This is a genomic window from Veillonella sp. (genome assembly GCF_018364065.1).
In the GTDB taxonomy this organism is placed as follows: domain Bacteria; phylum Bacillota; class Negativicutes; order Veillonellales; family Veillonellaceae; genus Veillonella_A.
In genome coordinates this window covers 1-115,343 of record NZ_JAGZMO010000005.1, presented here as the reverse complement: position 1 = coordinate 115,343, position 115,343 = coordinate 1, and the positions used below count along the sequence as shown (strand labels likewise).

Here is a 115,343-nt window from a genome sequence, read left to right as displayed (position 1 = left end):
AGATATTGTGTTATATCACATTTTGGTGGAGGCGGGGGCAGTTGAACCGTCAGATCGGGTTTTGTTGGAGAGCGTTCAATTTTCCGATGAAGAATTTATTATAAAAGGACGCAGCAGCACACCTGAGTCAGGTCATAAGTATGTACAGCGGTTAAAAAGTACCATAAAAGGAGTGACCATAACTGACAAGCAAGGAACTGATACAGCTAATCAAATGGCTACATTTGAAGTACGTGGAGATTTTAAAAGAACTGAAAATAAATCCTAAGTATGCAGGTGCGGCGTTGGGGTTGTACGTTGTCTTGTGGTTTGCTGCACTTTATGGGCAATCAACGGCTTCCAACCGTGTACAGCAGGCGGAGGAAGCGTTACGCGCAACGGAGCAACAAGTTCTCAGTGAACGTCATGTGCTGGGGAGCGAGGCATATACTTTGATTACAGAATTTCCCAATCGCATTTCAGCAGAGTCTTTGCAGCAAATCGTGCTGAACAGCAGTAATGCCTACGCATTTGACATAGTGCGGTTGGAAACTATAAATACTGCCTCTCAAAATTCTAAAAACAGGTCTTCAAACTATGACTCCATGGATGTGGCCATAGAATTACGCGGCGATTTGAAAGAGTATTTGCTATTCACAGATGATTTAAAAAGGCAATATCCGCTATTGGAAATAAAGCCTCAATCGGTAGTTAAAAAGAATGGACAATTACATATAATTTGTTTACTTACAGGATAAGTACAATATAAGCATTATATAAGCACTATATAAATACAATATAAGTACCACTTAAGTAGCACATAAGCAGTATATATGCAGCATATAAGTAGCATATAAGTAGCATATAAATAGCATATAATCAGCATATAATCAGCATATAAGTTTAGGCCGATAAATGCCTTGTTCCCGGTAACAGCAACAGGGACTTGAAATATGTATCGGCATTTATTTTTGTTTATTCAAATTTCCTCGCCCATGTAGTACAATGAAAGATAAGAAATCAAAGCAGGTATTAGGCGGGATAGAAGATGAAAAGAAATATAATATTAATTGGCACAATGGGCAGTGGTAAGAGCCACTTGGGGCGCAATTTGGCGGAGGTCAAAGGATGGCAATTCGTCGATACGGACCGGTTGTTGGAGCGTCGCTATAATCTTCCGATTGCACAAATCTATGAAAAGTTAGGAGAGAAATTATTTCGTGCCGCTGAGCGAGAAATACTTAAGAAAGTGTGTTTGTACCATGAGTCAGTGATTTCTGTGGGCGGTATTTTTCCTATCGATGTGCGTACTTTACGCTATTTGCAGCGTTATGCATATATTGTAGGAATTCGGGCGGCGAATCACCGCATCGTAAAACGAGTTAATCGTCGCATCGGCAAACGACCTACGATGGATTATGAGAATGTAGGCGTTTTCGTGGAATCTATGATTCGTATCTGGAAACCACTATACAAGAAGTGTGACTTAGTAATTGATACTACATATGGCAGGACGGAAGATTTAATAGAACGAATACATGAAGCAATTGAAGCAGAGGGTGTTTTATTTAAGAAACGACGTCCTTTAACAGGAGGGAAAAGGCGTGAAAAATCTGGCGATACTAACTAGTGGCGGTGATGCACCGGGAATGAATGCGGCCGTGCGTGCATTGGTACGTAAAGGGATTTACGAAGGCTATAATGTGTACGGTGTACGGCGCGGTTATGAAGGTTTGTTGCAGGGGGAGCTTGAGCTCCTTAATCGTCGCGACGTAGGTGCTATTCTTAATAAAGGCGGCACAATGTTGAAAACGGCCCGTTGTCCGGAATTTAGAGAGCCGGAGAACCAGAAAAAAGCGGTGGCTATTTTAAAAGAGCACAATATTGACGCCTTATTGGTTATCGGCGGGGACGGATCCATGGCGGGTGCTATGGCCATTTCGAAGCTGGGCATTCCAACGATTACCATTCCGGGAACTATCGACAACGATATGTGCGGCACTCAATATACTATTGGTTTCGACACTGCGTTGAATACGATTGTTGACGCAGTTGGTAAAATCCGCGATACATCGACGGCTCATGATCGCGTTGCTATTGTTGAGGTAATGGGACGTCATGCCGGTCATTTGGCTGTGCAGGCCGGTCTGGCTTGTGGTGCCGAAATGGTGTTAATCCCTGAAAAACCGATGGAATTAGATGATGTATGTCGTCATTTGGAAGCGTCCAACAAAGCGGGCAAGACCAACAGTATTATCATGGTAGCCGAAGGGGCGTACCGCAGCTTTGAAGTGTGTGCGTATATTAAAAAGAATTTGCCAATTTCTCCAAGTGTTACCGTATTGGGGTATTTGCAACGCGGTGGTGCACCATCTGCCAAAGATGCTACTATGGCGGCCCTTATGGGGGAAAAAGCCATTGATTCGTTGAAAGCGGGCGTAGTGGATTGTTTAATCGGCGTAATGGATTGCGGTATTGAAGCCGTTCCATACGAAAAAGCGAAAGAACTTCGTTACCCAATCAGCGAAGCACAGTACAAGCTGATTTCCGTATTGGCAAGATAAGTGTTAGGTCCGGTACGTCTTTTAAGGTATTTAGAGCTTTTAGGTACTTGATGTATAGTTAAATGTTTGGGAATTTTCAAAATATTTTTAAGAATCATTCGATATATAGAAAATAATCGATGATTTAAGAATGATTTTCATGAAGAACTCATCGTAAAAATCTATAATTTGCCATATTGATATAACCGGCAATAGAGACAGTAAAGGAGTTAAGAGAATGTGGCGAAATCGTAAATTTTGGGGGATTATAGCAGTCATATTAATCCTTATCGGAGTTGGCGCGTACTACTATAAATCATCCCATAGCACTGTGCAGCAGAGCTATACTACGGGGAAGGTAGAGCGCGGTAACATTTCCACAATTATTACAGCAACAGGGACCATCAACCCGGTTAACTATGTAGATATTTCTACAAACGTAGCGGGGATGCTCGAATCTGTGCTTGTAAAAGAAAACCAACATGTAACAAAAGGGCAAGTTATTGCTACTATCGACTCACGTCAGTTGCAGGCTGCAGTGGATGATGCAAAGGCTTCCTTGGATACAACAAAGGTCAACTTAGACCGTTACGAAGTGTTGTTATCTCAAGGCGCAATTTCACAACAAGCCTATGACAATGCCCGTGAAGCTTATGAAAAAGCATTAGCGGCATACAACAAGTCGGAAGCTGTTTTAAATGATTCCACAATTACTTCACCAATGGACGGTACTGTTATCGGTACACCATTGAAAGTGGGCCAAACAATCAGTACAGGTATTTCCACGCAGATGATCATCGCCACTGTGGCCGATTTGAGCAATTTGGAAATTTACCTCACTGTGGACGAAACAGATATTGGCAGCATTAGAAAAGGGGCCAAAGTAGAGTTCACTGTTGACGCCCATCCGGGTAAAACCTATACCGGTACTGTAAGCGACATTTCCTTAGGTACAAAAGGTAACATGGGGACAACCAGCTCCACTGTTGTGTATTACACAGTGAAGGTTGCTATCCCTAGCTCTGAAGCATCCGACTTCTTCCCAACTATGACGGCACGTGCTACGATTTACGGCGATGAACAGACTAATGTATTAGTTGTTCCATTGGCCGCAGTACGTACAGATAAAGTGGGCGAATACGTATATGTAATTAAAAACGGTCAACCTGAAAGAACCAGCGTTACTACAGGTATTACCGGTGATACTACTATTCAGATTACTAAAGGTTTGAACGAAGGCGACGAAATTGTAGTGAGTGGCGATGTAAGTACAAGTACGAAGAAAGCATCGTCAGGCGGTCCTATGTTTTAGGAGGCGGTAACTATGAAAGAAGCCGTAATTACCTTGGAAGGTATCACTAAAACATATGTAAACGGAAAGCTTGTCGTACCCGTATTGCACGGCATTGACCTTTCCATTTACGAAGGGGAGTTTACTTCTATCATGGGTCCGTCCGGGTCCGGTAAATCCACCTTTATGAACATTTTAGGTTGTCTTGACCGACCTACATCCGGCTCGTATAAACTTGACGGCGAAGAAGTGGCTACGTTAAATGATGACGAATTGGCTTTCGTGCGCAACAAGCGTATCGGATTCGTATTCCAAAGTTTTAACCTGCTGCCTAAATTGACAGCGCAGGACAATGTGGCGTTACCGATGGTTTATGCGGGCGTGAAAAAACAGGAGCGCAAAGAACGGGCGGCGGAGCTGCTCACCGCTTTGGGTCTGGGCGATCGCTTAGACCATTTACCTGCGGAATTATCCGGCGGTCAAAGACAGCGTGTAGCCATCGCTCGTGCGTTGGCGAACGATCCGTCCATTATCATGGCGGACGAACCGACAGGGAACTTGGACTCCAAGTCCAGCGTGGACGTAATGGATATTTTCACGAACCTGTATAAAGAAGGACGTACCATTATTCTGGTTACCCATGAACCGGACATTGCCACCTATGCAAGCCGCAATATTGTATTGCGTGACGGTCTCATCGTGGAAGATAGACAAAATCCGAATATGGCAGGGTTAAAAGCTCGCGCTGTAACTACAGAAAATAACTCAATAAACGAACAAGGAGGGTCCGGCCATGTATAAAGAAGGATTTTTGATGGCCTGGTCGTCCATTGTGGCCAATAAAATGCGCTCGCTGCTCACCATGTTGGGCATCATTATCGGCGTAGCAGCCGTAATTGCGCTCGTATCCATCGGTTATGGTGTGCGCAGTCAGATTCAGGACTCCATCTCCAGCTTGGGCAGTAACTTGCTCATGGTATATCCGGGTGCGCCTCGTACTCCGGGCGTAAGACCGACAGCTGACTCGCAGAAAACACTGAAGTTAGCTGACTATACAGCCATTTCCCATCTTGACGGTGTTGACCTGGTATCGCCTGTATCGGCCGGCAACAGTTATGTTGTAATTTATACGAACAAAAACTGGACTACTTCCGTGCAGGGCGTAAGCTCCAACTTCCAGGATATTAATAACTGGTCCGTTAAATCCGGTCGTTTTATTACGGACGCTCAAGTGGAACGACGCGAACGTGTAGCCGTTATCGGTAATACGGTTGCGACAAACTTGTTTGGCGACGAAGATCCGGTAGGTAAAGATATTCGTATTAAGAACAATCCGTATAAAATTATCGGCGTACTTAATGCGAAGGGCTCCGGCAGCTTCGGTAATGACCAGGACGATATTGTGTTCATTCCGTATACAACCGGTATGGAACGTTTGCAAGGCGTTGACTACTTGCGCATGATTTATATTAAAGGTAAAGACGGTCAGGACTTGAACCGTTTGCAAACGGACGTGGAAAATATTTTGCGCGTACGTCATAATATAAAAAATCCTGAATTGGATGATTTCAACGTACGTAACATGGCGACCATCATGGCAACCATGGAAGAAACTACGGCGACCATGACAATGTTCCTCGGATCCGTAGCGGCGATTTCCTTAGTTGTTGGCGGTATCGGCATCATGAACATCATGCTCGTGTCCGTTACAGAACGTACGCGAGAAATCGGTGTACGTAAGGCGTTGGGGGCTACGTATCGAACCATCGTTATGCAGTTCCTCATCGAAGCGGTCGTAATCAGCTTGGTGGGCGGTGCCATCGGTATTGTCCTCGGCATCGGCGCTTCAAAGGCCATAGCGGCGCTTACAAGCATGAAGACCGTTATATCCATGGGACCGATTCTCTTATCCTTCGGATTCTCCATGGCCATCGGTTTAATCTTCGGGCTCTACCCGGCGCGTAAAGCGGCTAAGTTGAACCCGATCGATGCATTGCATTACGAATAAGACAACTTGAAGGGCTCGCGACTCGTGCGCGAGTCCTACTTATATACTTGTTTATTTGCTTTATATTCATCACAGATGTTTTACAATTATTTGATGGGAATTACATCTACTGTTTTGTGTATTACGTGAGTCCGGAGGTGCTTTTATGCCAAAAGAGATGCGTACAATGCTGGATTTTTTCAACAATATGAGGGAAACGAATACATTCGACTGGTCCCATGATTACGTGATGACACATGCCGAACCGGGTCATGTGAAGATGGAGTTTACCACGAATCCGCAGCGTCATGTTAATTTTAAAGGGGCTATTCACGGCGGTGTATATGCTACGTTCTCCGACATACTTATGGGCGTATCCTGTTTTTCACTGCGTAAAAAAGTAGTTACTCTCGAATTGAAGGGGAACTTCATCAAAACAACCGCTTTGGGCAATGTGCTTTATGGTGAAGCGCAGGTGGAGCATAACGGACGCAGTACTATGGTTCTCACCAATCGAATTTACGATGAGAAGGGGCAACTCTTATACATGGGGAGCGGTACGTTCTTCGTTATCGGGGAATTTGAACTGCCTGACCTGCCTTGGACGGAGGAAAAGTAAGAATACAGTAAAATAACTGTTTCTGCCCACTTTTCTTTTGACAAGGCAAAAAAGACTTGGTATACTATGCAATAGGTGCATGGAACATACAAATGTTGCTTCGTGCATGTACAATTTCATACAGTAATAGCTAATCAGTTAGCGTAAATTACTGAATATGGCGATGATAAAATCGGCATTCTATACGTAATTTTTCAGAGAGCGAAGTGATGGTGTGAGCTTCGTAAATTAGATAGAAAGTGCTTTTCCTTTTGGAGTCATGGATTGAATTAACAGTAGATTCATCGTGTAGCCGCGTTAAGGCGTTTGAGTACTAATTAGGGTGGTACCGCGAGTTTATAGAACCTTCGCCCCTTGCCGGGGCGGAGGTTTATTTTTATTAGGAGGCTAATGGCATGGAAGAGACATTACAGGCATTAAAAGAGCAGGCCAAGGCATTGATTAGCGATGTTGATGCATTGCCAAAACTGCAGGAAGTACGCGTTAAGTATTTAGGTAAAAAAGGTGAGCTCACCGCACTGTTAAAAGGGTTGGGCAAATTATCACCGGAAGAACGTCCTCGCATGGGCGCGTTGGTGAACACTGTTCGTCAAGAATTGGAAGCTTTGATGGACGACGTGCAGAAACAGTTGGAAGCGAAAGAATTGGCTGCCAAACTGAGTGCTGAAAAAATCGATATTACATTACCGGGCCGCAGCAAACGCCAGGGCCACGTACATCCTTTAACGGCTGTTAATGAAATGATTGAAACTTTCTTTATGAAAATGGGCTACACCGTTGCGGAAGGTCCTGAAATTGAAAGCGATCATTTTAACTTCGAATGCTTGAACTTGCCTGCAGACCATCCGGCTCGCGATATGCAGGACTCCTTCTACATTACTGAAAATATTTTACTTCGTACCCATACATCTCCGGTACAGGCTCGTACCTTGCAGAGTCAGGAACCTAATAGCCCTGTACGCATGATTGCACCGGGCAAAGTATATCGCTGGGACTATGACGCAACACATTCGCCTGTATTCCACCAGGTAGAAGGCCTCGTAGTCGACAAAGGCATCACCTTTGCAGACTTAAAAGGCACCTTGGAAGTGTTCTTGCGCCACGTATTCGGCGAAGATACGAAAGTTCGTTTCCGTACAAGCTTCTTCCCGTTCACGGAACCAAGTGCGGAAGTTGATATTTCCTGCTGCATGTGTCACGGTGAAGGCTGCCGCGTTTGCTCCCATACCGGTTGGTTGGAAATCTTAGGTTGCGGTATGGTTCATCCGGAAGTATTGCGCATTAACGGTTACAATCCTGATGAAGTACAGGGCTTTGCGTTCGGCATGGGCGTTGAACGTATTGCCATGTTGCTCTACGGAATTGGCGACTTGCGCTTGTTCTACGAAGATGACGTTCGTTTCTTGAAGCAGTTTTAGGAGGTAGTAAGGATGAAAGCTAGTTTAACATGGATGAAGGACTATGTGCCTGTTGATACAACAAAACCTGCTCAGGAATTGGCGGACACATTGACTAAAGCAGGGATTCCGGTGGAAGAAGTAATTTCCGTGGATCCGGGCTTAAAAAAGATTTACACAGGTAAAATTGTAGAAATTACAAAACACCCTGATGCAGATAAATTACAGGTTTGCCAGGTAGCTTGCCTGGACGATAAAACACAGGAAGAAATTACGAAACAGATCGTAACAGCCGCTACTAACGTAGCTGTCGGTCAGGTCGTGCCTGTGGCGTACCACAAATCCCGTTTAGCGGACGGTACAGAAATTAAAAAAGGTAAATTGCGCGGCGAAGTCTCCGAAGGCATGTTCTGCTCCGTAGCGGAATTGGGTATTCCTAAAGATTTAGTGGTACCCGGTGAAGCGGAAGGCATTTACATCTTGCCTGAAGGAACGCCTATCGGCTTAGACATTCGCGACGCATTGATGTTAAATGACACTGTGTACGAATTCGAATTGACTCCGAACCGTGCAGACTGTTTCTCCATGATCGGCTTGAGCCGTGAGTTCGCGGTTATGACCGGCGAAGCCTCTAAAGAACCGGCTGTTTCCGTAGAAGAAACCGGCGCCAATGTGGCCGATGAATTGACCATCGCCATTGATGATGCTGAACTTTGCCAGCGTTTCATGGGCCGTATCGTTTCCAATCTTACGGTAAAACCATCTCCATTGTGGTTGCAGAACCGTTTGCGCAACTGCGGCATTCGTCCAATCAACAATGTAGTTGACGTTGCCAACTATGTAATGCTTGAATACGGTCAGCCAATGCATACATACGATTACGATCAATTGGCCGGTCATTCTTTAACTGCCCGCGCAGCTAAAGCCGGTGAAGTCATTAAAACATTGGACGGCACCGATCGTGAATTAACGGAAGACATGATCGTTATTGCTGATGCTAAAGGCCCTGTAGGCGTAGCCGGTGTTATGGGCGGCCTTGACAGCGAAGTGTCTGAAAAGACAACGACTATCGCTATTGAAGCGGCTGTATTTAAACCTGCGTCCATCCGCCGTACCGCTCGTGCATTGGGTATGCGCAGTGAAGCGTCCGGCCGTTTTGAACGCGGTATCAACGTGGAATATACGGCGAAAGCATTGGACCGTGCAGCACAGTTGTTGAAAGAGTTGGATGAGAATGTAGTTGTTCATACCGGCGTAATTGACGTATATCCTGCACCTGTAAATGCGCGCACTGTAAGCTTTACAGCAGAAGCTATCAATAAATACTTGGGAACAGCTATTGAAGAATCCCGCATGGAAGAAATTTTAACAACCTTATCCTTCGGTTGGCATAAAGACGGTGAAACCATTACCGTTGACGTTCCATCCTGGCGCAATGACGTGACCGCTATGCCTGACATTGCGGAAGAAGTGGCCCGTATTTACGGCTATGATTTCATTCCGTCCACTACACCTTGGGCTAACTTGTCCAGTGGTACAATTAGTGAAAAGAAACAGGTTATTAAAGCAATCCGCAATGCGTTGGTAACACAAGGCCTCAGTGAAGTGATCAGCTTCAGCTTCATGCATCCGCAGAGCTTGGAAAAATTATTATTGCCTTCCACTGACAGCCGTTATGTGGCCGTGCCAATTTTAAATCCAATCACTGAAGATTTCCCTGTAATGCGCACGTCCTTGTTGCCTAGCATGCTCGATACAGCAGTACGCAACTTGGCGCAGAAGAACCACGACTTGTGGTTGTTCGAAACAGCGGCTACCTATCATCCAAAGAGCTTGCCTGTGACCGAATTGCCTGTAGAAAAACAAGCCGTTTGCGGTCTCATGACAGGTCATGTAAATGATATGCAGTGGGGCGAAGCACAGCGTGTAACTGACTTCTACGATGTAAAAGGCGTGGTTGAAGCAGTGCTCAGCGCACTTCGCGTGGAAGCAACCATCGAAGAAACTACTGAACCTTACTACCATCCCGGCGTAAGCGCTCAATATGTAGTAGATGGCCAAGTAATTGCCACATTAGGTGAACTTCATCCACAAGTTGTTAAAAACTACGACTTGAGCGGCAAAGTATATGTCTTCGAAATCGACGTAACCGCTATTTTAGGCTTAACACGCGGTCAGTTGCAGTACGAAGGAATCAGTAAATTCCCTGGTACTGCGCGTGACCTTGCTATCGTGGCTCCTAATACAGTTTCCTCCGAAGCTATCAGTCGCGTTATTTACGAAAAAGGCGGCCAGTTCCTGGAACGCGCATTCGTATTCGACGTGTACGAAGGGGAACACATTGAAAAAGGATTCCGCAGCTTGGCGTACAATTTATCCTTCCGCAGCAATGACGGTACATTGACTGACGAAGATATCCAGCCGGCTATCGACGAAATTTTAGCTACATTGAATGAAATGGGCTGCAAATTACGTTAAGCGTAATCTCATAAGAAAATATTTTTATAAAGTATGCAAAGACTGCGGGCGAAAATGCCCGCAGTCTTTATTGATGTAATTGACTCTCCGCGCTTCTTATATTAATGCGTTTGTTATTTAGGAGAATATGATATAATTTAATATAAGCCCTGTGATTATGATATGATTTATATCGTTTATGACAGAAGGCGGATTGATATAATTTCTCTCATCACTGCGTTATTGAAACGGAGTGACTGATTGTATTTGCACCCTTAAGGAGGGCACATGGAATTATTGGCACCCGCAGGAACGGCGGAAAACTTTATAGCTGCCCTGGAAGCAGGGGCTGATGCTATATATTTAGGCGGCAAGGCGTTCAATGCGCGCGCAAGTGCAGCCAATTTTGATATAGATAATTTACGTGAAGCCGTACATTTGGCACACGTGTTGGGCGTGTCCGTGTTCGTAACCGTCAACATTCTGATCGGTGATGCGGAGTTAAAAGAATTAAGTGCTTATTTACAAGACTTGGAACGAATCGGCGTTGACGCCATTATTGTGCAGGATTTGGCCGTAGCCCGTTTGGCAAAACAGGTGGCGCCAAAATTGCATCTGCACGGCAGTACACAGCTGACCGCCACTAATTTAGGGACAGTTAAGTTTTTGGAGCGCATGGGTTTCACCCGTGTTGTATTGGCTCGTGAAATGAGCCTCTCTGAAATTGAATATATTTGTAAACACGCGGAAGCGGAGATTGAAGTCTTCGTACACGGCGCACTCTGCGTATGCTACTCCGGCCAGTGCCTCATGAGCAGCTTTATCGGCGGCCGCAGCGGTAACCGCGGTGCCTGTGCGCAACCTTGCCGTTTGCCATATGAATTGTTGAAAGATGGCAAAGAAGTGGTAAATGCGGCGGATGAAATGTATATTATGAGTCCGAAGGATTTGAACTACAGTGAACACATGGCGGAGCTCTTAGCGGCAGGCGTGGCTTCCTTTAAGGTAGAAGGACGTATGAAAAAAGCGTCCTATGTAAAGGAAGTTATCGGCACGTATCGTCAAATTATCGACCGGGCCGGTAAGACGGTGAAGGGCGATCAGGAACACTTGAAAGCCGGATTTAATCGCGGTTTCTCAACGGACTATTTAGATAATACGATGAGTCGTCAGATGATTACGGCGGTGGCTCCGGGCAATCGGGGCAAACGTATCGGACCGGCCGAAGGAGGCCCGAAAACTACGGTTTGGGATAATCTGCAGGATTTTGAACGGAAGTACAAAATCAACGTGTATTTAGACGGCCAGGAAGGTGCTGTACCGACGTTAACCGCCTTACTCAATGTGACGGCGGACGAAACGATTACCGTAACGGTAGAGGCGGAAGACTATACATTGCAGACTGCCCGTAAAACGCCTACATCTCAGGAAAAAGTCGCTGAACAAATCGGCCGTTTGGGAACTACCGTATTTGAACTGGATTCCCTTTATATTCCTGACGGACCGTATATGTGGCCGTCCAGCGTGTTGAACCAAATGCGTCGCCACATGGTGAGTCGTTTGGAAGACGCATTAATCGAACGCCATGTTAATGCAATGCAAGATACATTGGAACGCATTGAACATAAAATTGCTTTATATACAGAAAAAACACCGTTACCGTTGACTTTGCAGTTCGGTAATGCTAAGCAAGTATCTAAATTTAATCAAGCATCTGATTTTGAGCACACAGCTAACGCTAAGCAGGGCTCTAACTCATTGCCTGTTATAGCGGCTCAACTGGATGAGCTTTGGCAGGTAAAGCCGGCCATTGAAAGCGGTGCAACTAAGATTATCTTCGGTGGGGATCGCTTGCAAAGAAGACCTTACGAACCTCAAGTGTATAAGGATGTGGTTGCACTTTGCAACGAGGCCGGTGTCGTTTGTACACTCAGCACACCGCGCGTGGTGAAGGAGCAGGAAGCCGATCGATATAAGGAAACGCTCAAACAGATTATGGACGCGCAGCCTGGTGCCATCGGCATTCACTTCCTGGGAGCCCTGGAATGGTTAGCTGAATTGGGCTATAAGGGGCCTGTTGAAGGGGAAAGCAGCTTGCAACTCTTCAATACGGAATCCGTAACTCAGATGGCTGAACTGGGACTCAGTGAAGTTGTATTGTCTCAGGAATTGACCTTGAAGCAAATCGGACAGATTGCCAAACAGTCCTCTATATCCATTGCTGCTGTTGTTCACGGTTTAACGGAATTGATGATCTCCGAGTACTGTGCTATCAGCAGCTTTGCCGGAACCGGGGAAAAAGCAAATTGTCCGGCCCCTTGTTTGAAAGATAATTACGCCTTGCGCGATCGCTTTGGCGAATTATTCCCATTGCGCACCGATCCGTATTGCCGTATGCATATTATGAACAGCCGCATGCTGGACATGCGCGCTTATGTGCCGGAATTAAAACGCTGGCCTATTGGTGTGTGGATTATTGACGGACGTCAGCAGAGTAAAGAATGGATTAAGGATACTGTGAGCGCCTATGTGAACATTTTGGATGGAAGCGCACCGGTACCGCCAAAGAATGAGAATCTGCCAATCACCAGAGGACATTATTTTAAAGGAATTTTTTAAAAAGTTTATATATGCTTATCTTCAGTGGATAAGCCATCCTATAAGGAGGAAATCAGTAATATATGAATAACAGTTTACAATTGTTAGATTTCTTTGTCATTCGTGAACGCCTAGCAGAGCACTGCTCGTCTAAGATTGCCAAAGAGCTCGCAATGGAATTGGAGCCTCTAACAAATGGTGTAGACATAAAGACGGCGTTGGATGAAACTGTGGAAGCCCTTCATTCGTGGCAGCAGGAAATCGAACAACCATTGAGCGGTACCCGCGATATTCGCGAAGCCTGCTCGAAGAGCCGCAAGGAAATTGTCCTCACTCATGACGAGTTGTGGGACATATATGTGACAATTGGCGCTTATAAGCGCATGTACCAGTTCTTCACGACAAAGTATATGAATTATCCGTTATTGTCGTTGTGGATCCAGGACATGCCCCGTCATGACGGCCTGGAACGCCGATTTGAACGAATTTTTGATAAAAAAGGTAATTTGATGGATTCTGCAACGCCGAAGTTGCAGAACTTACGGTCCACCATTTCGAAGACGAAGGACCGTATTAAAAACGATATTCAGGAAATTTTACACAATCCGGATAACCAGAAATACTTCCAGGAAGCATTGGTAACGCAACGTAATAACCGCTACGTAATTCCGGTTAAACAGGAATATCGCTATGCCTTCGAAGGTCTGATTCACGACCGTTCGTCCACCGGTGCTACGCTCTATATTGAACCGATGCGCCTGGTGAACTTAAATAACGATCTGCAGGAAGCCATGATGGCGGAGGAAGAAGAAGTGCGCCGCATTTATAAGGATTTGTCCTTGGCGGTGCGCAAAGAAAGTAATTCGCTCATGGACGCCTGCGAATGCGTATCCCATGTGGAATTTGTTTACGGTAAAGCGGCTTTGGCGTTGAAAATGAAGGCCAATCCGGCAGAGCTCAGCGGCGGCCGGGAAGTGAAGCTCTTAAATGCACGCCATCCGTTGATTCCGCCAAATGCAGTAGTGCCTACGACGATTATATTGGGCAAAGACTATAAAATACTGCTCATTACCGGCTCGAATACAGGCGGTAAGACCGTAGCGATGAAAACATTAGGCCTGTTGAGCCTCATGAATCAGGCCGGTTTATGCATTCCTGCCGATTCGGGTTCCATTCTTCCTATTTTCAACAATATTTATGCCGATATTGGGGATGAACAGAGCATTGAAGCGAGCCTCAGTACATTCTCCGCCCATATGACTCAAGTAGTAAGTATCTTAAAAGCCGCAGGCCCTAAAGACTTAGTACTCCTCGATGAATTGGGATCCGGTACTGATCCGGAAGAAGGCAGCGCCTTGGCCGTGGCCATCTTGGAATATTTCCGTAAGCGAGGTCCTCTCATGATGGTAAGTACGCATTACAATGAGTTGAAAAACTACGCGTACCATACGGAAGGCATTGAAAACGGCCATGTGGAATTCGATGAACGGACTTTGCGTCCAACCTATCGTTTGCATATCGGCGTAGCCGGTAGCAGCCATGCGTTTAGTATTGCGGCTCGCCTGGGATTGCCTCGCGAAGTTGTTGATTATGCAAAACAGCAACGTGAAGGGGCCGCCAACAGCGATATGGAACAAGTTCTCAGTGACCTGAATGAACAGTTGCGCCGCAACCAGGAACGGGAGCGGAAGCTGAAGAAAGAATTGGAAGAAGCACGCCGCACCAGAACCTATGTGGAACGGGAAAAGAAGAAAATCAATGACCGTCGCAAGCAGATTTTAACAAAGGCACAAGAAGAAGCGCAGAATATGAAGCAGTCGATTCGCGTAGAGAGCGAACAGATTATCAAGCAGTTGAAGAATCAGTTCTCTGAAAATGACAAAGATAAACGTCAGCAGGCGATTACGAATGCACGTAAGCAGGTGTCCGGCGTTAATGTGCCTGACATTGAATTTGAAAAACGGGAACCTGTAAAACCAGAAGAACTGAAAGAAGGACAAACTGTATTTGTTACTAGCTTGAATGCAACCGGTACGGTCCGAGCCATTCAGGGGAAACGTATTCAGGTTGAAGTAAATGGTCTTACAGCCAATGTGAAGGTGGCCGATTTGGCCTTGGCCAGTCGCGAAGAAGTGAATAACTTGCGCCGCAAGCAGGAGGCTGTGCAGCCGAAACCGCGCAAGCGGGCAGGGGGCTCCGCCGTGGAACGACAGAAACATGCGACGACGGAACTCAATGTGATCGGGCAGACAGTGGATGAGGCCAATCAGAATGTAGGACATTTTGTTGATCAGGCCATTATGGCCGGGATTTCGCCGGTGCGCATTGTACATGGCAAGGGTACAGGAGCGCTGAGAGCCGGTATTCATCAGTATTTAAAAACATTACCTCACATCAGCCGTTTCGAGATTGCCGGTTATGATGAAGGCGGTGCAGGGGCCACGATTGTATACTTAAAATAGTCCGAAGCCTCAAAAGTAGACAAAATAGCCAAAAAAGGCTTATAATAAGCGGTGTATGACGTTTTTGAATATAATGAGAGGTGTCGTATGAGCTTACGCAGTTCGTCCAATCGAGGACGACAAACAAAATCAAATATATCCGGTAAGCCACAATCGAAAAAGAAGTCCGCTTTCAGGCGCTTCCTTTGGATTATAATTACTTTATTTATATTAATTGTGGCCGGTGCCGGCTGTGGTTTCATTGGAGCCACCATGTCGGATTTACCGGAAGTTGCCAATGTAAAACCGGCAGCATCTTCCCAGATCTATGATGTGCATGGTAATTTGCTGACAACTGTACATGCGGCGGAAAATCGTCTGCCTGTAAAATTATCTGAAGTACCGAAGAACTTGCAGAATGCATTCATCGCTACAGAAGATAACCGTTTCTACAGCCACCACGGCGTTGACCCTATAGGTATTTTACGTGCTATCTGGGTAAATATCGCTCATGACGGTGTAGCTGAAGGGGGCAGTACTATTACGCAGCAGTTGGCCCGTAATGCGTTCCTTACACAGGACCGTACGTTAAAACGTAAAATTATGGAAGCCATGCTGGCGCTTCGTATTGAACAACACTATACGAAGCAGGAAATCTTAGAAATGTACATGAACCAGATTTATTTCGGCCAGGGTGCTTATGGCGTTCAGGCGGCGGCTCACGTATATTTCGGCAAGAATGTTCAAGATTTGGACTTGGCACAGTGCGCTATTTTAGCCGGCTTGCCACAGAGTCCTAACTACTATTCGCCATTCAACAATTTGAAGGCCGCTAAAGCCCGTCAGGCGACTGTATTGAACCAGATGGTTAAATACGATTACATCAGCCAGGCTACAGCGGATGAAGCGAAAAACGCCGATTTAGGCCTTCGCGACAAAGCTGATACAGCACATAGCGACAATAACGCTTCCTACTTTATCGATTATGTAATCGGTCAGGTAGCTGAAAAATATGGCGATGACGCTATTTACAAAGATGGCTTGAAAATTTACACAACTATTGATATGAAGGCGCAGGACGCAGCTGTTAAAGCTATGCAGAACTTGCCTACATTCTATCAGGATGCCAACGGCTTACATCAGCCACAGGGTGCTTTAATCGCTATTAATCCGCACAACGGTTACATTGTAGCCATGGTGGGCGGCCGCGGCGATGACTCCTTCAACCGTGCCGTTATGGCGGAACGCCAGCCTGGTTCGGCCTTTAAACCATTCGTTTACTTGGCGGCTATTCAGGACGGTATGACGCCGGGTACTGTTATGGAAGATAAGAAAATCGACTTTAACGGTTGGAGTCCTAAGAACTATGAAGGAACGTATTCCGGTAATATGACATTGCGTTATGCATTGCAACACTCTGTAAATACAATTGCCGTTCAGTTGGCAGATAAAGTGGGTATGCGTAAAGTACTCAACTTGGCCACTGATATGGGTATCACTACGTTGGTAGCAACCGGCGATCCGAACGATAACAACTTGGCGGCCGCCTTGGGCGGTTTGACACAAGGTGTTAAACCGATTGATATGGCGGTGGCATACGGTACATTGGCTAACGGCGGTGTAAAAGTAAATCCGGTGGCCATTACAAAGATTGTAGACCGCAACGGACAGGTGGTTGAAGAAAACAGCACGGAAGAAAAACGTGTAGTTGATGCAAAAGATGCTTATGTAATTACGAATATGTTACAATCCGTTATTACCGGCGGTACCGGTGGCGGCGCTAATATTGGACGTCCTGCGGCAGGTAAAACAGGTACTACGGATGAATCGAAAGATGCTTGGTTTGTAGGCTATACGCCTGATTTGGTAGCCGCTGTATGGATGGGTGACGACTACGGTGTGGAAACATTGAATGAAATCACCGGTGGTACCGTTCCAGCTGTCATTTGGCGTGACTTTATGAGTGAAGCCCTACAAGATATGGATATTCCGGCATCCGACTTTACGGTTCCACCGGGAGCGGCCGCTATTGCTAACCAGGGCTATGCGCCGGTTGTGAAGAAGGAAGATCCGAAAGACAAGGATAAGGCGAAAGACGCCGACAAGAATAAAGACAACAAGAAGGACGACAGTTCAGCAACTGACGACAATTCAAGCAATGACCAAACGCCGGCAAAAGATACTAACTCAAAAGCAGATAGTACAAGCCAAAAAACGCGTTAACATTTGAGGAGGATTTACGATGAAATCATTAGAAGAGCAATTGCGTCTTATAAAACACGGCGTTGATACATTGCTTCCAGAGGAAGATTTTAAAAAGAAATTAGCTAAGTCCATTGAGACAAACAAACCGTTAATTATTAAATTAGGTTTGGACCCTACAGCACCTGATATCCATTTAGGTCACACTGTAGTACTTCGCAAGTTAAAAACATTCCAGGATTTAGGCCATCAAATCGTCATCGTTATCGGTGACTTCACAGCGCGCATCGGTGACCCTACCGGTAAAAGTGCGACTCGTCCGCCTCTTGATGAAGCGGCTGTCGCATACAATGCGGCTACGTATAAAGAACAGATTTTCAAAGTTCTTGATGAATCTAAAACCAAGGTTGTGTATAACAGCGAATGGCTCAGCAAATTATCTTTTGAAGATGTATTGAAATTGGCCGCTAAATATACAGTAGCGCGTATGCTTGAACGTGATGATTTCCAAAAACGATATACCGAAGGCCGTGCTATCGGCGTTCACGAATTCATGTATCCGCTCATGCAGGGCTATGATTCCATCGCTCTCCATGCGGATGTGGAATTCGGCGGTACCGACCAGACCTTCAACCTTCTCATGGGTCGCCATTTACAGGGTGAATTCGGCCAGGATCCTCAAACTGTAATCACTATGCCAATTCTCGAAGGCCTTGACGGCGTTCAGAAGATGAGTAAGTCCTTGGGCAACTACATCGGCATCAGTGAAGCGCCTACCGAAATGTACGGTAAGGCTATGAGTATTCCTGACGAATTGATGATGCGTTACTTCATGCTTGTAACCGACATGTCCATTGAAGAACAGGAAGCATTAGAAGCGGCGTTGGAAGCGGGCACAGCACATCCTCGCGATACGAAGATGAAGTTGGCTCATACCATCGTTCGTCTGTACCATGGTGATGCGGCGGCTGATGAAGCACAGGAACAATTCGTTCGTGTATTCCAGAAGCATGCGTTGCCTACCGATATTCCTGCGTATGAAATGGATGCACCTACAGAACCTGTGTACATTCCACAGTTGTTGACTGATGCAGGTCTTACTGCAAGTAACAGTGAAGCGCGTCGTTCCATTAAAGCCGGTGCTTTCAAAATCAACGGTGAAAAATGCAGTGAAGAAAACGTAACCCTTGAAAACGAAATGGTGCTTCAAGTGGGTAAACGTAAGTTTATTAAACTTCAGTTTAAATAAGAGTAGAGCTTGAGATTGTTATATGCTAATTAAATGTGCTGCACTATATATTTAGTGTGTTATATTTGAGACCAATTAAAACTCCATAATCTAAAGAGTTTGAATCACTGAACTCAATATAACACTAAAGAGCTGCAAACCTCGTGGTTGCAGCTCTTTTTTGCTGTTCTAATTCCGATGTAATTTGAGAAAAATGACGTCTATATCGGCATTAAATCAAAAATTAATCACTCCTAAATAGGATTCCATATAAAATAGTGTAGCAAAAATATTTGACTTTACATTAAATGTGTTGTACTATTTAAACAGTTAATGTATTTCTTTTCTTAGGAGGTTTCATACAATGAATCGTGAAAATGCATATGTACTTTGGTTTGATGAATTAAAGCGTGAAGATGTGGCGCTCGTAGGCGGTAAATCATCTTCATTAGGTGAAATGACTTCTTCTACAAATGTACCGGTTCCTTATGGCTACGCAACCACGGCGCATGGCTATCGGTTCTTTATGGAGCAAACAGGTCTTGAAGAAAAGATTAAAGCGGAATTAAGCAAATTGGATGACGTGGAAAACTCCGCATTACTTCGTGAAATCTGCTTCAATATCCGTCAATTAATAGTGAATGCGGAAATGCCGCAAGAATTAGCTGACGCTATTGAAAAAGCGTACGCTGAATTGGGTGAAAAAGTGGGCGAACCAAATCCGTTCGTAGCTGTTCGTTCCAGTGCTACTGCAGAAGATTTACCTGACGCCAGCTTTGCAGGCCAACAGGATACATACTTAAACGTACGCGGTGCCGATGTAGTTATTCAGAAAGTAAAAGAATGCTACGCATCCACATTTACTGACCGTGCTACATACTACCGTGTAAAACAGGGCTTCGATCACATGACTGTAGCTCTCAGTGCTGCCATTCAGATGATGGTATTCTCCAAAGCGGCCGGTGTAATGTTCACTGTAAACTTGGTGGACGGCGATGACTCCAGTATTTTAATCGAAGGTTCCTGGGGCCTTGGCGAATACGTTGTACAAGGTACAGTAACACCTGACAACTTCACTGTAGATAAACAATCCTTAACGATTAAAGATCGTATGATTAATGATAAAAACGTAGCTCTTGTTCGTAAACCGGAAGGGGATTGTGTAGAAATCCGCATTCCTGAAGAACAGGCAAAAGCACAGGTTATTTCCGACGAACAAGTTATTGAGTTGGCAAAATATGCCTTAGCTATTGAAAAACACTACGGCTGCTACATGGATATGGAATGGGGCGTTGATGAACGCACGAATAAGATTTGGATTTTACAGGCTCGTCCTGAAACTGTATGGTCCCGCAAGAAGAAACCGGGCAAAACGGAGGCAACTATGACTGCTACAACAACAAATCGTGAAATCGTAGTAAAAGGTTTACCTGCAAGTCCTGGTAAAGTAGCCGGCAAAGCTCACGTAATCTTAGATCCTGCCGATATTGACAGCTTCAAAGAAGGGGAAATCCTTGTTACGACTATGACCGCACCTGACTGGGTACCGGCTATGAAGAAAGCGAAAGCTATCGTAACTGATGCGGGCGGTATGACTTGCCATGCATCCATCGTAAGCCGTGAGTTGGGTATTCCTTGTATCGTAGGTACAAAGAGTCGCAGTAAAGAAAGTACATTGTGCATTAAAACCGGTCAGGATATTACGGTTGATGCTACTAACGGTATCGTATATGACGGCATTTTAGAAGATGCAGTTAAAAAAGAAGAACAGGCAGCCGCTCCGGTAGCTACTGAATTTATCCCTGTAACAGGCACTAAAGTGTACATGAATTTGGGCGACCCTGATTTGGCTGAAAAATATGGTGTATTACCTTGTGACGGTATCGGCTTAATGCGTGAAGAGTTCATTTGGACTACATTCATCCATGAACATCCGTTACACTTAATCGAAACAGGCCGCAGCCAATTCGCTATCGATACATTGGCTGAAGGTATGCGTAAAGTTTGTCAGGCCTTGGCTCCACGTCAGGTAGTATTGCGTTTGAGCGATTTTAAATCCAGCGAATATCGCGATTTAAAAGGAGGCGACAAACATGAACCGCATGAATCCAGTGCTTTATTGGGCTGGCGCGGTGCATCCCGTTACTACGATCCTAAATACGCACCTGCATTCCAATTGGAATTGGCAGCGATTCGCAAGGTTCGTGAAGAATACGGCTTTAAAAACTTACAGGTTATGATTCCATTCTGCCGTACAGTACAAGAAGCGGCTGAAGTAACTCGTGTAATGGCTGAAAACGGCTTGGCACGCAGTGCAGATTTCAAGATTTGGCTCATGGCTGAAATTCCTTCCAACATTATCTTGGCAGATCAATTCAACCAATATGTAGACGGATATTCCATCGGCTCTAACGATTTGACTATGTTAATCTTAGGTTGTGACCGTGACAATGAAACGGTACAGCATATTTATGATGAACGTAACTTGGCTATTCGCCGCGCTATCCACCACTTAATCGAAGTGGCACATCGCGACGGTAAGACAGTATCGATTTGCGGACAGGCGCCAAGCGTATATCCTGAATTCTGTGAATTCCTCGTACGCAGCGGCATTGATTCCATCTCCGTAAATCCTGATGCGGTAAAATCCACGAAGAAGATGGTAGCTCAATTGGAACAGCGCCTCATGCTGGACGCTGTAACAGGACGTGGCCGTTCTATGGGTAATGAATTAGAATGGTAATCACATAGTGGCGAACAGGAGGCTCTTCGGGCCTCCTGTTTTTCGTAAGGAGGTGTAATGATTGCAACTGACCGAACGACAACAGCATATTGTAGAAATAGTAAAAGAAGAGGGACCGATTACGGGCAAAGCGATTGCCGCACGTCTTGACGTAACACGCTCGGCCTTGCGCTCCGATTTAACAGTACTCACTATGACAGGCCTGTTAGATGCGCGTCCGAAAGTAGGGTATTACTACGTGGGCGGTAAAGGCGTTAATCCCGTGGCTGATGAAATCAGACGCTATAAGGTCCATGAAGTGATGGCCCAGGCGGTGGCCGTGGCACCGGATACAAATCTGTACGATACGATAGTGACCATGTTTACAGAAGATGTGGGCACCGTATTGGTTTGTGAAGACGGTTTTTTAGTAGGCATCGTATCCCGCAAGGACTTGCTCCGTGCGGCTATCGGTAAAAACGACCCTAAGTCAATGCCGATTTCCATGATCATGACGCCGAGCAGTAAAATTATTGGCTGTACCGCTGATGATACAGTGGTGGAAACGGCGCAACACATGGTGGACTATGAAGTAGACTGCCTGCCTGTACTGGAAGAAGTGGAACAGAAAGGGCGTAAACGTTTTAAAGTCTTAGGCCGCATTTCTAAGACAACAATTACAAAAATGTTGCTGGAATGTGCTAAAGAATAGAAAAAATATGACAAGTTTGCAATTTTTAGTTGAATAAAACTGTTTTTCCTGCGTATAATCAGAGTAGAGCAGTATAGATATACATTTCAAGATATCTTTTTTCAGAAAATAGAAGTAATAAAACAGTAACAATTAGGACTTATAGTAAACTAATTACATGCTGTCCGGCATAATTAAAGCCGGTGCAGAATAACTAAATTATCAAAGACCGTTTAGAGCTGAGATTCAATAGTCGGCTCTAAGAAAACATGACTGAAATCATATATACATAAGTTGAACGATATAAATGTTGTCATACGAGGTGAAACATGGCGAGTAATAAGATTATTTATGCAATCTCTGACTCTTTAGGTGAAACTGCCGAATCGGTAGCACGTGCTTCGGCCAGTCAGTTTGACCAGGAAGATATTGATATTGTACGTATTCCATATATTAATCAGGAGACGCAGATTGATGACGTACTCCGCGAGGCGGCGCAGGGTGACAATGTAATTTGTCATACAATCGTGTCGCCTACATTGCGTCAATATTTACATAACCAGGCAAAGATTTTGGGTGTACAGGCCGTAGATATTATGGGGCCTGTGCTGGATTCGGTAAGCAGCGTTGTAAAAACGCAGCCTCGCCTTACTGCCGGCATGGTTCATAAACTCGACCAGGAATATTTTAAAAAGGTAGAAGCTATCGAGTTTGCCGTAAAATATGATGACGGTAAAAACCCGGCAGGCTTTGAAAAAGCGGATATCGTTATTATCGGTGTGTCCCGTACAAGTAAAACGCCGTTATCCATGTTCTTGGCGTATAAAAAAATAAAAGCGGCCAACTTGCCGTTAGTACCGGAAGTGCCGCTACCGGAAGAATTATTTAAAATTCCACCGAAAAAAGTGGTTGGTTTGATCATTGATCCATATAAACTGAATAATATTCGCTGTGAGCGTCTTCGCACTATGGGTCTTGATCGTGAGGCCAATTATGCCACTATGTCGCGCATTGAGGAAGAGCTGGAATACGCAAAAGCCGTCATGCGCCGCGTTCATTGTCCGATTCTGGATGTGACGAATAAGTCCATTGAAGAAACGGCATCCTTTGTAATGCAGCTGATTGAGCGCAACAAGCAACAGGAAATGGCGCGTTAATTTGTAATTTTTGAGAGGAGGCATTTGAAAGATGCGAGTACGTGAGCGAATTGAGGAGCGGGAAGAGCAGTATTTATCACCCCGGGCGGCTAAAAGTCGTTTGGCTAAACGGGATAGGGAGGAAGAGCCCGACTTATTGCGCACCGCCTTTCAACGAGATCGTGACCGCATCATTCACAGCAAATGTTTCCGCCGATTAAAACATAAAACACAGGTGTATATTGCACCGGGCGATCATTATCGCACGCGCATGACACATACACTGGAAGTGGGGCAAATCGGCCGCACTATTGCGCGAGCGTTGCAGCTCAATGAAGATTTGACCGAAGCTATCGCCATGGGCCATGATGTGGGCCATACGCCATTTGGCCATGTGGGCGAATATGCGCTGCGTGATGTGGTGGGTCATTTCAATCATAATGAACAGAGCCTTCGCACCTTGGACGTACTTGAAAAAGACCGAAAAGGTCTAAACCTTACGCGGGAAGTGCGCGACGGCATCTTGGGGCATACGGGCATGCATATGCCGTTTACCTTGGAAGGCCAGATTGTTCGCATAACAGACCGCATCGCCTACTTGTGTCATGACTTTGATGATGCGCAGCGGGCAGGTATGCTGGAAGCAAAAGACTTGCCTGTAGAAGTACGCGAACGACTAGGCGTTACACCGTCCGCCATGATAACCTCCATGGTTATGGATATGGTGCGCGAATCTGATGACCAGGACAGCATTAAAATGTCCAAAGAAGTTATGGACGTAATGAACCTCTTCCGCCGCTTCATGTTCGAAAACGTGTACATGGCACCGGCACTCATTCCGGACCGCAAACGAGCCGCCCACGTAGTAACCTACCTCTTCCGCTACTACATGGAAAACCCTGAACTCCTGCGAAACGAAGTGGGCCATGAGAAAATCATCACACTCACCGACATCGTCGATTACGTGGCGGGGCTGACAGATCAGTATGCTATAAAATTGTTTAAAGATATCTATATACCAAAAATATGGGATCCGGGAGCATAAAAAATAACCCATCTCGCAAGCCCCGAGCCTTCGCTCGAAGGGCATTGCTCCGATGGGTTATTTTTTATGGGAAAAGTCTGACTTAGAGCATCAGAAATAAAAATATCCTTCCCGTCGTCAAGCTCCGAAGGTGTTGCTCCGAGAGGATATTTTTTATTGGGAGTGTCTTACTCAGAGAATCCGGGGGAAGTGTTACTGAAATAGAGCTTTTTATTAGGAGAATCTGATTTACAGCAAAGGGATTTTTAGAGCCCCCGGGCATATTTTTGAGGGGGGCGGGGTGGGTCTGATTCAGTGCCTCGAGTTTTTGTTTCGAATGCTTTATTTAGAGTATCGGTCTAAGGGGTTGGTGAGATAGAGGGTGTTTTTCTCTCTTTTTTCCCCGCTCTAAAAGAAGGGGATGAATGTGTGTAGTCATGGTCTTCTTTTTAGGGCTGAATGATGGAGGAGGATAGAAAATATATTTTGTGAGTTAAGGTTGTGGGAGATGAAAGATATACTCTCGTAGTGATTGTTCTGAAGTTGGTTGAAAGGTATAAGGTTTTCGAGTCTTTGAGTGGCTAAATCATAAGAATAGGGGAGAAAAATATTTCTCTTGATATACTCTTGCCATAGGAATAAAAATATACCCCCGGAGCAACACCTTCTGAGCTTGACGAAGGGTTTGCGAGGGGGTATATTTTTCATTCCTGCAATCAGCTAAAGGAGATATTTTTTACTTCATATCTCATGAGCCATGACTCAAAGTTTGAGCGAAGCCATACATTTCTATCCTACGAAGGGTTTGCGAGAGGGCATATATTTTAGCTATTACAAAGAGAGTAGCAAAAGATATATTTTCTATCTTCTCTAAAATTAGACAAAAAAAGAAGACTATGACAAACGTCATAGCCTTCTTTTAGAGTACATGTACCTTCTTATTTTTTACGCGCGTGTAATTTTATCGGAACGAAGGCAGCGAGTGCATACATTTACCTTTTTGGTTTCGCCGTCTACAATTGCTCGTACTCTCTGGATGTTTGGCTTCCAGGTCCTTTTTGTGCGGATATGAGAATGACTCACATTCATGCCGCTAGCAGTGGTTTTGCCACATACTTCGCAAAGGTTTGCCATAATTTCCACCTCCAAGCATAATTTACAACATAACATATGTATTCTATCACAAACAGATATGTGAAGGCAAGCAGATTTTTTCTGTTTTTCATCTGTGCCGAGTGGATTAGATTGTCCTGTTAAAAGTAATGAATTACAGGGGAGTTAAAGAATGATTGAAGAATGATTGAAGATTATTTTACCATTCTTCTATTTAGTCATTCCCAAGTAATTATGTACTATTATATACTAAGATTGTGAGTTTGTGTACAGTCTAAATATGTATATGAAGATATAACATTGTATGTGAATGTATAAAGATATACTTGAAGATATAAAGTGTACTTAAAAATATAAAATTGTATGTGAACATATAAAATTGCATATGAGGATATAAAATTGTATGTGAGGATATAAAGTTATATGTGAAAATATAAAAACGTGAAGGGCTGTACGATGATAAGGAGTTATGATGGAAGAGTCACTGCTTACGATTAAGGGGATTGGCCCCAGTCGGGTAAAGCAATTGAATAAATTAGGCGTCACGAATGTGTCATCGTTATTGACGTATTTTCCCAGAGCGTATGAGGATCGAAGTGCCACGTATTTAATCGGCGCATTGAAGGCGGATATGGTAGGGGCCACGACGGGGCAGGTTATGCGTGTGCAGGAAAAGAAACCGCGCCGAGGCCTGTCGATTTTAGAGATTTTTTTGACTGATGGAACGGGTTCGCTCAAGGTTGTGCTGTTTAATCAGGGCTACAAGAAGAATTTTTATAAAGTGGGACAACGCCTTCATGTATACGGCAAGGTGGAGTTTAACTACGGATCGCTGCAGATGAATACGCCTCACATTGAGGTGCTTTACGAAAATCAGGAGCCTCAAGGCGGTATTGTACCGGTCTATCCGTTAGTGGACGGCATTTCACAATACACGATTCGCAATGCAGTGGCCAATTGGTTCCGCGCAAATAATGAATTGCCGGACATTTTACCGGAAGAGGTGCGTCAGGAACATTCGTTCATGCCGCGCTATGAAGCGTTTAAGGAAATGCATTTGCCGACGAATGTAGAGCGTCACGGATTGGCGCGAAAGCAGCTGGCTTATGAAGAGTTATTTGTTATGCAGGCCGGGCTTCTTCTGCTTCGTCAAAAGGAGCAAGTCGAGCTCGGTGTTAAAATGATGCCGAACGGCACGCTCTATGAGCAATTTTTAAAGCAACTTCCCTTTAAATTAACAGGTGATCAGCAGCGGGCTGTTTTAGAAATTACGACAGACATGGAGTCGGAGCGACCAATGCGGCGCCTGCTCCAAGGTGATGTAGGGGCCGGTAAGACGGTGGTGGCGGCTATCAGCTTGATTAAGGCGGTAGAGAACGGATACCAGGGCGCTCTTATGGCACCGACAGAAATTTTGGCGCAACAACATTTTGAAAGTTTCCAAAGTTTAATGAAAGATTTGCCTGTTAAGATGGCGCTGTTGACAGGCTCTATGAAAACGGCGGAACGCCAGGCTGTGTATGATAGGCTGGCAGACGGCTCAATCCACATTGTCATGGGGACCCATGCATTGATTCAGGAGAAGGTGCATTTTAAAAAGCTCGCCTTGGCCATTATTGATGAACAGCATCGCTTCGGTGTTGAGCAGCGCGCCACACTGCAGCGTAAAGGGCAGAATCCTCATGTATTGGTTATGACGGCTACGCCGATTCCTCGAACTATGACATTGTCCATTTATGGGGACTTGGAAGTGAGCTTGATCAAAGAATTACCACCGGGACGTAAGCCTGTGCTAACCTATGCGGTTGACTCAACCTATAAGGAACGGCTTCACGTATTCTTTGAAAAAGAAATGACTGCCGGTCACCAGGTGTATGTAGTGTGCCCGTTGGTGGAAGAGTCGGAGAAACTCGACCTGGTAGCGGCAGAAGCACTTTATGAAGAGCTGGCGGAGCGCTATGGCAGACAATTTGGTGTAGGCCTGGTGCATGGGCGCATGGCGGCGGCCGATAAAGAATCCATTATGGAGGAATTTCACGAAGGGCGTATTAAGTTGTTGGTTTCCACGACGGTAATCGAAGTTGGGGTCAATGTGCCGAATGCGACGATTATGTGTGTGGAAGGGGCGGAACGGTTTGGGCTGTCTCAGCTTCATCAGTTGCGCGGCCGTGTAGGACGCGGCAGTGCGCAGTCCTATTGCGTACTTATCAGCGACAGCAAGAACGAGGAAACCCGCGAGCGCCTGAAAGTTATGACGTCTACGCAGGACGGTTTCGTCATTGCGGAACAGGATTTACTCCTGCGCGGCAGTGGTCAACTGTTCGGTTTGATGCAGCATGGATTGCCCGATTTAATAATCGCCAACATTTTAAAAGATATCGACTTGCTCGTGGCGGCTCGGCAGGATGCGAAACATTGGCTGGAGCACACAAAATTTGATGATGCGGTCACCATAATGAAACCTCATTTATTGACGAGATTCGGTGCAGGTTTTGAACGAATCATGTATAATTAAAGAGTGTGGGAATATTATCTGTCACGAATGCAAAATCTCATTGGCAGCGCAGGTTGATTAACACAAAAAAGATATGCGAAATATCATTTTTCTTTCCCTGGTTTTAGTTGATTTTCTTGTCCGGGAAAGGGTATAATAACAAGATAGATATTTCTATACATACGATTTTTTCATTCGTTTTTAAGGACGGAGGGTAGATTATAATGCCAATCATTCACGTAGAATTAGTGGAAGGACGTACTAAGGAACAAAAGAAACAATTAGGTGAAGCTATTACTCAAGCAACTGTTGATATTGTTAAGGTTCCTAAAGAAGCCGTTAAGGTTATTTTCGTTGATATGAAGAAAGATGACTTTATGGAAGGCGGCGTACTTCGCTCCGAAAAGTAATCGATTCTAAGTTGCTCTGTGCAGGCGGCAATCCTCCGGATTGAAATAAGGCTATAAAGTTCGAAGCTGAATAGCGCTGATGTTTAAATGCCGGAGAGCCAATAAAGTCGATAAGCTTACACGCTTCAAAACTTAAAAACTGTAAATAAGAGCGACACTTAAGATGTAGTGAAAAAAGTAGTTTGTTTAACTGACTGATGTTAGAGATGTAGTGAAAATTAAGGAGAAAGGAAGTTACCATGAGAGAAGATAAGTTTGGGTTACGCGGTTTGACATTTGATGATGTATTATTAGTACCGGCAGCATCGAATGTGTTGCCGCACGAAGTAGATTTAACTACTAACCTGACACGTGACATTAAGCTCAATATTCCAATGATTAGTTCCGGCATGGATACTGTAACAGAATCACGCATGGCTATCGCCATGGCTCGTGAAGGGGGTATGGGCGTTATTCACAAAAATATGTCCATTGAAGAACAGGCCCATGAGGTGGACAAAGTAAAACGCTCGGAACATGGTATCATCGTTGATCCAATTTATTTAAGCCCACAAAACTTATTGGCTGATGCGGAAGAATTAATGCGTAAATACGCAATTTCCGGTGTGCCTGTAACAGTGGACGGTAAACTGGTAGGTATCATTACCAACCGCGATATGCGTTTCGAAAATGACTTAACTCGTCCTATCGGCGAAGTTATGACTCGTGAAAACCTGGTTACTGCACCGGTAGGCACTTCCTTGGAAGATGCTAAGGCCATCTTGCGTCAACATCGCATTGAAAAATTACCATTAGTTGATGAACAGGGCAATTTAAAAGGCCTGATTACAATTAAGGATATTGAAAAAGCAACTAAATATCCTAATTCCGCTAAAGACAGCAGCGGCCGCTTATTGGTTGGCGCAGCTGTAGGCGTAAGCAAAGATTTATATGACCGCATGGATGCGCTCGTAGCAGCAAAAGTTGACGTTATTATCGTTGATACAGCTCATGGCCATTCTGCAGGCGTACTTCGCACACTTAAGGAATTGAAAGCGGCTAATCCGCACATTCCTGTAATCGCAGGTAACGTAGCTACCGCATCCGGCACAGAAGCTTTAATCGAAGCCGGTGCTGATGCAGTTAAAGTAGGTATCGGACCTGGTTCCATCTGTACGACTCGTGTTATCGCCGGTATCGGTGTACCACAGATTACAGCCGTATATGAAAGTGCGAAAGTGGCTCGTCGTTACAATATTCCAATTATTGCTGACGGCGGCATTAAATACTCCGGCGACATTGCCAAGGCTATTGCAGCCGGTGCCGGTGTTGTTATGATGGGTAACATCTTGGCCGGTACTGATGAAAGTCCGGGAGAAACTGTTATTTACCAGGGCCGCAGCTATAAAGTATATCGCGGCATGGGCAGCTTGGGCGCTATGAAGCTGGGCAGTAAAGATCGTTATTTCCAAACAGAAGCTAAAAAATTAGTACCGGAAGGTATTGAAGGTCGCGTACCTTACAAAGGCATGTTGGCTGATACCATTTTCCAAATGGTGGGCGGTCTTCGCGCCAGCATGGGATATTGTGGTTGCCACAACATCCAGGAAATGATTAATGATACTCAGTTTATCCAAATTACGGCAGCCGGTCTTAAGGAAAGCCATCCGCATGATGTTAGCATCACTGTGGAAGCGCCTAACTATAGCGGCTGATATTGAGGTGTATTTGTATTGCGTAATCAATTGAGCATTCTCGATGTGCCGGTTGATGTCATAACCATGAAAGAAACAGTTCAGCGTGTACAGGATTTATATTCTGAGCCGGGGCTACATACTGTAGTCACGGTTAACGCTGAAATGGTTATGCGTGCTCAACAGGACAAGGAATTGCACGACATTTTAAAACAAGCAGATATAGCTGTTCCGGACGGGGCCGGTGTGTTATGGGCCGCCGAGCAGTTGGGGAAACATGTACCTGAGCGTGTAGCGGGATGTGATTTGGCTGTCGCTTTATTGGGCGAAGCGGCTAAACACAATACGCCGGTATATTTCTTAGGCGCAGCCCCGGGTGTGGCCGAACAGGCTGTCAAAAATATGGAAGCGCGCCACGGTTCATTAAAAGTAGTCGGTATTCATTCCGGCTTTTTTGATGAGCAGGAAGAGCAACGTATTATCAAAACAATTGAAGAGGGGGGCACTAAACTAGTGTTAGTCGCCTTAGGTGTGCCTAAGCAGGAGAAGTGGATTACTTCCAAACTGTCTCATTTGAGCGGTGTGGTAGCCATCGGCTTGGGCGGTTCTTTTGACGTAATGGCAGGCAATGTGAAGCGTGCGCCGCAATGGATGCAGAAGAACCGGTTGGAGTGGCTGTATCGGTTAGCCAACCAGCCGCAGCGTATTGGACGCATGATGGCCTTACCGAAGTTTATGTGGGCCGTTAAAAAGGCAAAAAAATAGAGAGGTGGTGCGAAATGCCCACAGGGATTATCGTAAAGGACGGGTTTCCGTTTATTATCGGAACCTTTCTGTTGGCCCTGTTGGTGGGATACTTTGTATCTCCCTACGTGGCCGTTATACCCTTTGTACTTGCTTGCTTTTTTCTGTTCTTTTTCAGAAATCCGCGCCGTAATATCACGACGGATCCTAATTTATTAGTATCTCCGGCTGACGGTACGGTCATGGACGTAAGTGAAGTATATGAAGATTTATTTTTAAATATGGAATGTAAGAAGGTAACGATTTTTCTTTCCGTTTTCGACGTGCACGTAAACCGGGCACCGATGGAAGGGAAGATAACGTTCCGACAATATACATGTGGTGGATTTTTGCCGGCCTATAAAAGTTCTGTAGGCTACGAAAATGAACGCCACTCCATTGGCATCGACAATGGAAAGATTGAAATTTTAGTAACTCAAATCGCAGGATTATTAGCTCGTCGCATTATATCGTGGACTGATCTTGGCAACACCTTAACGAAGGGCCAATTATATGGCATGATAAAATTCGGTTCTTGCACCGAACTTTTTGTACCAAAGTCGGTAGAGATTTGTGTAAAAAAAGGTGACAAAGTGCGAGGCGGAGAAACAATCGTTGGGAGGATTCAAGCGAATGGATAAGTCTATATTTCCGAATTTGTTTACGGCTGCTAATTTGTCGTTCGGTGTAATCGGTATTACGTTGGCGGCGCAAGGAGAGTTTACGGGCGCAGCGCTCTGCGTGCTGTTCTCTTTAATCTCCGACGGCTTTGACGGCCGTGTAGCGCGTGCCTTAGGCGTGTCCGGTCCGCTGGGCCGTGAGCTTGATTCGTTGGCTGACGTAGTCGGATTCGGCGTGGCACCGGCGTACATGCTTTTTATGTATCAATTACAGGGAATCGGATGGATTGCTTACATACCCCTATTAGTGTTTTCCGTATTAGGTGCATTTCGTTTGGCCCGTTTTAATATTATGACGGAAGAAGTGCATGGCTATTTCTTGGGATTGCCTATTCCTGCGGCAGGTTGTATGGCCGCAACATATGTATTGTCCGGTATTCGTTTGCCGGAATGGCTGCTTATGGTGTTGATGGTTATCGTCGGTTACCTCATGGTGAGCCGCGTACACCATCCTGATTTTAAAGGTAAAGGAGCCGACAAGGTAAATGCCTTGGCTCTTGGAATTACAGCTGTGCTGGGCATCGCCGCATTGGTTATGGATTGGCATGCATGGCCGGTACTTATTTTTGCGCTTTACGCAGTATTCGGCATTTGTAATACTATTATTAATACGGTAAAACAGTGAGAGGTGAAGGACGTAAATGGATTATATTCTTGACCTGATCATGATTCCGCTACAAGTAATTATCGTGTTCTACACGCTTTACTTCTTTGTATTGGCTGTAGCGGGAATGTGGAGAAGGAAAGAAAAAAAGAACTATACGCCTAAGAACTCATTTGCCATTATTGTTTGTGCTCATAATGAAGAAGCTGTTATCGGTCAGCTGGTGGAAAATCTGAAAATTTTAGATTATCCTGACGAACTGTACGATATTTTCGTAGTCGCCGATAATTGTACCGATAACACTGCCGCCATTGCGCATGCAGCAGGGGCTAATGTGCATGAGCGGGAAAATCGTGAGGAAGTGGGCAAGGGCTATGCCATGGGCTGGATGTTTAACCGCATCTACGACATGGATCGCACTTACGATGCTTTCGTCATTTTTGACGCTGATAACTTAGTTCATCCTAACTTCTTATTGGAAATGAATCACCATTTAGAGTTGGGTGAACCGGTGATTCAAGGTTATTTGAATGCTAAAAATCCTACAGATACATGGGTTGCAGGTACATTTGCCATCGCTTTCTGGATGGTAAATCATCTGTGGCACTTAGCAAAATATAATTTGGGGCTTTCAACGGCTCTCGGTGGTACGGGTATGTGTATCCGCACGGATATTATTAAAAAATACGGCTGGGACTGCAACTGCTTGACGGAAGATATGGAGTTTTCCATGAAGCTGCTCATTCACGGCGTACGTACTACCTGGGCTCACGATGCCATTGTATATGATGAAAAACCGCTTACTTTTATGCAGTCCTGGCGTCAGCGCAAACGTTGGGCGCAAGGCCATTTCGACTGTGGCGAGCGGTACATTCCGAAGTTGTTTGTAGAAGGTATTAAACAGGGAAACATTCGTATTTTAGATGGTATTATTCAGATCAGCCAGCCATACTTCTTATTAGTATCTACGGCGTATCTGATTCTAACCTACATCAATGCGTATTTCCCGATTTATACGAATATTATTTACCAGATTTTACCGATTACCGTATGGACTATCATCGGTATCGGCCAGTACTTATTCCCGCTCATCGTGTTGGCGAGCATTAAGGTGCCGGGGAAAGTTTGGTTGTATTATTTAGTATATCCTCTGTTTATGTACAGTTGGGTACCGGTTACGTTCTTGGGATTCTTGAATCGCCATGATAAAGTATGGGCTCATACACAACACACCCGCGGGGTCGCTTTAGGTGAAGTTAACTTAACTCGTATGGGTGATGTGAAACCTGTCAAAGCAGATAAAAACAGAAACAAGTAAGACAGTATTAACAATGATGCTGACTCTGTTGAAAGTTCTCAGCACCGTGAGAAATGAGAGAGAAAGTGCCCTTCCAGGCACTTTCTCTGTTTATCTAAGTATTTTTTAGAAAGGACTCTACGATGCATATTTTATTAACGAATGACGATGGATTTCGTGCAGGCGGAATTAGAGATTTAGCTCGTGAATTAGTGGCCAATAATCACCGTGTTACCATAGTGGCTCCGGAAGTGGAACAAAGTGCCAAGTCCCATGCCATTACCATTCAAACGCCGGTTCGCCTGTTGCATCTTTCGAAAGAAGGAGACAATCCGGAACGTTTTGCTGTAACCGGGACTCCTACGGATTGTATGAAATTGGCGTTATATTTCTATTTGCGTGAAGACATGCCTGATTTAGTAGTGTCCGGCGTAAATGACGGATTCAACCTGGGCTCCGATGCACTCTATTCCGGTACGGTAAGTGCCGCTATGGAAGCTATGTTTTATAAAGTGCCGGCCTTGGCCTTATCTGTAGGCCGTTACTCCCGTGAGCGCGGTGCGGAAATTATGCCGTTCATTGCGAAGTTTATTGATAAAGTATATGTGCAGGAAGGCTTTAAAGGTTTGCTCAATGTGAACTTCCCGAAAAGCGGCCCTGTAGGCTGGGAACAGGTAGAAGTTCTTGACCAGGGCATGCAGCATTACTATGATATTATCGACGAACGCCAAGACCGTCGCGGCCGCACCTACTACTGGATCGGCGGCAAACTTACCTCTGAAGATGAGCCTACACGAACAGACGTAATGGCGATTAAAGAAGGTAAAATCACCGTTGTAGCTTTAACCTGGAAACAACAGGACGATGAAGGCACGACGCAGATGCGCAGCATGCTGCATGGTGATAAATAAATCATTTCAATTTAGAGTGTTTTCAAAATAGATTTGAAATAAATCTAAACAGATACGAAAACTATTCAGAATACATTAAAAATTTTTGAATATATCTGAAATGATGTGAAAATGATTTGGAATACATCTAAAAAGATCTTGAATAGATTTAAGACAGATTTAAAATTACAAAAGCGATAAATTCGGACAGAAACTGTGGAATTTTCAATGTTAAATTTCTAATTTAACATGAGGAGCAGTTCACTCGGATTTATCGCTTTTTTTATTCAAAATATATATGTAAAAAATCGGGCTAAATATTGTGTAATCCCTGTAAATTTGTGGGTGAAAGGTACGTTGCCGTGATATAATAAAAACAAACGTATGTCACACACGGAAGGGAGACGGACTGTGTTTTTTAATGAAATTTTCAATACGAATTGTTTTGATACAAAGAAGGCGATATATTTCGGATTTAAAATGCATGAGGATGGCACCTATACGTGGGAACGGGCATTGACGAACGAAGATTTACTGATGCATGTAAGGATTAATGAAAAACAGTTTGAAGTGTCCGTATTGACCACGCCGGATCGAGAGATTATTACATTATTTGAACTGAAAGACAGTGAAGGTGCTTTTATCGGAGCCGTACGGGACGAAGTAAATACATGGGTACAGTATATACTTCAGCAGTGCTTTACAGAATACAGTCTTCGCAATAAAATACTCGCCTATTGCAAGGACGTATACAATACGAATCCGGAATATCCATGGCCGCAATATCCTACATACTGTACGCTAAAAACAGAGCGGTCGCAGAAGTGGTACGGTATTATTATGTATATCCCGTATCGCAGATTGGGACTTTCACAAGACGGACTCATTGATGTTATGAACGTAAAAGTACAATCGAACCAAGTGGAATCATTAGTGGATAATACAATGATTTTCCCGGCCTATCATATGAATAAATAACATTGGGTATCCATCATGCTGCACGGGGAAGCGGATATTAAAGCAATTTACTCGCTGATTGATGAAAGCTATAACATGGTAGAAAAGAAATAATCATGCTACTAGAGGACATTGCAGAATAAGTTACCATGCTACTAGAGGACATTGCAGAATAAGTTACTTTACAGAATAAGGCACATTGCAGAATAAAGTGAATTTCATAATAAGGTTCATAACAGAATAAAGTACATTGCACAATAAGGTACATTATAGAATAAAGGAGAGGAACTGTATGAAAAAGAGTTTTGGCGTAAAACCGTATTTGTTTCCTATGCCGGTGTACATGGTCGGCACTTATAATGAAGATGATTCTGTTGACGTAATGATGATGGCCTGGGGCGGTATCTGTAATTCCGATATGGTGGAAATGAATCTTGATGAAGGGCATAAGACTGTAGCTAATCTCAAAGCGCGCGGCGCCTTTACCTTGGCTGTTCCCGGCGTTGATACATTAAGAGAAGCCGATTTCTTAGGCATTGCCAGTGCCAACACGATGGCGGACAAATTTAAACGCAGCGGTCTGACTGCTACTAAGAGCGAAAACGTAGATGCTCCGGTTATTGAAGAATATCCGCTTACTTTGGAATGCACCGTGGAAGAAATGAAGACTGAATCTTATGGACTCCGCGTAGTAGGACGTATTGTGAATGTGTTGGCAGACGATACCATTTTAGATAGCGAAGGCAACATTGAACCGGCGAAAATACATACCTTCCTGTTCGACCAAGTACAACACGGTTACTATGAAGTAGGGGAAAAAGTAGGCCAGGCCTGGAAGAGCGGCGTGGACTTTATGAAGAAATAAACATTTTTTGTTTTAAGCGAAATAATGTTTAATGTAATGACAGTTAGAATTAAATAATCGCTTAAATTAATGATAGCTTAAATTTTATGATAGTTTAAATTTTATGATAGTTTAAATTAAATAATACTTTGAATGAAATGACGAAAGGGTCTTTTATGGATTTGCAACACACGCATATACTGGAATATTTAGCAGCAAACAATTATGAAGAGGTGGATACATTTTCTTTTTATAGAAAAATATTTCCCGCCGGTTTATTGGAAGCCAAAGGTGGCTCATCAGGAAAGCCTAATGGAATTTTAGTCATCAAAGATGATCACGGGAAAGCGGTTACACACTTTGCAATTAGTGATGAGCTGGAAGAGCTGACGAACCAGATTGGTAAATCTCATGTGGTGTTGGCACCAATTGCTTATTACGGTCAAGGGCTTACGGGACGCAATGCCGGTACTCTTCATGCACTTACAATAAATGTGGAATTGAGCTCTTTAGTAGAGTTGGAACGTTTGCTTCAATTAATTACAGAATCTGTTGTGTTGAAAGCTACGTATTTTGTAATCGCCGGCACAAAACTTCAATTGTATTACATCTATGAAGATGGTCAGGAATTGAGCGGCACTGTACAAAAAGATATTTTGCAACAAAAAGCGAATTTAATTGAAAAGTTGAACGAATTTTTACAACTGCAAATTCCTATAAAAACATCTCCATTGGCACAAAGCCTGCCTATGGTTGGCTCCATGGACAGCACCTCTAAATTCAAAGTGCGTGCCTATGCGGTAAAGTTTAAAAAGTAAAAATAATAGTAATAACAACAGCTAAAATAGTAGTGACAACAATAGTCGTACTAATAGCAATAACAATAGTAGAAACAATAGTAACAAAAATAAAACCGCTTATGAAGCACCTTAAGCTTCTAATAAGCGGTTTTGTGTTTATAAAAATAGAAATATTATGATGAACTGGACATATTGCGTTGAGGCTATCTGTACATTTATATTAGGCTACTGATTTATAGCGGCGGTATTGAATATACCATGTACGCCAGGTGTATAAGATGCCGGCTGCGGCCACGCTACTGAGGAGTCCAACCCAAATGCCGTAAGGACCATAGTTAAACGCAAATGTGAACAGGTAGGCTACAGGTACGCTGACGCCCCAATAGCAGGAAATGGCGATGGCGGAAACAATTTTAACATCTTTATAGCCTCGCAGCACGCCTTGTAAAGGAGTACCGAACGCATCGATAACGGAAAAGAACACTGCATAGGATAAGAAGCTGCCGATTAACTGAATCATGTTCGGATCATTCGTATAGAAACCGGCAATTTCGTGAAGGTGCGTAAAGCTATAGGAACAAATGAGGATGGCAATAATAATTGCCATTATGCGCGCAATATACGCGTAGGTGCGCGCATCTTTAAAGCGTTTGCCCCCTACCTCATACGCTACGGCGATGGTGGAGGCGATGCTGATACTGAGTGGGAATCCGTAGAACAGATTGGTGAAGCTAATGGCGGCCTGATGCGCGGCGATAATATTAGTCCCGTAGTATGCCATGAGCAATGCGGCGAGACTGAAAATACTCATTTCACAGAAAATGGCGAAGCCGATAGGCACACCTAACTTTACTTGTTCAATGATGTAAATGCGCATCGGTTTGCCTAAGCTGCGAAGGATGCGATAGTGCTTGAATACTTTACTGTAATTGAGGATGACGCTATAGGCCAGCACATTGTACCAGGAGCAGATAGCGGTGGCGATGCCGGCACCGAGACCACCCAAGGCAGGCATGCCGAAGTGGCCAAGAATGAGGCCGTAGTCGAGGAAGACGTTAAGGCCGAAACTGGTGAGGATGACCATCATGGAGTAATGCGTATACCCGTGGGAGTCGACGGTATTTCGCAAGATACAGCTCCAAAGGAGGGGAATAATCCCTACGCCAATGGCGGCCATATATTGCATAGCTACGTCATAAGCTGCGGGCTCCAGATGTAACACTTGTAGTAATGGCTTCAGACTTATAGCGCCGATGCTGATGAGGATTATGCCTAAGGCTGTTGCCAGATAAAGACCGTTTCCGATAATGACCGGAATGTCTTCTGTTTTCTTAGCGCCCAGCAGTTGAGCAAGAATAGGGGATATGCCTAATAAAATGCCCATAGTGCCGAAAAAAGCGGCTACCCAAATGTTGTAGCCGATAGAAATGCCCGCCAGATCGACGGTGCTATATTGACCGGTCAGCAGGATTGAAATAAAGGAGCCGGCCATGAGAGAAAATTGTGTAATAATAATGGGAATGGTGAGGCGAATAAATCGCTGTATTTTACTCCCTAATGTAGGAGTGAGAGTTTGAGCTTGCGTCATACAACGTCCTTTCCGGAGATTTTAAAATGTATATATTTAATTATAAAGGATAAGTTGTCAGACTTCAATTGTGGCACCGAAGGAAGAAGTTACTCACAGAAAGAGTCGTGAAATCGACATATATAGATACACAAATTGTTTAATAAAGAGACCTATAGGAAGAATTTTCAAAGAATTCATTGATTAGTTAGAGAAATTTAGATATAATAATGTAGCAAGTTCAATTATTAGAGAAGAATTGAATATTCGATGAATAATGTTATAGTTTAGTATGGAGGTAACGCTTAATTGGAATTGTTTACGGTCGCAGGATTAGTGGCATTACTGAAAATTATGGTAATTGATATTTTGCTTGCAGGCGATAACGCGATTGTTATCGGTATGGCGGCAAAAAATTTAGAACCCGCTCATCGCAAACAAGCAATTTTTTGGGGGACTGCAGGGGCCATTGGCTTACGCCTGATTTTGGCATTCTTATTTGTAGAGGCAATTAATAATATTCCGGGCCTACATTTAGTGGGTGGCGTACTCTTGCTCTGGATTGGTTACAAACTTATGGCTGATTCCGGCGGAGAACATAATATTGAAGCGAAGAGCAATCTGAGCGGCGCTATTATGACGATTATTCTTGCTGACGGCATTATGAGTATTGACAATGTTATCGGCGTTGTAGGTGCTGCACAAGGTAATATGCTCTTGGTATTGGTAGGTATTTTAATTACTGTACCACTTATTATCTGGGGTAGCCGTTTATTTGTGAGCCTCATTGATAAGTATCCAATCATCCTTTACTTCGGTGGCGGTATTTTAGGCTGGATCGGCGGCGAGATGATTCACGTGGATCACTACGTACGCGATATGTTCAACGACACAACTACATTAATCTTTAAGATTGTGTGTGTAGTGTTAGTTGTAGGCTTGGCTTTAGTGAAAAAAGGTTTCGCTAAGAAATAAAAGCTAAAACAATAAAATAATTAACATAGAAAAGACTGTTGTGAGTTAGAAGCGAATGCATCCTCATGGCAGTCTTTTTTGAGCATTAAGCGTATATATATAATTAAACTTATATAAATTAGGAAACTTATAAGCACAAACGGTTACCAATAGAGACTGAAAATTGAAAGAAGCTTAAAATTTAATCAAAAATTCATAATTAAGGCTTTTTAATGAATAATCACTTATGAAATGGGCTCATATTTACTTGAAAAACGATTTGTGAAATAAGTGAGCCTTAACATATATAAATAAATGAGAAGTTAAAAAACAAATTTAGAGGTCAATAATCTTAAAAACACATGATATACATGCATTTGTTACATACTTATACTAACTTATTATAATTAACGGCCTACTTCATATTTTTTAGTATTATTACTTTTCAAGCATATTGGCTATACTGTAATCAAATCGATGGCCACACCCGGGAAACGGCCATTTAGATAAATTTTAAAATATCTCGAGGTAAGTATAGAGTACCTTGAGATATACATTCACAATTGGAGGTCATAAATATGGATTCATTAAGAATTGCATGTAGTAGTGAAGCGGCTAAACATTTTGATATTTCTTGTAACCGTAAACAAGAATGTTTAGACACTATTTTAGCACAGTTTGAACCAGATTTTACTGCAACAGGAGCTGTAGTTGTTACTGATCAGGAATTAGACAAATTACAACCTGTTATTGACACTTTATTAGAAATTCCGGCTTTTATTATTCGTACATCCAGCGATAGCGAAATTCCTTTAGATTTATTGACTAAAGGCGTTCACGTAATCGACGTTAACCAATTTGACCGCTTGTTATTCAGCCGTCAGATTGAAGATGCTGTAATTGGTTACGAAAATAAAATTTTACCACCATTCTTCAAAGAATTGGTTAGATACGTTGAAACCGGTAATATGACATTGGCAACACCAGGTCATCATGGCGGTCAATTCTTCCGTAAACATCCGGCTGGTCGTTATTTCTATGATTGGTTCGGCGAATCCTTATTCCGTTCCGATATGAGTTCTTCTGACGTTCGTATGGGTGACTTGTTAATTCACGAAGGCGCTCCTTACGATGCTGAAAAACATGCAGCTGAAGTTTTCAACGCTGACTTCACATACTTCGTATTAAATGGTACATCTTCTGCAAACAAAGTTGTATGTAACGCTTTAATTAAACCTGGTGATGTAGTACTTTTCGACCGTAATAATCATAAATCCTTACATCATGGTGCTTTAGTTCAAGCCGGTGCAACTCCTGTATACGTAGAAACATCCCGTAACCCATTTGGTTTCATCGGTGGTGTAGATGATCACTGTTTCGACGAAGCTTACTTACGTGAACGTTTGGAAAAAGTTGCTCCTCATAAAGCAAAAGAAAAACGCCCATTCCGCGTTGCTCTTATCCAATTAGGTACTTATGACGGAACTATTTACAATGCTCGCCAAGTTGTTGATCGCATCGGTCATCTTTGCGACTACATCTTATTCGACTCCGCTTGGGTAGGTTATGAACAATTCATTCCTATGTTACGCGACTGCAGCCCAATGCTTCTTGAACTTGGACCTGAAGATCCTGGTATCTTCGTAACTCAATCCGTTCATAAACAATTGGCCGGCGTATCTCAAGCATCTCAGATTCATAAAAAAGATAGCCATATTAAAGGCCAGGCTAGATACTGTAACGACGATTGCTTCAACAACGCATTCATGTTACATGCCTCTACATCTCCATTCTACCCAATCTTCGCATCTCTTGACGTAAATGCTAAGATTCATGAAGGTAAAGCAGGCCGCAAATTATGGGATGAAACTGTTAAACTTGGTATCGAAACTCGTAAGGCAATTAAAAAAGCTTGTCATTACATTAAACCATTCATTCCTGAAACTATCGACGGTAAAGCTTGGGAAGATTATGACACTGATGTAATTGCTTCCGATAACAAATTCTTCAAATTTGATCCAGAAGCTGATTGGCATGCATTCGAAGGCTATGCTAAAGACCAGTACTTAGTTGACCCTTGTAAATTATTACTTTACACACCAGGTATCGATAAAAAGACTAGAAAATACGAAGACTTCGGTATTCCTGCAGGTCTATTATCCAACTACTTGCGTGAACATGGCTTAACTCCTGAAAAGAGTGACTTGAACTCTATCTTGTTCTTGATTACACCTGCTGAAACAGAAACTAAGATGAAAAACCTTGTTTCCTTGTTAGCACGTTTCGAACAATGCTTAGACGAAGATCTTCCAATGCAGGATGTATTGCCTAAGATTTACTACAACAACGAAGAACATTACAGAGGATACACTATCCGCAGACTTTGCCAAGAAATGCATGATTTCTACAAGTCTCATAATGTAAATACATTACAGAAACGCTTGTTCCGTGAAGAATACTTGCCACCTGTAGCAATGAGTGCACAGGCTGCTACTTACGAATTCATCGCTGGTAACTACGAAGAAGTTACCCTTGATAATATCGAAGGTCGCGTAGCACTTGAAGGTGCTCTTCCTTACCCTCCAGGAATTATCACTATCGATCCAGGCGAACGTTGGAACGAAAACGTAATTTCTTACTTCCGTGTATTGGAAGCTACACTTAATGAATTACCTGGCTTCGCCGGCGAAATTCAAGGTGTTCACTTCAAGGAAATTGATGGACAGATTAAAGCCGTTGCTTATGTATTAAAAGACGAATCTGTAATCAAAAAATAATAATAAAATAAAAAACATAGATAGGACGTGAAAGGAAATGAGTGAAACTAGCAGCAAAAAAATGGGTGTAGTTCAACTCACTATTATCACTGCTGTTAACATGATGGGCTCCGGCATCATCATGTTACCAGCAAAGCTGGCTTCGGTTGGTACGATCTCCGTATTATCCTGGCTGGTAACTGCAGTAGGCTCCATGTGTTTAGCTTATTGTTTTGCCCAATGTGGTATGTTTAGCCGTAAGAGCGGCGGTATGGGTGGTTATACAGAATATGCTTTCGGTAAAGCAGGTAACTTCTTATGTAACTATACCTATGCATTCTCTTTGATTATTGCGAACGTAGCGATTGCGATTTCCGCAGTTGGTTACGGTACAGAATTCCTCGGTACACAACTTAGTGCGTTAGGCGTAGGCCTTGCAACTATCGCTGTACTTTGGGTAACCGGTGTACTTAACTTCGGTGGTGCCAGCATTACCGGTAAAATCGGTTCCTTCACTATTTGGGGCGTTTTAATCCCAGTATTTGGTATTAGTATTCTTGGTTGGTTCTGGTTCAGCCCAAGCATGTATGCTGCAGCATGGAATCCTTATAATATGCCATTCTTCGAAGCAGTATCTACTTCCATTACATTAACATTGTGGGCATTCCTTGGTTTGGAATCCGCATGTGCTAACATGGACGCAGTAGAAAACCCTGAAAAGAACGTACCAATTGCAGTACTTGGTGGTACTTTAGGTGCTGCTATTGTATACATCGCATCTACTAACGTAATGAGCGGTATCGTACCAATCGCTGAATTAGCTAACTCCAATGCTCCATTCGGTTATGTATTCGCTCAAATGTTCAATGAAACAACCGGACAGATCGTTATGGGTCTTATGTGTATCGCTTGTTTAGGTTCCTTGCTTGGCTGGCAGTTCACTACCGCTCAAGTATTGAAGAGCTTGGCTGACGATGGCTACTTCCCTAAAATTTTCTCCAAAGTTACAAGTGCTAATGCGCCAATCGCAGGTATGACTATCATGATGATTATCGAAACTGCAATCGGTTTTGCAACTATCAGCCCTAGCTTGATGGAACAGTTTAACGCTATCGTTGAACTTGCGGTTGTAACTAACCTTGTACCTTATGTATTATCTATGGCTGCATTGCCTGTGATTTTACAAGAAGCACAAGTTAGCAAGAAGAAAATTGGGCCGATCTTATTCGTTAACATTCTTGCAGTATTGTACAGCTTCTACGCATTATATGCTTGTGGCGAATTCTCACTTGCTTACGGCGGTCTCGTAACCTTCTTAGGCTGGGTATTCTACGGTTACATTGCATATAATCAGAAGAATAACGACAATAGTCGCATGCCTCATGTTGAAAGCATATCCTAAGATATGACCTCTTATTAAAATAATAGTTTGACAAAATTAGGACAGTATTTTAGGTGCTGTCCTGATTTTGTCGTTCATCAACCGGTATAAAAAACGGGAGTCCGTAGGTAAAATAAATATTTCACAGAGAGTGAATTTGAGTGTGAAGTACCATCTTTAAAGATTTTTTAATGTTAATCTAATGTTAGTCCTGTAAAGTAGTACTGTTATGCTGTACTTAACAAAATGCAGCCTTTAACATATCGGGGAATAGTGTATTACCTTGATTTAAAGCGTCATTAAAAGTTGATTTATGACTATTTTTAATGGTATTATTCTATTGTGTTATAGTGTATTCGTTTTTGGAAAGTAATAAAGTGGGGACATCATAGAAAAATTACACGTTTCGTGATAAAATTTTTCTGTGGTAGGAGAGATTATGTGTTAGTTCAAACATAATTGGAGTAATGAAAGGAATATTTCTATGGATTTCGAAGTTTGTAGAAATTATGTATGTGTGGCTGAATCCTATACTATCAGCGAAGCTGCACGTCAGTTGAATATTGCACAACCGGCATTAAGTTTACAGATTAAAAACTTGGAAGCTTATTATGGAGTGCAACTTATTAAAACTCGACAAGGCAGCCGCCATATTGAATTGACTACTGCCGGTGTTTTACTATATCGCCGTATAAAACACTTGTTAAACCAAGAAGAGCTTTTGAGAAAAGAAGTTAGAAAGAGTGCATCGGAAGAGGCGGATACCATCGCCATCGGCACAACACCTGAATTAGCTTATATTGTGAATGACTATATTATGGGGTTTAAAAAAGAAAACCCTAAGGGAAAGTGGAAGATAATTGTTAATGATCTCCGTAATATTACGGAATATTTGGAACGAGGTTTATTGAATCTTATTATCACACCTACAATACCACCGCATAAGCACTTATATACCTTTGAAGGTGAGGATATTCGTGAACCTTTTGTATTGGGACCAAAAGATCATAGCTTGTTACAAAATCGCACTTATATTAAATTGCAATCATTACAAGGACAGCAGATCGCTATTATGAGCGAGTTGGAAAATCCGTTATTGCGTTTATGTCGCGAAGGGGAATTTGACATATCCTGTAATTTCAGCTGTAATTCCTTGACGTTCTTGGTAGATACTATATTGCAATCTAATTCATTGGCTATAATTTCAGGCACCGTACCGGAATGGCTGCGTAATATGGTGGCCTACGTTCCGTTGCGCAACAAGGAATTAACAAAATCACAATGTGTATTTACTCATAAGGCTAGCCATAAGACTAAACTGATGAAGGAGTTCTTGGCGTATCTTAGAGAGAGAATAGATACTAGTGAGTCTGATGCGAGCAATTAGTAAGGAGAAAGTATTATGGACTTTTTTGATGGATTGGATACATTGGCGTATCTAGAGGATGATGATTCCGAATTAAGTTTTGTTCGCATGGAAAAATTACAGAAATTGTATGAATTGAATGTGTATCCATACGGTGATAAATTTGAGTGGAGTCACTATGCACAGGATGTAATACAAAACTTTGAAAATTTAATAAATACTTCGGTCGCCGTATCAGGTCGTATTATGGCAAAGCGTGATCATGGCAAAACTGTCTTTTTAACATTGCGCGATACGACCGGGGACATTCAAATTTATATTCGAAGAGATGAAGTGTCCGATTTAGAAGGAGACCTTTTGGATCTTCTTGATATAGGCGATATTATCGGTGTTAAAGGTGTTGTATTTAAGACCGATAAGGGTGAAATCAGTGTGCGTACTATGCACATTGAATTGTTGACGAAATCGTTGAAACAGTTACCGGATAAGTGGCATGGCTTGAAAAATCCGGAATTCAGATATCGTCATCGCTATGTGGATTTAATTATGAATCCTAATGTGAGAGAAGTGTTTAAGAAACGCTCCCGCATTATTGCAGCCATTCGTGAATGGTTGTTGGAACGCAACTTTATGGAAGTGGAAACGCCGATGATGCAGAATCTTTACGGTGGTGCTGTGGCGCGCCCATTTATTACACATCACAACGCACATAATATGGACGTGTATTTGCGTATTTCCCCGGAATTATATTTAAAACGTCTCGTAGTGGGCGGTTTTGACCGCGTGTTTGAAATCAATCGCAACTTCCGTAATGAAGGCATTGATAAAACACACTATCCTGAATTCACCATGGTTGAAACATATCAGGCGTATGCTAATTATAATGATATGATTAAGCAGATTGAAGATTTGGTTTGCTACTGTGCTGAAAAAGTAGTAGGATCCACTAAAGTTATGTATCAGGGAACTGAGATTGATTTCAGTGCGCCTTGGGAACGTATGACCATGATTGAGGCAATTAAGAAATTCTCCGGTGAGGACTTCAATGAAGTGGAAACACTTGATGATGCTCGCCAATTTGCCGATAAATTAGGCGCCGTTTACTCGCAACATGACGGCATCGGCAAAGTGATGAATGCATGCTTTGAAAAAGTAGCGGAACATAATTTGATTCAGCCTACAATTATTACAGGCCATCCGTTGGAAACATCACCACTGGCTAAACAAAGCCGTGAAAAACCATGGCTTACCGATCGCTTTGAAGCTTATATCTTCGGGCGTGAGTTGGCAAACGGTTTCTCTGAATTAAATGATCCGTTTGATCAGCGTACGCGTTTTGAACAACAAATGCGCGAACGTGAGTTAGGTGATGAATCTGCACATCAGATGGATGAAGATTATATTGATGCATTGGAATATGGCCTGCCTCCTACAGCAGGTCTCGGTATTGGTATAGACCGTCTTGTTATGTTCTTAACAGACAGTCCATCCATTCGCGATGTTATTTTCTTCCCGCTTATGAAACCGGAAGATGGCCGTGATCAGGATGAAGATATGGATGATGAATACGAAAACTAAGCGTATTCATGCCTCAGATTAAAGCCTTAAATTAAACTAAATAACTGCAAAGACACTGTCGTTGTAAATTACATTTTACAATGGCAGTGTTTTTTTACGAAAAAATTAAAATGTAAGTATTGACATTACAACCATAAAAGGTTATACTGTGTTTGTAAGTTAGATGTAACAATAAACATTACTAGTTGGAAGGATTGATCTCTAATGGTAATGTCCGTTTGTTACGTATTCGTTAATTATAGACAATAAAATTCAAAGGTATGTAAAAGTTCAAAATAGTATTTGTAGTAAAAAATTACGGAGGAATGAATTATGAAAATCGCAGTTATCAGTTCAAATGGTAAAGTAGGTAAATTAGTAGTAGAAGAAGCAGTGCGTCGCGGTCACGATGTAACAGGTTTTGCTCGTAGCGAAAATAAATCGGTTGCAAAGAACTTTGTACAAAAGGATCTCATGGATCTTACGAAAGAAGATTTACAAGGCTTTGATGCTGTTGTAGATGCATTCGGTACATTTGCTCCGGAAACATTACATTTACATACAGAAACCGCTATGCATTTATCTGATATTTTATCCGGTTCTGACACTCAACTTTATATCGTAGGCGGTGCAGGCAGCTTATATATGGATAAAGAACATACCGTTCAATTATTAGATACACCAGACTTCCCGGCAGAATTTTATCCTCTTGCGAAAGCAGCAGCTGATGAATTGGATGCACTTCGTAAACGCAACGATGTAAAATGGACTTTCGTAAGTCCTGCGGCAGATTTCCGTGCCGACGGTCCTCGTACCGGCGAATACATAATTGGCGGTGAAGAATTTACAGTGAACGAAAAAGGTGAAAGCATCATCAGTTATGCAGACTTTGCATTGGCTATGGTAGATATGGTAGAATCCGGCAAATACGTTCAAGAACGTGTAGGCTTAGTTCAAAAATAAGAAGAGATAGTAGGGGAGCCTGCTTATAAAGCAGGCTTCTCTTTATTTTGACAGTTATATATGACAATTATTTACAGTATAAAAATACCGGTCATTTATGATAATTGTTTAAGATAATAAAATGCTAGTTGATTATGACAATAATCAATTTTATATATAGAAAAAATCCGATTTATCGGTTGACCAAATCTATAAAAATCGATATAATAAATTTAAAGTTAAGATGTAATTGTGATTGTTACTTGTTTTGAGCTATAAATCATATTTGAAATTATTTTTTCATGTGTTAACTCATTATAGTAAGAGTAAGAAGTAATTGCAGAAAATTGATTGAGTGAACTTATTATACGTATGAAGATGCTGACCTATTCATAGGGGCGGCATATGAAAAGGAGATTTACAAATGAACGCATTATTCAAATTTAATTGGCAAGATCATGGTTTATTATTCTATCGTGTTCTTTTAGGCTTATCTATGATGTTCCACGGTTATTTAAAATTTGCCGGCGGTGAACAGATGCTGTATGGCGTAGGCTCTATGCTTGGTCAGTTCGGTATTACCGGTGGGTACTTAGTATTAGGTACGTTGGCTGCATTCTCTGAATTAGTTGGCGGCTTGTTATTAGTTCTTGGTTTATTCACTCGCCTTGGCGCGTTGATGGTAGCAGGCACATTATTCGTGGCTACTATGGTTGATTTAGGTGGCGGTTTCTTCAAATGGGATTATCCTTCCCAAATGATGTTCGGTGCTATTATGCTCCTCATCGCAGGTCCCGGCCGTTTCAGCTTCGATAACCGTTGGGCTAAAAAGAACTAACTGAATAAATTGGTCTAAAAAGAATCAAGTAAATTAAGTCAGACTAACAGAGCTAAAGCGTTTAATTCGCTACATTTAGTATCGTAGTGATTTGAGACGGATAGCTTAAAGCGTTTCAGGAAACCAAAACATTACTTAAAGCTAACCAACAGAAGAAAGCTAAATAATATATAAAAAACTAAATAATACATAAAAAACTAAATAGATGTATAGCCGTATTTTTAGCGCTGCTTGCTTATCATTGCATGGTCGTTTTCAGGGAAATGAGCACGTAGGTAAGTAGCTCGTAAGAATACGGCTTTTTGCTATTTTGAAAAGTAAGTTTTTATTTATGTGCGTAAATCGTATATACTATAAGGTGAATCGTTTAAATTTACGAACTGAAGATAGTATAAAAAGAAGGTGTAAACACATGCTATTATCCATGGCATATATTTTTCTTGGAGGCCTCTTATTTGCGTATATAGCGGAGCTATTGCGTATTCCGCGCATTATCGGTATGATCATTGCCGGGATTTTACTGGGGCCAATGGGATTCCAGTGGCTTAATGACGACGTGCTTCATCTGAGCGGTGAATTGCGTACCTTGGCACTTATTATCATTTTACTGAAGGCGGGCATATCGCTTCGGCTAGGTGAGTTAAAACAGTTAGGTCATCCCATTGTAGGCATGGCGTTTTTACCGTCCTTACTGGAAATCATCACTTTGGGTACAGTCAGTCATTTTCTTTTCCAAATTTCCTGGGTGGAAGGCCTGATTTTAGGGGCCGTTGTTTGTGCCGTATCACCGGCAGTTGTGGTATTTCGCATGACGGAACTCATTAAAGAAAAATACGGAACGGATAAAAAAGTGCCGCAGCTATTGCTTGCAGGGTCAGCATTGGATGATATCATTGTAGTTACTATATTTGGTGTACTCTTAGACTTTATTAAAGCACCTATGACGATTATGGATGTGGCTAAGGAATTTCCAATTGCCATCGGTATGGGATTGCTTATAGGTTTTATTGTCGGATATGTACTTGTTAAACTGTTTGCTTATTGGCGGACAACAAATCTAATTATGCTGGGGCTCTTTATTACAGCCGTTTCCATTGGCTTGGTAAGCTTAGGCAATTATTTAGGCCAATGGATCCCAACATCCGGCCTTTTGGCTGTTATGGTTATGAGCTCTTATGTACGCACGTTCAGCAGTATCGAAGTGGGTGACCGGCTGGCAGACAGTTTAGGTATCCTTTGGGGGCCTACAGAAATTCTGTTGTTTGTACTGGTAGGTGCAGCTATCAATATTCCATATATTGCTATGGCCGGCGGTTCCTTGGTATTACTTCTCATATTGGGGTTGGCGGCGCGCTCTATTGGCGTACTAATCAGTTTGTTTGGATCGCCACTCAATCGAAAAGAGTGTCTATATACGGTCGTATCCTATTGGCCTAAAGCATCCGTGCAAGCGGCGATTGGAGGGATTCCACTTACATTAGGCTTGGCAAGTGGTAATATAATCTTAACCGCGTCTGTATTGGCCATTGTTATTACAACGCCTATAGGAGCGGCTTTAATGGAAAAAAGCTATCGTTACTTGCTACAGAAGAATCAGTAATAAACTGAGAGTAGTATTAAATCATAGAATTAACAGGAAGGGGTGGCCGTAATGACGATTAAGAAGCGTTTATCTATTTCTAACTTTCTTATGATTGTAATTCCGACAGTGTTAGCACTCGTTATTTTCTTCTTCGGCATAACGGCTCTTTGGATGCCGTTGGTGCAACAGAATAACATAGGCGTACAGGACTTGAGTGATTTTGAAGCAAACAGTACCTTTATGCTTACCCAGGTGGAAGGAAAGCTCCTTGAGACGAGTAGCCGCGGTCAAAATCCCAAGATCTCCGATGTGGCGGAATCAATGCGTAATCTGACCGGGTATACCGTAGAAGTTCAGAATCCGTCCGGACAAATTTGGACTTGGGGGGATGAACCAAGTGATGAAACGAAGAGTCTTTTAGAATCCGCGGAACGGCTGAATAAAACAGGGATTATTTCAACGGGGTCGAATGCAGTTTCCATTCGTCACATTACGACGAATGAAGGTGTATATCGTGTATACGTGTTCGGTTCTGAAATACGGACACAACACTGGCCGGGCAAGAATACAGTTAAATACACATTAATTGCAATCTTTGTCTGCATTTTATTGGCTATTTATGTGGCCAATGTACTGCTTACACGCTTTACATTTAATCCGATTAAAACAGCTTTGGATACATTGGCAGATGGGGTTAAAGAAATTAAAGATGGTAATCTGGACGTAAAGCTGGATTATGATCACAAGGATGAATTTAAGCCGGTTTGCGAAGACTTTAATGACATGGCGAAACGACTGAAAGAGTCGGTGGAGTTGGTTCAGAAGCAGGAAGAAAGCCGCAAGGAATTGTTGGCCAGTATTTCTCACGATCTGAGATCGCCATTAACATCGATTAAAGCGTATGCAGAAGGCTTGGCGGATAATGTGGCCTCCAATCCGGCTATGCAACAAAAATATTTGCAGATGATATTGACGAAATCCAATGAAATGGATCATATGATCTCGGAATTATTTACATTTTCGAAGATGGATATGGGTGAATACACGTATCATCCGGAAGCAGTCCATATGGACGCGTTTTTGAATGAATTACTTCAAAAGGAACAGGAAGGCTATGCCCGTAAGGGAGCCCATGTTCAAATGTCTCCATTGCCGGATAATTGCGTCGTTTGGGCAGATCCGTTCCAACTTAACCGTATTATTACTAATATAATAGATAATTCCGTGAAATATAAAGAAGCAGATACAGTCAATGTTACTGTCAGCTGCGAACCGTTAACGCAAGTAGGAGACAATGGTCCGGGATGGCAGTTACTATTGGCTGATGACGGACCCGGCGTAGATGATGCATCAATATCGCGTTTATTTGATGTGTTTTATCGCGGTGATGCGGCGCGCAGCCAAACAGCTAAGGGTAGCGGCTTAGGTCTGGCCATCGTTAAAAAGTTAGTACAACGCATGAACGGTCGTGTGTATGCAACACATACCGAAGCGAGCGGACGTGGATTGACGATTGTAATTGAGTTGCCGCAATATACAGGCGCAGAAGAAGAGTAGTTGTAGCAGTCTGTAGTGATGTATCTTAAAGAAAATAATATTGTTTTAAATGTGAGTATTCAGATAAAGGAGAAGCCTATGAAGCGTATTTTGATTATTGAAGATGATCAGGCAATCGGCGAGATTGAGCGTGATTATTTAGAATTAAATCAATTTGAAGTGGAACTGATTGCGGATGGGCAAAAAGGCATGGATCGCGCTTTGTCAGGTGATTTTGACTTGATTTTGTTAGATGTTATGCTTCCTTCCGTTGATGGATTTACTATTTGTAAAACATTACGTGAAACGCTAAACATTCCTATTTTGATGGTAACGGCTAAACAGGAAGATATAGATAAAATACGCGGTTTAGGTCTAGGCGCCGATGATTACATTGAAAAGCCGTTCTCCCCAAGCATTTTGGTGGCTCGTGTAAAAGCGCACTTGGCCCAATATGACCGCCTTACTAAGGTGCAGGGACAGGCGCCACAGGAGAAGGAAATTACGATTGGCAACTTGCGGATTCAAACGGGTTCCCATCGCGTATTTGTTAAAGATGAAGAAGTACATTTGAAAAACAAGGAATATGAGTTACTTTTATTCTTAATTCGTAATGCAGAGCTTGTGTTTGATAAAGAAACTCTGTATGAACGAATCTGGGGCTTGGATGCTATTGGCGATGTAGCTACCGTAGCAGTACATATTAATCGTTTGCGTGAAAAAATCGAAGAGAATCCGAGTGATCCGAAACACATTGAAACCGTTTGGGGCGTGGGCTATCGCTTTAAGATTTAATACGTTACTAGTAATAGATACATATTCATAGTATATAGAGAAGGACTTGCTGAATAGGCAGGTCCTTTTTTGTGCCTTGATGCATAATTTTGATGCGCGCGCTTTGGTACTTTTTGATACTTTCAGCTCTTTAAGTTTTGTTCGTTCCAACTCAACTTTACCCTTAAATAAGCCCCCAAAAGCCTGTTAATACCTTGTTTAATAATATTTAAAATTTGTTTAGATTTAGCCTAAAGGCTGTTTAATACTTCTCGGTATACTTAAGTCAAGTTAAAGAAGTAAGAGGTGATTTATATGGATTGGATTACACAAATCGATCTGCAAATATTACATATGATTGCACAGTATATGCATACTGCGTGGTTAGATCAGTTTATGATTATATTTACAACCTTGGGAGACGGTGGTGCTCTTTGGATTGTAATGGGCATATATTTGTTGTTCTTTAAAAATTATCGAAAAGCCGGTGTGGCTATTTTGTTATCTTTGATTGTAGGCTTTATCGTTTTTAATTTAGGACTCAAACCGATGATTGCGCGTATTCGTCCATTTATAGTGGATCCAAGCTTTCAACTGTTAATCAGTGCGCCTAAGGATTATTCCTTCCCATCCGGTCATGCATGGTCCTCATTTGCTATGGTAGCCGTGCTGTTCAAGGAAAAAATTAAAGGCCGCTACTGGGTAATGGGAGTAGCAAGTTTGATGGCTTTCTCCCGTTTATATATGACCGTTCATTATCCGACTGATGTGGTGGCCGGTATCATTTTAGGCTTGGCTGTAGGCTATGCCAGCATCTATGCCGTTAATAAATATGGTCCGGCGCTTATGCCCAAACAATGGAACATACCGGAATCCGCCTATAAATCGACGGCAGAAGTAAGTAAAAATGCAATTAGAAGTAAATAACCCTAGTTAATGTAAGAAAGAGGCGGGAGTGAATTATGAAAAGTGAGAGTGTAGTAGTAAAACCTGTGGAGGATACTATGCAACCGGTTGGTTTGGAAAAATTTAAAAATTTAGCCTTAGGCAAATACGAGCTGATTACGCATTTGGTAATCCTCGCTGTGGTTGGCCTCTACCTGTTTTTCTTAGGCAACGGTAATATTGCTATTACCGATCCGGTAGAGTCGAACTATGCACTGACGGCTAAGGAAATGGTGGACGCACATAATTACATGTCCCCTCAAATTTATGGAAATTATTGGTATGATAAGCCTATATTCTTTTATTGGGAATTAATTGCAGCCTTTAAACTGTTTGGTATTAACGAATGGGCAGCCCGTTTCTTCCCGGCTGTGTTCGGTATGGTCGGTTTGTACATGACATACTGGTTTGCACAGTATCTTTACAACCGCAAAACCGCTTTGGTTGCATCCTTGGTATTAGCCACTTCTTTCGAATATTGGTTAATCTCCAAAACGGTTATTACCGATATGACCTTGTTTGTTTTTTTCAATGCGGCTTTAATTTTCTTCTACTTAGGCTATAAAGAAAATACGCGTTACTATTGGGGCGCTTATGGATTTGCCGCCCTGGCTGTCCTCACAAAAGGTCCTATCGGACTCTTATTGCCGGGATTGATTGCCGTTTTATTTATCGGTATTAAACGAGACTGGAAAGCATTTCGTTCAATGAAGTGGATTTCCGGACTGATCTTGTTTGCCCTTATCGGCGCACCTTGGTATCTCTTTATGTACGATATGCACGGTATGGACTTTGTTATGACCTTCTTGGGCGTTCATAATGTGTTGCGCGCCACTGTGTCGGAACATCCAAATGCTGACGTATGGTACTACTACATGGGCATTTTCATTATTGGATTTTTCCCTTGGGTATTTACAGTGCCTATGGGGCTAAAAAAATACTGGCGTGAAAAACGTTGGCCTAAATTAGATGATGCCACTTTGTTTATGCTTATTTGGGCCGTAACTGTAGCCGTATTTTTCCAATTAATGGCTACCAAATACACGACTTACACATTCCCATACTTATTGCCGATTGCTATTTTGGCCGCTAAGTATTTAGTAAATCACAGAAAACTCGTAACCAGTATGGTACTGGCCAATATAGCGTTATACACTATATTGACGTTCTGGGTGGCTATGCCATATTGCAATCTCTATTCCGGTCGCGGCGTGTCTCAAGCCGTAGTGGCTGTAACTCAACCGGGTGATATTGTAGTAAACTATGGCGATTATCGTACATCCGCTGTTTTTTACAGTAATCATATGATATCTCGTGTAGCCAAGGCAGAAGATATTCCAAATTTAAAACCATCCGCTATGAATTGGAATAATAAAAACGTTATGCCGTTCATTTCCGAAGAAGATGTGAATAAAAACGCTCATGTTATTGCTATTGTAAGCAATAAGAAGGAAAAAGAATTCCTCAACAATATGCAAGGAAAATGGGAAGTAGTAGAACGTTTTGGTAAAGATACCTTATACAGAAAAATAAGCTTATAATCTATTGAGGTTTGAAGCGTTTTAAAGCATGTCTTAATCTTAAAAAATTAAAAATTTGGTTTATGAGTATGTAACAATAACGCAACGATTCGTGTTAAGATTGTATTCTAACATTAAAATCTATCATCTATTGCCGGTCTTAACACACCGCGTCTATTGCTTATATAAAAAGAAGGCTGAAGCATTTGTCTGAGTCTATACATTCAGGCATGTGTTTCAGCCTTTCTCTTTTGATTTTACCTAGCTTTTTTAAACCGGAACTCAAAACATGTTGGTTAAATGGATTATGAGCTAGTTAAATAGACTCTGATGAGTTTATTTAGTCAGCTCCTGTGGTTTTACTTAAGCGTATAATAGAGTGTAGATCAATTCGCTCATAGGCGTCATCAGTGTTGGCTGTGCATCCCGATACTACTGATGTGGTGTTTTCAGAAGCATCTGTTGCGTTGTCATTCGAATCTGCCGTATTGGTAATATGCAGAATCATATGGTCTTTCGTAAGCTCCAAAATTTTTCCTGTCACAATGTGGCAGGCTTTTTTATTTTTTACATAGTAGGTTATAGTCAGTTGCTGAATATAAATTTGGCTGAGCCATTCTAAAATTTCATCAACGGAGACTTCATCGCCAAATTCAACGGTTAAAGCATCCTCTTGCAGAGCACTCAAGTGGTCCGAGATAAAGAACCCCATCCACTTAGCCATGCCGCGATCTTTATAGGCACGGGCTGACTGAAAGGGCAGATAAAGACGGCGAATCATGTTAATCCATCCAATCCGCCGGCCGAATGGCCACCGATTAGCCGGCTGCGTTTAATGGCCCGTGAGTAGGACAGAAGCGAGGATGCTTTTTGCAATGACACAAAGCCGTATTGTTCGCGGATGGCGTCGATAGCCCGCTGCAGGCTATATTGCTTTTCTACGGCTTCATGGTCTTCGAAAAGTGATATTACATGATAGGATTCACTTGTCAGATTGGTGTAGCGCACGGCAATTTGGCGCACCGCACCGCCTGTATAATGTTTGCGAAATAATTGTTTTACATATTTTACTAAATCATCCGTCAGTTGCGTCGGCGGGATTTTCATTTGCGCCTGAAGCGGAGCCTGTCTCGATGAATCGGAGGACTTGGCAAAGCCGATATAAATCGAAACGCAATTGGCTACTTGATGAGATTTTCGAAGTCGAATGGCCACCTGTTCGGCCATTTCCGCCAATAAAAGTTCAATTTCATGCTGCACCTCATAGTTGCGCGGCAATACCTGTGAATTGCCGATACCTTTGGACTTAGGGCGGTAAGGGTGGTGAACATCACTTTCATCAACTCCATGGGCATGAAACCAAAGCTGCAGGCCCATAATACCCATTTCCCGATGCAACACATCCGGATTACTGAGGGCCAAATCCTTGATTGTGAAAATATGGAGCTTTTGCAGGCGTCTTTCGGTGCGGTGGCCGATGCCCCAAAAATCCGTTAAATGGGGGAGCGTCCATACTTTGGTAGGCACATCTTCATAGGACCAGTTGGCGCGCATGGATGATGTGGTTTTGGCTTCATTATCGAGGGCCAGTTTGGCCAGGAGGGGATTGGCGTTAGACATGCCTACGGTTGAGTAAATGCCGGTAGCATCTAAAATACTTTGCTGGATGAGGGCGGAGACTTTATCCAGTTTTTCCTGACGTGTTAAACGGGGATTGGGGAAAAAGTAGTTCAGGGATCGAGTCAAATCAATGAAGCCTTCATCAATCGAATAGGGGCAAATATCTTCCGGCGGCGCATAATTGTGAAAGATTTTCTGCACTTCCAGATTTTTTAAAATATACTGACTCATTCGGGGTGGCACAATTAGGGTACGTTTAGCCCATGATTCGATAAAGCGCACGTAGTCTTTCGTAAGAGGCAGTCCTTGTTTGAGGGCGCGTTTGTAATTAAATTTTCGACTCTCTACATCAAAGGGGAGATCATAAGCACGACTTACATTTTCTTTGCCAAATACTTTTTTGAACGTAGGTGACGAAGCGAGAATGAGACCGCAGGCATTGTCGGCGCGACTCATGACGCATAGGGAGGTTGTAAGAGGATGGAGGCCGCGCTCTACGCATTCTACGCTGGCATAAAAGGACTTCATATCTACAAAAGCTATATCTGATTTTGGCTCCAGTTCATAGTTAATAAGACTCATGTAGATTTCACTCCTTTAAACGTAATGCCGGATAAACTAAAGGCAATTAGAATATATAGAACAGACAGAAATAAAATAGAACAAATATTCTACAAAATGTCTTTAACAACACAATAATACAAACTTATGTTCGTGTCAATCCTGTAAAAAGAAGTGAAAGCAAGAAGCCCTGAAAGTGCCGATATATGATATTTTTGCATACCTGTTGCGACTTGCGTATTTTGAAAAGTAGCATAATTTACAGAAGTCAAAGTTAAAGGTATAATGAAATCATATAAAATGGATAGTTTTGTGGCATAACGTGCGCCGCAGTTATTGAAGGAGGTTTTAGTGTGGTTCAGGGAAATGGGCAGCCAAAGTCAAATCGCAATATCATTATTGCTGTAGTAGTGGCACTCATTGTTATTTTAATTGGTGGTGCTGCCGGGGGATATTGGTATTATAAGCAAACACCTACTTATTCATTGAAGTTAATCAGAACAGCCGTGGAAGAACATAACTGGCGTGCATTTGAAGAGCATGTAGATGTTGAGACTGTGGGGAAAGATATGTCTCGCGCATTCTTAGTGTTCTATATGGCAAATGATTATGTGAACATTGATGAAAAATTAGCATACACATTGGCTGATAAAAATGATATGAAGCTTTATGAAGAGCCGGTTACAGAGAGCATTGAACAGTTTGTACGGAATAAAAAGAATAGTTCCGGTAAAGTGGCTGATGGATATAATTTCCAGGGACGAATGGTAGATATCTATAATTCAAGTACTATAAAGTCCATTGATAATATTGAGCGTAACGGCAAACAGGCAACAGCAGATATTGTTGTGGAAAACAGTAAATATAAGATGGAATTTACCGTAAAAATTGAAATGGAACAATTTAATGATGGTACTTGGGAGATTACATCCATAACAAATGCGGCTGAATTGGGCGAGGCCTTCTATAAAGCATACCATCAGTTACTTGATGAAAAGAATAAAGTTACACAGGAAGCTATTGATAAAGCGATAAAGACAGAACCACCTACGGTTAAATCGTCCGCTATTGTACCGGGCCGTTCTGTTTCTTTCCCTGGTTATGCGACTGTGGATATATCAATGACGAGAGTTTTAGGCGATAAATCGATTAGCATTGAACGAGGTGAACTTATCTTTGAAGGCGTGGGCGACGATAAAAATAAAATAGTACGTCGTAATACATATTGGCGTAATCCGAATATTGCGAATGTAAATAGTCGAATCGAGGACTCTTATAACTTAAGAGTATATGCTAATTCCGATCGTTTAGATAATTTGGCACTATATGAAGCAGCGAAGACCGGGCTTAAAGATGTAAAAATTTCTTATAAGACAACAAGAGTTGAATTTTCCGATGGGACAACTCTTGAATTAGCAAAAGATCCATTTGATGAAGGTAGTAAAAAATAAGTTGTAATAATTAGGGGCGTTGTAAGCGCCCCTGATTATATGAAGTAACGAATGAATTATGAGGTGATATGATGAGTTTTCCGGAAGATAAGAAGGTAAATGCACCGCAAGACGGTATGCAGCAAAATACGGAACCTATGCACACAAATGTGCCTCAGCAACAGCAGAATCAACAGCCGCAATATCAACAGCCAATGCAGCAACAACCGCAACATCAACAGCCGATGCAGCAGCAACCACAGTATCAACAGCAGATGCAGCAGCAACCACAGTATCAACAGCCGATGCAACAACAGCCACAAATGCAGCAGCCGGGGATGCCGGTTGAGAATAGCCCTATATTAAATACGGCGATTAATGTGCAGAATAAGCGTCGAGGCATATTGATTACGGTACTTGTTCTCATAGCGGTGCTTATTGCCGGCGCTGTAGGCGGTTATTTTTACTATAAACGGACGCCGACTTACTCCTTGAAGGTTATCGGCGAAGCCTTTGAAAATCGTGATACCCGTACGATTGAGGAGCGCATTGAATTAAATCAAGTATTTACTGATTTCTTTATAGGCGCTGCTCGAGGTGAAATTAAGAAAGAGTTCGTTAATCCTTCGGAAGCCTTAGTATCTAAATACCTTGCAAGTGTACAGGATAAAATGAATCAGACTGTAAAAGAAACGACAGATGATTTCTTAAAGGAAATAAAAAATTCCAAGCACTCCAAAGATAAGGCAGACGGCAAGAGCAAGGGGAATAGTCGCGTATCAAAGGACAAGATGGAGAGCGAAGTGTTCTTTGATAACTTTACATATGAAAAAGTAGAGTCCGTTGAAACAAATGGTAAAGAAGCGAAAGCTACTATTCTTTTTAAAGTTAAAGAGCCGAATGTAGAAGTGCCGTTAGTTTTCCGAATGGAACAAGATTCGGACGGAATGTGGACGATTACGAATTTGGAAAATGGCGAAGAAGTCTGGAAAATCATAAACGACGGGATGCAAAGAGAGCTGGATGCAGCCAATGCTAAAGCGAAAGCTGAAATTGACAGATATGTAACAATAGGCGCGCTGAAAGGTAGCGTTACGCGTTCATATGGTAGAAACCAGCCGTATATTTATTTCTATATGCCGGTTACCACCCATGAAAAGGCAGTTCGAGATATTGATGGTGTTATTACAATTTCCGGCGTAGGCGATGAAAAGCAAATTATTCGATTGAATGCAAGCTGGCATAGCACGGCTAATAAAGTCGGTAATAATGGCGCATGGGGTTTTATTTATTACTTGAGAGCCTATGATAACAATGATTACTTGTTATCGCAAACAGATTTGTCTAAGGTAGAGATGAGCTTTGAACCGCGATCGATTACCTTCTTTGACGGAACCAGCATAACATTAAAAGATAGCCTGGATGATTAATTTCAACCATATTAAGAGCCTGCGTAGTATATAATATATATGACGCAGGCTTTTTTGTTGCCAATAAGGAGGCATGTTATGCGTGAAGATTTAATCAATATTAGTGAAATGGCCAAGTTGCACAGTTTGACGCGGCCTACATTGTTATATTATGATTCCATCGGTCTATTCTCCCCGATTGTAGTTGATGAGGCCAACGGATATCGTTATTATGGACGTCATCAAATTCCTGTGCTGCGGGAAATTTGCTTTTTGAAATCCATTGGTGTGAGCTTGAAAGATATTAAGGCTCATTTGGAAAAGCGAAACCTGGCTGATGAAGTGGCTTTATTGCAAAAGCAGGAAGGCAAATTGGCTGAATTAAAGGCGCAGTTGGAGAAGAAGCAATTGGCGTTGCAACAGCGTCTGTATTTATATCGGGAGGCGACAGCAGCGTCAAATCACCCTCAAGAAGGACCGTTTTTGCGCCATTATATGGAACGCCGTGTTATATTCAGATCTTGGAGTGAAGAAGGCAGCGACATTGATCGCGAAGATATACACTTGGCTTCCATGCAATTGTGGCGTGAGCTGTATGAACATGAATTTTTGCCGGCCTACAGTTATGGCATGTTGTTTAAATACCAAAGTGTTGTTAGTGGCGAGCCCTTAAAGGGGGGCGCCAGCTATATTCGCATTCCGCCGCGCAGCGGTCCCTTTGAAGCGGAAGAATTGGTATTGCCGGAAGGAAATTACATTTGCCAATATAAAACCGGCAGACCTAACGATATGACGCACTTAATGGAATTGCTCAAGTGGATTAAAGAGCATGGATATGAAGTGTGTGGAGACGTAGTCGATGCATGCTTCCTGGATACCACCTTTGATGATTTGGAACATGATGTATTATTCTCCATGTTGCAGGTACCGGTTAAAGAAGCTTGATAAGATAGCATGATGTGATATGAGACACTGAAAATTGCACAAAATATATTTCTATAGAAACTTCATCTAAATTTAATGTAAACACCATTGACTGTAAAGTTACTTTATAGATTACAATAACAACGTACTAAGAAATAAGACATCTGAGATACAGAAAGTCAGATACAATGACTTGTAATTTATACTTGGAAATAATTGAAAAAAGAGGTGTTTCACATGTTAGCAATTTTCATTTTATTACAACAGGCTATCGAAAACTATTTCAAAACTCTATAATACACAGGTTCAATCAGGCCGGTTCGCTCCGGCGATCCTATGACCTGATATACCAAAACCTGTCTTAGAGACAACACAAAAGCCAATTAACAAATAAACTTAGATACTAATCTAAGCACTAAACTAAACCATTAAACGCATAAAAAGCAAACAAAAATCCATTAAATATAAAAGGAGCAGACTTATTACAGTCTGCTCCTTTTTGTTATGCAGAAAATTTACTTTTTTTAGCTAGAAAATAGATTAGTTGCCTATTTTTAGAAGATGGAGATTTTCAATTTCTTCTTTGGCATGTAGGAGAACCTCTTTAATTTGTGCTATTTTCTCATCATTAGTTCGGAATAGAGGCAAGCTGATACTCAAGGCAATGCTTTGATCGGTTGTCAGCACGATAGGCGTGGCATAACAACAGAGGAATGGTGTAACCTCTTCTGATTCATAGGCTATATCAGTTGTTTTGATTTCTTGCAATTGTTCCCAAAGACGGTCAAAGTCAGTAATTGTGTTTGGAGTTATAGCTGTTAATCCTTCAGGATATAAAGCTTCTAATTCCTCTCGGGTGTAGCTGGAAAGAAGAGCTTTACCTAACGCCGTAGCATAAGCAGGCAATTTTTTCCCTGTATAGGAAATGATTTGTATAGGAGACTCTTCTGTAGGTACTTCTTTTACTAAATAGAGTATTTCAGATCCTTCCAAGATCCCCAATTGACACATTTCATTCGTTTCTTGAGTGATGCGTTGCATGATTCGCCGCACTTGAGGAATAAGCTCATTTGTTATGTCGTATGATGAGGCAATGGCGTGGAGAGAAATACCTAAGAAATAACGACCGCTATTGTTGTTTAAGTAGAGATAATTTTGAAAGACCATCTCCTGAAGAATGGGAGAAATAGTACTTTTAGGAATGGCCAGTTGTTGTGAAATTTGTGTTAGCGTAAGTCCTTGCGGATGGCCGGACAGCAAGTTAAAAATACTCAGTACGCGTTCGGTGGGTTTGTGAAACATGGTGATACATCCTTTGACTTCTAAATCCTTAACCTATTGAATCTTTACGAGAGAAAAACAAGAGTAATTAATTATGTCTTCTTTTATGACAATTGTCAAACTATTACTTTTGGTAAAATAATAAATCTCTTATTGACATGATACTCCATTTGGACTATTATGTAAACATAAAAGTACGGATATAAGTATTTAGATTTCGTAAATACGAACAAAAAGTTTTAACAAGTGCAAGGAAAGGTGAGAATATGGCTATCAAATCATTGTATGCAGACAACAAAACCGACATTCAGGCAACACAATTATCAAAGAATGGACCAACAGGTGCCTTACCATTAACGGACGAGTTATTACGCAAATCTCCAAGTGGTAATTTATTCGGTATGACTGTTAATGCCGGTATGGGTTGGGATCCTACGAAATTAGCAAATGGTGATGTAATGCTCATCAGTACTCAGGGCGGTATTAAAACTGATAAACGAACTGTAGCAGTAGGGTTGCATAATGGTCACTTTGAATTATCTGATTTAATGACAGAAGCAGCAGATGCTGTAGCTGAATTAGGTTTTGTGCCACATGCAGCATTTGTAACTGATCCATGTGACGGACGCAGTCAAGGGACTATCGGCATGTTTGATTCATTGCCTTACAGAAATGATGCGGCTATCGTAATGCGTCGACTTATTCGTTCATTGCCGACTCGTAAAGCCACAATCGGTGTAGCCGGTTGTGATAAAGGGTTACCGGCAATGATGATGGCATTGGCCAGCATGCACAATGAACCTACTGTATTGATTCCCGGTGGTGCTACATTGAAGTCCAATGACGGCGAAGACTTAGGTACAGTACAAACAATTGGCGTTCGCTATGCTAATGATGAAATTTCTTTAGACTACGCTGCATCTGTAGGATGTAAAGCTTGTGCATCTCCTGGCGGCGGTTGTCAGTTCTTTGGTACAGCCGGTACTTCACAGGTTGTTGGTGAAGGGTTAGGCCTTGCGATTACTCACTCCGCATTGGCTCCATCAGGCCAGCAAGTATGGCATGACATGGCTCGTATGTCCGCAAAAGCAGTTATGGGCTTAGCAGAACGTGGAATTACGACAAAAGATATCTTAACTGATAAAGCAATCGAAAATGCCATGGTACTTCATGCAGCATTTGGCGGTTCTACTAACTTGTTGCTCCATATTCCGGCGATTGCATTTGCTGCCGGTTGTAAGAGTCCTTCTGTTGCAGATTGGTCTCGTATCAATAAAGAAGTACCTCGTTTGGTTAGTGTATTGCCTATCGGTCCTGTTAATTATCCGACTGTATATGCATATATGGCCGGTGGTGTACCTGAAGTTATGTTACACTTACGTCGCCTCGGATTATTACATGAAGATGTAATGACGGTAACTGGCAGTACATTAGGTGAAAACCTTGACTGGTGGGAACAATCCGAACGTCGTCAAATCTGCCGTGCACATCTGGAAAAATCTGAAGGCGTATCTCCTGATGAAGTTATTTTCACTCCGGAAGAAGCTAAAAAACGTGGTATTGGTTCCACTGTTACATTCCCAACAGGCAATATTGCTCCTGAGGGTGCTGTTGTTAAATCAACGGCTATTGATCCAAGCGTTATTGATGACGATCATGTATTCAGACATACAGCAAAAGTTAAAGTATTTACTTCTGAAAAAGCTGCTATCGCGGCCTTAAAAGAAGTGGGCAAAGTTGTAGCCGGAGATATCTTAATCGTTATGGGCGGCGGTCCTAAAGGTACCGGCATGGAAGAAACCTACCAATTAACGTCCGCTTTGAAGCATTTACCATTCGGTAAACATGTATCGTTGATTACAGATGCTCGTTTCTCCGGTGTATCGACCGGTGCCTGCTTCGGTCACGTAGGACCTGAAGCGTTAGCAGGTGGTCCACTTGGTAAATTACAAGATGGCGATATTGTAGAAATTATTGTAGATACGGTAAATCTTGAAGGTAGTTTGAACTTTATCGGTCGTGAAGGAGAGAAAGTTTCCTATGAGGAAGGGGCTAAGATTTTAGCAGAACGACCAATGCGTACTGATATTCACGAAGACGATGATTTACCTGATGATACACGTCTATGGGCAGCCTTACAAGATGTAAGCGGCGGCACATGGAAAGGGAACGTGTACAACGTCGATAGAATTATTGAAGTATTAGAAGCAGGTAAAAAAGCATTAGCTGAAAAATAATAAATTAAAACCATAGGGAGGGCTTAATTATGCCGTTACTCATAACTGCTGCAGCGGTAGTACTACTGATATTTCTGATTTCAAAATGCAAAATCAATACATTTATTTCACTTGTTATCGTATCTACTTTGGCGGGGATTGCCTTTGGCATCCCTTTGCCAAAATTGCCTAATACATTAGAAGCAGGTATGGGCGGTACTTTAGGTCACATTGCATTGATCTTCGGTCTCGGGGCTATGCTTGGTCGTGTTATCGCTGATGCGGGTGGTGCACAGAAGATCTCCATGACATTAATTGATATGTTTGGGGAAAAGAACATTCAATGGGCTATTGTGGTTGCATCCTTTATTGTAGGGATTGCGTTATTCTTTGAAGTAGGTCTTGTACTTTTAATTCCAATTGTATTTACTATTTCCCGTCAAATGAAAGTGGCTCCAATTTATTTAGGATTCCCAATGTTAGCCTCCTTATTGGCAACACATTGTTTCTTGCCACCTCATCCTGGTCCAACTGTAATTGCCGGTGAATATGGCGCGGATATGGGTAGTGTTCTTATGTATGGTATTTTAATCGCCATTCCAACTGTAATTATTACAGGTCCTATATTCACAAAAATTGCTAAGTCTTATATGCCAAGTGTCTTTGAAAAAGCCGGAGACATTACTGGTTTAGGTGATCCTAAATTCTTCACAGATGAAGAAATGCCTGGTTTCGGTATTAGTATTCTTACAGCTATGTTACCTGTAATCTTGATGATTTTTGCGACTATTGCGAATATTACAAAAGATTTAGGACATGTGGAAAATGCAGCTGTATTACAAATTCTTAACTTCTTAGGCAACCCATCCATTGCTATGCTGGTATCCATTCTATTTGCAATTTATGCATTAGACTTACGTCGTGGCAAACCAATTAAAGAAGTAATGAACTCTTGTTCAAAAGCTATCGCATCCATCGGTATGATGCTTCTTATCATCGGCGGTGGCGGTATTTTCAAACAAATTCTTATCACCGGTGGTGTAGGTACATACATTGCTTCTATGTTCCATGGAACATCAATTTCCCCGATTTTATTCGCATGGACTGTAGCAGCGATCCTTCGTATATCCTTAGGTTCCGCTACTGTAGCAGCATTATCTACAGCCGGTTTGGTTGTACCTGTGTTAGCTACCACTGATGCTAATTTAGCGTTAGTTACGTTGGCTACCGGTGCTGGCAGTACTATTGCATCGCATGTTAATGATGCAGGGTTCTGGATGGTAAAAGAATATTTCGGATTAAGCTTAAAAGAAACTTTTGCAACTTGGACAGTATTGTCAACGATTGCATCCGTATGCGGCTTAGTGTTTGTACTTGTATTAGATATGTTTTTATAATTAATTAACACAAGGTGTACAGGTATGTTATTAATATCTGTGCACCTCTTTTATTCCGATTTTGGCTGAACTGATTACCTGCGGGTAAAGATTTGGAGGATGATGATTATGTTTAAAGGCGTGTACTCTCCGGTAATTACTATTCTTGATGATAAGGGAAAACTCGATAAAGCAGCTATGAAAGCTCATGTTGATCACTTGGCTGCCTCCGGATTGAATGGCTTATTATTTTTAGGTAGTTTGGGTGAATTTTATGGATTTTCTCAAGAGGAAAAGAAAGAAATTATTGACTTGGCCGTAGAAACCGTAAACGGTCGTTGTAAGGTAATTGTAGGTGTAGGTGATACGTCTTTAGACGAAGTGAAAGCTATGGTGGCATACTGCGAAACTGCCGGTGTGGACGCGCTGAATATAGTATCTCCTTATTATTTCGGACCAACAGCTAAGGCTGCAGAAGTATATTTCGGAGACATCGCAGCCAGCACAAAGTTACCGATTATGCTATATAACTTCCCTGATCGAGTAGGAACTGATTTAACGCCTGAGTTAGTTGCTAAATTAGCTGCAACTCATAAAAACATCGTTGCGATTAAAGATACTGTAGATAATATCAGCCATACCCGCAAATTAGTGCGAGAAGTAAAAAAGGTTCAGCCTGAATTCAGCGTATTATCCGGTTTTGACGAATACTACGTAGTAAACCGTTTGTCAGGCGGTAATGGAACTTTAACCGGCTTAACTAACGTGGCTCCGGAACTTTTTGTGGCACTTCATAAAGCATATGAAGCGAAAGATTTTGAAACGATGGAAGATTGTGGCCGTAAGATTTCCATTCTGATGTCATTGTACGAAGTGACCGATTTGTTTATTGTGGCTATTAAAGCGGCTGTCAAAGCGAGAGGCCTTGCTATGTCCACATATACTAAAGCACCGGGTGTTCCAATTTCTGAAGCAGAGCAACAAAGAGTTAAGGAAATTTTAAAAGAAGCAGGTTTACTGTAATATATTAATGAAACGAAAAGCTGAGCCTTATATAATCAAGGCTCAGCTTTTTTTATATTTCGTAATCTTATTATCTAAAATTTTCGATGCTTTCATGTAAAAATCTTGATGCAAATTATATGAAATGAATATATAATTAAAATAGTATATGAAATGTATTTCCTCTTCGGTCTGTTGTAAGGGCCAATTAAGTAAGAGGGGCAAGTGTTTTTTATTTATACTTCCTTTTAGTAATAAAAAAAAGGAATATTGATGTTCCGCAGGGAAGTAATTATATAGTCTTATTTTATTAGAAGGCTTATATACAGGAGGTTATGTATGAAACGAATTTTAGCATTAACATTGGGTGCCACTTTGGCATTTAGTGCTGTAGCCGGTGTAAGTAGCGCAGCAGGTGAAGTAACTAACAATAATTTATCTCAGATTAGCGGTAGTGTTAGTGCTTCGGCTCCAAGTGGTGCATGGTATGGAACAAAGTATGACTTGGCTGAATTAACTGTAGCCGGTGTACCTATGGGTGCAACGTTTGATGAGGTACAGACCAGCTTGGGACAGCCTACTGATGCAGACTATTGGAATAGCCAGACAGGCGGCATGAACCAAGGAAACACTAACGGACGCTCTTACTCGCAGAAGGAAGTGCCTTTGAAAGTTCGCTCCTTAACTTATGGCGGTATTACTTATTCTTCCTATTTGGGTCAATCCCGTGCCGTAGGCCGTGTTACCCTTACTAACCGTGACGCTACAACAGCACGCGGCATTGCTGTTGGTGATACTTTGCAGGATGTATATAAAGCATATGGCGAACCTGTAACTACAGGCAGACAGTTATCTTTAGGAACTCCTGATGAAGCATGGTTCTATGGTACATTCCAAAAAGGTACTGACGAAGTGCGCGGCATCTACTTCCTACACAAAAACAATCGTGTAACTCAGATTATTTTAGTGAATAATATCTAATCTGACGATTAGTTATCAGTAGCTAATTTTAGTCTAATAAAAATTTCAAAACTGACTTGACTTGAAGTGAACTTCAAGGTGTACCATAAGTCTGTAATCAATTATAGCTCGTATTTCCATACGAGCTATAATACAGTGGAAATAGTATACATTTTCTTTTAGTTGCTCATGGTTCGGCCTATATTGGGCTCATATCCATGATTGAATTGTTTGTTTTTATATTTAAACATATACAGTATAAAGAAATGGGAGGACATATTATGTTAGGTACATTTACATTTGAAAATCCAACTCGAATTCATTTTGGTGAAAACGCATTGCAGTCATTGAAGCAAGAGCTTCCTAAGTTCGGCAAGAACGTGCTCTTGGTATATGGCGGCGGTTCCATTAAAAAATCGGGACTTTATGATCAAGTTGTTGAAATTTTAAAAGCTAACGGAAATAATATTACAGAGGATGCAGGCGTAATGTCCAATCCGACTGTAGAAAAATTGTATGAAGGCGTTGAACGTGCTAAAGCCGGTAATGTAGATTTCATCTTGGCTGTAGGTGGCGGCTCCGTTATTGACTATGCGAAAGCAGTGTCTGTATCCATTAACTGCAAAGAAGATCCATGGGAAAAATATTTTGAACGCATGGAAGATGTAGATTGTGAAATCGTTCCTGTAGGCACTATTCTTACTATGGTAGGTACCGGTTCTGAAATGAACGGCGGTTCCGTTATTACTAATCATGCTAAAAAATTAAAAGTAGGTCATGTATTCGGTGCCAATGTATTCCCTAAATTCTCTATTTTGGACCCTACATACACGTATACATTGCCAACATACCAGATGGTAGCCGGTTTCTTTGATATTATGTCCCATTTATTGGAACAATATTTCTCCGGTACTGATGACAATACATCTGATTATGTAATTGAAGGTTTATTGCGTTCCTTAATTCACAGCGCTCGTATTGCTGTTAAGAACCCTAAGGACTACGAAGCACGCAGCAACATTATGTGGACGGCTACTTGGGCATTGAATACCTTTACTCATATGGGTAAACCGGGCGACTGGATGGTACATATGCTTGGTCAGGCCGTAGGTGCTTATACAGATGCTACACATGGCATGACATTGGCAGCTGTTTCTATTCCTTATTACAAACACATTTTACAGGCAGGACTTCCTAAGTTTAAACGCTATGCGTTGAACGTTTGGGGCGTGGACGCTGCAGGTAAAACTGATGAAGAAATCGCTCTTGCAGGCTTAGATGCCATGGCGGACTACATGCGTGAAATCGGCGTAGTTATGAACTTGACCGATCTTGGTGCTACTCCTGAAATGATTGAAGGCATTGCAGATGCAACCTTTATTCTTGACAGAGGCTATAAGAAATTGACACGCGATGAAGTTGTGGAAATTTTAAAAGCCAGCTTATAATTGGGAATTAAGGTTTAAAAAGCCATATCTGAAGTATAGCGTAGTATTTAATACGTTACTACTATTTAACACGTAAGCGGTATTTAATACGCAAGCGGAGTTTAACACATAAAGTTAAAGTAACACATAAAGTTAAAGTAACTCATAAAGTAACACTCACTCCTTTGTTTACGAAGACATCGTAAGTTTGGAGTGAGTGTTTTTTTATTATCTGTAATTAACTGTAATTAGTTGTAATGGGGCAAGAATGATTACTACGGTTTGTAATATAAGTTAAATGGTTTATAATAACGGTAACAGTGAAAATATAGTAAGTAGACAGGTGCTGCGTATAGGCTCTGTAGGACGGACAGGCGGTACAGACAGGAGAAATCCTTAGCAAATACGAATACACCGGAAACATGTTAAAAATCGTAGAGTCCGACAAGGAGGCAAATCATGGGAAAAAAGGTGTTAGTCGTTGTGGATATGCAAAATGATTTTATTTCAGGGGCGTTAGGATCGCCGGATGCACAAGCTATTGTAGAGAATGTGGCTGCCAAGATTAAAGCATTTGACGGTGAAATATTTTACACATTAGATACGCATGATGAATCCTATAAAACATCGCAAGAAGGGACTCATTTGCCTGTAGAACATTGCGTGGAAGGGTCCAAAGGTTGGGAGTTGGCACCGGCTATTTTAGAGGCGGCCCCTATTGATGCGGAAAATGTATACTGTAAAAATCAGTTCGGATCCGTGGAACTGGCGGAAGACTTGCGTGATTTAAACGATATGGAACCGCTTGAATCAGTAGAACTCGTTGGCCTTTGCACCGATATTTGTGTAGTGTCCAATGCGATGCTGTTAAAAGCATTTTTACCGGAGGTACCTGTTATCGTGGACGGTAGCTGTTGCGCCGGTGTAACTACGGCTAAACACGAAGCGGCGCTTGAAACAATGCGCTCCTGTCAGATTATTGTTAAATAGAGTAATTTTACCTCTAAAATAAAGCCAATCATTAGCTTCTGATGATTGGCTTTTTTGCATTTCACTTATGAAAAACTAGCATAATAAAGTCCTAATTCGGACTCTTTACAATAGTCCTAATTTGTACTATAATAGATTTTGCAAGAAGGAAGTAGTATGAATTAGGACTATTTAACTCAAGGATATACTATTTAGCTTAAACGTATAAAAAGATATATAGAAATAGTAAAAGTACAGTTAAAAACATGTTAGTGATTAAGTAAAAACCTATTAAGAAGATAAATAATAGAGAGTTAGAGGATATGTAGGAGGGTGCTGTATGACGAAGCAACATTTGAAACAGGTAGCAGCCTTGGGCCGTTATTTTGGACAAATCAATGAATTATATAATGTGTGGGCTAAGCAACATGGGATTAGCTATAACAAGCTGGCCATATACTATACATTGGTAAGTCAAGGTCACGGAACACAGCGGCAAATTTGTCAGGAATGGGGTATTTCAAAGCAGACCCTGTCTACCATTTGTAAGGAATTGGAAAAAGAAGGACTTATCAAATTTGTGGTAATGCCCCATGATAAGCGAGAAAAGCAAATGGAACTTACGGAACTTGGAGTAGAGAAAATTACCCCGTTAATCGATGCACTTCAAGATCATGAATATCGCACGCTGGAAGAAATCGGGGAAGATCGAATTGATACCTGGTTTGATACGATGGAACAGTTTATACAGGTCTTTTCCGGTCAAAGTGATCAATCAGGTTATAACAGTAAATAACTATGCGAAAGTATAACAGCGTAAAACGCATCAAACTATGAAGAATACCAGTCATTTTCTAAATTTAATTTGAATTATTCATTATTAATTATTACGGAGGATATAAACATGTTAACAGGATACATCTTATTAGCAGTTGCTATTGCAGTAGAAATTTTTGCTACTTCTATGTTAAAATTATCAGTAGGATTTACTCGTTTAGTACCAAGCGTTGTTTTTGTATTGGGTATGAGTCTTTCCTTCTTTGCCATGGGACGCGCTTTGCTTACATTGCCATTAAGTGTTGCGTATGCAGTGTGGGCCGGTGTAGGAACAGCGTTAACCGCTCTAATGGGCGTTCTGGTGTGGAAAGAAGAGTTGAGCATGACAGCTGTAGTCGGTATCGGACTTATCGTAGCCGGAGTAGTTATTCTTAACCTTAAAGGGGCTGCTCATTAATTAAGGCACAGCGATTGTAAAGCATTATCTTTTTGAGCATTTAGAGACAGAGGGGACTTAGTTCAGACTGTTTTCGTATGCGTTCAAACAGATAATGCTTTTTTTATGCGTGAATTTTTTAATATATTTAAAATAAAATATACTTTATTTCGGGAAGTTTTTAATTAATATGGTAATATAAAATTATAAAGGTCTTTAATAAAAGGAGGCGCGGAATTAGTAAGGAGTTTGTTTAAAAGGTGGGCTTCATCGTTTCCACCGCCACAGTATTTATTTTATTTTAAGGCTATGTAGTGCATAGCGAAAAATCTTTTTAGGGAGGGTATATCAGTGAATCAAGACATTTATAATGCGTATGTAAGAGTTTTGAAAAAAGAATTAGTAGACGCCTTGGGATGTACTGAACCGATTGCCATTGCCTATGCCAGTGCGAAAGCCAGAGATGTTTTGGGGGATATGCCGGAGCAATTGGAAGTGTATTGCAGCGGCAATATTATTAAGAATGTAAAAGGTGTAACCGTGCCACATTCGGGTGGTCAACGCGGCATTGAAGTGGCGGCGCTTTTAGGCGCGCTGTCTGCTAACAGTGAAGCGGGACTGGCCGTTTTGGAAACGATTACTGAGGAAGACAGAGAGTTGTGCGAGCAACTGTTGCATGACAAGGTGTGTCAAACCGGTTTGGTAGAGAATGTGCCGAATTTGTATATTCGAATTGTGGCACATAAAGGCGAATCTTCATCGGAAGTTATCATTCGAAACACCCATTCAAACATTGTGCATTTACGCAAAAATGACGAAGTGCGCTATGAAGCACCTGTCAGTGAATCTGCGGCAACGGAGCAGGACGATAAGTCTTTGCTTTCCGTAAAAGATATTTTAGAGTTTGCCGATACAGCCGATTTAGCGGATGTGGAAGATGTACTACGTCGTCAAATGAAGCTGAACATGGCCATTGCTGAGGAAGGCCTGAAACACAATTATGGAGCTCGTGTAGGCCAGACAATCCTGCAACATCAGCCACCGACCGTATTCAACAAGGCGCGTGCCTTTGCGGCGGCCGGATCCGATGCGCGCATGAGTGGTTGCGCCTTACCGGTGGTGATTAACTCGGGTAGCGGCAATCAGGGGATTACTGTATCTGTACCGGTTATGGTATACGCTAAGGAAGAAGGCATTCCTGAAGAGATTCTTTTGAGAGCGCTCATAGTAAGTAACCTGATTGCCCTGCATCAGAAACGGTATATTGGCAGCTTGTCCGCTTATTGCGGTGCCACCAGTGCCGCTTGTGGCAGTGCGTGCGGCATTGCCTATTTGATGGGCTTTGATTATGAAGGTATCGGCGATATTATTACCAATACCATTGCTACCGTTGGGGGCATGGTGTGTGACGGCGCCAAATCGTCCTGCGCCGCTAAAATTGCCACTGCTTTGGATTGTGCATTTTTGAGCCTGCAAATGGCAAAAAATGATCGTCAGTTTAAAGCCGGCGAAGGCCTTGTAAAAGAGGATGTGGAAAAGACCATTGCCTGTGTAGGGCATATGGGACGTGTGGGCATGTATAGCACGGACGTGGAAATTTTGAACTTAATGCTCGATAAAGTAGAGCTCTAAGAATTACGCACTGAGAGCTTGAAGCATTATTTTATATTACTAACTCTTAACTAACTTAACCGGAAATAATTTCTTCGTCTCGCTCGGCTGATTGTAAGCCGGACCTGACGAAGGAATTTTTCTTTTAAGAGGGTTTTAAAGAAGTTTTTTGATTAGCTTTTTAGATTCGGTATTTCCGGAAGGTTATTTTACGGAATTTTTTAGGTACGCTATATGAGAAAGATAATTCATATCCGGGAATTGACAAATTAATTAAAAAGGTCTATAACAAAATCGTAAACAGTACTATTGTTTACCGGCTTATTACAGCGCGTTACATGCGTAAAACTGCATGTATAAATACAAATATTGTATAAACGGTAGGTGAAGATATTGAATTTTAAACTAGTTTTAAAACTGTTAACGTGCTATAATAATTCTGTAAGGAATAACTAATATTTACAAATAATCAATAAAAGTTATTAGTAGATAATAGTAACTGTATGTGTAAAAGATTTTTTTAATTAAGTAATTAAACAGAAGGGGCTCGGTGATATTCATGAAAAAGAGTATTGCAAAAGCATTGAACGAACAAGTAATTTTTGAATTTAATTCCGCATATCTTTATTTAGCACTTTCCTTGGCAATGGCTGATGAAAGCTTCAAAGGTTTCTCCGCTTGGTTACGTTTACAATACCAAGAAGAAATGGAACATGCATTTAAGTTCATTGACTATTTAGAAAGCCGCGACGAAAAAACTACTTTGGGCGATATTAAAGCTCAAGCTATCGACATTAAAGATCCATTGAAAGTAGCTGAAGCAGTTTACAAACATGAACAAGTAATCACTGAAACAATCAACGACTTGTATGCAATGGCTATGGACGAAAAAGACTTTGCAACTATGAACTTCTTGAACTGGTTCGTAAACGAACAAGTAGAAGAAGAAGAAAGTGCTCGTAATTTGGTTGACGAATTCAAGTTCGCAGGCGATAGCCGTGCAAGCCAATTGTTTGTTGACGCTCGTTTGGGTAAACGTCAATAATGAAATTCTCCATGGAAAACAATCGCTTTTCCATGACTGAAAATCGTGAAAACATCATAGAAATACTTAAAGGTCAAACTTTTTAAAAAGTTTGACCTTTTTCTCTTGACAAAAGTCAAAAAGTCAACTATTATATAGCTAAGGTCGAAAGGACAAAAAGACAAAACAACAAAATAAAGGTCAAAGGCTAAAGGCTAAAGATCAAAACAAAGGTTAAAAGCTAAAGCGCAAAACTAAAAGGTTAAAAGCTAAAGCGCAGAACTAAAAGGTTAAAAGCCAAAGAGCAAAACCAAAAGGTTAAAAGCCAAAGATTAAAACCTAACGCTGAAAGACCGAAATCTGTAATATAAGTTTTGCCGATTACGATAGAAAATGCAGGGTTAACAAATGTAAAACAGATGCTAACGGCTGCATTTACATAGAGAATCTGATTGAAAGGTGGCGACATATATGGGAATTTTAGCAGATAGAATTGAACAATTTATCCTGCGTAAGTTATTGGAAGAGCAAAAGAATGTGGATGAAGGCATTGTGTTACGCCGTAATGAATTGGCGGACGAACTCAATTGTGCACCGTCACAAATCAGTTATGTGCTGAGCACCCGTTTCTCCAATGACCGCGGTTTTATTGTTGAGTCAAGACGTGGTCTGGGCGGCTTTATCAGCATTACCCGTATTCCGTTGAAGTCCATCTCTATACAGACTGTACAGCCCGCCAAGAAACAGGGCGGCAGTCCTGAAAAGGCGGACGGTGCGGAAGCGGCTAAGGAAGCGCAGCAGGCCGAACAACAACAGGCCGAGCCGATTACAATCGGTGCGGTGGACCAGTTCCTATTTGAACTGATTCAGAACAAAATGCTGACACGCCGAGAGGCGTCCTTATTGCATGAAGCATTTGTTATCTTGATGAAGGATGATAAAGATTCACGTCGAGATGCAAATGTAAAACAACTTTGTCAAAACATTCTATCTATGTTGAAGGAGGGATAGTTATGTTATGTGATGATTGTAAAAAAAATGATGCAACGGTGCATTTAACTCGTGTGGTGAACGGCAAGAAGACAGAACGTCATCTTTGCTCCACCTGTGCGGCTAAACAGTCCAACGACGGGTTAGGTGGCAGTTTCTTAAACTTCGGCACACCGTTTTTTGATAATGATTTCTTCACGAACGACTTCTTTACGAATGCGTTATATCCTGACAGCACGTTGCAGCGCCGTCAGGGCGTACGCTGTGAACAATGCGGCATGACCTTCGAAGATTTTAATCAATCCGGCAAGTTCGGCTGCGACCATTGCTACGAAGTGTTTGATGCGCAGATCGGGCCATTGGTAAAACGACTTCAAGGCTCCTTGGCCTATGAAGGCCGCGTTCCAAGTCGCGGCACCGGCGTTTTCAAGACAAAACACCAAATTAAGCGGCTTCGTCAAGAACTTGATAAAGCCATTAAGGCTGAAAAGTTCGAAGATGCCGTTCGCTTGCGTGATGAAATTAAAGTGTTGGAAGAGTCCTTACATCATAAGGCTGAATAGGAGGCTCGCACATGTTAAACACAATACTTGATGAACCGCTCAACGTGTGGTTGCGCAGTCAAGATACGAAAGAAACGATTGATTCACACATCGTATTATCCAGTCGGGTTCGCCTGGCCCGTAACTTTAAGAATATAGTATTTACAAACCGCAATGATCAAGGTGCTCTCGAAAAAGTAGACACCATGATGCGCGGTGTGTTGGGTGTATTGAAAGAAGCCGATGGCCATGAATACTCCAACATCAGTTTGAATAAATTGTCCGATGTGGAACGGGAAATTTTAGTGGAAAAACACTTAATCAGTCCGCAGATGAGCCAGAATTTGCCTCACCGCAGTTTGGTTGTATCTGATGATGCATCGGTAGCTATTATGGTCAACGAAGAAGATCACATCCGCATCCAGGCTATGGAAGCGGGGCTTCAATTGCAGAAGGCTTACGAACACGCTGTGAAAGTAGACGATGCGATTGAAAGTAAATGTGATTATGCCTTCAGTGAACGGTACGGTTACTTAACCGCCTGTCCTACGAATGTAGGTACAGGGATGCGTGCATCCGCCATGCTTCATTTGCCTGCATTAGCTATGACCGGCCGCCTGGCCCGCTTAGTTCGAAATATTATTCAGCTCGGTTACTCCGTGCGCGGACTTTACGGCGAAGGCTCCCAAGGGCTCGGCAATATTTACCAAATATCCAACCAGGTAACAATGGGTATCAGTGAAGAAGATACGATTACACAGTTAGATAAAGTATTGCAGAAACTTGTGCAGGAAGAAGTTAAGGCTCGTGAAATCATTAAAACGGGTGATATGGAAAGCTTCGAAGACCGCGTATGGCGTGCGTACGGTATTTTACAGTATGCCCGTCGTTTAACCGGTGAAGAAGCCTTGAGCCTGCTCAGCGATGTGCAGCTCGGCCGTGACCTCGGTATTTTACCGGTCGGTGATGCAGACATGTTTAACGAACTGGTAGTGACAACACGACCAAACTTCCTGAGCAAATATGCAGGTAAAGAACATATGACGGCAGCGGAACGCGACAGCTACCGCGCTAAAGTAGTTCGAGACCGTTTATTGAGAAGTAAATGATGAAAGTATGTATTTAATGTAGTAATTAAGAAGCTATAAGGCGGTTTACTCCCGGTATACAGACCGACTTACAGCGAGTAATGAAATCTCCAATTGTTAAAAGAATGTAGTAATTAAGCATGTACGAATTTTGATAGAATGTATAGGTTATGAATTAAACACAAATGAGGTGATTATATGTTGAGTAGATTTACAGACGGCGCGCAACAAGTCTTAAATATTGCGCAAGAAAAAGCTCAAGAATTCGGCCATAATTTTATCGGCAGCGAACATTTGCTCTTGGGCTTGTTGGAAGAAGGCAACAGCGTTGCTTCCAAAGCTCTCCGCGAGTTAGGTCTTGAAAGTGAAGCTTTGGAAAAAGCCATTCTCGATGAAGACGGCCGCGGCAACGGCTACGACAGTTCCATTGAAATGACACCGCGTACTAAGCGAATTTTGCAATTGGCTGTGGATACAGCAAACCGCATGCAGCATAGCTATGTAGGGGCTGAACATATCCTGTTGGGCATCCTTCGCGATGGCGGCGGCATTGCAGTAAGCATTTTGCAACGATTCGGCATTCGTGGCGAAGATATTGTACAATCCATTAACAACTTGATCGGCGGTGCCGATGCAAATGGTGAAGGCAAAGGCGGTGCAGAAGCTAAGGGCAACAGCAATTTAGGTGCTCTTGACGGTTTTGCCACCGACTTGAATGAACAGGCTAAACAAGGTAAGGTTGACCCTGTTATTGGCCGTGACAATGAAATTAACCGTGTTATCCAGATTTTAAGCCGTCGTACTAAGAACAATCCTGTGCTTATCGGTGAACCTGGTGTAGGTAAAACAGCCATTGCCGAAGGGTTGGCACAGCGCATTGTAAGTCAGAACGTACCTGAAATTCTCCGCAATAAACGCATTATTTCTTTGAGCCTTACCGCTATGGTGGCCGGTGCGAAATACCGTGGCGAATTTGAAGAACGTTTGAAAAAAGCCATTGATGAAGTGCAAAAACACGATGATATGATTATCTTCATCGACGAATTGCATACATTGATCGGTGCGGGCGCATCGGAAGGTGCTATGGATGCGGCTAACATTTTAAAACCTGCCTTGGCTCGTGGCACATTCCAAGTTATCGGTGCCACCACATTGGACGAATACAAGAAACACATTGAAAAAGACGCCGCTTTGGAACGTCGTTTCCAACCTGTTCTTGTAGGCGAACCAAGTGAAGAAGACGCATTGGCTATTTTAACCGGCTTGCGTGACCGCTACGAAGCGTTCCACAAAGCTAAAATCACTGATGCGGCTTTGAAGGCGGCTGTAGAATTGTCCAACCGCTACATTTCCGACCGTTTCTTACCTGATAAGGCGATCGACGTAATGGATGAAGCAGCATCTAAAGTGCGTATGAAAGTATTTACCGCACCACCTGATGTGAAGGAATTGGAACAGAAGTTAGCCCGTCTTGAAAAAGAAAAAGAAGAAGCAATTGTAGCTCAAAACTTCGAAAAGGCAGCCGAACTTCGTGATGAAGCCAAGAAAATCGGCGATGAAATCGAATCGAAACAGTCTGCACGCAGCAAGAAAGACGAAGAAAAACTTGTTGTTACAGAAGATGATATCGCCGCTGTAGTAGCTCAGTGGACCGGTGTTCCGGTAGCAAAATTGAAAGAAGAAGAATCGCAACGTTTGATGCATTTGGAAGATGAACTTCATCAGCGTGTAGTCGGTCAGGATGAAGCTGTTGTGGCTGTAGCTAAAGCAGTACGTCGTGCCCGTGCAGGCCTTAAAGATCCAAAACGTCCAATCGGTTCCTTCCTCTTCCTCGGTCCTACCGGTGTTGGTAAAACTGAATTGGCTCGTTCCTTGGCCGCCAACTTGTTCGGTGATGAAAACGCCATGATTCGTCTCGATATGTCCGAATACATGGAAAAACACACCGTATCTCGTTTAGTCGGAGCGCCTCCGGGCTATGTTGGTTATGATGAAGGCGGTCAATTGACTGATGCCGTTCGTCGTAAACCATATAGCGTAATCCTCTTCGACGAAGTGGAAAAGGCGCACAGCGATTTCTTCAATATCTTGTTACAAGTATTGGATGACGGTCGTTTAACCGACAACCAAGGCCGTACCGTAGACTTCAGAAATACGGTGATTATCATGACAAGTAACTTGGGTTCCAACTACTTGAAAGAAGACAGTGCGGCTATGGGCTTCCTGGCAGCTAAAAACAAAGATGCCGGCAAAGAAGGCGACAGCTTTGAAAGTGCTAAGAAGAATACTATGGATGCAGTAAAACGTCATTTCCGTCCTGAGTTCTTGAACCGTATCGACGAAATGATCGTATTCCATCCATTGACCGGTGACGATTTGAACAAGATTGTTACTATCATGTTGAAGAGTGTAACTAAACGTCTTGAAGAACGGAATATTACATTAGAAGTATCTCCTGAAGCCATGGCGATCTTAGTTAAAGAAGGTTCCGACTTTGCCTTTGGTGCCCGTCCATTAAAACGTGCTATCCAACGGCTTGTGGAAGACCCTATCTCTGATTTAATTTTAAATGGTGAGGTGGTAGACGGCACAACAATTAAAGCTGACGCCAAAGACGACTCCATTGTAATGAGCGTGAAAGCGTAAGAATATTGTTAATGTAGTTAAACTTCTATTAACGTCAGTTAAATTTCTATTAATGTAAATTAATTGTTTGTTACAAATTGTCCAAATTATGTAATCTGTTTATATAAATATTGCACTAAGTCACGGATTTTCGTTCATTCCATATAAAATTTAATCCTCCGTGGAATGTAGAGAGTCCGTGACTTTTTATTTATATTAAAAAAGTCATGGAAAAGTAATAAATCTCTTAACCTGAACGGCCTTTTTGTGATATGATTATAGTTAACGACTTAACGGAATACATGTATATAAAATGTATATATACTATAGTGTGCAATGGTTATACGTGTTGTTGAAACATATAGTAGGCAGAAGCTACTATGTGCTATTGCAATGTAAGAAGTCAATAGAGGGGAAACAATGGCAAAAGTTAAGACCATGTATTTCTGCAATAATTGCGGCGCCGAATCGCCACGCTGGCTCGGCAAATGTCCTCAATGCGGACAGTGGAATACGATGGTAGAAGAAGTGGTGCGTGAAACCAATACAAAGGGCACGGCCGCCTACGCACCGGTTGATCGGAAAGCAACTAAACCGGTGGCACTGGCCGATATAAAAACGGAAGATGCGCCGCGCATTTCCACCACATTCGGTGAAATTGACCGCGTGTTGGGTGGCGGCATTGTACCGGGCGCATTGATGCTTTTAGGCGGTGATCCGGGCATCGGCAAATCTACGTTATTGCTGCAAGTGTCTGGGGTCGTGGCGGAACGCCAAGGGTATGTACTGTATGCATCCGGCGAAGAGTCTCAGATGCAGTTGAAGCTACGTGCGGAACGTTTGGCGATTAAGGGTAAAAATCTGTCGGTTATGGCAGATACGAACCTGGATTCTATATTGCAGGAAGCGACTAAGAACAAACCGGTTTTGTTAGTCATCGACTCCATCCAAACCATGTTCACGGATCAGCTTGATTCCGCTCCGGGCAGTGTAGGGCAGGTGCGTGAGTGTACAGCGCGTCTATTGCGTTTTGCGAAGGAACAGAATGTGCCGGTAATTATTATCGGTCATGTAACGAAGGACGGTAATATTGCAGGCCCTCGTATGTTGGAGCATATGGTGGACGTGGTGCTCTATTTTGAAGGAGAGCGCTCCTACCAGTTCCGTATTTTGCGAGGCATCAAGAATCGTTTCGGGTCCACTTCGGAAACCGGTCTGTTCGTCATGGAAGAGGAAGGGCTTGTAGAACTGCTCAATCCGTCGGCTACCTTGTTGGCGGAGCGCACGGAAGATGAAATTGGTTCTGCTGTTATGGCATATTTGGAAGGAATTCGGCCAATCCTTGTAGAAGTACAAAGCTTAGTGGCCACTACCGCTTTCGGTATGCCGCGCCGTACATCTATCGGGTATGACTTGAACCGCCTTATCGTGCTGCTGGCCGTACTGGAAAAACGCTGTAATTTCAACTTGGGCAACAAGGACGTGTACATCAATGTTATTGGCGGGTTAAAGGTGAATGAACCGGCCTGTGACTTATCAGTGGCGGCGGCCATCGTGTCCACTCTGAAGAATCAACCGGTACCGTCCGATATGGTTATCCTTGGTGAAATCGGGCTCACAGGGAACATTCGCAGCATACCTCGTATTGAGCAGCGAATCATGGAAGCGGCCAAGATGGGTTTCACCAAGTTCATTGTGCCGAAAGGAAACACAAAACAGCTTAAAATCGACCGTTCGGACATTACTGTTCACGGCGTTACAGGTGTGGAAGAAGCGATGCGTATCATTTTCTGAGCATTGATAAACAGTGCAAAAAAATATGAAAAATTTTATGAATTATTTATAATTTTGATGTACAATATATAGAGACATATGGGAAAGGGGGTGAATCGAATGATTTACAAAATATTACGTTATGTCATAGCCTTATTGGTCGGTATTATGGGATACGTGTTGACTGATAACTTTATGCCTGTTTGGGAACCTATTATTGATGTGAAATTCTGGACGATGGGCTTCTTCGGAGTGTCCGTTATGAAAGTGTTAGCGCTTACGTTAGGTGGTTTATTAGGCGCTATTATCGGGTATATTATTTCTATGCCTATCATCAATCAAGGTCTTCGTTTGGCAAAAAATTTAGAGCGACTTTTATCTCATATTCCTAGCCAAGACTTAATGGCCGGCACAGCCGGATTACTCTTTGGACTCATAATAGCAAACTTAATTGGCTTGGCATTTCATCAAGTACCTATTATCGGATCGTATATCCCTATTATTTTGAGTGCTATCTTCGGCTATATCGGCATGCGCCTGGCGTCTAACAAGGGCCCTGAGCTATATAACAACTGGCTTCAGAACCGCATGTTGAACCGAGATAAGAAGAAAGAGGCGGCGCCTGCAAAAGCGGTACAGCCGGCTATTTCCGAATTTGAATCTATTTCTGTGGCCAAATTATTGGACACATCGGTTATTATTGACGGTCGTATTGCAGAACTTTGCACTACCGGCTTCTTGGAAGGACCGCTTGTAGTGCCTTTGTTCGTATTGGAAGAGTTGCAGTTTATTTCCGACTCCTCCGACGTGTTGAAGCGTAACCGCGGTCGTCGCGGCCTGGATATTTTACAGAATATGCAGCAGAAGGAAGACATTCCTATTAAAGTAATTGCCGACGACTATGATGACATTTCGGAAGTGGATTCCAAGTTAATGCGTTTGGCAATGGAAAAACACTGGAAGATTATTACCAATGACTTTAACTTAAATAAAGTGGCAAGCTTACAGGGCATTTCCGTATTGAACCTTAACGAGTTGGCCAATACGTTGAAACCGGCTATGATTCCGGGCGAATGGATTCGCGTTCAGGTTATCAAGGAAGGTAAAGAAGACAAGCAAGGCGTGGCGTACTTAGATGACGGTACTATGATCGTTATTGAAAATGGCGCAGAATACGTGGATACTTCCATTGACGTTATGGTTACTTCCGTACTTCAAACCAGTGCGGGACGTATGATTTTCGCCCGTGCGAAAGGAAATAAAGAATGATAAGTTGTATTTTATTGGCTGCCGGTGCAGGCAAACGCATGCAATGCGATACGAATAAAGTATTCCTCCAGCTGGGACAATACTCCGTGCTGCAATGGAATTTAGTTCATATGGCCGAAGCGCCTCAGATTACTGAAATCGTAATCGTTACGGCGCGCGGCGAAGAAGCGCTTGTTCAGTCTCAGGTAGAGGCGGTGCAGGCAAAGTTGCCGGCCCTGCAGTCGGTGAAAATACACTTTGTAAATGGCGGTAAAGAGCGTCAGGACTCTGTACGTCAAGGTGTGCTGGCTTTAAGTGAAGAGGCACAAATCGTCCTCGTTCATGACGGAGCCCGCCCTATGGCGCGAGGTCCTTTGTTTACGGCTGTGGCTGAGGCGGCATCTGTTCACGGTGCCGCCGTGGCTGCCGTACCGGCCATTGACACCATTAAAACAGTGGATGCGGATCTCATGGTGGAATCTACGCCGCCGCGAGAGACGATGTACACGGTACAGACTCCGCAAGGTTTCCGTCGCGAAATCCTGGAGGCTGCGCAGGCCTATGCGGAGAAGACCGGTTTTCTGGGAACAGATGACACATCCTTGGTGGAACACTGGGGTCGTCCGGTCAAGATTGTACAAGGTGATTATAAAAACAGTAAATTAACTACGCCGGAAGATATTATTAAGGCGAAACATTATTTAGGAGTGGTGGAACCGATGATGCGCGTAGGCTTTGGGTATGATGTACACCGATTCAAAGAAGGTCGTCCCTGCATTTTAGGGGGCGTACAGATTGAAAGCTCCATTGGCCCGGATGGGCACAGTGATGCGGATGTATTACTCCATGCGCTCATGGATGCGCTGCTCGGTGCGGCCGGCATGCCGGATATCGGCTACTGGTTCCCGCCGGAAGATGATGCCTATAAAGGGGCGTCCAGCATGGATTTACTGGAACATGTAGTGAAACTACTACAACAAAAAGGATTTAAGGCGTATAATGTAGATATTATGGTGATTGCAGAAGCACCAAAACTGAAACCTCACGTAGAGGCTATGAAGCAGAATATCAGTCGAGCCCTCGGAATTACCGAAGATTTTATCAGTGTAAAAGCAACTACACATGAAAAACTTGGTGCTTTCGGGCGCAAGGAAGGACTGGCTGCGCAAGCAGTAGTTACCATCTGCAAGCTATAGAGAAAGGATTTTTTTATTATGTCAAAGATGAAAGTCAGATTTGCTCCAAGTCCAACAGGACCCTTTCATATCGGCGGGGCACGCTCCGCATTGTTCAACTGGTTGTTAGCGCGCAAAGAAGGCGGCACATTCTTACTTCGTATTGAAGATACCGACCTTGCACGTTCCACCAGAGAGAGCGAAGAAAACATTAAAGCCGCTCTCAAATGGCTCGGTATGAACTGGGATGAAGGTATTGATGTAGGCGGTGAAAACGGCCCATACCGTCAGACCGAACGTCTCGATATATATAAAGAGATTACCAATCCTTTATTGGCGGAAGATAAAGCATACTATTGCTACTGCTCCGAAGAAGAATTGGAAGCGGAACGTCAGAAACAGCTTGAAAAAGGTGAAACTCCAAAATACAATGGCCATTGCCGTCATTTGACAGAAGAACAAATTGAAGCTTACAAAGCGGAAGGTCGCAAACCGACTGTACGTCTTCGTGTACCGCTCAATGAAACCTTCGCTTTCGACGACATGGTACGCGGTCATGTATCCTTTGACTCCAACGGTGTAGGTGACTTCGTAATTGTAAAATCCGACGGAATTCCTGTATATAACTATGCGGTGGTTATTGATGACCATACTATGGAAGTGACCCATGTAATTCGTGCGGAAGAACATTTATCCAACACACCACGCCAGATTGCTATTTACAATGCATTGGGCTGGGAAGTACCTGTATTCGGTCACATTTCCCTTATCTTGGGCAAAGACTACAAGAAAATGAGTAAACGCCATGGTGCCACTTCGGTTGACCAATACCGTCAATTAGGGTACTTGCCAGAAGCTATCAACAACTTCCTCGCATTACTCGGCTGGGCTCCGGATGGCGAACAGGAATTGTTTACTCAAGAAGAATTGATTCAGAATTTCTCTATGGACCGCGTTGCTAAAAATCCGGCCGTATTTGATATTGATAAATTGAACTGGATCAACTTCAACTATATGAAGAACTTGAGCGATGAAGAGTTATATGAACTTTGCCTCCCTCATTTACAGGCAGCCGGCTATGCGAGCGAAACACCTGATGAAGCGGAAAAAGCAAAACTCATCATGCTCTGCGTATGCTTGAAAGATCACATCAGCTTTGGCGCTCAGATTAAAGACGAAGCGAAGTTGATTTTCGAAGATAAAGAAGTGCCTACTGACGAAGAAAAGGCGGAAATCGATGCAGTATTGGCGGAAGAATCCTGTCCGGTAGTACTTAAAGAATTCCGTGATGCTGTGGCGGCACTGGATGAAATTTCTCCTGAAGTAGTAAAAGCGACTATCAAAGGCATTATGAAGAGTACGAAGCTGAAAGGCAAATTCGTATTCATGCCGATTCGCATTGCTACAACCGGCCAAATGCATGGTCCGGACCTTAACTACATCATTACCTTATTCGGTAAAGAAAAGACATTACAACGTCTTGATGAAACAATCGCTACGCTAGGGTAACGATAAGGATTATAGATCGGCTAACTGAATAAGGGAGCCGGTCTATATTTTTATATCCTTAGAAAATGAAGAGAGCAGTTAATCGAATCGGGGATTTTTCAATCAGCATGAAATAGTACGTGCTGACAGTGTTTCTTTCGTTATGGAGGGATTAGTATGGAAACAATGGTGGAACGCTTTTTACGTTATGTAAAAACCAACACGCGCTCGAATGAAGAATCGAAGACTGTACCAAGTACGCAAAGTCAGGTTGAATTCGCGAAAGTCTTGGCACAGGATTTGAAAGACTTAGGCTTAAAGGACGTTAAAATTAACGAATCCAACGGCTTCGTCATTGGCGCATTACCTGCTAATACAGATGCAAACGTGCCCGGTATCGGCTTTATCGCTCACATGGATACTGCAGATTACAATGCGGAAAATATTACACCGCGCATTATTGAAAACTACGACGGCACAGACATTGTGCTCAATGAAGAACCTAAATTAGTATCTACGGTTCAAAATTTCCCTAACTTGAAGAACTATGTAGGGCAGACCTTAATCGTAACTAACGGTTTGACATTACTCGGCGGCGACGACAAAGCCGGTATCGTTGAAATCATGGAAGCGCTTCGCTACTTCGTGGAACATCCGGAAGTAAAACATGGCTTGATTATGTGTGCCTTCGGTCCTGACGAAGAAATCGGCGTAGGCGCTAACTTGTTCGACGTTAAAGATTTCCCTGTAGCTTACGCTTACACAGTGGATGGCACTCGTCTTGGCGAATTGGAATACGAAACATTTAATGCGGCCGGTGCAACGGTTGAATTAAAAGGCGTATCCGTTCATCCGGGCTCCGCTAAAAATATCATGATTAACTGTAATAAATTGGCTATGGAATTTGATCGCATGTTACCACAATGCGCCGTGCCTGAACTTACAGAAGATCATGAAGGCTTTATCATGCTCTATGATATGCAAACCGGTGTGGAAAGCGGCGTATTGAACTACTTAATCCGCGACCATGACCGCGCTCAGTTCGAAGGCAAAAAACAGTACTTCGAATTGGCTGCCAAAGTTCTTAACGAACGTTACGGCCGTGAAGTTGTTAAATTGACTATCAAAGACCGTTACTACAATATGTATGAAGTGATTAAAGACCATATGGAATGTGTAGAACTCGCATCGGCAGCTATGAAGAATGCCGGCGTAGAACCAATCGTACAGGCGATTCGCGGCGGTACAGATGGTTCCAAGATTTCCTTCATGGGTATTCCAACACCAAACATTTTCACCGGCGTGGAAAACTTACACGGCCCTCATGAATTTGCCTGTGTGGAACACATGAACTTGGCTGTACAGACCATCATCGGTATTTGCACGGAAGCACACAAAACAGCTAAATAATGGCTGTATGATTCCACAGCGCATAAACAATTCGTTACCTTGATTCCAGGGCCTGTCGTTTGACTTTAACAATTTTTTGTGATACTATTTACTATATATAGAAAAAAATTGTTTTACAAAAGACGATGATTGAAAAAAGTACTTTGTGACTAACTTTACAGCGAGAACTATATAGTGTGAGAGTTCAAGTATAGACAGAGGAAATGCCTTCAGGAGTTGACGGGCTGAACCTAAGTAGGCTTGTCCGGTAGCGCCCGTTAAGCGTCTAAGAGGGGTAAAATCTAACAGAGTGGAACCGCGGGCCACCGTCTCTGTAATGAGATGGTGGTCCTTTATTATTTTAATGGAAGTGAGGCATCGGTGACGATGAGAGAAATTAAAGTATTCAATACTATGACGAGAGAGAAAGAAGTGTTTAAGCCGGTTAAGGAGGGTGAAGCGAAGATTTACGTTTGTGGTGTTACACCATATAACCATCCTCATATCGGCAACGCCCGTCCGTTTGTAACATGGGACGTAATTCGTCGCTATTTGACTCATGTAGGTTATAAAGTAACATATGTGCAGAACTTTACCGATGTGGATGACAAAATCATCAACACATCCAATGGTGAAGGTGTAAAATGGGATGTTATTTCCAACCGCTACATTGATTCTTATTTTGAAGTAATGGATGCACTTCATGTGCGTCGTGCAGATCTTTATCCACGTGTTTCCGAACATATTGAAGAAATCATTGCCATGATTTCCGCATTGGTGGAAAAAGGATTTGCTTATGAACTTGACGGCGACGTATATTACAGCGTAGAAAACTTCCCTGAATACGGCAAATTATCCGGCCGTACGTTGGACGATATGGAAGCAGGCGCTCGTGTAGACGTTAACGACCGCAAGAAAAACCCTATGGACTTTGCTTTGTGGAAAGCGGCTAAACCGGGTGAACCTTTCTGGGAAAGCCCTTGGGGCAACGGTCGTCCTGGCTGGCATATCGAATGCTCCGCTATGAGTACTAAGTACTTAGGCGATGAATTCGATTTCCATGGCGGCGGCAGCGACTTGATTTTCCCTCACCATGAAAATGAAATTGCGCAGTCCGAAGGTTGTACAGGACATCATCCGTTCGTGCGCTACTGGTTGCACAACGGTTTCATCACCATTAACCAGGAAAAAATGAGTAAATCTCTTAATAACTTCTTCTTGGTTAAAGACATTTTAGCAGAATACAGTCCTGACGCATTGCGTTACTTCTTGCTCAGCACTCATTACCGCAGTCCATTGGACTTCAGCGATGAACGCCTTGAAGAAGCTAACAAATCGTTAGAACGTATGAATACAGCCATTGAAAACTTATTGTATTTGGAAGCGCAAGAAGAAGGCGAATGCGATAAGGAAGCGGCTGAATTACTTGAAAAAGCACGTACTTACAGAGATGAATTTGAAGCAGCTATGTCTGATGACTTCAACACGGCTCTTGCAGGTTCTCCAATGTTCGGCTTGGCAAAAGAAATCAATATTTACTACCAGGCTGTTCAGAACTGCAACGGCAAAGTTTGTCATGAAACATTAGCAGAAGTTAAAGAAATCTTCAAGATGATGACTGATATCTTGGGCATTTTAGAACAATCCTGGGAAGGTAAGGCTACCGGTGCCGATGCAGAAGCTTACGAACAGTTGATGCAGGTTGTACTTAATGTGCGTCAAAAATGTCGTGAACAGAAACATTGGGAATTAGCCGATGCTATTCGCGACGAACTCGCCAATATCGGTATTGTTATCGAAGATTCTCCACAAGGGGCACGGTGGAAGAAACGTGAAGTTTAAGCGCTATCAATTTTTGAAAAGCACAGCCATTGAAAAATTAAAAAAGCGTAATCTACATGAGGGAGTGACACTGTCGCAAGCAGAGGACTCCCTCATGCTTGCCTATATAGGTGATGCGGTGTTCTCCCTGTTTGTGCGAGGGCATATGTGTTCCTTAGGCATTACCAAGGTTCAGGTGATCCATACGCTGGTAACTGAATGTATCTGTGCGAAAATGCAGTCCAAGGCACTGTACTTCTTGGAAGACGAAAACTTGTTGACCGAAGAAGAAATGCAGATTGCCAAACGGGCTCGCAACAGTAATGTAAATGTGCCGAAGAGCGCCACTGTGCAGGAATATCGAAACAGTACGGCCTTTGAAGCACTGATTGGCTATTTATATAGCAATAAACGAGAAGAACGATTGGCTGAGATTATGGAAAAAGCCTTTTCGTTTATGATTGAAGAAATAAGTTAATACAATTATTTTAAAATAAGGAATTGATTGATAAAGGAGTATATAATGAGTGATTATATTGTGGGGCGTAATGCGGTGCGCGAAGCCTTGCGCAGCGGACGTACGATTCAGAGACTCTTTATAACCAACGAGAAGTTACAGGGCTCCTTACAGGAAATCGTAAAACTTGCGAAAGACCGCCATGTGGAAATTCGCAAGGTGAATGAACAGCAGTTAAGCAAATATGCGGACGGCGTTGTTCATCAAGGCGTGGTGGCATTGGTGGCATCCGTCAAATTTGCCGAGTTACAGGATGTATTGAACGAATTTGAAGCACGTCAGGCCGCTGAAGGGGCAGAGAAAAAGGCCGCTCCTTTGTTGGTACTTTTAGATGGCATCGAAGACCCGCATAATATGGGCGCCATTATTCGTACAGCCGAATGCTGCGGTGCGACGGCTGTTTTGATTCCGAAACGCCATAATGCACCGATTAATGCAACTGTAGCTAAAACATCGGCCGGTGCGTTGGAATTTATTCCGCTCGTGCAGGTGGGCAATGTGGCACAGACCATTGAAGACTTGAAGAAACAGGGCTTCTGGGTACTGGGCGCGCATATGGAAGGGCAACAGACCTTGTACCAAGCTGATATGACAGTTCCGTTGGTGCTGGTTATCGGCAATGAAGGTAAGGGCTTAAGCCGTCTTACGAAAGAAAAATGCGATTATTTAGTTACGATCCCTATGTATGGTGAACTCAACTCCTTGAATGCATCCGTTGCGACCGGCATTTTACTGTATGAAGCAGTACGTCAGCGCCAATAAGACATTGCATCGGTGCGGATAAAAGAAGAGAGGCAGTCATGAAAGCGGACATTTTAATTGTTGACGGCTACAATGTTATATTTTCGTGGCCGGAATTAAAAAGAATAAGTAAAGAATCCCTGGAGCATGCCCGTCGCCGTATCCGAGACATACTGCAGAATTACGGCAAGCATAAGGGATATCATATTGTGCTCGTATTCGACGGTACTTATGCACATCAGTTGCCATCCGGGGCCAATGCCTATAAAGGCGAGGACTTTACGGAGATCTATACGGCGGACGAAGAAACGGCGGACTCCTGTATTGAACGCATTGTGTTCGAACTTCGTCACTCTTATAATAATGTGTATGTGTGCACTTCGGACTATGCGGAGCAAAGCCAGGTGCTGGGATTCGGGGCCTTGCGTATCTCCAGTCGCGAACTTAAGGGGCAGGTGGAGCGCGCGAAGATCGATGAACAGCGCTATTATAAGGGCATTCATAAAGGTGATACGATGACGATGCAGCGCAATGAGTTGGGGCATCAGATCGATGATACCATTGCGGTTGACTGGGAAACCTTGCGGCGCGGTAAAAAGACGCCAAAGGGAAATTAATCGTAGGGGAATGATTTTAGAAGTCATTAATAAACAAAGGGAGAAAGCGGTACAATAGTATTGCAGAACTTTCATTGTTAAAGTATAATGATACGTATACTGGCAGGCGTGTGCAATCGGGGGAGGCTACCATGAATTCAGACCCATATATGAAAGAAGAGTACAAACGATATATAGGTTTGACGGATGAAGAGGTAGTCAAGCTTTCGCGAGAGCATGACGATCCTGTGGCGGTTGATTATTTGGTGGACAAGTACAAGAACTTTGTCCGGGCAAAAGCGCGTTCCTATTTTCTTATCGGAGCGGATAAGGAAGACATTATTCAGGAAGGCATGATTGGCTTATATAAGGCGACCCGTGATTTTAAAGATGACCGGTTGGCGTCGTTTAAAGCCTTTGCGGAGCTTTGCGTGACCAGACAAATTATTACCGCAATTAAAACGGCAACAAGACAGAAGCATATTCCACTTAATTCTTACGTTTCTTTAAATAAACCGATTTATACGGATGAGCCGGAACGCACGTTGATGGATGTTATCATGGAAGGTCAGGGGACCGATCCGGAAGAACTGTTCATCAATAGGGAAGAGTTTTCTGATATTGAAGCTAAAATGGGCGCCATACTCAGTGATTTGGAAGGCAAGGTCCTTATGGGATACTTGGATGGGAAATCCTATCATGAGATAGCGGCCGAAACGAATCGAAGTGTAAAATCTATCGATAATGCGTTGCAACGGGTAAAGCGCAAGCTAGAAAAATACCTGGAACATCGTAATAAAGCGATGAAACATAATGAAATGTAGGAAGGATGACAGTTGTGAGAAATTTTTTAATGTTTGCTGAGGTAGTAGTTTCCATTTTGTTGATTTTAGTAGTTATTATGCAGTCCAGTAAGAGTGCCGGCATGGGCGGTGCTGTAAGTGGTGCTGCTGATTCCGTATTTGGCGGTAAAGCACGCGGTATCGACGGTCTTTTGTCCCGTTTAACCGTAATTTTGGGTATCGTATTTGCGTTGCTCAGTTTAGGTCTTGGAATTTACTTAAATCAATACTAATTGGAAGCCTGCCGTGTGCAGGCTTTTTTATATATGTAAAGTTTTGGTAAATAAATCAAAATATATAGGATTTTTAGAGTGTTGGGATTGTTTTTAGGATAAAGGTGATTATATGAAACAGAATATGTCAAACAAAGTACAAGCATCTGCAAATGAAGTGTCGGCGAAAGATACAGGACACGAACTCACCTTACGAGACGAGATTTTAGAGTTTTTTTATGAAATCAGACCGGAAGCCTATCACATTGAAGATGCCGCTTATGTAATGGGGATTAAGGGAGCGGACGAGTTGGCTGAATTCATGCAGACCGTAGTGGAATTGACTGCAGAAGGACGTCTGAAAACTAAGGATAAAGAATACTACAGCTTTACTGTACCGGGCGATCAGAGCAAATCGGAAGATGGCGAAGGCGCCGGAGAGTACAGCGCAGAGGCTGGTAAAGATACAAATGGAAATGGCGAACGCAATCGTTTCAGTCCTGTAAGTAAGAAGAAGGAAAAAGAACGAGACGCCAATTTGGAAGCAAAGAAAAAGCGCCAGTTAACCGATGCCAAGACCGGCAGTTGGTGGCAGGGCATTTACAAAGGACAGCGCCAGGGGCGCGGCCTCTTTATCAGTGATGACGGTACACAGGAAATTGTGATTCAACCGGAACATCGTCATGGGGCCCTTCATAATGATGAAGTTAAAGTAGAAATTTTGGGCAATACCTATCCGGGCGGCCGTCCGGAAGGGGTGGTGCGTGAAGTTATTACACATGCAAACACCTTTATTGTGGGTACCTATGATCGTCAAAAGAGCTTTGGTTTCGTCATTCCTGACGATGAACGCCTGGTAGACGATGTATATGTTGATCTGAAAGACACTATGGATGCGCGAAGCGGTGCGAAGGTACAGGTGGAAGTGACCGATTGGCCAACCATTCGCGGTCGTCATCCGGAAGGCAAAGTAGTACAGATTTTAGGGTATAAAGGCGATGTGGGTCTCGATATTAACTGCATCATGGCGGAACATAAGATTCCGTTTGAATTCCCTGAAAATGTACTGAATGAAGCGGCTTCTGTGAACACGAAGGTAACTGTTGAAGACGGTCGTTTAGATTTGCGTCATGTTGAAATGGTAACCATTGACGGCGAAGATGCGAAGGACTTAGACGATGCGGTAAGTTGCGAGCTTCTTAGCAACGGCAATTTCATGCTGGGCGTTCACATCGCTGACGTAAGCCATTACGTGCGCGGCAGCTCCGCATTGGACAAAGAAGCGTATAAACGCGGCACCAGCGTGTACTTGGTAGACCGTGTAGTACCAATGCTGCCACCGGCTCTTTCCAACGGTATTTGTAGCTTAAACGCTAATGAAGACCGTTATGCCATGAGTTGTCTTATGGAAATTAATTCATCCGGTAAAGTAGTGAAATACACCATTTCTCCTTCTGTAATCTGCGTAAATCGCCGTTGCAGTTATACAGAAGTGTATAAAGCGTTGTCGGAGCAGATTATTCCTGACGATTTAACGGCCTTAATGCCACTTATTCACAGTCTGCACGATGTAGCTACCGTATTGATTCGCATGCGTGAAAAATCCGGTGCCTTGAACTTTGAATTCCCTGAATACAAGGTTCTCTTAAATGAAGAAGGTACGCCGCTTCGTATTGTTCGTAAAGATCGTACGATTGCGGAAAAAATTATTGAAGCATGTATGCTCATTGCCAATGAAACAGTGGCACAGTTCCTTACGAAAACAGGAAAACCGTCCATTTACCGTATTCACGAACTGCCGGGCGAAGATAAATTACAGGCTTTGCAGACAGTAGTTACATATTTGGGCAAGCCGTTCCATTTTGATGCGGACACTATTCAGCCACGGGACATTCAAAACTTCCTGGACAGCATTGCAGGTACAGAAGTAGAGCAGATTGCCCAAATCATGACCTTGCGCTCCATGCAGCAGGCCCGTTATTCCTCGGAAAACGTGGGCCATTTCGGCTTGGCTTCTAAATGTTATACACATTTTACATCGCCAATTCGTCGTTATCCTGACTTGATCGTGCATCGCCTGTTGAAGAAAGAACTTCATTGGCGCAACGGATACACTCAGTATGACGATACAGAAACGTACTTGGCTAAAGCGGCGGAACATTGCTCCATTCAGGAACAAATTGCCGTAGCGGCGGAACGAGATACATTGGATCTTAAAAAAGTACAATATATGGAACCGTTTGTAGGTGAAGTATTTGAAGGGCGCGTAAGCTCTATTACTTCCTTCGGTCTCTTTGTTGAATTGGATAATGGCATTGACGGACTTGTTCATATTGCCACATTGTCGGATGATTACTACTTCTTCGATGAGGAACATTTCCTTATGGTAGGCCGCAATACAGGCAAAGAATATCATTTGGGACAAACCGTAACCGTTACCCTTGTAAAAGCCGACTCAGCGAAGAAACAAATCGACTTCGTTCTTGGTGCGGTGGAAGATATTTCTTACTTCCTCAGCCGCATGAATCGCCGTATGGGCGGCAAACCGTCCGGCGGATTTTCCAGCGTCTTTAGCCGCAGTGCCGCAATGGGCGGTGCAGCCGGTAAAAAGAAAAGTAAAAAAGGAAAAGATGCGCCTAAAAAAGACAAGAAAAAAGCGAAGAAGAAAATGAAGAGTAAATCTAAGGGCAAACGCAGATAGACATTGAATTGAAGGATTAAAGTTTTGAACTTAAGCTACTAAGTAAGAAACGCCGTTTTAATATACGGCGTTTCTTTGCGTTGCTAAAATTAGGTAAGCTTGGGCAGAGGTAGTAAGATAGGTAAGTTCAGTAAAATAGTCACAGTGTAGTAAAATAGGCCGGAGTGTAGTAAAATAAGAGATATTTAGTAATAAAATAATAGATATGTAATAATAAGTTAATAGATAGAGGTGTAAGTATTGAGTAAATTAAATAAAAAAGACGGTAACAGCTTGATTGCTGATAATCGCAAAGCCCGTCATGATTATCATATTCACGAAACATTTGAGGCCGGCATTGTTTTAACCGGTACAGAAGTTAAATCTATTCGCCAGGGACGTCTTAATTTAAAAGACAGTTTCTGCAGTATTGAAAATGGTGAGCTCTTTTTATATCAGACGCATATCAGCCCGTATGAACAAGGGAATCAGTTTAACCATGAACCGCTACGTACGCGCAAATTATTGATGCATCGCAGTGAAATTCACAAGCTTTTGGGGCAGGTAAAGGAAAAAGGATTTTCCTTAGTACCGTTGAATTTCCATTTCAGCCATGGCCTTATCAAAGTAACTGTGGGATTGGTAACCGGTAAAAAGAACTATGATAAACGTCAGGATATGGCTGAACGCGATGCAAAACGCGACATTCAGCGCCGTATGAAGGAACAAAATCGCGATTATTAATCGGTGGAATGGCGAAAATAATAGAATATAAATGTGATATAAAGGCCATATATTTGACAGTGTTCCCCTATGTTGGTTATAATTAAGTTTACATACATGGGGACGTAATGGTTTCGACAGGGATGCGTGTATCACAGATAGCGAGTCGGCGTTCCATTTGGCCGGAAAACGGTGGAACTTTTAAATTAAACGCAAACGAAAACTTTGCATTAGCTGCATAAGCTACGTCTTACCTCGCTTCTCCCGTGAGTGGGGATAAGGCGTCAAACTACGGGATCGCTTGATTTATATGCTCAAGTAAATCAGGTTAAACAACTGAGCTGGGTTAGTGTAGTTTGTCGTTGTACAAAAGCTGACTAAGATCTAAAACAGCGACTGCACTCGGAGAAGTCTGTGGGGCAACATTTTTGGACAGGGGTTCGATTCCCCTCGTCTCCACCATCTAAATACAACAAACGCCACGCTAAATGCGTGGCGTTATTTTTTTACAATGTAAAGTTATACGATTTGAGTCATGGGACAAAAATAATAAGCCTTGTAATTAGTGCCATCAATTTAGCGGCTGCAGCACTAATTACAAGGCTTTTTTAAATAAAAAGCAGAAGAGTGAAAGTCCCTCTGACTCTCTAAGTTAATTACATAATTTTTGGCAAAATGAATTCAATCCAAGGAATACCTACAAGAATGAAGATTGCCAAGTAAATGAAGCCGAAGATAGCTCCTAATTTCCAAAATTCAGGACCTTTTACATAGCCGCTGGCGAACCAAACAGGGCTGTGGCCTGTACCGTAAGGAGTTAAGATACCCATAATACCCATTGGAAGTAAGAGGATGATCATAATCTGGCTTGCGTCAGAGCCCGGAATCTGTAGAATCAAGGTAGCGAAGAGGCCAACCATGGCTGTTACATAAGCAGTACCGGAAGCGAAGAAGTAACGTAATACACAGAAGGCAACTAATAAGCCTAATGTAGCCCACATAACGTCGAGTCCGATTAAAGAAGAACCGAACATGTTGGCTAACCATTTTAAGAAGCCTACGTTTTTAAGGCCTTCGGCCATAGGAACTAATGTGGCGAACCAGGTTAATACGTTCCAAGCCGGTTTATTAGCCAAGAAATCACTCCAGGAGATGATTTTAGTAAGAACCATTAGGATGATAACTACTAAAGCGGTGGTAGTCGGGTTTACTTTGAAGTAACCGGCACCGATCCAGAGTACAAGGGCAAGGATGGAAATGGAAGCCATAGCGATTTCAGAGGCTGTCATTTTTCCAAGTTTGTGGAACTCTTCTTTTGCCCATTGAGCGATTTCAGGAGAACCTTTAACTTCAGGAGGGCATAAGTAGTAAGTTAAGATTGGGGTGATGATAAATAATAGTAAGCCTACAGGGGCAACTGCCAAGAACCAGCTGGTCCAGTTTACAGTAGGAACACCGGCTTTAGCTGCTAACTCAACAGCTAGCGGGTTTGGTGCCTGACCTGTTAAGAACAATGTACTGGATACGCAAGTGGTTGCCAAGCTGATCCAGCAAAGGTAGGAACCGATTTTACGAGGATTCTTATCAGGATAGCTGTCGAACATAGGACAGATGCTGGAAACGATAGGGTAGATAGTACCACCGCTACGAGCCGCATTACTTGGAATGAATGGGGCTAAAATAAGGTCTGTAATGGCAATAGCGTAGCCGAGACCGAGAGACGATTTACCAAGCTTTTCTACAAGGAAAAGGGCAATACGACGACCAAGACCGCTGTTCTGATAGCCAATACCGATCATGAATGCGGCAAAGATTAACCATACGATGGAATTGGAGAAGCCGCTGAGGCCCCAGCTGATGGCACTGCCGGAAGTAATTGTAACGGCTTTACCTGCTTTGTCGACTACAGGCATACCTACTTTAAACAGTACAGATAATGTAATAGCAATAAGACCGATAAATGCCGGAGGTAGTGGCTCCAAAATTAAACCGACAACCAAGGCTGCGAAGATACTTACAAAAATCCATGCACCTGCAGTTAAGCCGGCTGGCGCACCCATGGCAAAAACAATGAGACCAACAATTATGGGCGCTGCGTACTTGGCGGCAGAGCGAAAGTTGATTTTTGACTCCATAGAAAACTCCTTTCTAAAAAACATTACACCTAGTAATAAAAGCGGCTATATGATTATAAAACACCGCAGTTTATATTATACAGAAATAAGAGTCTGAAATATAGAGTATTAATAAGAGATATCACATATTTTCATAAATAGGTTTGATTTTAATAATAAATTGTAAAGTAAAAAGAGGATTTAGATAAAGTAGAATCGTAAAATTTGTAAAACCTAATAAAAATAAAAAAGCACCTTGCTCACTGATTCGAAATGATCGCACCAATAAGCAAGGTGCTTTTTATGTCTGGTGCCGGAGGTGGGACTTGAACCCACACGGTGTTACCCGCTTGATTTTGAGTCAAGTGCGTCTGCCATTCCGCCACTCCGGCGCGGGAACAAAATTTATTTTACAGGATATTTACATACTTGTCAACACATAATCTTAAAAAAATTTTAAAATTATTTTTTCAAATTTTTAAAACCTTTTTAGACACCTTATCTCCATATAATAAAGATGTGGTAAATGCTTATGGAGAATTGTTGAAAGAAGTTTTACAATAAAATTGCTAAACGTTTTCTATCCGTGAAGCCTGTTTACATATAAACATTTGTTATTTCATGAACTTGTAATTTATGTGTAAATAGGCTTTTTATATGTATTGTGTAATTGAATTTATGTTGTTTCACCGTGAATGTTTTTTAGAGTTTCGCAGGATTGGATGCTCTATACAATTCAAAGCTTCTGTTTATAAAAGAGAAATGTTTTCTGTAATTGGACGAATATGAAAAGTATATACTAAGAAAATTAGTAATTATGAATTTTTGGTTATTAGAATAAGAAATAATGTATCCTCATATTTTCTACAGAAAATATGCCAAGAATACACGATTTGATGAGTTTTGCTAAAATTAAAATAATGAAGTTTGATATAATAAAAAAGGAATAATTATATATCAAAAAAAGTATAACGAATTTTTTAAATTTTATTGACATAATTTATTAATTTCGGTAAACTGAGGTATGGTACTAGAGTTTTCATAACGGTTTTTAGGAGGTATATAGTTATTTATTGAATGTAGTGTTCATGCATATGAATCTGTTTTTTCATAATTCGCGTCCCGGTAGGGCGGAATTTTTCGTATGCACCTGTTGTTATAGTTGTTTATGTTAAATAGTAATGTGTTTTAGTAAAGGAGTGTTGGGAGGCGGAAATGAAGAAGCGTATTCTGGAAGCTGCTGTAAAAGAGATAGAACTTCATGGGGCTGCGTTTCGAATGGATGATCTGGCAAAGAGGTTGAATATTAGTAAACGGACTTTATATGAGAACTTCTATTCAAAGAACGAAATTATTGAAAAAATTGTTATTGAGCGGGCACATGAGTATCATCGACTGCACAGTGAAATTTTAAACGATGCTACATTGAGTTTTGAAGAAAAAATTAGAAAATGTTTTACGATTAAACTTGATGAAGACAATACGATTCGCAGTGATCAGTATCGTGTTATGTTTACTGCCATTCCTTCCTTAATCGAGCAAATTGAACGAGTTATGGAAGAGGATTGGAGTGAATTGAGAGCGTTTTTGGAAAAGGAAATCGAATTAGGCACATGTCGTCCTATTAATGTAGATACATTAGTAATGATGATGCAGAGCATTGTTCGCACAGTTTTCAGAGACGGCAAACGCGGTCCGGATGAATGTTTTGTGCTATTTAAAGATATAGTTGATATAGTTTTATACGGAATTTTAAGTAAGGAGGCAAATAATGAGTAAATTTCGTTATTTGGGTGCTGTGGCAGGGATTATGGCCTTAATCATGGTGCTGGCCGGTTGTGGTAAGCAGGAACAGCAACAAGCAGAAGTAGCTGTTAATACATACAAAATCTCAGCATCAGATACACAGATCCCGGTATCCTTTAATGGTACTGTAGTGGCTCAGAGCAGCACGGCGATTCATGCGCGTGTGTCCGGCCACGTAGTTGAAAAATATGTAAGAGGCGGGGAGCAGGTTGTAAAAGGCCAGCCTTTATTCCGTTTGGATTCCCGTCAATATGAAGCCAGCCTTGCCAGCGCACAAGCAAATGCGGCAAGCACAAACGCTTCTTATTTAAACGCGGAACGCGATTTACAGCGTTACCAACAATTGGCTAATGAAGATGCCATCGCTCGTCAAACATTGGATACTCAGGCAAGCACGGCGCAACAACAACGTGCAGCTTTAGAAGCCAATGAAGCAGCTGTTCGCATTGCACAGGATAACTTACAGGACGTAGTTATTTATGCACCATTTGACGGCACATTGCAAATGGACGATGTGGACTTGGGTACTTATGTAACGGCAGGCAGCACTACATTGGTTACACTCAACTCTGTAGATCCTGTATTCGTACAATTCAGTATGAGTGAAGCTGAATACTTGAACTTTATGAAAAATAACGGCTCCGACCCAATGGCAAACAAACAGTTGCAACTTCGTTTGTCTGACGGTAGTACTTACCAGTACACAGGTACTATTACTGAAGCGGCTAAGAATCTTGACAGCTCTTCCGGTCAGTTAATGTTCAAAGCTTCATTCCCTAACCCTAATCATTTGTTAATTCCTAACATGTATGCAACAATTGTATCTCCTGGGGATATTATTAAAAATGCTATGTTAGTTCCAACCAAAGCGATTACACAAGTATTGAATAAATCCTTCGTTTACGTTGTAGATGAATCCGGTACAGTAACGCAAGTGCCAATTGAAACAGGCGGTACACAAGGTATTTATACAATCGTAACAGGTGGTGTAAAACCTGGTCAGACAATCGTTGTAGATGGCTTAACTAAGATCCGTAACGGCGTGAAGGTAAAACCGACCGCCCTTACTAAAGAACAATTAGAATCGACTAAATAAGGGGGTATATCGTGTCGAAATTTTTTATTAACCGACCTATATTCGCCATTGTTATATCGCTCATCATTACGATTGCCGGTACACTTGCTATGATTACATTGCCGGTGGCGCGTTATCCGGAGATTACGCCGCCGCAGGTACTTGTTAATGCTCAGTACACAGGGGCGTCCGCTTCTGTAGTAAGTGACACGGTTGCGTCTGTTATTGAAAGTCAGATTGTCGGCGTACAGGACTTCGACTACATGCTTTCAACCAGTACAAGTAGTGGTACATACTCTTTGACTGTACAATTTAATCAGGGTACAGATGCCGATATGGATACGGTTAATACACAGAACCGTGTACAACGTGCATTGGCGTCTTTGCCTTCTGAAGTACAGGCTATCGGGGTAACGACGACAAAATCCACAAGCGATATGTCTTTGGTATTCGCATTAAGTTCGCCTGACGATACTTATGATGAAACATTCTTAAAGAACTACGCAAGTAACTATATGATGGACGAAATTAAGTCCGTTAACGGTGTAGGTAACGTACAGGAATTCGGTTCAGACTTTGCGATGCGCGTTTGGTTGGATCCAACTAAAATGGCGCAACACAATGTAACTGTTACTGAAATTACCAGCGCTATTTCTGCACAGAATAAACAGGCCGCTGCCGGTACAATCGGTGCGGATCCGACTCCATCCGTTCAACAGAAAACAATGCCAATCACATTGAGCGGCCGTTTGAAAACTCCGGAAGAGTTCGGCAATATTATTATCAAAAAAGACTCGAATGGTAACTTACTTCGCTTGAAAGACGTTGCTAATATCCATTTAGGTGCTGAAAGTTACAATGTTTCTGCCCGTGAAGGCGGTCATCCGATGGCCGTTTTCGCCGTTTCGCTTACCAGTGACGCGAACGCTATCCAGACAATCGGTGCCGTTAAAGAAATCTTGAAGAAACAGGAGCAGAGCATGCCTCCTGGAGTTAAGATGCAAATCGTCGTAGATAATACGGAATTCGTTAATGCATCCATTGAAGAAGTAATTCATACATTTATTGAAGCCCTCGTATTGGTTGCCATCATTGTATACTTGTTCTTACAATCATGGCGTTCCACATTGATACCGATGATTGCCGTACCGGTATCATTGCTGGGTACATTTGCGGCATTTACAGTCTTAGACTTTACGATTAATACGTTGACCTTGTTCGCCATGGTTCTGGCCATCGGTCTGGTTGTCGATGACGCGATTGTTGTTATCGAGGCCGTGGAATACGAAATAAAGGTAAATGGCAAAAATCCGCATGATGCTACCGTAGCGGCCATGGAAAACGTACAGGGCCCGGTAATCGGTATCGCCTTCGTATTGGCGTCCGTATTTATTCCGGTATCCTTTATGGGCGGTATGACAGGTATTCTGTACAAACAGTTCGCCTTGACCATTGCCGTATCCGTAGGTATTTCCGCATTCGTAGCGTTGACATTGACGCCGGCACTTTGTGCTATGCTTCTTCGTCCGCACAAACCGAATGAGCATGAAAATCTGCTTCATCGCGGATTGAATAAATTTAACGAAGCACTTGACAAATTCAGTGACTGGTACGGTTATCAGTTAGCTAAATTGGCTAAGCGCTTATGGCTTACTGTAGTTGCTTTATTAGCATTCGTAGCTGTTTCTGTGGGCGTGTTCTCCGTATTGCCGAGAGCCTTCGTTCCGAATGAAGATAATGGTTACTTTATGATTGCTGTCAGCTTGCCTGACGGTGCAACTACATCTCGTACATTAGCCGTTATTAATAAGATCAGTGACTTCTTGGCAGAAGATAAGGATATTGTAAGTAGTATCGGTATTTCCGGTTTCGATATCTTGTCCGGCGGTCAAAAGACAAGTGGCGGTTTGATGTTCGCCACATTCACTGACTGGAGTGAACGTACCGGAGTAGGTCAGGATATTAATACTAAGCTTGGTAAGGTAATGGGCTTTGCGGCCACTATTCCGGAAGCAACAGTATTACCAATGAACCCACCACCAATTCCTGGTTTGGGTAGTACAGGCGGTTTCTCCATGTACATCGTTAATAAGGCCGGTGACAGTCCTGAACAGATGGCACAGGTTGTTAACAACTTCTTGGCGGAAGCTCGACAGAATCCTGTATTCGCCTCCATCTATACAACCTATAGTGACGGCACACCTTCTTACGAATTTACAGTAAATCGTGATAAAGCGGCTCGTGATGGCGTAAGTGTAAGTGATATTTTCACAACATTACAAGGTTTCTACGGCGGTATTCAAGTCAATGACTTTACTGACTATGGTAAGAACTATAAAGTAGTTATTCAGGCGGAACAAGATTATCGTATCTCTCCTGAAATGAATAACAACATCTATGTTGCAAACAGCAGCGGCACTTTGATTCCGGTAGCCTCTTATATTACATCGGTAAGTACTACATCCGTATCGACGATTACACGTTTTAACAACTATCCGGCTGTTAAAATTGGTGGTAACCAAGGCTCCGGATATAGCTCCGGTGACGCGATTACCGCATTGGAAGATGCAGCTAAGAACTTACCTCAGGGCTACACTTATGAATGGGCCGAACAGTCCCGTGAAGAAGTTAAGTCCGGTAGCCAGACTGTATTAATCTTAGGCATGGGTATGGTATTCGTATTCCTCGTACTTGCTGCGTTATACGAATCCTGGAAAGTACCGTTCGCCGTATTGTTCTCCGTTCCATCGGGGATTGTCGGTGCGGCTTCCATTCCTTACTTATTGAATCTTACAGGCAAATATAGCCTTGCAAACGACATTTACCTCCAGATCGGTTTGCTAACACTGGTTGGTTTGGCGGCGAAGAACGCCATCCTGATTATCGAGTACGCGAAGATCCGTGTAGATGAGCGTGGCATGCGCATCGTTGATGCGGCTATTGAAGCGGCTAAGATTCGTCTGCGTCCAATCTTGATGACGTCCTTGGCGTTTATCCTTGGTTGTATTCCATTGGCTATCTCCAGTGGTGCCGGTTCAGCAGCCCGTATCTCCATGGGTATTACAGTAGTAGCAGGTATGACTTCTGCAACTGTATTCGGTATCTTCGTTATTCCGATGCTGTTTATCATGATTGAAAAAATGGGCTTCGGCAAAAAGAAATAATTTAATTGCTGAAAAGTAACCAAATATGATAAATATTAAAAGACCAATGTATTTTATGCATTGGTCTTTTTTTACGTCCTATAAAACGTGTATACATAATGCATTCTTCCATTACCAGTGGGCACTTTATAAAAAATAATTATTAGAAATTTAATTATATTAATGGTTCTTATTATGCTCTGTAAAGCGTGTAGTAGCAAGGGTTTAGAAGAAATCGGCTTAGACTCTTATTGTAAATTCTATATAATCCATTTAATTAAATATTAATAATATGCATATATAGTATGAGCCAAAGGTATATTTATATGCTATAATCAGAATCAAGTAGAATCATTTTAAAGGGAGTCCCATTTTTTTGTTGGTGAGGGAGGTAGTACAATGAATATTGCTATATCTATAGTAGTTATTCTTTGGGTAGGCTTTTTGGTGTTTAAGCGCTATAAAGCTCAAGCCGTACTGTTTCTTGGCGGTATAGTTCTTTTGCTATTGGCTTATTTCCTAGGCTATGGCGAAATTATTCCGGCTAAACAGTCAACAGGTAACTTTATTTTTGATATTTTCGAAAATATCAAGAACTTATTTAGTAGCCGTGCTGCTAAGCTGGGCCTTAATATTATGGCCGTTGGCGGTTTTGCCCGCTACATGGACCATATCGGGGCTTCCAGAGCGCTCGTAACGTTGACAATCAAACCGTTACAGAAACTTAAATCCCCATACATCGTATTGAGCGCATGTTGGGTTTTAGGTATGTTCATCGGTTTAGCGATTAACAGTGCGTCCGGTTTGGCCATGTTATTAATGGTAACCATGTACCCTGTATTGACTGCTTTGGGTGTAAGTAAACTATCCGCTACGGCAGCAATCGCAACGACACTTTGTCTTGACTGGAGTCCTAGTGACACCGGTACAATCTTCGCAGCTGAATTAGCTAACATTGACCCTGTTACATATTGGCATTCCTATCAGGTGCCGGTTGCCCTTTGTGTTATTCCTGTAGTAGCTGTATTGCATTATTTAACTCAAAAATACATGGATAAACGCGATGGTCATGTGGTACAGGCCGTTGAAACTACAGTTAACGAAGATAAGATGACAAATGCGGACTTGAAGAAGGAAGCGCCTCTTATTTACGCGATTCTTCCAATTATTCCGTTGGCTCTTATTTTATCATTCTCCAGCTTATGGATCTCCTGGATTAAAATGAACATTATTGTAGCCATGTTCGTTGGTACTACAGTAGGTATGATTTTCCAATACTTCCGTACATTTGACGGCAAGTTGGCTATGGAAGACTTACAAGTTTACTTTGACGGTATGGGACGCCAGATGGCAAACGTTGTCAGTCTGATCGTAGCCGGTGAAATTTTCGCTAAAGGCTTAATGGCTATTGGTACAATCGATGCTCTTATCGAATGGGCTAAGACTTCCGGATTCGGCGGTATCGGCATTACGCTCGTAATGGTTTCTATCATCGGTGTTTCCGCGATTGTTATGGGCTCCGGTAATGCGCCATTCTTCGCATTTGCCAACTTGGTTCCAAACATTGCCGCACACACAGGCGTATCCACAGTGCTTATGATTTTACCAATGCACTTTATCGCCAGTGCGTTCCGCGCGATTTCTCCAATTACAGCCGTAATCGTAGTAGCATCCGGTATGGCCGGTATCTCTTCGTTTGACCTTGTAAAACGTACAGCCATTCCTATGATCGGCGCCGGTGTTACATTAGTAGTTGCTAACTTCGTATTATTCTTATAAAAATATTGATTCCCTCTAGTTGAGACTACATATTTAAGGACTATTACTTTCGCATTTCTGTGCCGCTTTTGCCAGCGGTGCGGAGAAGCGGAAGTAATAGTCTTTTTTATTGGGAAAAGTTGTTAGCTATAAATGTTGGAAAGAGTTGTTAGCTATGAAGGTTTGGAAAAATGTCTAACTATTAATGGAGTTTCATGTGCTTGGAGATAATTGGGGGTTATATGATTGTAGGGTTTTACGAACATATTACAGAAAAATCCTATAAAGACCTTGATTTTCCATTCAGAAATATATCGATATGTGCTATAATAGATAGACGACAAATGCAAGTTTATTGTATTTTTTTAAGAGGTGAGATCATGAGTAATGATGTAATTTTTGTAACTGGTCATAAAAGTCCTGACACGGACTCTTTTTGTTCTGCTTTAGGTTATGCGAACCTGAAAAATCAGATGAATATTCCTGCAAAAGCAATTTGTGCAGGTCCTGCTAATAAAGAAACCAGCTTTGTGTTGAACTACTTTGGTGTAGAACATCCGCCAATCGTTACCAGCTTTGCTGTTCGTATTAAAGACGTAATGGAAAACGTACCGGCTGTTCCTGCCGATGCTGATTTGAAGACTGTTCTTGCATGGCGCACTGAACACGATATGAATCGCATCCCTGTAGTTGACGGCGATACTTTCGTAGGCGTTATTATGCCTAAACATTTAATCGAAGCCCTCAGCAATGCATGGCTCGAAAATAAAGAAGTAAAAGCTGCTGATATGGTATCCAAAGCAACTTGTCAGTTAATTTCTCCTGATATGAAGTTGAAAGAATTCGACCGCGGTCATGCAGGCACTTTCCCTGTAGTAGAAGGTACTACTTACTATGGCATGGTTCGTGCTAATGCGGAAGCTCCTAAGGACAAACAAAAAGTTATTCTTGTAGACCACAATGAAAAAGTTCAGATCATCGACGACATTGAAGATGCTGAAATTATCGAAAACATTGACCATCATCGTATTGGCGGTTTAACGACTGAAAATCCTATTTTCATTCATTACGAACCGGTAGGATGCTCCTGCACAATTATTGCTAACTTGTACTGGCAATATGGTCAGGAAATTCCTAAGAATATTGCGGGTCTTCTTTTATCCGCTATTATTTCTGATACTGTATTATTCAGATCTCCAACTTGCACGCCTAAAGACAAAGATACTGCTAAGAAATTAGCTGATATTGCCGGCGTTGATTTAGAAGCATATGGTCTTGAAATGCTTAAAGCCGGTGCTGACGTGTCCGACTTCAGCGACGAAAAAATCGTTCGTACAGACATGAAAGAATTCACTGCTAACGGCCAGGTAATCAGTATCGGTCAGCTTTCCACTATGAATGCTGACGATGTATTGACTCGTAAAGCCGCTTTGTTGAAAGCTCTTGAAGAGTTACGTACTGCTAACGGTTATGCCGCTTCTTACATCATGGTAACAGACATTTTGAAAGAAAGCACAAACCTTCTCTTTGCCGGCGATGTAGCGTCTGTAGTGGCTGATGCATTCGGTAAAGAAGTAAAAGCTCAGGAAGTATTCTTACCAAACACATTATCCCGTAAGAAACAAATCGTTCCTCAAATTTTGGGAGCTATGAAATAAGAAATAATTAGGATGCGATGATTTATACATTCGTATTGATTGAAACATGCTAGTTAGTATAGGAAAACAAAAACGTTGCTGCTGGCAACGTTTTTGTTCGTTATAATAAGATGAAATTCGTATGACAGGCTACGATAAAATCGGTTTGTCATATGTAATTAAGATATAAAGATATAAAGAAAGGTAGAGTATGAGTCAAACATTATTGGACGGACTGAATAAAGAACAACAGGAAGCGGTAAGAACCACAGAAGGACCGTTACTCATTGTGGCCGGTGCCGGATCGGGTAAAACAAGAGTGCTTACATACCGCATCGCCTATTTGCTGGAACAGGGAGTAAGTCCTTACGAAATTCTGGCCATTACTTTCACCAATAAAGCGGCGAAGGAAATGAAAAGCCGTGTAGAGGATATTGTAGGCTCCTTGGCAGACCGCATCTGGTTAAGCACATTTCACTCCTTCTGCGCCAAGTTTTTACGGTTTGAGCTGGACAACTTCTTAGGTTACAGCAAAAACTTTACCATATATGATACAGGAGACTCTCAAGTTGTTATCAAAGCAGCGTTAAAAGCGTTAAATCTGGATGACAAATACTATCCGGTAGGAGCTATGATGAGTCAGATTTCTGATGCGAAGAACCGTTTGCTCTTCGCTCGCGATTATCGCTTGGAAGCACGTGATTTTTACAGTCAGAAAGTGGCTGACGTTTATGAATACTACGAACGGGAACTGCGCAAGAATAATGCACTCGACTTTGACGACTTATTAGTTGTAGCGGTTAAGCTTTTACAGACTCGCGAAGATATTTTAGAAAAATACAGCCATCGTTTCCGCTATATTATGATTGACGAATACCAGGATACGAACCATGCGCAGTACACGCTGGCTCATTTATTGGCTTCTAAATGGGGCAATATTTGTGTAGTTGGTGATGCGGATCAGAGTATTTACGCATGGCGCGGTGCGGATATTCAGAATATTTTAGACTTTGAAAAAGACTATCCGAACTGTAAAACAATCAAGTTGGAGCAGAACTATCGCTCCACAAAGACAATTCTTGAAGCAGCCAATGCGGTTATTGAAAATAACGAAGGCCGTCCGGAAAAGAATTTGTGGACTGAAAAAGACTTGGGCGCCAAGATTCGTCATTTTACAGCTCAGTCTGAGCAGGAAGAAGCGGCTTTTATCAGCCAGACCATAGCGAAAAACCATGAAACACATGATGTGCCGTATGGAGATATGGCGATTTTATATCGTACCAACGCGCAATCCCGTGCGCTCGAAGAAGGACTCATTAAGCGCGGCATTCCGTACACCATGGTTGGAGGCACCAAATTCTATGACCGCAAGGAAATAAAGGACGTATTGGCCTATTTAAAAGTTATTTTTAACCCTTTTGACGACTTAAGCTTAATCCGTATTATTAATGTGCCGAAGCGCAGTATTGGTGCCACAACAGTAAGCAAACTGCAGGAATTCGCCAGAGAAACAGGGAACTCCTTGTTCATGACTTTGACCATTTTAAATCAGATTCCAACTATCAAGGGCAAGACTCGTCAAAAGCTGGAAGAGTTCAGTATTTTAATCTTTACCCTTGTTTCTAAAATGGAAGACCTCACCGTATTGCAGATTTTGGAAGAAATCTTGGAACAGACGGGCTATCTGAAAGAATTGGAAGACAGCACAGATCCACAGGATGAAGCACGCGTAGAAAATATCGGTGAATTGCTGTCCGTGGCCAAAGTATTCCTGGATGAAAATCCGAACGGCACCGTTCAAGACTTTTTAGAACAGGTGGCTCTGGTAAATGATGTGGATACATATGAACAGGCGGACTCCAAAGTAACGCTCATGACATTGCACTCTGCCAAAGGTCTGGAATTCCCGATTGTATTCCTGGCAGGTCTTGAAGAGGGCTTATTCCCTCATAGCCGCACCTTGATGAACCCGGCGGAAATCGAGGAAGAACGCCGCCTGTGCTACGTAGGGATTACCCGTGCGGAAAAAGAGTTGTATCTTCTAAATGCGACTACACGTACTGTATTCGGTCGTACGAACGGCTATTTACCGTCCCGCTTCTTAAAAGAAATTCCAAGTGAATATGTGGAAGAGTTGCGCGCTAAACGTCGCATAAATGATGAAACAGCCCGTCATGTGCCGCATCATATGTCTGTAGCGTCCCGTCCGGTAACGAAGCCGGTGGTGCGCAATCCGGTCGTTGGGGACTGGAAAGTGGGCGATACAGCGGTTCATGGTAAATGGGGCAACGGTACTGTTATTGAAGTGCAGGGCAGCGGCTCCGGCATGAAGTTGAAGATTAATTTCCCGACCCAAGGGGTGCGTATTATAATGGCTCAATTTGCACCGATTAAACGATTGGAGAATTAAGATGACCGTATTCATGGATTTAAGAGATAAAGTAACTACTGCAAAAACTGATGCGGAGAAAGCACAGGCTTTGCAGCAACTGTTGGCATACAGCGCTTACTTGTATTATGTAAAGGACGCGCCACTCATGGAAGATAATGAGTATGACCATTTGTATCGCCAGCTGGTAGATTTGGAAACAGCCCATCCGGAACTTATTACCCCTTCGTCACCGACGCAGCGTGTGGGGGCTAAGTTGTCCGGCGACTTCCCGAAGGTTGTTCATGGACGTCCTATGCTCAGCTTGAGCAATGTGTTCAGCCCTGAAGAAGTGCGCGCTTTCGGTGAACGTGTAGCTCGTGATTTAGGGCACACACCGGATTATGTGGTGGAACTTAAAATCGACGGCTTAGCGGTGAACATTCACTATGAAAACGGCCTCCTTGTGCGTGCCGTAACGCGCGGCGACGGCCGTGTAGGTGAAGATGTGACGGCTAATGTGCGAACCATTCAGTCCGTACCGCTTTTCATTGAAAATGCGCCGCCATATATTGAAATTCGCGGTGAAGCGTATATGCCTCACAAAGAGTTTGCCCGTATTAACGAAGAACGCGAAGCGGCCGGTTTACCGACCTTCGTAAACCCTCGTAATGCGGCAGCCGGTTCTCTTCGTCAATTGGATCCGGCCGTAACAGCGAGCCGTAACTTGGATTTCTTCGCGTACGCCATCGGTATGGTGGACGGTGCAGATATTCACACACAGGAAGAACTTTTAAAAGCGCTGGAATCGTACCATTTCCATGTAAATCCTCATTATCGCCTTTATCACTCCATCGATGATGTGGTGGCACGCATTGCCTATTGGGATGAAGAGCGTCACAACTTGCCGTACGATACAGACGGCATGGTTATCAAAGTAAACAGCTTTGACGACCAGGAACAGCTGGGTGCTACCGTAAAAGATCCACGTTGGGCTACAGCGTACAAATACGCGCCGGAAGAAGTGGAAACCGTGGTGAAGGACATTACTATCAATGTGGGACGTACCGGTGTCTTAACGCCTACAGCGGAACTGGAACCGGTATTCGTATCCGGTACGAATGTGGCACGTGCCACACTTCATAACGAAGACTTTATTACGGAAAAAGACATTCGCATCGGCGATCATGTAATGATTCACAAGGCGGCGGAAATCATTCCGGAAGTTATCCGCGTGTTGCCGGAAAAACGAACCGGGTCTGAAGTGGCATTTACAATGCCTGCTCATTGCCCTGTTTGTGATTTTCCAACAGAACGCCGCGAAGGCGAAGTGGCCGTACGCTGCACGAATGAACATTGTCCGGCCATTGAAAAAGAAAAAATCATTCACTTTGCCTCCCGTGATGCCATGAATATTGAAGGTTTGGGACCTAGCATTGTGGAAAGTTTGATTCGCTATAAATTGATTAGTACAGTGGCCGATTTATATAAATTGACAGAAGAACAGCTGGTTACTATGGAGCGCATGGGTAAAAAATCGGCGCAAAACCTGGTAAAAGCGATTAATGATTCTAAAACGCGCGGCTTGGGTCGTTTGCTTTTCGGCCTCGGTATTCGCTTAATCGGCGCCAAAGCGGGACAGACTATTGCACAACAATTCCCGTCCATGACCGTGCTTATGAATACAACTATTGAAGAATTTACGGCCGTTCCTGAAATCGGACCTACTATGGCGGCCAGTCTTGCACAGTATTTCCGAGATGAGCACAATGCGGCACTGATTGAAGAACTTCGTCAATTGGGCGTTTCCATGGAAGAAGTGATTGAAGAGCCGCAAGGTGATGAACTGGCCGGGGAAACCATTGTTTTGACCGGTACTCTCCATCAGATGGGCCGTAAGGAAGCGGGCGAATTATTGGCGAAACATGGCGCCAAGATTACCGGATCCGTAAGCAAGAAAACCACGATGGTTATTGCCGGCGAAGAAGCAGGCAGCAAACTTACCAAGGCGGAATCCTTGGGCATCCGTATAATAAACGAAGAGGAGTTTTTAGAACTCATTAAGGATTGGCAATAAAGTTAAAGTGTTACGAAATGCTTGAAAAAAAGTTATAACATGTCGTGTCTGACCGCGGTTAATATGGCAATGTAACAGGCGTTTTGGTATAATGATAGAATGGAAAGGATGTGTACGGATGAAAATTAGTCGCGATGAAATAAAAAATATTGCGCTTTTGTCACGTCTCAGCGTAGATGAAGCACATATGGAACAAGTTGAAAAAGCATTGAATGATGTACTTTCTTATGTAGAAGAACTGGAAGAGTTAGACCTCGATGGGGTACAACCAATGGCGCATGCAGTGCCATTGCAGAATGTATTCCGTGAAGACGTGGTAAAACCTTCGTTAGATCACAAATTAGCTCTGCAAAACGCACCGGAAGAAAATGATGGCTACTTTACAGTACCGCGCGTAGTGCAGGAATAGGAGGAAGTACAGTGACCATTCATGAATTACATAAAAAATTAACGGCGAAAGAATTGTCCGCCGTAGAACTTACGAAGGCGATTATTGCACATAAGGAAAAAACGGAACCTATCGTGCACGCTTATTTGTCCGACTCTCATGAGGACGCATTGAAAGTGGCTGCCGCTGTTGATGCTAAAATTGCCGCAGGTGAAGCGATTTCCCCATTGGCAGGTATCCCTGGCGCCATTAAAGATAATATTTGTATCGAAGGTCAGAAAGCGACCTGTGCGTCTAAAATTTTGGAAAACTTTGTACCTCCATACAATGCGACCATTGTAGAACAGTTGAAAGCATTGGATTATGTTGGTTTAGGTAAATTGAACATGGACGAATTCGCCATGGGCAGTTCCACAGAAAACTCCGCATTTGCAAAAACTACAAATCCATGGAATGCAGAGTATGTACCGGGCGGTTCTTCCGGCGGTGCCGCTGCAGCCGTTGCCGCAGGCAGTGCTATTTGGTCCTTAGGTTCCGATACAGGCGGATCTATTCGTCAACCTGGTTCTTACTGCGGTGTAGTTGGTTTAAAACCGACTTACGGCAATGTATCCCGCTATGGCTTGATTGCGTACGCATCCTCTTTGGACCAGATCGGACCTTTGACTCGCGACGTAACCGACGCAGCGATTGTACTTAACGCTATTTCCGGCCACGATCCTAAAGACTCCACATCCATTCCGGGTGAACGCCCTGATTACACCAAAGCATTGGTAAACGATGTGAAAGGTCTTAAAATCGGTATGCCGAAAGAATACTTCGGTGAAGGTATTAACAGCGAAGTGCGCGAAGCGATTGAAAAAGCGGCTAAAACTTATGAAGAGTTAGGCGCTGAAATCGTTGAAGTAAGCCTGCCTACTTCTAAATACGCTTTATCCGCATACTATATTATCGCTTTGGCAGAAGCCAGCACGAACTTGGCCCGTTATGACGGTGTAAGCTATGGCCTTCGTGTGCCTGCCGATAACTTGGTGGAAATGTCCACTAAAACAAGAACTGAAGGTTTCGGCTTGGAAGTACAGCGCCGTATCCTCTTAGGTACTTATGTACTCAGCTCCGGTTACTATGACGCTTACTATTTGAAAGCCTTAAAAGCTCGTCGTTTAGTTAAAAACGAATTTGATGCTGCCTTCGAAAAAGTTGACGTTCTCTTAACACCAACGGCGCCTAACACTGCGTTCAAATTTGGTGAAAAAGTAAATGATCCATTGTCCATGTACATGGAAGATATTTGTACTACACCTGTTAACTTGGCAGGTATTCCGGGTATTTCCGTACCGGCCGGTTTTGCAAGTAATGGTATGCCTATCGGCATGCAATTGTTAGCTCCTGCTATGGGAGAAGAAGTCTTGTTACGGGCTGCTTATGCCTTTGAACAGGCTCGTCCTGAATGTACCAAAGTAGCATCCATCGGGGAGGTAACACTATGAAATACGAAACAGTCGTAGGACTTGAAGTCCATACAGAACTGAAAACTAAATCAAAAATTTTCTGCTCCTGTACTACTGAATTCGGGGGCGCACAAAATACCCATGTATGTCCTGTTTGCTTAGGTTTGCCGGGTGTACTGCCTGTACTTAACAAAAAAGTAGTGGAATATGCCATTCGCGTAGGTCTTGCGTTGAACTGTGAAATTTTACATTTCAATAAATTCGACCGTAAAAACTATTACTATCCGGATCTTCCTAAAAACTGGCAGACATCTCAATATGATTTGCCAATTTGCTTGAACGGTTATTTGGATATTGAAGTAAATGGTGAAACTCGCCGCATCCGCATTACCCGTATTCACATGGAAGAAGACGCCGGTAAATTGGTGCACAGCGGTTCCACTATCAGTAATTCCGACTCCTCCAACGTAGACTACAACCGTACAGGCGTACCTTTGTTGGAAATCGTATCGGAACCGGATATTCGCTCCGGTGAAGAAGCGCGTGCGTATGTGGAAAAACTTCGTTCCATCATTAAATACCTCGACGTATCCGACGTTCGTATGGAAGAAGGCAGCCTTCGTTGTGATGCCAACATTTCCGTACGTTTAATGGGCGACGAAAAATTGGGCACGAAAACTGAGATCAAAAACATGAACTCTTTGACAGCTCTTCAAAAAGGTATCGAATACGAAGCAGTTCGCCAGGCTGAAACTCTTGAAGATGGCGGTACTGTTGTTCAGGAAACTCGTACTTGGGATGACAGCAAAGGCGTTACTCTTTCCATGCGTAAGAAAGAAAAAGAAAACGACTATCGCTATTTCCCTGAACCTGATTTGGTGCCAATCGTTATTACGGATGAACAAATCGAAGAAGCGCGCAAAAACTTGCCTGAACTTCCTGATGCAAAACAGGAACGCTTCCAGAACGAATACAACTTGTCTCATGAAGACAGCCGTATTTTAACAGCAGCTCGCGAAACAGCGGACTATCTTGATGCGGTTGTTAAAGCCGGTGCAGACGCTAAAACAGCGGCTAACTGGATGCTTGGCGACATGGCTAAACTCATTAACGACGCAAATATTACATTTGCCGATGCAACAATTAAACCTGAACAATTGGCCGGTATGATTGCTCTTATCGAAAAGGGCACTATTTCCGGTAAAATTGCGAAGAAAGTTATCGTTTCCATGTGGGAAACCGGTAAAGACGCATCGACTATCGTAGAAGAACAAGGCTTGGTACAGATTACTGATACCGGTGCTATTGAAGAAATTGTAAAACAAGTTATTGCAGATAACCCTAAATCTGTAGAAGACTTCAAGAGCGGTAAAGGCAAAGCAATCGGCTTCTTAGTTGGTCAAGTTATGAAACAAAGTAAAGGCCGTGCAAACCCTGGCGTAGTTAATGAATTGCTCCAGAAATACCTGAACGCATAAAAGTAACATTGTAAGCTTTAGGACTTGCTTTCGCCGATTTTTAGTTTTAAGACACAGGAGATTGCTATGGAAGAAAAACAATCTTATGCTACGAAACGTACAAGTGTGTTAACAGAAGAAGAACGCCGTGCTTTTGACGGAGTCACTATTGATGAAGACGGTAGAGAACAGTCTGAAGAAGACATTCGCCGTGAAAATCGCGCGCAGACTAATGGATCCTATGATGGCTATAGTCGCGACGAATATACACAGCAGGCGATTCCGGGCATAAAAATATTTACCCTCAGCTCCATCGGCTGGAAGGGGAAACTACTTATTGTTGCCGTGTCGGTAATTCTTCTTACAATACTATTTTTCTTTGGTAGTTTGTTTTTAATTGGATTTTTGGTGTTGGCAATAGGCGTTGGTATAGTGGCGCTCTTGCGAAAACTTTTTTAAGCTTATTCTAGACTTCCTCAGCGCAAGTCGCTAGCCCCATGCATGAAAGGGCTAGCACGTATGGCGCTCTTGCGAAATCTTTTTAGAATTAATAAGACTTTCTCAGCGCAAGTCGCTAGCCCCATGCATGAAAGGGCTAGCACAAATGGCGCTTTTGTGAAATCTTTTTAGTAGTGGTGAGACTTCTTCATTTCAAGTCGCTATCCCCGTGCATGCACGAAAGGGCTAGCTCCTCTGAAATGAAGGAGTCTCTTTGTACATACAAATTAAATTTCGGGAAGCGCCATTATACGTGCTGGCAACGCTTTTTAGCATTGAGGCGTAGAAGGGCAATTTGTTTGCACAGAGGAAGTCTTTTCGTAGATAAAAGCGTTCTGCGAGGAGCGCCATTATGCGTGGCTAGAGAGTTTTTTGTGATGGAGGCTAGCGCTTTCGGAATGAAGAAGTCTTTTTGCACATAAAAGTGTTCCGCAAGGGGCGCCACTATGAGTGGTGGGAAGTGTCTGACATAGAGGCTTGGGATGATAGTGTGTTTTGAGTGTGTAGGTGTTTCGTTTTAAAGTGTAAGTCCGTAAGGATGCAGCACATATGGGAGGTTTTGGATTTTGAAGGAGGGCTGGTTGTATGGTGTTGAATGAGAAGCCTATTGTGGCTTTGATGTATGATTTTGATAAGACGTTGTGTACGAAGGATATGCAGGAGTATGGTTTTATTCCTGAGTTGGGGGTTACGCCGAGTGAGTTTTGGCGCGAGGCTAACGGGTTAACGGATAGCGAGGGTATGGACGGTATTTTGGCGTACATGTTTATGATGGTCAAAATGAGCCGTCAGAAGGAAGTTAAGATTACGCGCGATACGTTGAAGAAGTTGGGAGAAGGTATTAAGTTCTTCCCGGGGGTGAAGAGCTGGTTTGAACGTATTAGTGCCTATGGTGAAACGCAGGGTGTGAAGGTGGAGCATTATATTGTTTCATCCGGTGTAAAAGAAATTATTGACGGCAGTGAAATTGCGCAGTATTTTAAGAAGATTTATGCCTGTGAGTTTAAGTACGACTACAACGGGCTTATTGAATGGCCGAAGGTAGCTGTAAATTATACCGCCAAAACGCAATTCTTATTCCGAATTAATAAGGGTGTATTGGATATTACGACAAACAGCGACAAAGAGCTCAATCAATATACGCCGGAAGTGGAACGACGCGTGCCTTTCAGCAATATGATTTACATTGGCGACGGATTGACTGACGTACCTTGTATGAAATTGGTTAAGGTAAATGGAGGCCAAGCGATTGCCGTATATAATCCGGATCAGGAAAATGGTATTAAAAATGCGGCGAATCTGATTAAAGATAATCGTGTTAATTTCATTGTCCCGGCCGATTACGAAGCGAACAGCCGTTTAGATAACATTGTCAAAACAATTATTAACAAAGTAAAGGCTGTGGAAACATTGCAGCGTATGTAAGCATTCTGTGATAATCTTGTTGTAAGTTGTAAGTTGTAAGTTGTAAGTTGTAAGTTGTAAGTTGTAAGTTGTAAGTTGTAAGTTGTAAGTTGTAA

General features: G+C 42.6%; 89 protein-coding genes, 1 tRNA gene, 1 other RNA gene and 1 other annotated feature (1 of these 92 running past the window's edge). Of the genes, 84 read left to right on the top strand and 7 right to left on the bottom strand.

Going from position 1 to position 115,343, the window contains the following annotated elements:
• From KHZ77_RS06915 to KHZ77_RS06830, 18 genes are all read left to right on the top strand, one after another.
• Positions 1-268: the 3' portion of a hypothetical protein gene (locus tag KHZ77_RS06915; RefSeq protein ID WP_295197151.1), read on the top strand. 251 nt of this gene lie to the left of the window's left edge; the window shows 268 of its 519 coding nt (coding positions 252-519); its start codon lies beyond the left edge, outside the window; its stop codon occupies positions 266-268.
• Positions 234-737, top strand: coding sequence for a hypothetical protein (locus KHZ77_RS06910; protein WP_295197148.1), 504 nt, complete (start codon positions 234-236; stop codon positions 735-737). Before KHZ77_RS06915 ends, KHZ77_RS06910 begins: the two co-directional genes overlap by 35 nt.
• A gap of 290 nt (positions 738-1,027) precedes the next feature.
• The gene (locus KHZ77_RS06905; RefSeq protein WP_295197146.1) at positions 1,028-1,609 is read left to right on the top strand and encodes a shikimate kinase; all 582 of its coding nucleotides are present in this window, start codon (positions 1,028-1,030) and stop codon (positions 1,607-1,609) included.
• Between the two features lie 19 nt (positions 1,610-1,628).
• Complete coding sequence (locus KHZ77_RS06900; protein WP_295197269.1) at positions 1,629-2,543, top strand: ATP-dependent 6-phosphofructokinase; 915 nt, start codon at positions 1,629-1,631, stop codon at positions 2,541-2,543.
• Between the two features lie 217 nt (positions 2,544-2,760).
• A complete protein-coding gene (locus tag KHZ77_RS06895) occupies positions 2,761-3,834 on the top strand; it encodes an efflux RND transporter periplasmic adaptor subunit (protein WP_295197143.1) in 1,074 nt (357 codons plus the stop codon).
• Between the two features lie 12 nt (positions 3,835-3,846).
• Positions 3,847-4,614 carry an ABC transporter ATP-binding protein gene (locus tag KHZ77_RS06890; protein WP_295197140.1) on the top strand — a complete coding sequence of 256 codons (768 nt, stop codon included), beginning with the start codon at positions 3,847-3,849 and terminating at the stop codon, positions 4,612-4,614.
• On the top strand, positions 4,607-5,821 hold the full coding sequence (locus KHZ77_RS06885; RefSeq protein ID WP_295197138.1) for an ABC transporter permease: 1,215 nt from the start codon (positions 4,607-4,609) through the stop codon (positions 5,819-5,821). The genes KHZ77_RS06890 and KHZ77_RS06885 overlap by 8 nt, the downstream gene beginning before the upstream one ends.
• Positions 5,822-5,966: 145 nt before the next feature.
• Positions 5,967-6,419, top strand: a complete 453-nt coding sequence (locus KHZ77_RS06880) for a PaaI family thioesterase (protein ID WP_295197135.1) — start codon at positions 5,967-5,969, stop codon at positions 6,417-6,419.
• A 395-nt stretch (positions 6,420-6,814) separates the two neighbouring features.
• Positions 6,815-7,837 (top strand): phenylalanine--tRNA ligase subunit alpha, encoded by a 1,023-nt coding sequence (gene pheS, locus KHZ77_RS06875; RefSeq protein WP_295197132.1) that lies wholly within the window; start codon positions 6,815-6,817, stop codon positions 7,835-7,837.
• 12 nt (positions 7,838-7,849) lie between these two features.
• Positions 7,850-10,294 carry a phenylalanine--tRNA ligase subunit beta gene (gene pheT, locus KHZ77_RS06870; RefSeq protein WP_295197130.1) on the top strand — a complete coding sequence of 815 codons (2,445 nt, stop codon included), beginning with the start codon at positions 7,850-7,852 and terminating at the stop codon, positions 10,292-10,294.
• 267 nt (positions 10,295-10,561) lie between these two features.
• Positions 10,562-12,892 carry a U32 family peptidase gene (locus KHZ77_RS06865; protein ID WP_295197128.1) on the top strand — a complete coding sequence of 777 codons (2,331 nt, stop codon included), beginning with the start codon at positions 10,562-10,564 and terminating at the stop codon, positions 12,890-12,892.
• A 62-nt stretch (positions 12,893-12,954) separates the two neighbouring features.
• Entirely contained in the window at positions 12,955-15,333 is a 2,379-nt protein-coding gene (locus tag KHZ77_RS06860) for an endonuclease MutS2 (RefSeq protein WP_295197126.1), read from the top strand.
• A gap of 87 nt (positions 15,334-15,420) precedes the next feature.
• Positions 15,421-17,535, top strand: coding sequence for a transglycosylase domain-containing protein (locus tag KHZ77_RS06855; RefSeq protein WP_295197123.1), 2,115 nt, complete (start codon positions 15,421-15,423; stop codon positions 17,533-17,535).
• A gap of 19 nt (positions 17,536-17,554) precedes the next feature.
• Complete coding sequence (tyrS, locus tag KHZ77_RS06850) at positions 17,555-18,763, top strand: tyrosine--tRNA ligase (RefSeq protein ID WP_295197120.1); 1,209 nt, start codon at positions 17,555-17,557, stop codon at positions 18,761-18,763.
• A gap of 343 nt (positions 18,764-19,106) precedes the next feature.
• On the top strand, positions 19,107-21,485 hold the full coding sequence (ppsA, locus tag KHZ77_RS06845) for a phosphoenolpyruvate synthase (RefSeq protein WP_295197117.1): 2,379 nt from the start codon (positions 19,107-19,109) through the stop codon (positions 21,483-21,485).
• Between the two features lie 61 nt (positions 21,486-21,546).
• Positions 21,547-22,176 carry a helix-turn-helix transcriptional regulator gene (locus tag KHZ77_RS06840; protein ID WP_295197114.1) on the top strand — a complete coding sequence of 210 codons (630 nt, stop codon included), beginning with the start codon at positions 21,547-21,549 and terminating at the stop codon, positions 22,174-22,176.
• Positions 22,177-22,484: 308 nt separating this feature from the next.
• Complete coding sequence (locus tag KHZ77_RS06835) at positions 22,485-23,312, top strand: pyruvate, water dikinase regulatory protein (protein WP_295197111.1); 828 nt, start codon at positions 22,485-22,487, stop codon at positions 23,310-23,312.
• Between the two features lie 31 nt (positions 23,313-23,343).
• The gene (locus KHZ77_RS06830) at positions 23,344-24,336 is read left to right on the top strand and encodes a deoxyguanosinetriphosphate triphosphohydrolase (protein ID WP_295197109.1); all 993 of its coding nucleotides are present in this window, start codon (positions 23,344-23,346) and stop codon (positions 24,334-24,336) included.
• Positions 24,337-25,260: 924 nt separating this feature from the next.
• On the opposite strand, the gene rpmB is transcribed toward KHZ77_RS06830, so the two are convergent.
• Positions 25,261-25,449 (bottom strand): 50S ribosomal protein L28, encoded by a 189-nt coding sequence (gene rpmB / locus KHZ77_RS06825; RefSeq protein WP_006556543.1) that lies wholly within the window; start codon positions 25,447-25,449, stop codon positions 25,261-25,263.
• A 451-nt stretch (positions 25,450-25,900) separates the two neighbouring features.
• Between rpmB and recG the strand changes: the two genes are divergently transcribed.
• The 11 genes from recG (at position 25,901) to KHZ77_RS06770 (ending at position 36,878) form a co-directional block, all read left to right on the top strand.
• Positions 25,901-27,943, top strand: a complete 2,043-nt coding sequence (gene recG / locus KHZ77_RS06820) for an ATP-dependent DNA helicase RecG (RefSeq protein ID WP_295197108.1) — start codon at positions 25,901-25,903, stop codon at positions 27,941-27,943.
• 203 nt (positions 27,944-28,146) lie between these two features.
• Positions 28,147-28,332 carry a 4-oxalocrotonate tautomerase gene (locus KHZ77_RS06815; RefSeq protein WP_295197106.1) on the top strand — a complete coding sequence of 62 codons (186 nt, stop codon included), beginning with the start codon at positions 28,147-28,149 and terminating at the stop codon, positions 28,330-28,332.
• A 239-nt stretch (positions 28,333-28,571) separates the two neighbouring features.
• Positions 28,572-30,026 carry an IMP dehydrogenase gene (guaB, locus tag KHZ77_RS06810; protein WP_295197104.1) on the top strand — a complete coding sequence of 485 codons (1,455 nt, stop codon included), beginning with the start codon at positions 28,572-28,574 and terminating at the stop codon, positions 30,024-30,026.
• 18 nt (positions 30,027-30,044) lie between these two features.
• Complete coding sequence (locus tag KHZ77_RS06805; protein WP_295197101.1) at positions 30,045-30,770, top strand: WecB/TagA/CpsF family glycosyltransferase; 726 nt, start codon at positions 30,045-30,047, stop codon at positions 30,768-30,770.
• 14 nt (positions 30,771-30,784) lie between these two features.
• Positions 30,785-31,429, top strand: coding sequence for a phosphatidylserine decarboxylase family protein (locus KHZ77_RS06800; protein ID WP_295197099.1), 645 nt, complete (start codon positions 30,785-30,787; stop codon positions 31,427-31,429).
• A complete protein-coding gene (pssA, locus tag KHZ77_RS06795) occupies positions 31,422-32,093 on the top strand; it encodes a CDP-diacylglycerol--serine O-phosphatidyltransferase (RefSeq protein WP_295197097.1) in 672 nt (223 codons plus the stop codon). The genes KHZ77_RS06800 and pssA overlap by 8 nt, the downstream gene beginning before the upstream one ends.
• Positions 32,094-32,109: 16 nt before the next feature.
• On the top strand, positions 32,110-33,390 hold the full coding sequence (locus KHZ77_RS06790) for a glycosyltransferase family 2 protein (protein ID WP_295197095.1): 1,281 nt from the start codon (positions 32,110-32,112) through the stop codon (positions 33,388-33,390).
• Between the two features lie 122 nt (positions 33,391-33,512).
• Positions 33,513-34,280 (top strand): 5'/3'-nucleotidase SurE, encoded by a 768-nt coding sequence (gene surE, locus KHZ77_RS06785; RefSeq protein ID WP_295197093.1) that lies wholly within the window; start codon positions 33,513-33,515, stop codon positions 34,278-34,280.
• 459 nt (positions 34,281-34,739) lie between these two features.
• On the top strand, positions 34,740-35,237 hold the full coding sequence (locus tag KHZ77_RS06780; RefSeq protein WP_295197091.1) for a hypothetical protein: 498 nt from the start codon (positions 34,740-34,742) through the stop codon (positions 35,235-35,237).
• A gap of 271 nt (positions 35,238-35,508) precedes the next feature.
• On the top strand, positions 35,509-36,081 hold the full coding sequence (locus KHZ77_RS06775) for a flavin reductase family protein (protein WP_295197089.1): 573 nt from the start codon (positions 35,509-35,511) through the stop codon (positions 36,079-36,081).
• Between the two features lie 155 nt (positions 36,082-36,236).
• A complete protein-coding gene (locus KHZ77_RS06770) occupies positions 36,237-36,878 on the top strand; it encodes a hypothetical protein (protein WP_295197087.1) in 642 nt (213 codons plus the stop codon).
• Positions 36,879-37,080: 202 nt separating this feature from the next.
• On the opposite strand, the gene KHZ77_RS06765 is transcribed toward KHZ77_RS06770, so the two are convergent.
• Entirely contained in the window at positions 37,081-38,448 is a 1,368-nt protein-coding gene (locus KHZ77_RS06765) for an MATE family efflux transporter (RefSeq protein ID WP_295197084.1), read from the bottom strand.
• A gap of 288 nt (positions 38,449-38,736) precedes the next feature.
• On the opposite strand from KHZ77_RS06765, the gene KHZ77_RS06760 reads away from it, so the two are divergent.
• From KHZ77_RS06760 to KHZ77_RS06705, 12 genes are all read left to right on the top strand, one after another.
• A complete protein-coding gene (locus tag KHZ77_RS06760; protein WP_295197081.1) occupies positions 38,737-39,402 on the top strand; it encodes a YjbE family putative metal transport protein in 666 nt (221 codons plus the stop codon).
• Positions 39,403-39,959: 557 nt separating this feature from the next.
• A complete protein-coding gene (gene speC, locus KHZ77_RS06755) occupies positions 39,960-42,158 on the top strand; it encodes an ornithine decarboxylase (protein ID WP_295197078.1) in 2,199 nt (732 codons plus the stop codon).
• Positions 42,159-42,195: 37 nt separating this feature from the next.
• The gene (potE, locus tag KHZ77_RS06750; protein ID WP_295197075.1) at positions 42,196-43,539 is read left to right on the top strand and encodes a putrescine-ornithine antiporter; all 1,344 of its coding nucleotides are present in this window, start codon (positions 42,196-42,198) and stop codon (positions 43,537-43,539) included.
• A 463-nt stretch (positions 43,540-44,002) separates the two neighbouring features.
• Complete coding sequence (locus tag KHZ77_RS06745; protein ID WP_295197073.1) at positions 44,003-44,905, top strand: LysR family transcriptional regulator; 903 nt, start codon at positions 44,003-44,005, stop codon at positions 44,903-44,905.
• Positions 44,906-44,920: 15 nt separating this feature from the next.
• Positions 44,921-46,462: a lysine--tRNA ligase gene (lysS, locus tag KHZ77_RS06740; protein WP_295197071.1), complete on the top strand. Its 1,542-nt coding sequence runs from the start codon at positions 44,921-44,923 to the stop codon at positions 46,460-46,462.
• A 312-nt stretch (positions 46,463-46,774) separates the two neighbouring features.
• A complete protein-coding gene (locus tag KHZ77_RS06735) occupies positions 46,775-47,404 on the top strand; it encodes an NAD(P)-dependent oxidoreductase (RefSeq protein WP_295197069.1) in 630 nt (209 codons plus the stop codon).
• A 403-nt stretch (positions 47,405-47,807) separates the two neighbouring features.
• Positions 47,808-48,221 carry a DoxX family protein gene (locus KHZ77_RS06730; protein WP_295197066.1) on the top strand — a complete coding sequence of 138 codons (414 nt, stop codon included), beginning with the start codon at positions 47,808-47,810 and terminating at the stop codon, positions 48,219-48,221.
• Positions 48,222-48,645: 424 nt separating this feature from the next.
• Complete coding sequence (locus tag KHZ77_RS06725; RefSeq protein ID WP_295197063.1) at positions 48,646-49,821, top strand: cation:proton antiporter; 1,176 nt, start codon at positions 48,646-48,648, stop codon at positions 49,819-49,821.
• A gap of 51 nt (positions 49,822-49,872) precedes the next feature.
• Complete coding sequence (locus tag KHZ77_RS06720; RefSeq protein ID WP_295197060.1) at positions 49,873-51,360, top strand: HAMP domain-containing sensor histidine kinase; 1,488 nt, start codon at positions 49,873-49,875, stop codon at positions 51,358-51,360.
• A 78-nt stretch (positions 51,361-51,438) separates the two neighbouring features.
• The gene (locus tag KHZ77_RS06715; RefSeq protein WP_295197057.1) at positions 51,439-52,134 is read left to right on the top strand and encodes a response regulator transcription factor; all 696 of its coding nucleotides are present in this window, start codon (positions 51,439-51,441) and stop codon (positions 52,132-52,134) included.
• Positions 52,135-52,428: 294 nt separating this feature from the next.
• Positions 52,429-53,040 (top strand): phosphatase PAP2 family protein, encoded by a 612-nt coding sequence (locus tag KHZ77_RS06710; RefSeq protein WP_295197055.1) that lies wholly within the window; start codon positions 52,429-52,431, stop codon positions 53,038-53,040.
• A gap of 35 nt (positions 53,041-53,075) precedes the next feature.
• Positions 53,076-54,599 carry a glycosyltransferase family 39 protein gene (locus KHZ77_RS06705; RefSeq protein WP_295197052.1) on the top strand — a complete coding sequence of 508 codons (1,524 nt, stop codon included), beginning with the start codon at positions 53,076-53,078 and terminating at the stop codon, positions 54,597-54,599.
• A gap of 319 nt (positions 54,600-54,918) precedes the next feature.
• Here KHZ77_RS06705 and KHZ77_RS06700 read toward each other — a convergent pair whose 3' ends face one another.
• Both KHZ77_RS06700 and KHZ77_RS09535 read right to left on the bottom strand, forming a co-directional pair.
• Positions 54,919-55,359 carry a hypothetical protein gene (locus KHZ77_RS06700; RefSeq protein ID WP_295197050.1) on the bottom strand — a complete coding sequence of 147 codons (441 nt, stop codon included), beginning with the start codon at positions 55,357-55,359 and terminating at the stop codon, positions 54,919-54,921.
• Positions 55,356-56,726: a Y-family DNA polymerase gene (locus KHZ77_RS09535; protein WP_366664935.1), complete on the bottom strand. Its 1,371-nt coding sequence runs from the start codon at positions 56,724-56,726 to the stop codon at positions 55,356-55,358. Before KHZ77_RS09535 ends, KHZ77_RS06700 begins: the two co-directional genes overlap by 4 nt.
• Before the next feature lie 386 nt (positions 56,727-57,112).
• Here KHZ77_RS09535 and KHZ77_RS06685 point away from each other — a divergent pair, with 386 nt between their 5' ends.
• From KHZ77_RS06685 to KHZ77_RS06675, 3 genes are all read left to right on the top strand, one after another.
• Positions 57,113-58,210, top strand: coding sequence for a hypothetical protein (locus KHZ77_RS06685; RefSeq protein WP_295197047.1), 1,098 nt, complete (start codon positions 57,113-57,115; stop codon positions 58,208-58,210).
• A 68-nt stretch (positions 58,211-58,278) separates the two neighbouring features.
• A complete protein-coding gene (locus KHZ77_RS06680) occupies positions 58,279-59,619 on the top strand; it encodes a hypothetical protein (RefSeq protein WP_295197045.1) in 1,341 nt (446 codons plus the stop codon).
• A gap of 78 nt (positions 59,620-59,697) precedes the next feature.
• Positions 59,698-60,543, top strand: a complete 846-nt coding sequence (locus KHZ77_RS06675; RefSeq protein WP_295197043.1) for a MerR family transcriptional regulator — start codon at positions 59,698-59,700, stop codon at positions 60,541-60,543.
• 519 nt (positions 60,544-61,062) lie between these two features.
• On the opposite strand, the gene KHZ77_RS06670 is transcribed toward KHZ77_RS06675, so the two are convergent.
• Complete coding sequence (locus tag KHZ77_RS06670; RefSeq protein WP_295197040.1) at positions 61,063-61,824, bottom strand: IclR family transcriptional regulator; 762 nt, start codon at positions 61,822-61,824, stop codon at positions 61,063-61,065.
• 245 nt (positions 61,825-62,069) lie between these two features.
• Between KHZ77_RS06670 and KHZ77_RS06665 the strand changes: the two genes are divergently transcribed.
• From KHZ77_RS06665 to ssrA, 28 genes are all read left to right on the top strand, one after another.
• A complete protein-coding gene (locus KHZ77_RS06665) occupies positions 62,070-64,040 on the top strand; it encodes a YjhG/YagF family D-xylonate dehydratase (RefSeq protein WP_295197038.1) in 1,971 nt (656 codons plus the stop codon).
• Positions 64,041-64,069: 29 nt separating this feature from the next.
• Positions 64,070-65,416: a gluconate:H+ symporter gene (locus tag KHZ77_RS06660; protein ID WP_295197036.1), complete on the top strand. Its 1,347-nt coding sequence runs from the start codon at positions 64,070-64,072 to the stop codon at positions 65,414-65,416.
• Positions 65,417-65,524: 108 nt separating this feature from the next.
• The gene (locus KHZ77_RS06655; protein WP_295197032.1) at positions 65,525-66,418 is read left to right on the top strand and encodes a dihydrodipicolinate synthase family protein; all 894 of its coding nucleotides are present in this window, start codon (positions 65,525-65,527) and stop codon (positions 66,416-66,418) included.
• Between the two features lie 318 nt (positions 66,419-66,736).
• Positions 66,737-67,378 (top strand): hypothetical protein, encoded by a 642-nt coding sequence (locus KHZ77_RS06650; protein WP_295197029.1) that lies wholly within the window; start codon positions 66,737-66,739, stop codon positions 67,376-67,378.
• A gap of 260 nt (positions 67,379-67,638) precedes the next feature.
• Positions 67,639-68,805 (top strand): iron-containing alcohol dehydrogenase, encoded by a 1,167-nt coding sequence (locus tag KHZ77_RS06645; protein WP_295197026.1) that lies wholly within the window; start codon positions 67,639-67,641, stop codon positions 68,803-68,805.
• A 438-nt stretch (positions 68,806-69,243) separates the two neighbouring features.
• Positions 69,244-69,774 (top strand): isochorismatase family cysteine hydrolase, encoded by a 531-nt coding sequence (locus KHZ77_RS06640; protein WP_295197025.1) that lies wholly within the window; start codon positions 69,244-69,246, stop codon positions 69,772-69,774.
• Between the two features lie 319 nt (positions 69,775-70,093).
• Positions 70,094-70,549, top strand: coding sequence for a MarR family winged helix-turn-helix transcriptional regulator (locus KHZ77_RS06635; RefSeq protein WP_295197024.1), 456 nt, complete (start codon positions 70,094-70,096; stop codon positions 70,547-70,549).
• 108 nt (positions 70,550-70,657) lie between these two features.
• Positions 70,658-70,987, top strand: a complete 330-nt coding sequence (locus KHZ77_RS06630) for a multidrug efflux SMR transporter (RefSeq protein WP_295197021.1) — start codon at positions 70,658-70,660, stop codon at positions 70,985-70,987.
• A 330-nt stretch (positions 70,988-71,317) separates the two neighbouring features.
• A complete protein-coding gene (locus KHZ77_RS06625; protein WP_295197019.1) occupies positions 71,318-72,598 on the top strand; it encodes an L-serine ammonia-lyase, iron-sulfur-dependent, subunit alpha in 1,281 nt (426 codons plus the stop codon).
• A 538-nt stretch (positions 72,599-73,136) separates the two neighbouring features.
• Entirely contained in the window at positions 73,137-73,622 is a 486-nt protein-coding gene (locus KHZ77_RS06620; RefSeq protein WP_295197016.1) for a ferritin, read from the top strand.
• A gap of 450 nt (positions 73,623-74,072) precedes the next feature.
• Positions 74,073-74,612 carry a CtsR family transcriptional regulator gene (locus KHZ77_RS06615; protein WP_295197014.1) on the top strand — a complete coding sequence of 180 codons (540 nt, stop codon included), beginning with the start codon at positions 74,073-74,075 and terminating at the stop codon, positions 74,610-74,612.
• 2 nt (positions 74,613-74,614) lie between these two features.
• On the top strand, positions 74,615-75,154 hold the full coding sequence (locus KHZ77_RS06610; protein WP_295197013.1) for a UvrB/UvrC motif-containing protein: 540 nt from the start codon (positions 74,615-74,617) through the stop codon (positions 75,152-75,154).
• Positions 75,155-75,165: 11 nt separating this feature from the next.
• Positions 75,166-76,242 carry a protein arginine kinase gene (locus KHZ77_RS06605; protein ID WP_295197011.1) on the top strand — a complete coding sequence of 359 codons (1,077 nt, stop codon included), beginning with the start codon at positions 75,166-75,168 and terminating at the stop codon, positions 76,240-76,242.
• A 177-nt stretch (positions 76,243-76,419) separates the two neighbouring features.
• Positions 76,420-78,867 carry an ATP-dependent Clp protease ATP-binding subunit gene (locus tag KHZ77_RS06600; RefSeq protein ID WP_295197009.1) on the top strand — a complete coding sequence of 816 codons (2,448 nt, stop codon included), beginning with the start codon at positions 76,420-76,422 and terminating at the stop codon, positions 78,865-78,867.
• A gap of 399 nt (positions 78,868-79,266) precedes the next feature.
• Positions 79,267-80,640: a DNA repair protein RadA gene (gene radA / locus KHZ77_RS06595; RefSeq protein ID WP_295197006.1), complete on the top strand. Its 1,374-nt coding sequence runs from the start codon at positions 79,267-79,269 to the stop codon at positions 80,638-80,640.
• 99 nt (positions 80,641-80,739) lie between these two features.
• A complete protein-coding gene (locus KHZ77_RS06590; protein WP_295197004.1) occupies positions 80,740-81,888 on the top strand; it encodes a PIN domain-containing protein in 1,149 nt (382 codons plus the stop codon).
• Positions 81,885-83,063, top strand: a complete 1,179-nt coding sequence (gene ispD, locus KHZ77_RS06585) for a 2-C-methyl-D-erythritol 4-phosphate cytidylyltransferase (protein ID WP_295197001.1) — start codon at positions 81,885-81,887, stop codon at positions 83,061-83,063. Before KHZ77_RS06590 ends, ispD begins: the two co-directional genes overlap by 4 nt.
• Positions 83,064-83,081: 18 nt before the next feature.
• Positions 83,082-84,551, top strand: coding sequence for a glutamate--tRNA ligase (gltX, locus tag KHZ77_RS06580; RefSeq protein ID WP_295196999.1), 1,470 nt, complete (start codon positions 83,082-83,084; stop codon positions 84,549-84,551).
• Positions 84,552-84,707: 156 nt separating this feature from the next.
• Entirely contained in the window at positions 84,708-85,940 is a 1,233-nt protein-coding gene (gene pepT / locus KHZ77_RS06575) for a peptidase T (RefSeq protein WP_295196997.1), read from the top strand.
• 116 nt (positions 85,941-86,056) lie between these two features.
• Positions 86,057-86,256: a binding site (T-box leader), on the top strand.
• Positions 86,257-86,306: 50 nt separating this feature from the next.
• The gene (gene cysS, locus KHZ77_RS06570; RefSeq protein ID WP_295196995.1) at positions 86,307-87,761 is read left to right on the top strand and encodes a cysteine--tRNA ligase; all 1,455 of its coding nucleotides are present in this window, start codon (positions 86,307-86,309) and stop codon (positions 87,759-87,761) included.
• A 94-nt stretch (positions 87,762-87,855) separates the two neighbouring features.
• Positions 87,856-88,218: a ribonuclease III domain-containing protein gene (locus KHZ77_RS06565; protein WP_295196992.1), complete on the top strand. Its 363-nt coding sequence runs from the start codon at positions 87,856-87,858 to the stop codon at positions 88,216-88,218.
• Positions 88,219-88,263: 45 nt separating this feature from the next.
• On the top strand, positions 88,264-89,019 hold the full coding sequence (gene rlmB, locus KHZ77_RS06560; RefSeq protein ID WP_295196989.1) for a 23S rRNA (guanosine(2251)-2'-O)-methyltransferase RlmB: 756 nt from the start codon (positions 88,264-88,266) through the stop codon (positions 89,017-89,019).
• Positions 89,020-89,057: 38 nt separating this feature from the next.
• Entirely contained in the window at positions 89,058-89,615 is a 558-nt protein-coding gene (locus tag KHZ77_RS06555; protein WP_295196987.1) for an NYN domain-containing protein, read from the top strand.
• A 131-nt stretch (positions 89,616-89,746) separates the two neighbouring features.
• Entirely contained in the window at positions 89,747-90,418 is a 672-nt protein-coding gene (sigH, locus tag KHZ77_RS06550) for an RNA polymerase sporulation sigma factor SigH (RefSeq protein WP_295196985.1), read from the top strand.
• Positions 90,419-90,432: 14 nt separating this feature from the next.
• On the top strand, positions 90,433-90,669 hold the full coding sequence (secG, locus tag KHZ77_RS06545) for a preprotein translocase subunit SecG (RefSeq protein WP_295196982.1): 237 nt from the start codon (positions 90,433-90,435) through the stop codon (positions 90,667-90,669).
• Between the two features lie 112 nt (positions 90,670-90,781).
• Positions 90,782-93,349 (top strand): ribonuclease R, encoded by a 2,568-nt coding sequence (rnr, locus tag KHZ77_RS06540; protein WP_295196980.1) that lies wholly within the window; start codon positions 90,782-90,784, stop codon positions 93,347-93,349.
• Between the two features lie 240 nt (positions 93,350-93,589).
• Positions 93,590-94,072 (top strand): SsrA-binding protein SmpB, encoded by a 483-nt coding sequence (gene smpB, locus KHZ77_RS06535; protein WP_295196978.1) that lies wholly within the window; start codon positions 93,590-93,592, stop codon positions 94,070-94,072.
• Between the two features lie 98 nt (positions 94,073-94,170).
• Positions 94,171-94,513, top strand: a transfer-messenger RNA (tmRNA) gene (gene ssrA / locus KHZ77_RS06530).
• Between the two features lie 194 nt (positions 94,514-94,707).
• Here the strand turns inward: ssrA and KHZ77_RS06525 are convergent.
• On the bottom strand, positions 94,708-96,186 hold the full coding sequence (locus KHZ77_RS06525) for a DASS family sodium-coupled anion symporter (protein ID WP_295196974.1): 1,479 nt from the start codon (positions 96,184-96,186) through the stop codon (positions 94,708-94,710).
• 287 nt (positions 96,187-96,473) lie between these two features.
• Positions 96,474-96,557, bottom strand: a tRNA-Leu gene (locus tag KHZ77_RS06520).
• An 823-nt stretch (positions 96,558-97,380) separates the two neighbouring features.
• Between KHZ77_RS06520 and KHZ77_RS06515 the strand changes: the two genes are divergently transcribed.
• The 12 genes from KHZ77_RS06515 to KHZ77_RS06460 all read left to right on the top strand — a co-directional run bounded on the left by KHZ77_RS06515 (position 97,381) and on the right by KHZ77_RS06460 (position 115,248).
• Complete coding sequence (locus tag KHZ77_RS06515; RefSeq protein ID WP_295196972.1) at positions 97,381-97,944, top strand: TetR/AcrR family transcriptional regulator; 564 nt, start codon at positions 97,381-97,383, stop codon at positions 97,942-97,944.
• Positions 97,937-99,067, top strand: coding sequence for an efflux RND transporter periplasmic adaptor subunit (locus KHZ77_RS06510; protein ID WP_295196969.1), 1,131 nt, complete (start codon positions 97,937-97,939; stop codon positions 99,065-99,067). Before KHZ77_RS06515 ends, KHZ77_RS06510 begins: the two co-directional genes overlap by 8 nt.
• Before the next feature lie 11 nt (positions 99,068-99,078).
• A complete protein-coding gene (locus KHZ77_RS06505) occupies positions 99,079-102,210 on the top strand; it encodes a multidrug efflux RND transporter permease subunit (protein ID WP_295196966.1) in 3,132 nt (1,043 codons plus the stop codon).
• Positions 102,211-102,588: 378 nt separating this feature from the next.
• Entirely contained in the window at positions 102,589-103,968 is a 1,380-nt protein-coding gene (gene dcuC, locus KHZ77_RS06500) for a C4-dicarboxylate transporter DcuC (protein WP_295196964.1), read from the top strand.
• Between the two features lie 359 nt (positions 103,969-104,327).
• Positions 104,328-105,605 (top strand): manganese-dependent inorganic pyrophosphatase, encoded by a 1,278-nt coding sequence (locus tag KHZ77_RS06495; RefSeq protein ID WP_295196961.1) that lies wholly within the window; start codon positions 104,328-104,330, stop codon positions 105,603-105,605.
• A 190-nt stretch (positions 105,606-105,795) separates the two neighbouring features.
• Positions 105,796-107,994 carry a DNA helicase PcrA gene (pcrA, locus tag KHZ77_RS06490; RefSeq protein WP_295196958.1) on the top strand — a complete coding sequence of 733 codons (2,199 nt, stop codon included), beginning with the start codon at positions 105,796-105,798 and terminating at the stop codon, positions 107,992-107,994.
• Position 107,995: 1 nt separating this feature from the next.
• Positions 107,996-110,029: an NAD-dependent DNA ligase LigA gene (ligA, locus tag KHZ77_RS06485; protein WP_295196955.1), complete on the top strand. Its 2,034-nt coding sequence runs from the start codon at positions 107,996-107,998 to the stop codon at positions 110,027-110,029.
• A gap of 118 nt (positions 110,030-110,147) precedes the next feature.
• Positions 110,148-110,438 (top strand): Asp-tRNA(Asn)/Glu-tRNA(Gln) amidotransferase subunit GatC, encoded by a 291-nt coding sequence (gene gatC, locus KHZ77_RS06480; RefSeq protein WP_295196953.1) that lies wholly within the window; start codon positions 110,148-110,150, stop codon positions 110,436-110,438.
• 11 nt (positions 110,439-110,449) lie between these two features.
• A complete protein-coding gene (gene gatA / locus KHZ77_RS06475) occupies positions 110,450-111,907 on the top strand; it encodes an Asp-tRNA(Asn)/Glu-tRNA(Gln) amidotransferase subunit GatA (protein WP_295196950.1) in 1,458 nt (485 codons plus the stop codon).
• Positions 111,904-113,346, top strand: coding sequence for an Asp-tRNA(Asn)/Glu-tRNA(Gln) amidotransferase subunit GatB (gatB, locus tag KHZ77_RS06470; protein ID WP_295196947.1), 1,443 nt, complete (start codon positions 111,904-111,906; stop codon positions 113,344-113,346). The genes gatA and gatB overlap by 4 nt, the downstream gene beginning before the upstream one ends.
• Before the next feature lie 66 nt (positions 113,347-113,412).
• Positions 113,413-113,784 (top strand): hypothetical protein, encoded by a 372-nt coding sequence (locus tag KHZ77_RS06465; RefSeq protein ID WP_295196944.1) that lies wholly within the window; start codon positions 113,413-113,415, stop codon positions 113,782-113,784.
• Positions 113,785-114,408: 624 nt separating this feature from the next.
• Positions 114,409-115,248 carry an HAD family hydrolase gene (locus tag KHZ77_RS06460; protein ID WP_295196941.1) on the top strand — a complete coding sequence of 280 codons (840 nt, stop codon included), beginning with the start codon at positions 114,409-114,411 and terminating at the stop codon, positions 115,246-115,248.
• The last annotated feature ends 95 nt before the right edge of the window (positions 115,249-115,343 follow it).

Coding starts and splice junctions, on each gene's coding strand:
- KHZ77_RS06905 (WP_295197146.1), top strand. CDS start 1,028: ATGAAAAGAAATATAATATTAATTGGCACAATGGGCAGTGGTAAGAGC.
- KHZ77_RS06900 (WP_295197269.1), top strand. CDS start 1,629: ATGAATGCGGCCGTGCGTGCATTGGTACGTAAAGGGATTTACGAAGGC.
- KHZ77_RS06895 (WP_295197143.1), top strand. CDS start 2,761: ATGTGGCGAAATCGTAAATTTTGGGGGATTATAGCAGTCATATTAATC.
- KHZ77_RS06890 (WP_295197140.1), top strand. CDS start 3,847: ATGAAAGAAGCCGTAATTACCTTGGAAGGTATCACTAAAACATATGTA.
- KHZ77_RS06885 (WP_295197138.1), top strand. CDS start 4,607: ATGTATAAAGAAGGATTTTTGATGGCCTGGTCGTCCATTGTGGCCAAT.
- KHZ77_RS06880 (WP_295197135.1), top strand. CDS start 5,967: ATGCCAAAAGAGATGCGTACAATGCTGGATTTTTTCAACAATATGAGG.
- pheS (WP_295197132.1), top strand. CDS start 6,815: ATGGAAGAGACATTACAGGCATTAAAAGAGCAGGCCAAGGCATTGATT.
- pheT (WP_295197130.1), top strand. CDS start 7,850: ATGAAAGCTAGTTTAACATGGATGAAGGACTATGTGCCTGTTGATACA.
- KHZ77_RS06865 (WP_295197128.1), top strand. CDS start 10,562: ATGGAATTATTGGCACCCGCAGGAACGGCGGAAAACTTTATAGCTGCC.
- KHZ77_RS06860 (WP_295197126.1), top strand. CDS start 12,955: ATGAATAACAGTTTACAATTGTTAGATTTCTTTGTCATTCGTGAACGC.
- KHZ77_RS06855 (WP_295197123.1), top strand. CDS start 15,421: ATGAGCTTACGCAGTTCGTCCAATCGAGGACGACAAACAAAATCAAAT.
- tyrS (WP_295197120.1), top strand. CDS start 17,555: ATGAAATCATTAGAAGAGCAATTGCGTCTTATAAAACACGGCGTTGAT.
- ppsA (WP_295197117.1), top strand. CDS start 19,107: ATGAATCGTGAAAATGCATATGTACTTTGGTTTGATGAATTAAAGCGT.
- KHZ77_RS06835 (WP_295197111.1), top strand. CDS start 22,485: ATGGCGAGTAATAAGATTATTTATGCAATCTCTGACTCTTTAGGTGAA.
- KHZ77_RS06830 (WP_295197109.1), top strand. CDS start 23,344: ATGCGAGTACGTGAGCGAATTGAGGAGCGGGAAGAGCAGTATTTATCA.
- rpmB (WP_006556543.1), bottom strand. CDS start 25,449: ATGGCAAACCTTTGCGAAGTATGTGGCAAAACCACTGCTAGCGGCATG.
- recG (WP_295197108.1), top strand. CDS start 25,901: ATGGAAGAGTCACTGCTTACGATTAAGGGGATTGGCCCCAGTCGGGTA.
- KHZ77_RS06815 (WP_295197106.1), top strand. CDS start 28,147: ATGCCAATCATTCACGTAGAATTAGTGGAAGGACGTACTAAGGAACAA.
- guaB (WP_295197104.1), top strand. CDS start 28,572: ATGAGAGAAGATAAGTTTGGGTTACGCGGTTTGACATTTGATGATGTA.
- KHZ77_RS06800 (WP_295197099.1), top strand. CDS start 30,785: ATGCCCACAGGGATTATCGTAAAGGACGGGTTTCCGTTTATTATCGGA.
- pssA (WP_295197097.1), top strand. CDS start 31,422: ATGGATAAGTCTATATTTCCGAATTTGTTTACGGCTGCTAATTTGTCG.
- KHZ77_RS06790 (WP_295197095.1), top strand. CDS start 32,110: ATGGATTATATTCTTGACCTGATCATGATTCCGCTACAAGTAATTATC.
- surE (WP_295197093.1), top strand. CDS start 33,513: ATGCATATTTTATTAACGAATGACGATGGATTTCGTGCAGGCGGAATT.
- KHZ77_RS06780 (WP_295197091.1), top strand. CDS start 34,740: ATGCATGAGGATGGCACCTATACGTGGGAACGGGCATTGACGAACGAA.
- KHZ77_RS06775 (WP_295197089.1), top strand. CDS start 35,509: ATGAAAAAGAGTTTTGGCGTAAAACCGTATTTGTTTCCTATGCCGGTG.
- KHZ77_RS06770 (WP_295197087.1), top strand. CDS start 36,237: ATGGATTTGCAACACACGCATATACTGGAATATTTAGCAGCAAACAAT.
- KHZ77_RS06765 (WP_295197084.1), bottom strand. CDS start 38,448: ATGACGCAAGCTCAAACTCTCACTCCTACATTAGGGAGTAAAATACAG.
- speC (WP_295197078.1), top strand. CDS start 39,960: ATGGATTCATTAAGAATTGCATGTAGTAGTGAAGCGGCTAAACATTTT.
- potE (WP_295197075.1), top strand. CDS start 42,196: ATGAGTGAAACTAGCAGCAAAAAAATGGGTGTAGTTCAACTCACTATT.
- KHZ77_RS06745 (WP_295197073.1), top strand. CDS start 44,003: ATGGATTTCGAAGTTTGTAGAAATTATGTATGTGTGGCTGAATCCTAT.
- lysS (WP_295197071.1), top strand. CDS start 44,921: ATGGACTTTTTTGATGGATTGGATACATTGGCGTATCTAGAGGATGAT.
- KHZ77_RS06735 (WP_295197069.1), top strand. CDS start 46,775: ATGAAAATCGCAGTTATCAGTTCAAATGGTAAAGTAGGTAAATTAGTA.
- KHZ77_RS06730 (WP_295197066.1), top strand. CDS start 47,808: ATGAACGCATTATTCAAATTTAATTGGCAAGATCATGGTTTATTATTC.
- KHZ77_RS06725 (WP_295197063.1), top strand. CDS start 48,646: ATGGCATATATTTTTCTTGGAGGCCTCTTATTTGCGTATATAGCGGAG.
- KHZ77_RS06720 (WP_295197060.1), top strand. CDS start 49,873: ATGACGATTAAGAAGCGTTTATCTATTTCTAACTTTCTTATGATTGTA.
- KHZ77_RS06715 (WP_295197057.1), top strand. CDS start 51,439: ATGAAGCGTATTTTGATTATTGAAGATGATCAGGCAATCGGCGAGATT.
- KHZ77_RS06710 (WP_295197055.1), top strand. CDS start 52,429: ATGGATTGGATTACACAAATCGATCTGCAAATATTACATATGATTGCA.
- KHZ77_RS06705 (WP_295197052.1), top strand. CDS start 53,076: ATGAAAAGTGAGAGTGTAGTAGTAAAACCTGTGGAGGATACTATGCAA.
- KHZ77_RS06700 (WP_295197050.1), bottom strand. CDS start 55,359: ATGATTCGCCGTCTTTATCTGCCCTTTCAGTCAGCCCGTGCCTATAAA.
- KHZ77_RS09535 (WP_366664935.1), bottom strand. CDS start 56,726: ATGAAGTCCTTTTATGCCAGCGTAGAATGCGTAGAGCGCGGCCTCCAT.
- KHZ77_RS06680 (WP_295197045.1), top strand. CDS start 58,279: ATGATGAGTTTTCCGGAAGATAAGAAGGTAAATGCACCGCAAGACGGT.
- KHZ77_RS06675 (WP_295197043.1), top strand. CDS start 59,698: ATGCGTGAAGATTTAATCAATATTAGTGAAATGGCCAAGTTGCACAGT.
- KHZ77_RS06670 (WP_295197040.1), bottom strand. CDS start 61,824: ATGTTTCACAAACCCACCGAACGCGTACTGAGTATTTTTAACTTGCTG.
- KHZ77_RS06665 (WP_295197038.1), top strand. CDS start 62,070: ATGGCTATCAAATCATTGTATGCAGACAACAAAACCGACATTCAGGCA.
- KHZ77_RS06660 (WP_295197036.1), top strand. CDS start 64,070: ATGCCGTTACTCATAACTGCTGCAGCGGTAGTACTACTGATATTTCTG.
- KHZ77_RS06655 (WP_295197032.1), top strand. CDS start 65,525: ATGTTTAAAGGCGTGTACTCTCCGGTAATTACTATTCTTGATGATAAG.
- KHZ77_RS06650 (WP_295197029.1), top strand. CDS start 66,737: ATGAAACGAATTTTAGCATTAACATTGGGTGCCACTTTGGCATTTAGT.
- KHZ77_RS06645 (WP_295197026.1), top strand. CDS start 67,639: ATGTTAGGTACATTTACATTTGAAAATCCAACTCGAATTCATTTTGGT.
- KHZ77_RS06640 (WP_295197025.1), top strand. CDS start 69,244: ATGGGAAAAAAGGTGTTAGTCGTTGTGGATATGCAAAATGATTTTATT.
- KHZ77_RS06635 (WP_295197024.1), top strand. CDS start 70,094: ATGACGAAGCAACATTTGAAACAGGTAGCAGCCTTGGGCCGTTATTTT.
- KHZ77_RS06630 (WP_295197021.1), top strand. CDS start 70,658: ATGTTAACAGGATACATCTTATTAGCAGTTGCTATTGCAGTAGAAATT.
- KHZ77_RS06620 (WP_295197016.1), top strand. CDS start 73,137: ATGAAAAAGAGTATTGCAAAAGCATTGAACGAACAAGTAATTTTTGAA.
- KHZ77_RS06615 (WP_295197014.1), top strand. CDS start 74,073: ATGGGAATTTTAGCAGATAGAATTGAACAATTTATCCTGCGTAAGTTA.
- KHZ77_RS06610 (WP_295197013.1), top strand. CDS start 74,615: ATGTTATGTGATGATTGTAAAAAAAATGATGCAACGGTGCATTTAACT.
- KHZ77_RS06605 (WP_295197011.1), top strand. CDS start 75,166: ATGTTAAACACAATACTTGATGAACCGCTCAACGTGTGGTTGCGCAGT.
- KHZ77_RS06600 (WP_295197009.1), top strand. CDS start 76,420: ATGTTGAGTAGATTTACAGACGGCGCGCAACAAGTCTTAAATATTGCG.
- radA (WP_295197006.1), top strand. CDS start 79,267: ATGGCAAAAGTTAAGACCATGTATTTCTGCAATAATTGCGGCGCCGAA.
- KHZ77_RS06590 (WP_295197004.1), top strand. CDS start 80,740: ATGATTTACAAAATATTACGTTATGTCATAGCCTTATTGGTCGGTATT.
- ispD (WP_295197001.1), top strand. CDS start 81,885: ATGATAAGTTGTATTTTATTGGCTGCCGGTGCAGGCAAACGCATGCAA.
- gltX (WP_295196999.1), top strand. CDS start 83,082: ATGTCAAAGATGAAAGTCAGATTTGCTCCAAGTCCAACAGGACCCTTT.
- pepT (WP_295196997.1), top strand. CDS start 84,708: ATGGAAACAATGGTGGAACGCTTTTTACGTTATGTAAAAACCAACACG.
- cysS (WP_295196995.1), top strand. CDS start 86,307: ATGAGAGAAATTAAAGTATTCAATACTATGACGAGAGAGAAAGAAGTG.
- KHZ77_RS06565 (WP_295196992.1), top strand. CDS start 87,856: ATGCTTGCCTATATAGGTGATGCGGTGTTCTCCCTGTTTGTGCGAGGG.
- rlmB (WP_295196989.1), top strand. CDS start 88,264: ATGAGTGATTATATTGTGGGGCGTAATGCGGTGCGCGAAGCCTTGCGC.
- KHZ77_RS06555 (WP_295196987.1), top strand. CDS start 89,058: ATGAAAGCGGACATTTTAATTGTTGACGGCTACAATGTTATATTTTCG.
- sigH (WP_295196985.1), top strand. CDS start 89,747: ATGAATTCAGACCCATATATGAAAGAAGAGTACAAACGATATATAGGT.
- rnr (WP_295196980.1), top strand. CDS start 90,782: ATGAAACAGAATATGTCAAACAAAGTACAAGCATCTGCAAATGAAGTG.
- KHZ77_RS06525 (WP_295196974.1), bottom strand. CDS start 96,186: ATGGAGTCAAAAATCAACTTTCGCTCTGCCGCCAAGTACGCAGCGCCC.
- KHZ77_RS06515 (WP_295196972.1), top strand. CDS start 97,381: ATGAAGAAGCGTATTCTGGAAGCTGCTGTAAAAGAGATAGAACTTCAT.
- KHZ77_RS06510 (WP_295196969.1), top strand. CDS start 97,937: ATGAGTAAATTTCGTTATTTGGGTGCTGTGGCAGGGATTATGGCCTTA.
- dcuC (WP_295196964.1), top strand. CDS start 102,589: ATGAATATTGCTATATCTATAGTAGTTATTCTTTGGGTAGGCTTTTTG.
- KHZ77_RS06495 (WP_295196961.1), top strand. CDS start 104,328: ATGAGTAATGATGTAATTTTTGTAACTGGTCATAAAAGTCCTGACACG.
- pcrA (WP_295196958.1), top strand. CDS start 105,796: ATGAGTCAAACATTATTGGACGGACTGAATAAAGAACAACAGGAAGCG.
- ligA (WP_295196955.1), top strand. CDS start 107,996: ATGACCGTATTCATGGATTTAAGAGATAAAGTAACTACTGCAAAAACT.
- gatC (WP_295196953.1), top strand. CDS start 110,148: ATGAAAATTAGTCGCGATGAAATAAAAAATATTGCGCTTTTGTCACGT.
- gatB (WP_295196947.1), top strand. CDS start 111,904: ATGAAATACGAAACAGTCGTAGGACTTGAAGTCCATACAGAACTGAAA.
- KHZ77_RS06465 (WP_295196944.1), top strand. CDS start 113,413: ATGGAAGAAAAACAATCTTATGCTACGAAACGTACAAGTGTGTTAACA.
- KHZ77_RS06460 (WP_295196941.1), top strand. CDS start 114,409: ATGGTGTTGAATGAGAAGCCTATTGTGGCTTTGATGTATGATTTTGAT.